A 112,262-nucleotide genomic window follows, 5' to 3' on the forward strand; every position below is an offset into this window, starting at 1 on the left:
GCTCGTCACGGGACCGAGCGGTCCGGTGGTGCGCTCGACCGACACGACGACGCCGTGCCCGGTCAGGTCGGCGTACTCGACCTGCTGGCCGGGCACGAACGGCTCGGCGAAGGTCCCCTCGACGGACCGCACGGTGCCCGTCCCGCGCTCGCGCACCGTGAGACGGTGCGGCCGGCCGTCGAGCCGCAGGTCGAGCTGCCTCCCGCGGTGCAGACCGGACAGGTCGACGACGGGCGGGACCGACTCCGTGGGCCGGTACAGCGTGAGCTCGCGCTCGTCGTGGTCGTACTCGAGCCACACGTCCGAGCCGTCGTGCCCGAGGAGCTGCCACTCCTCCCACGTGAACGTCGTGCCGGCCTCGCGCATCTCGAGCACCGCCGACGCGCGCACCGTCGTGCGCACGGCGTCCCGTCCCGTGCCGGTCGCCACGAGCTCCTCCCCGACCCGGAGCGCGAGGCGCCGCCCTCCGCTCACACGAGGCTCCGCACGGCGACGTCGCCCGCGGCGAACACGTCGCCGAGGAGGGCGCGCACGTCCTCGGCGAACGTCGGGGACGACGGCGCGCGGCACGTCGTCAGGGTCACGTACGCGGCGCCGTGCTCGGGCCACGTGTGCACGGCGAGGTGCGACTCCGCGAGGAGGATCGCGACGCTCGTGCCCTGCGGCTCGAACCGGTGCGCGACCTCGCCGAGGGGCGTCATGCCCGCGATCCGCACGACCGCGTCGAGCGACGCGCGCACCGTCGCCTCGTCGTCGAGCAGGCGCGGGTCGGCTCCCGTCACGTCGAAGACGTGGACGAGGTTGCGGTGCACGGCTCAGCTCCCGAGGACGGCGCGACCGACCCGGGACGAACCGCCCGGACCGGGCCCGCGGCGTCGGGCCGCGCACACCCTAGCGGACCGGCTCGCGGCGTCCGCAGTCCTGTCCACAGGACCGGCCGTGCCGCTCTGTCGCGGGATAGAACCGCAGGTCGCGAGGTAGAACTCCGCGGCTTCTCTCTCGCGACCGGCGGTTCTATCTCGCGGCGGCGGCCTCCAGGCCGCGCACGCCCGCGCGCTGCGGGACGGCACGGAGGTCGTTGGCGCTGCGCAGCACGGGGGCCGCGGTGAGCGCGGCCGGGTCCAGCTCGGCCGCGGTGGTCACCGTGATCGTCGCGGTGCTGCCCGCGGGCAGGCTCAGCAGGGCGTCGTCGGCGACCGCGTCGGGCGCGAGCCGGTCCGCGAGGACCGCGACGTCGCGCACGAGCGAGCGGGCCCGCACGTGCACGCGGTACCCGCCGGCGCACCGCTCGGCCCGGACCTCGGCGGCGTGCGGGTCGAGGCGCAGGTGCACGTCCTCGACGAACGTGTGCACGACCCGCTCCGGACCGAGGTCCACGACGAGCACCGCGTCCGTCGGGTCCGCGGGCCGCGCGAGCGTGGCGGGGACCGCGACGAGCAGCACCGAGCGCGGCGGCACCGACACCGCGACCGTCCCGCGCGCCGGGTCCATCCCGTCGAGCCGTTCGAGCCGCATCGACAGCGCGCCGCGCCACGGCTCGTCGTGGTCGTTGACGACGGCGACGTGCGGCGACCCGTCGCGCTCGACCACCGCGAGCGCCCGCGGCGCGAACGCCCGCCGCATCGCGTACCAGAGCGGCTTGGGCCGCTCCGCGGAGTCGACCGCGGACCAGCTCGTCACCGGCCAGCAGTCGTTGAGCTGCCAGACGATCGCGCCGGCCGTCCGCGGCCACCACGACCGGTAGTGGTCGAGCGCGTGCGCGACGGCGCGGGCCTGGTTGAGCTGCGCGGCCCAGTGCCAGTCCTCGAAGCGCGCAGGGACGCCGAGGTGCGGCGCCATGCCGCGGTCGAGCTTGCCGTTGCCGTCGTCGGCCTTCTGGTGCACGAGCCACACGGGGTCCGCGGTGGGGTCGGGCGCGTCGGCGAGCGGACCGCCGTCGACGGCGTGCACCGCGTCCGTGAGCGTGCGCCACGTCGGCGGGCCCTGGAACCCGAACTCGGAGCAGAAGCGCGGCACCTCGTCCCGGTACGCGCGGTAGTCGACGCGGTTCCACACCTCCCACTGGTGGTGCGTGCCGTGGTCGGGGTCGTTGGGGTGCAGGTCGGGCCGGCCGGGGCTGTACGGGCTGTTGTCCGTGTACGGGCGCGTCGGGTCGACCTCCGCGACGACGCGCGGCAGCAGGTCGCGCGCGTACCCCTCGCCCCAGGCCTGCCCGCCGAGGCGCTCCTTCCAGCCCCAGTCCTCGTGGCCCCACACGTTCTCGTTCCCGCCGTTCCAGACGACGAGCGACGGGTGCGGGACGAGCCGCGCGACGTTCTCGCGCGCCTCGGCCTCGATCTCCGCCCAGAGCTCGTCGTCCTCGCTGTAGGCCGCGCACGCGAGGAGGAAGTCCTGCCACACGAGGAGCCCGCGCTCGTCGGCGAGGTCGTAGAAGTCCTCCGACTCGTACATCCCGCCGCCCCACACGCGCAGCAGGTTGAGGTTGCCGTCGACGGCCTGGTCGAGCCGCCGGGCCAGCCGGTCGCGCGTGAGGCGCGTGACGAGGTGGTCGTCGGGGATCCAGTTCGCGCCGCGCACGAAGACCGGGCGCTCGTTGACGTGCAGCACGAAGGGCGTGCCGTGCTCGTCCGGCGTCGTGTCGAGCCGCACCGTGCGGAACCCGACGCGCCGCTCCCACCTGTCGAGCACGGCGCCGTCGAGCGCGGCCCCGTCGGGCGTCGAGAGCGTGACCTCGACCCCGACGAGCGGCTGCGCGCCGTACCCCACGGGCCACCACACGGGTACGTCCGGGACGTCGAGCGTCACGACGGCCGACGTCGCGCCGGCCGGCACCTCGACGCGCGCCCGCGGCGCCCGCCCCCCGCCCGGGACCGCGGTCGCGGACCCGGACCCTGCCGACCCGGACCCGGCCGGACCCGACCCGGGAACGTCCAGCGCGACGTCGAGCACGAGCGGTCCGGCGTCGGTCAGCGCCGAGCGCTGCACGTCCACGTGGACCTCGATCCGGCCCGCGCCGGTCGCGCCGTCGGGAGCGAGGTCGGCGACGTGCACGAACGGTCGCACGCGTTCCAGGCGCGCGACACGCCAGCGCTCGACGCGCACGGGCCTCCAGATGCCCGCGGTCCGCAGGTCGGGACCCCAGTCCCACCCGTACGAGCACGCCATCTTCCGGATCGCGTTGAACGTGTTCGGGTACGCCGACGGCCGCGCGCCGAGACGCTCGCTCGCCGCGTCCGACCACGCCGTCGCCGACCCGAGCCCGACGACGAGGTCACGCTCCGCGCCGTCGGCGAACCGGCGGACGTCCACCCGGTGGGAGCGGTGCATGTTCCGGCTCGTCAGGATCGTCTCGTCGCCCAGCCGCACGTCGGCGACGGTGTCGAGGCCGTCGAGCACGAGGTCGACGTGCTCGTCCTCGCCCGCGGGATCGAGGCGCAGCGCGCGGCGGTACTCCCAGACCGCCCCGTGCGCCCACGCGAGCTCCGTCTCGTTCGCGTCGACGTACGGGTCGGGGATCAGCCCCGCCGCGAGCAGCGCGGTGTGCGCGTCGCCGGGCACCGTCGCGGGCACGACGGCGGCGCGTACCGGGGCGGGCAGGTCGCCGGCCGTGGCGCGCAGGGTCCAGCCGGCGGTCAGGTCGACGGTCGTCATGCGGGATCTCCTTCGGAGCGGTGGGTGAACGCATCCCACCACGCGTCTGCTATCGCCGTGTGACCGGCGTGTGTCGGATGGACGCCGTCCGCGGCGACGGCGCGCGGGCCGATCTCGTCGGCGAGGTCGGCCATGACGGTGGCGAGCGGGACGAACGTCGCCCCCACGTCGCGTGCGACGCGTGCCACGGCATCCTGCTTCGGACCGAGGTCGTCGGCCCACGCCTGCGCGTCGGTGAGCGGCAGCGCGAACGGCTCGACGAGCACGAGGCGGGTACCGCGCGCGTGCCACGGCGCGACGAGCGCTCGCAGGGTCGTCTCGAACGAGGCGACCAGCGTGCGCTCGCCCGCGTCGAGCGCACGCCAGGTGTCGTTGACCCCGACGTACAGCGACAGCACGTCGGCGTCGAACGGCAGGACGTCACGCTCCCAGCGCGCGAGCAGGTCGCTCGCCCGGTCACCGCCGACCCCGGTGTTGTGGACGGTCGACCCGGCGAGCGGGCCGCGCGCGAGCAGGCCCACGTAGCCGGTGCCGACGTCGTCGGGGTCGGAGCGGTCGCGCCCCCACTCCGTGATCGAGTCGCCCGCGAAGACGACGTGCCGGGGTGCGCCGGTGCCGCGCGTCACGACCGCAGCTCCGCGATCCGGCGCTCGGGGTCCGGGGCGGCCGCCGCGAGCGTGCGCGTGTACTCGTGCTGCGGCCGCAGGATGACGTCGTCGGCAGGGCCTGCCTCGACCACCACGCCGCGGTGCAGCACCATGACCTCGTCCGAGAAGTGCCGCGCGGTCGCGAGGTCGTGCGTGATGTACAGGACACCCAGGTTCTCCTCGCGCTGCAGGCGCGCGAGCAGGTTGAGCACCCCGAGCCGGATCGACACGTCGAGCATCGACACGGGCTCGTCCGCGACGAGGATGCCGGGCTCGGGCGCGAGCGCCCGCGCGATCGCGATGCGCTGACGCTGGCCGCCGGAGAGCTCGTGCGGCTTGCGTTCCGCGTACTCCTCGGCCGGGTCGAGCCGCACGCGGCGCAGGAGCTGCAGCACGCGCTCGTGCACCTGCCGCCGGTCGAGGTCCGGGTGGTGCAGCGCGACGGCGCGCGCGAGGTGGTGGCCCGCCGAGTGGTACGGGTTGAGCGACGCGAACGGGTCCTGGAACACCATCTGCACGGCCTTGCGGTACGCGGACCGCGCGCGCCGGCCCCGGCCCACGGGGGCGCCGTCGACCAGGATCTCGCCCGACGACGGACGTTCGAGCTGCATGAGCAGCTTGGCGATCGTGGACTTGCCCGACCCGGACTGCCCGACGAGCGCGACCGTGCTGCCGGGCTGCAGCGTGAAGCTCACGTGGTCCACGGCACGCAGCCGGGTCGAGCGCAGGCCGCTGCGCAGGCGGTAGTCCTTGACCAAGTCACGGGCCTCGAGCGTGGTCACGCGGTCTCCTCCTGGTCCAGGTCGTCGCCGGTCGTGCCGACGCCGGTCGTGCCGACGTCCTGCGGCGTCTCGTCCAGCTGCTCCTCGCCCAGGTCGGCGTCGCCCGCCCGGACGAAGTCGCCGCGCTCGCCCGTCAGCGACGGGAAGGACGCGAGCAGCCGCCGCGTGTACGGGTGCTGCGGGTCGGTGTACAGCGTCACGGCGTCCGCCTGCTCGACGATCCGGCCGGCGCGCATGACGGCAATCCGGTCGCTGATCTCCAGCAGGAGCGGCAGGTCGTGCGTGATGAACACGACGGCGAACCCCAGCTCCGCCCGCAGGCGCGTGATCTCGCGCAGGATCTCGCGCTGCACGACGACGTCGAGCGCCGTCGTCGGCTCGTCCATGACGAGCACCTGCGGCTCGAGGGCGAGCGCCATGGCGATCATGACGCGCTGGCGCATGCCGCCCGAGAGCTCGTGCGGGTAGGCGCCGAGCCGGCTCGCGTCGACCCCGACGCGCTCGAGGAGCTCGCCGCACCGCGCGCGCCGCTCGCGGCGCGAGAGCTGCGGCCGGTGCGTCGTGAAGACGTCCTCGAGCTGCGACCGGATCGTCAGGACCGGGTTGAGCGAGTTCATCGCGCCCTGGAACACCATGGCGACCTTGTCCCAGCGGAACGCCCGCAGGTCCTCGCCGTGCAGCGACGACAGGTCGACGGTGTACCCCTCGCGCGAGTGGAACACCGCCCGGCCCGACGTGATCGCGGCCGGCGGCTTGAGCAGGCGCGTCACGCCGTACGCGAGCGTGGACTTGCCGCACCCGCTCTCGCCCGCGAGCCCGAGGATCTCGCCGCGGCGCAGCACGAGGTCCACGTGCTGCACCGCCGGGACGGGCGGGTCGACCAGGTAGGTGACGGAGAAGTCCTCGATCTCGAGGACCGGGTGGGAGCCGACGACGGCCGCCGGCTGCTCCTGGAGGGTGCCCTCGGTCATGCCGTCACCTCGTCGGCCTCGCGGAGCTGCTCGCGCGACATGCGCCACCGCTTGCGCTGGGAGCGGGTCTGGGCGCGCAGCTTCGGGTTGATGATCTCGTCGATGGAGAAGTTGATGAGCGACAGCGCCGCGCCGAACAGCGCGAGCATGAGGCCCGGCGGCACGAACCACCACCACGCCCCGAGGCGCAGCGCGAGGCCGTTCTGCGCGTAGTAGAGCATCGTGCCCCACGTGAAGGAGTTGGAGGCACCGAGCCCCAGGAACGACAGGCCGGCCTCCCCGAGGATCGCGAAGATCACCGCGAACACGACCTGCGACGCGATGATCGGCACCAGGTTCGGCAGGATCTCGACGGCGAGGATCCGCCAGCTCCGCTCGTCGGCCACGCGCGACGCGAGCACGTAGTCGCGCTCGCGCAGCGACAGCGTGTAGCCGCGCAGCACGCGCGCCGACCCGGCCCAGCTCGTGATCGCGAGGACCAGCGCGACGAGCCACACCGACTTCTGCGGCACGTAGCTCGAGATGACGATGACCAGCGGGAGGCCGGGGAGCACGAGCATGACGTTCGAGAACAGGGAGAACGCCTCGTCGACCCAGCCGCCGACGAACGTGCCGACGACGCCGAAGAACGCCGACAGCACGAGCGTGAGGACACCGACGACGAGACCGATCGTCAGCGACCCCCGCGTCGCGTACGCGAGCTGGGCGAGGACGTCCTGACCGGTCTGCGTCGTGCCGAGCGGGTGCCCGGGACCGGGCGGGGACAGCCCGATGTCGGAGACCGTCGACGGGTTCCCGACGAACAGCGGCCCGAGGAGGCCGAACAGGACGATCGCCCCGGCGACGGTCAGCCCGACGCCGAGCTTGAGCGTCATCGGCGGCAGGACGCGGCGCCGGCGGCGACCGCTGGAGGCCTCGACGGCCTCCTCGGCGGCGAGCGCCGGGTCTTGGGTGGTGATGGCCATGCGGACCTCCTAGGACCGGGCCCGCGTGCGCGGGTCGATCACGCCGTACAGGAGGTCGACCAGGAGGTTCGCCCCGAGCACGGACAGGGTGATGACGAGGAACACGCCCTGCATGAGCGCGTAGTCGTTGCTGTTGACCGCCTGGAGCAGCGCGGACCCGATGCCGGGGTACGAGAACACCGCCTCGGTGACGATCGACCCGGCGACGACGAAGCCGAGCGAGATGGCGAAGCCGGACAGCGACGGCAGGACCGCGTTGCGCGCGGCGTAGGCGAACCGGATGCGGCGCGGCCGCAGGCCCTTGGCCTCGGCCGTGACGAGGTAGTCCTCGGCGAGGGTCGAGACCATCATGTTGCGCATCCCGAGCATCCAGCCGCCGACCGACGAGATGACGATCGTCAGCGCGGGCAGCGTGCCGTGGTAGATCACGGACGACACGAACGCCCACGTGGGCTCCGGGCCGGCGAACGTGTAGACGTCGTAGCCGTGGCTCAGCGGGAAGACGGGCCAGACGCTGCCGAGCAGGAACAGCAGGAGCAGCGCGAGCCAGAAGTAGGGGACGGACTGCAGCATCGTCGCGGCCGGCACGAGGTTGTCGACGAACGACCCGCGCCGCCACCCGGCGACCATGCCGAGCCCGACGCCGATCGCGAACGACACGACGGTCGACAGGCCGATGAGACCGATGGTCCACGGCAGCGTCTGGCCGATGACCTGGCCCACGCCCGCCGGGAAGAACGCGACCGAGGTCCCGAGGTCCCCGTGCGCGAGCGCCTGGAGGTACGTGACGTACTGGCTCCACAGCGACGCGTCGGTGTCGGTGCCGAGCATCGCCTCGATCGCGTCGCGCGTGGCCGGGGTGACCGGGCCCTTCGTCGCGAGCTTCGAGAGCATGATGTCGACGGGGTTGCCCGGCATGAGCCGGGGGATGAGGAAGTTGAGCGTCAGCGCGGCCCACAGGGCCACGACGTAGAAGCCCGCCTTCCGGAGTACGAAGCGCACCGGTCGAACCTCCCTGTTCGTCCTGCTGCCCGGCTGGGTGGTCCCGGCGCCACCGCGGTCGGCGGGGGCGCGCCGCGCGGCGACGCCGGGACCTGTCCAGGGACGGGTCAGTTCTCCACAGGGGTGATGGACTTGAGGACGATCCCGTTGTCCCAGGCCTTCCAGGACGCGGGCATCGCGTACTTGTCGTCGTCGGTCGGCCATCCGGTCGCCCGCGACGTGTTGAACTCCGTGAGCATCGAGTTCACGTAGATCGGGATGTACGGCAGCTCGTCGGCGATGATCTCCTGGACCTTCGCGTACTCCTGGGTCTGCACGGCCTCGTCGTCGGTCGCACGGGCCGTCGCGAGCGCCGCGTCCACGTCGGGGTTCGAGAACCGCGCGAAGTTGCCGGCCGACGCCGTCTCGCCCACCTTCACCGTGTTCGCCGAGTCGTACTTCCCGAAGTAGGTGAAGTACGGGTTCGACGACGCCCCGAGTCCGATCGAGTCGAGGCTCAGCTGGAACGTGCCCGCGGTCTGGGCCTGGTTCCACTCGTTCCACGCCACCTGGCTCGGCACGAGCTCGATCCCGACCTCCGCGGCCTGCTGCTTCATCGCGTCGTTGAGCGAGATGAAGTCGCTCCACCCGGTGACGGTCTGGATGGTCATGGACAGGCGCTGACCGTCCTTGGTGCGGACGCCGTCGTCGCCCGTCGTCCAGCCGGCGTCGTCGAGGATCTGGTTCGCCGTGTCGACGTCGGCCGTCTCGGGCGCCGTGAGCAGGTCCTTGTCGGTGATCCACCGGTCGTCGCGCTCGGGCAGGAGCAGCGTCGGCGACGCGGTCTCGGCGAACCCGCCGCCCGCGAGGTTGTTGAGCTGCGTCCGGTCGATCGCGTGGTAGAGCGCCTGGCGCACCGCCTTGTCGGTCTGCGGCCCCTCGCACCCGAGCTCGGCGTTGGAGCACGTGAAGATCGACGCCGTGAGCGCCGGGGTGTTCACGTACGACAGGTCGGGGTTCGTCTCGATGAGGTCCTCGAGCCCGGGCAGGAACGACGACATCCAGTCGACGTCGCCCGCGGTGAGGGCGGCGCTCGCGGCGTCCGCGGTGTCGAGGGCGATGTAGCGCACCTCGTCGACCTTGGGCAGGCCCTCCTCCCAGTACTCGGGGTTCTTCTCGAGCACGTAGGACTGCGCGGAGAACGACTTCACCGTGAAGGGCCCCGTGCCGACGGGGTCGCTGTTGATCTCCGTCACCGGGTCGGCGACGTCCGTCCACACGTGCTCCGGGACGATCGCCTGGTTCCCCAGGACCGCGGGCTCCTGCATGAACGACGTCTCGGGGAACGTGAGCGTCACCGTGGTGTCGTCGGTCGCCTCGGCCGTCGCGGCGAGGCCGCTCGTGTTGAGGGCGGGCGTGTCCTTGATGAGGTTGAACGTGAAGGCGACGTCGGCGGCGGTGAACGGCTGCCCGTCGCTCCACGACACGCCCTCCCGGGTCGTGATCGTGAGGACGGTGCCGTCCTCGTTCCACTCGTGGCCGGTGGCGAGGAGCGGCGTGGGCTCGGCGTCGCTCGCGAGGTTGTACCAGTAGAGCGGCTGGAAGATCACGCCGAGCGTCGGCTGGAGCGCCGTCGTGCTCAGCGGGTTGAAGTTCTCGGTGATCGTGCCGGTCGAGCCGTTGAACACGGTGATCGACGTGCCGTCGCCGGTGGTCGTGGTGCCGTCTCCGGCACCGCCGCTGCAGCCGGCGAGCAGGGCGACCGACGCGACGGCGGCGGCCGCGACGGTGAGCGTTCGGGTGCGGTGCAGGAACATCAGTGGTCCTCCTCGGGTGGCGACCGGCCGACGGTGGCCGGTTCTGGGCGATGACCGCAGGAGGATTCTTGCCCCACTAAATTTACCGTGTCAAGATATCGCCGCGGCTCGGCACCGGCGTCGGGCACCTCGAACCAGCCAGGAGGTCGACGACGATGTCCCGCAGCGCACCCGGCCGGAGCGCGACCCGCGCGGCCGTGCTCGACCTCGTGCGCTCGACCGGCACCCTCAGCCGCGTCGAGATCGCCGAGCGCACCGGCCTGACCCCCGCGACCATCACCCACGTCGTGCGCGAGCTCGTGACCGACGGCCTCGTCCGGGAGGTGGGCCGGCAGAAGTCCGGCGGCACCCCGCGCCGGCTGCTCGCCGTCGACCCCGAGGCCTGGTACGCCGTCGGGGTCCAGCTCGACCGCTGCTCGGCGAGCGTCGTCCTGCTCGACTTCGCCGGGCGCACGGTCACCCGGTCCGCGCTGCGCGGCACCGGGCGCGAGGCGCCCGGGGACTATCTCGGCATCGTCGCGGCCCAGGTCCGGGCCGTGCTCGACGACGCGCGCGTCGCCGCCGAGCGCGTGCTCGGCGTGGGCCTCGCGACGCACGGTCCCCAGGACGAGGAACGGGGCGTGCTCCTCACCCCGCAGCCCACCCCGGCGTGGCGCGGGTACCCCCTCGTCACCGACCTCGCCGCGCGCCTCGGTCTGCCCGTCCGGCTCGAGAACGACGCGACCGCTGCCGCGGTGGGTGAGCAGTGGGCGGGCGAGCAGGTCACGGGAAGCTCCCCCGCGACGTTCGGGCTCGTCTACTGCAGCAGCGGCCTGGGCGGGGGCGTCGTCGTCGACGGCCTGGCCTACCGCGGGCTGTCGGGCAACGCCGTCGAGCTCGGCCACATCAGCCTCGACCGCGTCGGCCCGCGCTGCCGCTGCGGGAACCGCGGGTGCGTCGAGGTGCTCGCCGGACCCGAGGCCGTCGTCGCGCGCGCCCTCGCCGAGCCGGGTCTCGACCACCTGGGGCTCACCGGCCGGCCCGACGAGACGCTCGTCGAGCTCGAGCGCGTCGCGCGCGCAGCACGCGACGGGAGCGTCGCGGCCGCGCGCCTGCTCGGCGACGCGGGGGACGCCCTCGGGCTCGCGGCGGTCACGCTCGCGAACCTCTTCGACCTCGACGTCGTGGTCTTCGCCGGGCCCGCCCTGGGCACGGTGGGCGACGTCGTCGTGCCCCGCGTCCAGCGGTCGCTCGACCGAGCCGCGTACAACCGGGACCTGCGGCCCGTCCGTGCGACGCTGTCCACGCACGGGACGACGGCGGCCGCCGTCGGCGTCGCGGTCTCGGTGCTCCGCGGGCCGCCCGAGCCACGGCCCGCGTCCGACGCCGCGGGCCCCGGCCCGCGCGCGGCCTGACAGCGCCGACGACCTGCCGACCCCCTGCCAATGACCTGCCGACGAACCGGTGCCACGACACGACGAGCCCACCGAGAGGACGAGGATGGACCTCGACCGCACGATCCTGCGCCGTGACGGCGTCGCCCTGGTCGTCGAGACCCCGGCCACAGGGCTGCCCGCGGTGCTGCACTGGGGCGCCGACCTGGGCGAGCTCGACGACGACCTCCTCGACGGGCTCGCCCTGGCCACGACGCGCCAGACGCCGCCCGGGACGCTCGACGCCGCGTGGCGCCTGAGCCTGCTCCCGCAGGACTCCGAGGGCTGGGCCGGGCGGCCCGGGATCCTCCTGGAGCGCGCCGGGCGTCCGGTGTTCCCGCGGTGGACGACGCACGTCCGGCACGAGCGCGAGGCCGAGAGCGACGCAGCCCGGGCCGGGCTCGTCGTCGAAGCGGACGACGCGGCCGCCGGGCTGCGCCTGACGACGCGCCTCGCGATCGGCGCGGGCGGCATCGTCACGGTGGACCACGCCCTGACGAACGCCGGCGACGAGCCGCTCACCGTGCACCAGCTCGAGGCGACGCTCCCCGTGCCGACGCGCGCCGACCACCTGACGTCGTTCACCGGGCGGTGGACGCGCGAGAAGTCGCCGCGCACGACCGAGATGCCGCGCGGCTCGACGACGCGCCAGACGCGGCGCGGACGCGTCGGGCACGACTCGCCGCACGTCGTGCTGGCCTCGGCGGGCGCGCCGCGCGACCGGCGGGGCGACGTCTGGGCGGTACACCTGGGCTGGAGCGCCGACGTCACCTACCGCGTCGACCGCACGCCCGAGCACCCGACGCTCCTGGGCGCGGGCGAGCTGCTGCGTCCGGGCGAGGTCGTCCTCGCCCCCGGCGAGGAGCACACGGCCCCCACGGCGTACTTCGCGTGGTCGGGCGACGGGCTCGACGGCGTCGCGGCCCGCTTCCACACCTACCTGCGGGCGCGCCCGCAGCACCCCCGGTCGCCGCGCCCGCTCGTGCTCAACACGTGGGAGGCCGTCTACTTCGACCACGACCCGGCCCGCGTGGACGCGCTCGCGCGGCGCGCGGCCGAGGTCGGCGTGGAGCGGTTCGTGCTCGACGACGGGTGGTTCCACGACCGCCGCGACGACACCCGCGGCCTCGGCGACTGGTGGGTCGACCGGACGGTGTGGCCCGACGGTCTCGGGCCGCTCTCCGACCTCGTGCACGGGCTCGGGATGGAGCTCGGGCTGTGGTTCGAGCCGGAGATGGTCAACCTCGACTCCGACCTGGCTCGAGCCCATCCCGACTGGCTCCTGCACAGCCCCACCCACCTCGACGCGCCCGCCGGCCTGTCGTGGCGCGGCCAGCACGTCCTCGACCTCGCGAACCCGGACGCGTACGCCCACGTGCGCGACGCGATGAGCGCCGTGATCGGCGAGCTGGGCGTGGACTTCGTCAAGTGGGACCACAACCGCGACCTCGTCGAGACGGTCCACGACGGCCGTCCCGGCACGCACGCCCAGACCCGTGCGGCGTACGCGCTCATGGCCGAGCTCAAGGAACGGCATCCCGGCCTCGAGATCGAGTCCTGCTCGTCGGGCGGCGCGCGCACGGACCTCGGCGTCATGGCGGTGGCCGACCGCGTCTGGGCGTCGGACTCCAACGACCCGGTCGAGCGCCAGGACATCCAGCGCTGGACACAGCTCCTCCTGCCGCCCGAGCTCGTCGGCGGGCACGTCGGTCCCGGGGAGGCGCACTCGTCCGGTCGCACGACCGACCTCTCCTACCGCCTCGCGACGAGCCTCATGGGATCGGCGGGCTTCGAGTGGGACATCCTCGGGTGCGGTCCCGACGAGGTCGCGACGATCACGGCCTTCGCAGCGCTGTACAAGGAGCTGCGGCACGTGCTCCACACCGGGACCGCGGTGCACGCCGACGTCGTCGACCCGGCGCTGCGCGTCGTCGGGGCAGTCCTCCCGGACCGCTCGGAGGGCGTCTGGACGGTCGCCACCGTGGCGACGCTCGAGGACGCGCTGCCGGAGCGCGTCCACCTGCACGGGCTCGACCCCGACCGCCGCTACACGGTCCGGGTGCGCGACGAGACCGGGCTCGCGCGCCACGGCTGGGTCACGCCGCCGTGGCTGACGACGCCCGTCACGGTCTGCGGGCGCGTGCTCGCCGAGGTCGGTCTCCAGGTCCCCGCGCTGTGGCCCGCACAGGCGCTCGTCGTGCACGTCACCACGGCGGCCTGACGCTCGGCCTCACGCGCGACCTCCCGGTCGGCGTGCCGACCGTCGCGCGCTCTGGGAGCATCGCGCCATGAGCGGGGACATCGTCTGGGAAGAGCGCGAGGTCGACGTCGGAGGCCGTCCCGTGTTCGTCCGTGTCGGCCCCGAGGTGCCCGGGAGCGTACCGATCGTGCACGTGCACGGGTTCGCCGTCTCCGGCACCTACCTGCTCCCGACGGCGTCGCTCCTCGCCCACCGCGCGACGACGTTCGTCCCCGACCTGCCGGGCTACGGGCGCACGCCGGACTGGGGGTCGGCGCTCGGCATCCCCGCCCTCGCGCTGGCGCTCCTCGAGCTGCTCGACGCCCTGGAGCTCGACCGCGTCGTGCTGATCGGGAACTCGATGGGCGGGCCCGTCAGCCTGGAGGTCGCCCACCAGGCGCCGGACCGCGTGGCCGGCGTCGTGCTCGTCTCCCCCGCGGGCGGCGTCCACAACCAGCCCTTCGCGCGCGCCCTCGTCCAGCTCGCCCGCGACGCGACGCGCGAGAACCCGGCGATGGCGCGGATCGCCGTTCCCGACTACGTGCGGTTCGGCCCTGTCTCGACCTTGCACCTCTTCAGCGAGCTGGCACGCTTCCCGTCCCTCGAGCGGATCCTGCGCACCCCGGTCCCGACGCTCGCCGTGCTCGGCTCGCGCGACCCGCTGATGCCGCCCCCACGGCGCGTGCGCGAGGTGGGACGACTCGCCCCGGCGCACCTCACGGTCGTCCTCATCGAGGGCGCCGCGCACGCGATGAACTTCAGCCACCCCGGCGAGCTCGCGCACGTCGTGTCGTGCTGGCTCGACGGCCGGGAGATCACCGACGACCCGGACTCCCCCGGGATCGCGCGCGTGCTGCAGATCCGTCGTGACCCCACGATCACCCCTGACGGGTGAGGTCCGGTCGTCGCCGTCACGCCACGGTAGAGGCGGTCACGGGACCCCGTGACCCCGAGACGAGGGGTGCACCGTGGACGACTTCTGGAGCTGGTTCTGGCTCATGGTGTGGTGGTTCTTCTTCATCGCGTACCTGATCGTGCTCTTCCAGATCCTGGGCGACCTCTTCCGGGACAAGCACCTCAGCGGCTGGTGGAAGGCGATCTGGGTCGTGGCGCTCATCCTCGTGCCGTACCTCAGCGCGCTGGTCTACCTGATCGCGCGCGGACGCGGCATGGCAGAGCGCCACGTCGAGGAGGACCGTGCGCGCAGGCAGATCATGGACGACTACGTCCGGGCCACGGCCGGGAGCGGGAAGTCGGCAGCCAGCGAGATCGCGGACGCCAAGGCGCTCTACGACGCGGGCGCGATCGACGCGAACGAGTTCACCGCGCTCAAGGCCAAGGCCCTCGCATAGCGCACGTCGGTGCCCGCGTAGCCCCGGCGACCGGTGGCTACGCGGGCTCCTGCGTCTCCGCGTACCGCTGGAGGAACCGCACCTGGGCCACGACCATGCGCTCGATCTCCCGAGGGTCCACGCTCTCGTCGGACGCATGGATGCGCGCCCCTGCGACGTCCTCGGGTCCCCAGAGGACGAACTCGGCGCCGGGCGCCACGCCCGCGAGAGTTCTCAGGAGCGGGATGGACCCGCCGCTCCCGACGACCCCGGGCTCGACACCGTAGGCGTCCGCGAGCGCCGCCCGCGCCGCGGCGTACGCGGGCCCGTCCGTGCGGCAGTCGAACGGCGGGGCGGCCTTGGTGCGCTGGACCTCGACGCGGGCGCCCCAGGGGGCGTGGGACTCGAGGTGGGCGACGAGCGCGTCGAGCTCGTGGTCGGGGTCGGCACCCGGGACGATGCGCATCGAGATCTTGGCGGACGCGCGCGGGATGAGCACGTTCGACGACCCGGCGATGCCGGTGGTGTCGATACCGATCGCGTTGATCGACGGCTTCGTCCAGAGCCTGTCTCCGACAGGACCGGTCCCCACGAGCCCGACGCCGTCGAGCAGGTCGGCGCTCGCGAGGAACTCCTCGGCGGTGATGCCCTCCCCGTCCCACGCCCCCGAGGTCACCCCGCCGACGGCGACGTCACCGTCGTCGTCCTGGAGCGTCGCGAGGAGCCGGGCCAGGGCCATCATGGCGTCGGGAGCGGGCCCGCCGAAGATCCCGGAGTGCAGCGGGTGCTGCAGCGTGCTCACGGTCACGACGCACGCGACGTCGCCGCGCAGCGCCGTCGTGAGGACGGGTTCCCCGACCCGGAGGTTGCCCATGTCGCACACGACGAACGCGTCGCACTCGAACAGGTCGGGGTGGGCCAGGACGAAGGCCTCGAGGTTGCTCTCCGTCTCCTCCATCCCCTCCAGGACGATCCGGAGCGTGCACGGGGGTCTGTCGGCCAGGAGTCGCAGGGTGCCGAGATGACAGACGATGCCGCCCTTGTCGTCGGCGGAGCCGCGTCCGCTCACGCGGCCGTCGGGTCGCGTCGTGGGACGCCACGGGTCCGTCGTCCAGCCCTGCGCGGGGGGCGCGGGCTGGACGTCGTAGTGGGCGTACAGGACGACGACCGGTGAGCCCGGCGGTCCCGGGATCTCGCCGTAGATCGGCGGATAGCCGGACGGCACGTCCATCAGCCGGGCGTCGGTCGCCCCGGCCTCGTGCAGCATCCGGAGCGTGGTCCGCGCCATCTCCTCGACCGGTTCCGCCGGGTAGCCCGGGAACGCGACCGACGGGATCGCGACGAGCTCCGTGAGGGACTCCAGCAAGGACGGCATGAGCGCGCCGGCGCGCGCCGCGACGTCGTCGGTCTCCATGGGGTGCTCCCCTCACCGGGGTCGGCCGTCGTCCGGCCGGCCGTCAGAAGAAGATCGCTCCGATGAGCGCGCCCACGACGATCGTCGTGACCGACAGGACGAGCATCGGGACGAAGAAGCTGTGGTCGAGCAGCTTGGTGCCGAGCTTCGTGGTCCCCGAGAGGTCGAAGTTGGCGGCGGCGATCTGGGTTCCGTTGGCCGGGAGCGTGTACACGCCGCCGAGCGCACCGGCCCACATGCCGGTCACCAGCCCCGGCGACAGCCCGGCGGCGAGCCCGATGGGGACGATCGTGCGGGTCGCCGTCGACTGGCTCGTGGTGAGGGCTGCGACGAGGAAGACGGCCAGCGCGAAGATGAACCGCCAGTCGGTCACCCAGGCTCCGATGGTGCTGACGATCAGCTCCTCGTGCGCGGTGATGAACGTCGCCGTGAGCCAGGCGATCCCGAACAGCGCGATCGCGGAGATCATCCCCGCCTTGAAGACCGACTGGTCCGGCACCTCGTCGACCTTCGGCCTGCCGAGGAAGAGGATCGCGACGCCGACGACGAACATCACCAGGACGATGGTGGTCGTCATGTCGATGGGGACCATCCCCTCCTCGGGCACCTCGAACGCGGGGCGCAGCCCGGGGAAGAGGCCGAGGAGGACGATGGCGAGCACGCCGGCGAGGAAGGCGAGCGCCGAGTTCCGCCCGCGGCTCGTGTACGTCAGGGTCGAGGCGATCGACACGGGGGCGGCCGGCCCGTCGACGGCGTCCGCCGTCGCGCCGGTCGGACCCGCCACGGCCGGCGCGGCCGGTGCGTCGCCGCCCGCTCCCACGGCGGCGCGCGCGGGGGGCGTCGCCGGTACCCCGACCGCGGAGGGTGCCTCCAGCTCACCGGCGGCGATCTTCGCGAGCACCTCGGGGTCCTCGTCGAGCTCCTTGCCGGTCCGGTTCACGACGAGCGCCGTCACGACGATGCCGACGACGCACGCGGGCACGGTGATGGCGAGGATCTGCGTGAGCCCGAGGTCGTACGGCGCGACGTCCGTGAGCGTGAGCATCGCCGCCATCGCGGCCGAGACCGGCGACGCGGCGAGCGCGATGCCCGACTGGACGACCGTGACGGTCAGGGGACGCGACGGGCGGATGTTGTTCCGGTAGGACACGTCGTAGATGACGGGCAGCAGGGGGTAGATGATGTTGCCGGTGCCGGCCCCGACGCAGAACGCGAAGGCCGTGAGCGGTGCGATGACGGTGATCTGGCGGGGGTGGCGCTCGATGATCCGCGCGGCCATGGCGACCATCCAGTCGATGCCGCCTGCGGCCTGCATGAGGGCGGCCGCCGTCACCACCGCGAGGATGATCGCCAGGGCGGCGGCCGGCGGCTCACCGGGCGCCTCCCCGAAGACGAAGACGAGGACGGCGGTACCCAGACCGCCCCACAGCCCGACCCCGACGCCACCCGACCGGGTGCCCATCACGATCGCCCCGAGCACCACCAGGGCCTCGAGCACGAAGAGAACGTCCACGACCCGACCTCCTTGTCGGCCACGCCTGGGTGTCCGGGACGGACGTCAGGAGCTGAGGATGCGTGCCTTCTGGGCGTCGAACTCCGCCGGGGTGAGGACACCCTGGTCGCGCAGCCCGGCGAGCTCGCGCAGCTGCGCCAGCTTCGCGTCCATGTCGTCGCCGGCCGGGGCCGCGGGCGGGGGCGCCGCGTACTGCGGCGGTGGCGGTGCGTACTGCGGCTCGGCGTACGCCGGCTGCGCGTTCTGGGCGTCCTGCGCGGCCCAGCGACCCTGCTGACGGCGCTGCACGCGCCCGGAGACGGCGCTCGCCGTCCCCGCGACGACGGCGGTCCGGGCGACACCTCGGATCAGTCCCACGGCGTGCTCCTCTCTCGACTCTCTCGGTGCGGGCAGGGCCCGCGGTGGTCAGCGGCTCTCGACGGCGTCGAGCGCCGCGACGATCGACTGCACGGGGATCCTCCCGCCGGCGACGACCGACCCTCCTCCGCGGCGCAGAGCCGAGGCGAAGGGTGCCGCCCACAGGTTCTCGTACACGAGCACGCCCGCGGCGCTGCCCGGCTCGAGGGCGGCCCCGGCCTGCTCGAGGTCGTCGTCGCCCAGCAGGCCCGACGACGCGCCCTCGAAGACGGAGACGTCGAAGTCGCCGGTCGCGTCGAGGTCGTGCAGCTCGATGCCAGACACCTCGCCGGCGGTGTTCTTCTCGACGAACGCCAGGTCGAGGACGCGGATGATCCCGCGGTCCACGAGCTCGACGAGGAGCGGCAGCGCCTCGCCGTCGAGCCGGTTCTCGGGGAACTCCACGACGAGGAAGTCGATCGGACCCATCTCGTCCACGTCTCGCTCCATCGGTTCCACTCCCGTCGTCATGACGCTCTGCGGACCCGGACGGGCCCTCCTGGCACCACGGTCGACGCTGCGGCCCGACCCGTCCTCACCCTCCGGGGGTGAGGGGACGCCGTCGACCACGGCGAGCAGCCCGGCGAGGTCCGTGTCCCGCACGCGGTAGGACGTGACCGTGGCGGGCACGGACCGGCTGACGCCGTGCAGCATCTCCTGCACCAGCGCGCCCACCGGTCCGCGCACGACGACCTCGACGTCGGCACGCTCGCCCGCCGCCGAGGTGCGCAGCTCCAGCAGGTCGAGACCGAGTGACGCGAGCCGCTGGAGCAGCCCGTACAGCGCCGCCTGGTCGCGCACCGTCGCCTCGAGCAGCGTGCAGGCCGTCGCCCGGCGGACGCCGAGCTCGGCGAGGTCCGCGTCGGGCACGTCGACAGACCCCACCACCGTCAGCTCGACCAGGGTCGTCCCTGTCACGTCGCCCTCCAGACTCTCCGCGTCACGCCAGGATCCGCGCGCCACGTGTCGGGCGGATCACCCTGTACGGGTGCCTCGCCCGACTACCCCGGACGGGTGAGGAGCGAGCGCTCCTCCTGGCGCAGAGTGGACGGGCGGCCGCCGAGCGCCGCCACCTGGGAGGAGCGCGCATGGACGGCTCGCACGACGGCGGTTCCGTCGAGGAGCGGCTCGCCGCGCTCGAACGCGAGAACGCCGCGCTGCGGCGCCGCCTCGCCACCGCGGAGGTCGTCGCCTCGGCAGGACCGGCGCCGGTCCGCACGGAAGGCCCGCGGCCGCACCGCCTGCGGGCCGTGGCGTGCGTCGTCCTCATCACGCTCGGTGCCCTCCTCGCCCCAGCCGGCGCCGTCGCGGCGTGGGCCCAGCGCGAGCTCACCGACACCGAGCGGTACGTGGAGACGGTCGGTCCGCTGGCGAGCGACCCCGTCGTGCAGTCGGCGGTCGCCGGCCGGCTCACCGAGGCGGTCATGTCCCGGATCGACGTGAGCGCGCTGCTCGACGACGTCGTCGGCGGGCTCGAGGAGAACGACATCGCGCCCCGCGCGACGCGCGCTCTCAGCGCGCTCGAGGCGCCTCTGACGGGCGGCGTCGAGTCGTTCGTGCGCAGCGCCGCCGACCGGGTCGTGCAGAGCGACGCGTTCGAGGAGGCCTGGGTGCAGGCGAACCGGGTCGCGCACCAGCAGCTCGTCGCCGTCATGCGGGGCGAGGACGGCGAGGTGCTGCAGGTGGGGGCGGACGGGCAGCTGACGATCCAGCTCTCGGGGATGATCGAGATCCTCAAGCAGCGGCTCGTCGACCGCGGGCTCGACGTCGCGGCCAACATCCCCGAGATCGACGCGAGCTTCACGATCGTCCAGACGTCCCAGCTCGTGCAGGTCCAGAACCGCTACGCCCAGCTCGTGGTGCTCACGACCTGGCTCCCGTGGGTCGCCCTGGGCCTGCTCGCAGCGGGGGTCCTCGTGGCGACCCACCGCCTGCGGGCGCTCGTCGTCGCGGGTCTCGCCCTCGCCGCGGCGATGGTCCTGCTCGGCATCGCGCTCGCCGTCGCCCGCGGCGTCTACCTGAACGCGCTGAGCGGGCAGGTGGCGCGCCTGGACGCCGCCGAGATCGTCTTCGACCAGGTGGTCTCGTTCCTCCGCCTGACGCTGCGCACGGTCGGCGTGCTGGGCCTCGTGGTCGCGCTCGCCGCCTACCTGGGCGGGTCGAGCGCCTCCGCGCGCAGCCTGCGCGCGGGACTCGCCCGCATCGGGGACTCGGGCCGGGAATGGGCGGCGAACCGCGGCGTCACGTCGGGGCCGGTGGGCGACTGGCTCGCCCAGCACAAGACCTTCGTCCGTGTCGTCGTCGTCGCGCTCGGCGCGCTGGTCCTCCTGCTCGCCGGCCAGCCGACGCCCGCCCTCGTCGTGGGGACGGCCGTGGTCGCCGGCGTGGCGCTCCTCGTCGTCGAGCTCCTCGCCCGACCTGCCCCCGCGCAGCCGGCGCAGCCCGTGCAGCCCGTGCAGCCCGCCTGACCGGCGATGACGTCGCGCGCGGATCCCACCACGCGCGTAGCCTGCTGACATGGCCTCGGTCGAGCCACGTGCCGAGCCGGAGGTAGCGCCACGCGTCCCGGTCGCCTCCGGTACGTTGCGCGCGCGCACGACGGTCCCCGTCCTGCCACCCTCCACGGTTCGTCGGCCAGGCCTCGAGGCCCGGCTGGAGGAGGCGGCCTCCCGGCGCCTCACGCTCGTCTCGGCCGGTCCCGGCTGGGGGAAGACGACGACGGTCGCCGCCTGGGCTCGGACCCGGCCGGGTCCGCGCGTCGCCTGGCTGACGCTGGAGCCGTTCGACGACACGCCGACCGCGTTCTGGTCCGATGTGCTCGCGGCGCTCCGCGACGCAGGTGCCGTCCCGCCGGACCACCCGCTCGCGGCGATCACCGTGCCCTCCCGGATGTCGGCCGGACTCCTCCGCCGCATCCTGCGCGGCATCGAGGAGCTGCCCGCTCCCGTCGTCCTCGTCCTGGACGACGTCCACCACCTCGCCACCGCGGACGTGTCCGGCACGGTCGACGACCTGCTGCGCTACCCGCTGCCGCTGCACGTCGTCGTGCTCACCCGCATCGACCCCCTGCTCCACCTGGAGCGGCTCCGCGGACAGGGCGAGGTCGTCGAGCTCGGCGCGTCGGACCTCGCCTTCGACGCGCCGACGGTCGCCGCGCTCGGTGCCCTGCACGGCCGCACGCTCGCACCGCGCGAGGTCGAGCGCCTCCTCACGGAGACGGGCGGGTGGGCCGTCGGCGTCCGGCTCCAGGTCGAGGCCGCCCCCGACGCGGCGGGCCGGGCCCGCGCGGAACGCTCGGCGGCGGAGTTCCTGCTGTCCGAGGTGCTCGGGCGGCGGGACCCGGTGGTGCGGCAGTTCCTGCTGCGCACGAGCCTCGCCACGACGCTGTGCGCCGAGCTCGCGGAGGTCCTGGACCCCGGGGCGCCGGCCGGCCGCCTGCTGCCCGAGCTGGCCGCCTCCGACGGCTTCGTCACCGCGTTCGGCGACCAGCGCCGGTGGTATCGCTACCATCCCCTCTTGCGCGAGATGCTGCAGAGCGAGCTCCGTCTCGAGGACCCCGACGCGCTACCCGTCGCCCACCGCGCCGCAGCCCGTTGGCTCGTCCGCCACGGCGACCCGCTGCGCGCGCTCGAGCATGCCGTCGCGGCCGAGGACTGGGGGCTCGCGGGCACGGTCTTCGTGGAGGGTGCCGCGGTCCACCTCGTCGGACCGCACCGCCAGGCAGTGGCCGACGTGCTGGGTCGCGTACCGTTCGCGGACCTGGAGCCGGACGTCGCGCTGCACCTGTGCGCGGGCTCGCTCGCGCTCGTCGACGACCGGTTCGAGGCGGCGAACCACCATGTCGAACGAGCGCGCCGGCTGGTCGGCGACGCGACCGGCGCGTCCGTCGCTCCTGCCGTGGTCCTGCTCGGCCTCCTCGAATCGTCCGTCGCCCGCTCCCTGGGGGACGTCCGGCGCCAGGCGAGCAGCGCGGGAGCGGCACTGGCCGCCGCCGCCGCCGTCCCCTTCCCCTTCCCCGCGCTCGAGACCTACCGTCGTCTGGCTCTCGCGCAGCGTCGGGCCGCCCTCGCGTGGTGCGCCGTCCCGTCCGGCCGTGCCGTCGACCTCGTCCCGGCACCCGCGGCGAGCTCCGCGGACGCTGCGGGGGTCGTCGACGGCGCGCGACGGCTCGTCGACCTGGAGGCGCAGGGAGCCGTCGCCCTGCTCGAGGTCGCCCACGGCCGGCTGGCGAACGGTGAGACGCTCGCCCGCGCGGCGGTGGACACGGCCAGGACGAGCGGATGGGAGACGCACGTCCAGGCCCGGGCCGCGCACGTGGCACTGGTCTGGGCGCACTACCTGCGCGCTCACGACGACGGGCTCGACAGCGCGCTCGCGCACGCCCTCTCCATCGACGGCGGTGGACGCGAACCGGCGTCGGAGGCGGCCGCGCAGCTGGTCCAGTCGCTGGTCGCCGCGGCCCGCGGGCACGGCCGTTCGGCCCGGCAGGCGCTCGCGGCCGCAGATCGTGCGCTCGGCACCGCGCCCGTCCCCCCCGTGCTCGCGGACCTCTGGGTCCGCGCCACGACGGAGATACGGCTGCTCGAGACGCCGTCCGTCGTCGGACCGACCGGACCGCTCCCGCGGTCATGCCCCGACCTCGGTGGCCTCGGGTCGGCCGCGCTCACGGCGGTCTGCCGCGCGCGCCTGCACCTCGCCGCCGGCAGGACCGGTGCGGCCCTCCAGGAGCTCGAGACCGTGAGGGACGCGCAGGGCGCCCTGGACGACCTCGTGCGCGTCGAGGCCGCGCTCGTCGAGGCCTCCGCCCTCGCGCACGCAGGCACCCGCAGAGCGGACGACGCACTGGCCCGCGCGCTCGGCATCGCCGTTGGCGAGGGGCTCGCCCGACCGTTCCTCACGGTCGGGTCACCGGAGCTGCTCCCCGCGCTGACCCGCGCGGTCGCCCATCGGGACGACGCGCTGTCCGCGCGCCTGCGCGCACGCCTGCCGCACGACGACCGTCCCGAGCCGGCGCCCCTGGCCGAGCCGCTCACCGAGCGCGAGCTCTCGATCCTCGCGGTCCTGCCGACGATGGAGAGCAACGTCGAGATCGCCGAGGACTTCTTCGTCTCCGTCAACACGGTCAAGGCGCACCTCAAGGCCCTCTACCGCAAGCTCGGCGTCGGGTCCCGCCGCGAGGCGGTCCGCCGCGGCCGCGAGCTGGGCATCCTGCCCTGACCGGGTTCACGGCTCGTCGGCGACCCGGGTCGTGGTGGAGGCGGCCGAGCGGACGACCCGGTGGTACGTGCTCCGGATGGGTGGCAGGAGCTGGAACAGGCTCAGCGCAGCGAAGACGAGCGTGTTGATGCCGACGAACAGGCTCAGCGCGGCGAACCACGTCGACTGGAGGACCGTGGAGGGGAGAGGGCTCCACGTCGGCAGGACGGCGGCCGCGGCGAGCACGACCGGGACGACCAGGGCGGACGTCACGGGCCGGGGCACGTAGTTCCAGCCTGCCCGCTCCCGCGTGGCGATCTGCACGAGCGACGTGAGGAACGTCCACTGGAGGGCGACCGCGTAGGTCAGCTCGAGCACCAGCGGCGCGGCGACCGCCCTGCCCCGCCAGCCCGCCGCCCACGCCGTCACGACACGCTCGACGAGGAAGACCGAACCGACCGTCAACCAGAACGGCGACCACCGGACCTCGTCCGACGCCAGGAGGGCGACAGCCGTCAGCACCAGGTAGGCGTGCAGCGCGAGGACCCCGTAGCCCAGCGCGACCTGCTGACCCCAGTAGCGCGCCGTGGTCCGGGTGAAACCATAGGCACCGACGTTCTCGATCGCCCCACGCTGCCAGCGCAGACGCTGACGCCACAAGGCGCGCCAGGTCGGCATGACCTCCGTGGTCACCCGGCACCGTCCCGGCGAGGTCAACGCGGCGCCGAGGGACTTCAGCGCCAGCGTGAGCTCGTTGTCCTCGGTCATCGCCCGGGTGTCGTAGACGTCTCCCGTGACGCCGGGGATCAGCGTGCCCCTCGACTGCGCCACGGCACACAGCGCGAACGCGCGGAACACGGACGCGGTGCCGGTCAGCACGAACACCTGCCCCTCGCGCCGGGAGATGACGCGCTGGTAGCGCACGAACTCGTTGCGCTGCATCTGCCCGAGGAGGCCTTCGCCGTCCTCGCCGGAGAACAGGCCGCCGACCGCCATCAGGTCGGGATCGTGCTCGAGCCGCCCGATGGCGACCTCCAGGAAGTCGGCGGTGACGCTGGAGTCGGCATCCATCACGAGCACGACGTCGTCCACGTCGGTGTCGGGGAGCAGCCCGGCCAGCACCTGGTTGAGGGCACCGGCCTTGTGCTCGTCGTTGGCGACGGTCTCCACGACCTCGGCGCCCCGCTCACGAGCGATCCGGACCGTCGCGTCGGTGCAGTTGTCAGCCACGACGACCACCCGGTCCGGCCCGCGGGTCTGACGACCGAGCGATGCCAGCGTCCGGCCGAGGACCGCCTCTTCGTCATGCGCGGGGATGAGCACCGTGCAGCGGATCCGGCGGACGTCGTCGGCTCCGACCGGGATCGCGGACGCCGGCCAGGCAGGTGGCTCCTCCAGCTGCAGCGTGCGGGTGGCGACGGCCCCCAGCGTCCGCCGCCCGGCCGTGGCGACCTGTGCTGGTGGAGGAGCAGAGAGCCCCCGACCGCGGGCCAGGACGCGCATGGCCGTGGCGGCCTGCAACGCCGCCATACCGACGAAGAAGGCCGCCAGTCCCAAGCCCAGGACGAGCACGGCCCCCGGGTCGGGCGCGGTGAGGCTGACGTCGACCGGGAGCACCGCCTCGCTCGCGCGGCGCGGAGATGTCGGGACGATGCGTGCCTGGCCCCGCACCACCACCCAGGCGCCGACCCCGAGCAGGACGACCGTCAGCGCGCTCAGGGCCAGGGCGACCCATCCGAGCCTCGCGGCCCGACGGTCCCAGGTGGTGCCTGCAGCTCCCGGAGCGGCCTCCCCGGCCGGCCCGGTCGCGACGCTCCTGCGGCGGAGACCGACGGCCGTGGCGACGACGATGCTGAGGAGGAGGACGGCAGCGACCCAGAGCAGGAGGTCGCCGAGCCCGGCGAATCCGAGAAGTGCAAGGACGACCGCGAAGAGCGTCAGGACGAGCCACAACGGCGCCGCGCGCCGCCCGTCCCGGACTTTGTGAGCTCGTCGTGGCGTCTCCACGCGTCAGCCCAGCGCGGGGGGTGCCGCGCCCGGCACCGGGTCGGGCAGCCGCCGCATCCGGAACGACTGCGCCACGCCGAGGAGGCCGGCGCCGAGCGGCACGAGGAGGGCCACCTGCAGCGCCCGGGCCCGCACGTCGTCGTTGATCCGCAGGATCTCGTCGCGCACGGCCGCCGGCTCGTCGGCCAGCAGCTCGACGAGCTGGGCGTCGCTCATCACCTCGGCGTCCTCCTCGAGGACCTGGCTCACCTGCGCCTTGTCCTCGGGCGGCAGCACGAGGCTGTCCTGCGCCTGCGCGGTGAACCCGCGCGCGAGCGACGCGAGCATGACGGCGCCCGCGAGCGCCAGCCCGAGCGACAGCCCGAACGACCCCGCGGCCGAGTTCACGCCCGCCGCCTCCCCCACGCGCTCCTCGGGGATCGGCGAGAGCGTGAAGGCGTTGAGCTGGGAGACGAGGAGCCCGAGACCGCAGCCCGCGACGACGAGCGGGACCGCGAGGTACCACCCGGAGGTTGCGCGCGGGACCACCGGCAGGAGCGCGGCGACCCCGACCACGAGGAGCGAGAAGCCCGCCAGGACGATCGTGGCCGGGCGCCGTCGTCCGGCCCGCCGTCCCGCCAGGATCGCCGCGCCGAACATGCTGAGCGAGAGCGGCGCGAGCGACAGGCCGGCGAGCATCGCGTCGTACCCCAGCGCCATCTGGAGGAACACGGGCAGCGCGATCATCGCGCCGCCGAGCGCGACCTGCTGCAGCGTCTGCTGCGACACACCGAGGCGGAACGGGGGCGAGCGGAACAGCGCCGGGTCGACGAGCGGGGCCGCGCCCCGGCGCTCGCGGCGCAGCACCCAGCGGGCGAGGCCGATCAGCCCCAGGACGCCGACCGCGACGAGGATCCCCACCGCCTCGCCGCCCTCCTGCCACACGAGGACGCCGAGCACGACGCCACCCATGCCCAGCACGGAGAGCACGGCCCCGACGACGTCGACCGAGCGGTCGCCCGTGAACGGGACGTCGTGCACGAGCCGGATGCCGGCGAGCACGACGACGATCACCACGGCCTCGAGCCCGAACGCGACCCGCCACGACAGGTAGGTGGTGATGAACCCCCCGAGGAGCGGTCCGACCGCCGCCGCCACCGACGCGGACGCCCCGACGAGCGCGTAGACCTTGGTCCGCGCGGTGCCCTCGAAGCTTCCGTGCACGAGAGCCTGCATGGACGGAAGGAGCAGGGCGGCACCGAGTCCGCCGACCACGGACCAGAAGATGACGACCACGACCAGGCTCTGCGCGAGCATCATCGCCACCGCACCGATGCCGTACCCGAGGAGGCCGATCACGTACGCGCGCCGCCGGCCCACGAGGTCACCGACCTTGCTCCCGAGGAGGATGAACGCCGCGGAGACGAGCGCCTCGAGCGCGATGGCCGTCTGGACGCCGCTCACCGTCGTCCCCAGGTCGCGGACCACGGCCGAGATCGACACGTTCATGAAGGACGTGTCGACGACGAGGACGAACATCGCCATCGCGAGCAGCACCGCGAGCCGCCGGTCGACCCCCTGCGGCGCCTCCGGTCCGCTCGGGGCGCCGCCCCCCGCCCCCTGGTCCGTCACGGTCAGGCCCCCGGCAGCGCGTGGGCCGCGACGTGCGGGTCTGCCGTGCGCCGCGGCGAGACGTGCCGCAGCACGAGCTTGCCCAGCTCGACGAGCACGAGGAACGCGAGCGCGACGAGCGCGCACACCCCCCACTGCTCGCCGTCGAGGCTCACCGTGCCGAAGATCCGCTCCAGCCCGTCGAGCGTCGTCACGAGGAACGTCAGGCCGAGGGACGAGAGCAGGAGCACGACGAACCGGCCGTTGGCGAGCGTGTCGAACGACAGGATGCTCGCGCGCGGGTCGCGCCACTCGAGCGCCGCGACGACGTGCAGGAGCGACATGGCCGTGAGGCCCATCGTCGTCGCGACCGCCAGGTCGTACCGGGCCTCGCCCCACGCCACGGCGACGAGAGTCCCGACGGCGATGAGCACGCCGCCCACCGCGAGACGGACGCCGAGCGCACGGCCGATGACCGGCTCGGAGGGCGGGCGCGGTCGGCGCCGCATGAGGCCCGGGGACGCCGCGTCGAAGCCGAGACCGATCGCGAGCAGCACGTCGATCGCGAAGTTGATCCAGAGGATCTGCAGCGGCGTCAGCGGCGTACCGCTCGCGATGGTGAAGATGCCGGCGCCCACGAACGTGAGGATGAAGCCGATGAGCACGACCATCTGGAAACGGATGTACTTCATGAGGTTGTCGTAGAGCCCGCGGCCCCCCTCGACGGCCTTGACGATCGTCGCGAAGTTGTCGTCGGTGAGGATCATCTCCGCGGCGTCCTTGGTGACCTCGGTGCCCGTGATCCCCATCGCGACACCGATGTCGGCGCGGGCGAGCGCCGGCGCGTCGTTCACGCCGTCGCCCGTCATCGCGACCACGTCGCCCTTCCGCTTGAGGACGTCGACGAGCCGCACCTTGTCCTCCGGCGCCACGCGTGCCACGACGCCGATGCTCGCGACCTCTGCCTCGAGCTGCGCGTCGCTCATCGCGGCGAACTCGGCCCCGGTGAGCGCGCGGCCCTCGATGCCGAGCTGGCCGGCGATCGCGGACGCCGTCGTCACGTGGTCGCCAGTGATCATCCGGACGCGGATCCCCGCGTCCTTGCACTCGGCGATCGCGTCGCGCGCCTCGCGCCGCGGCGGGTCGACGATGCCGACGAGCGCGAGCAGCTCCAGGTCCTGGGCGAGCCCGAGCAGGTCGCCCTGGAGATCGGCTCGAGAGACGTCGCGCCGCGCGACGGCGAGGACGCGCATCCCCTCGCCCGCGAGCGCGTCGTTCTCGCGCACGACGAGCGCCCGGGCGTCGTCGTCGAGCGGCGCCGTGCCGCCGTCCGCGGTGAGATACCGCGTCGAGCGTGCCAGGAGGACGTCCGGCGCTCCCTTGACGAAGCTGCGCACCACGCCGTCGATCTCGTGGAACGTCGCCATGAGCTTGTACTCGGTGTCGAACGGCACCTCGGCGACGCGCGGGTGCTCGCGGCGCGTCTCCTCGACATCGAGCCCCGCCTTGGCGGCGAGCACGACGAGGGCGCCCTCGGTCGGGTCGCCCAGGCACTCGCCGTCGCGCACGACCGCGTCGCTCGCGAGCGCCATGGGCAGCGCCACGGGCTCGAGGTCGACGTCCGTCGAGCCGGCCGCCGCGAGGATGCGGCCCGTCGTCGAGTAGCCCTCGCCGTCGACGGAGAACCGCCGGCCCGCGAGCACGAGCCGGCGCGCGGTCATCTGGTTGAGCGTGAGCGTCCCGGTCTTGTCCGAGCAGATCGCGGACGTCGAGCCCAGGGTCTCCACGGACTTGAGCCGCTTGACGATCGCACCCTCGTCGGCGAGCTGCCGCGTGCCGAGCGACAGGAGCATCGTCACGACGGCCGGCAGGCCCGTCGGGATCGCGGCGATCGCCAGGCTGATCCCGACGACGAACAGGCTGTCGAAGTCCTCGCCGCGCGCGAGGCCGAGCACGACGACCACCACGAGGGCGATCGCGGCCATCACCGTGATGATGACCGTGATGCGGTCGAGCTGGCGCGTGAGCGGCGACTTGTCCTGCTCGACGCCGCTGAGCATCCCGGAGATGCGCCCGACCTCGGTCGTCATGCCCGTGGCCGTCACGACCATCTCGCCGCGCCCGCGCGTCACCTGCGAGTTCATGTACGCCATGTCGACGCGGTCGCCGAGCGGGGCCTCGGCCGCCTCCACGACGTCGACGCCCTTCGCGACGGGCGTGCTCTCGCCCGTGAGCCCGGCCTCCTCGATCTCCAGGGACGCCGCGACGAGCAGGCGGCCGTCGGCGGGGATCTTGCTGCCCGCCTCGAACCCGACCACGTCGCCCGGCACGAGCTCCTCGGCGGGCACCTGCTCCTGCCGGCCGTCGCGACGCACCGTGGCCGTCATGACGAGCATCTCGCGCAGCGCGGCCACGCTCTGCGCCGCCTTGCCCTCCTGGTGCAGCCCCATGAGCGCGTTGAGCACGGTCAGGGCCAGGACGACGACGCCTGTCGTCACGTCGCCGAGCGCGATGATGCTCACGACCGCGGCGCCGACGAGGACGAGCTGCATGAGGTCGCGGTACTGGCGCAGGAACGCCTGCCACGGTCGTTCCGTGCGCTCCTCGGCCAGGGCGTTCGGCCCGTACCGGGCACGCCGCTCCGCGACCTGGGCCGACGTCAGCCCGACGGCCGGGTCGACGCCCAGCTCGGCGCACACCGCGTCGGCGGGCACGGTGTGCCACGAGCGGGCCTCGGTCGGGGCCTGCTGTCCGGGGACCTGCTGTCGGGGGACCTGCTGTCGGGGGATCTGCGCAGCCGTCATCGCGGGCTCCTCTCAGGGCGCTCGGCTCCACGGTCACAGGAGCCGGTCGCCCGAGCCTCACCCGCCGCGGGTGACCGTGGCCCGGGTCAGCCGGCGGCGACGGCCGGGGCGTCGACCGCGTGCTCCGCGGCCCGGCTGACCGCCTCCCACGCCGCCCAGGTGTCCAGGCGTCGGCGCGAGACGTCGAGCGCCAGGTCGTAGACCATGCTGCCGAGCAGGAGCCGCAGCGGCGGGTCGTCGCTGTCGACGACGGTGAGCATCGCCTCGGCGGCCAGGCGCGGGTCGCTGTCCGCCGAGCCCTCCGCCCACTGGCGCTCCAGCTCGGCGCGCAGCGGCGCATAGGCCTCGAGCGGCGTCGTCGACGCCATGCTCGAGTACAGGTCGGTCCAGTAGCCGCCGGGCTGGACGATCGTGACCTTGGCCCCGAACGACGCCGCCTCCGAGGCCACCGCCTCGCTCAGGCCCTCGAGCGCGAACTTGCTCGCGCTGTACAGGCCCGTGCTCGCGAAGCCGCCGAGGGCGGCGATGCTCGACACCTGCAGGAGGTGGCCCGACCCCTGACGACGCAGGTGCGGGAGCACGGCCTGGGTGACCCAGAGCGCTCCGAAGAGGTTGACCTCGAGCTGGGCCCTCGCCTCGCCCTCGGTGAACTCCTCGACCATGCCCATGGACAGGGTGCCGGCGTTGTTGACCACGACGTCGAGCCGTCCGAAGTGCTCGACGGCGGCCGCCACGGCCGTGACGACCGCGTCCCGGTCGGTCACGTCGAGCGGCAGCGCCAGGACGCGCTCGCGGTGGGCCGGGTCGAAGGCGTCGGCGGTGGCGGTCCGTGAGGCGGCCACGACGCGGTCGCCGCGCTCGAGCGCGGCGACGGCGAGCGCACGGCCCAGGCCGCGGCTCGCGCCGGTGATGAACCAGGTACGGGGTGTGAGGGGAGACGGTCGCACGGTAGCTCCTCGGTCGATGAGACGAGACGGTCCGTCTCGTTAGTGCGAGACGCTACCCCCGGCCAACCCAGAGGTCAAGACGAGACGTTCCGTCTCGTTCACGTAGAGTAGTTCCATGTCGAAGCCAGACCCCGCCCGCCGGAGCGAGACGTCGCGTCGCGCGGTGCTCACCGCCGCGTTCGACCTCCTCCAGGAGATGCCCTACCCCCAGCTCAGCATCGAGCGCATCGCCGCACGGGCCGGCGTCGGCAAGCAGACCATCTACCGGTGGTGGCCCTCCAAGGCCGCGGTGCTCCTCGACGCGTTCCTGCTGCTCAGCGAGAGCGGCGACGGCGAGCCGCCCACCCTCCCGGACACCGGCGACCTCGACGCCGACCTGCGGCTCGTCCTGCGCGCCACGGTCGCGGAGCTGAACGATCCGCGCCTCGACCGGCCGATGCGGGCCCTGGCGACCGAGGTCGCGCACGACGGCGCGCTGGCCGACGCCTACCACGAGCGGCTCGACGGGCCGCTGAAGGAGGCGAAGCGGCAACGCCTGCGCAGCGCCCAGGAAGCAGGCCAGCTCGCGGACGACCTCGACCTCGACCTCGCCGTCGACCTGATCTGGGGCCCGGTGCTCAACCGGTGGCTCCAGCGCAGCGGACCCCTGACGGACGAGTACGTCGACCGGCTCGTCACGACCGCGCTCGGCGGCATGCGCCCCTGACCACTGCGTCAGGCGAGACGCCGCGCTCGGGACCGGGCCGCGTCTTCGGGGGAACGACCGCACCGCACGACGCCGTGGGCGTGTGCGGTGGGGGTGGTCGGTGCAGGTGCGCGGGGTCAGCTGACCTTGCGGCGGTAGATGACCACGGCACCGGCGTAGGCGGCGACGAGGATCCCCACCAGCCAGGCGAGGGCGATCCAGATGTCGGTACCGACCGGCTCCTGGCCGAACAGGGCGCGCAGGGTGTCGACGATGGCGGTGACGGGCTGGTTCTCGGCGAACCAGGCGACGGGGGCGGGCATGGTGTCGGTGGGGACGAACGCCGAGCTGATGAACGGCAGGAAGATCAGGGGGTAGCTGAACGCGCTCGCCCCGTCGACCGTCTTCGCCGAGAGTCCGGCGATCACGGCGAGCCACGTCAGGGCGAGGGTGAACAGGACGAGGATGGCGACGACGGCGAGCCAGGCGCCGACGGACGCGCCGGTGCGGAAGCCCATGAGGAACGCGACGGCGACGACGATCGCGATCGACGCGAGGTTCGCGACCAGGGACGTGAGCACGTGCGCCCACAGGACGGACGAGCGGGTGATGGGCATCGACTGGAACCGTTCGAAGATGCCGCCCTGCATGTCGAGGAACAGCCGGTAGGCGGTGTACGCGACGCCGGAGGCGATGGTGATGAGCAGGATGCCGGGGAGCATGTAGTCGATGTAGGACCCGTCGGAACCGGTGTCGATCGCGCCGCCGAGCACGTAGACGAACAGCAGCATGAGCGCGGTCGGGGTGACGGCGGTGGTGATGATCGTGTCGGGGCTGCGCGAGATGTGGCGCAGTGAGCGGCCGGTCAGGACGCCGGTGTCGGTGAGGACGTGGGTGGTCATCGTGCTTCCTTGTCTGTGCCGGCCGTGGTGGCGGAGGTGGGCTGGGCGGTGCCGGTCGCGCCGACGAGGGAGAGGAACACGTCCTCGAGGGAGGGCTGCTTGGCGACGTACTCGACCTCGGCCGCGGGCAGGAGCGCCTTGAGCTCGGCGAGCGTGCCGTTCTGGATGATCGTGCCCTGGTGCAGGATCGCGATCCGGTCGGCGAGCTGCTCGGCCTCGTCGAGGTACTGGGTGGTCAGCAGCACGGTCGTGCCGCCCTGAGCGAGCTGCTTGACGGTGTCCCAGACCTCGATCCGGGCCTGCGGGTCGAGGCCGGTGGTGGGCTCGTCGAGGAAGATCACCGGCGGGTCGCCGATCAGGCTCATCGCGATGTCCAACCGGCGGCGCATGCCCCCCGAGTAGGTGCCGGCCCGACGGCTTCCCGCGTCGGTGAGCGAGAACCGCGCGAGCAGGTCGTCCGCGATCGCGCCGGGGTCGGGCAGGTGGCGCAGCCGGGCTACCAGCACGAGGTTCTCCCGGCCGGTGAGGATCTCGTCGACCGCGGCGAACTGCCCCGTGAGGCTGATCGCCTCCCGTACGTCGCCGGGCTGCGTGGCGACGTCGAACCCGTGGACCGTCGCGGTGCCCGCGTCGGCCTTGAGCAGGGTCGACAGGATCCGCACGAGCGTGGTCTTCCCGGCGCCGTTCGAGCCCAGCAGCGCGAAGATGCTTCCCGCCTGGACGTCCAGGTCGACGCCGCGCAGCACGTGCAGGTCCTGGAAGGACTTCTGGATGCCCTGCACCCTGATCGCGGGTGCAGAGGACTGAGGGGTGGTCATGTCCGGTCTCCGTTTCGTGGGGTCGTGTCAGGGCCGGCGGACGACGACGTCGCCGTAGCCGGTGCTCGCGTGGATCTCTGCGGTGGCCTCGTCGTCGACCGGCCCCTCGGTGGGGGTCAGCAGGTTGCGGACGGTGCCGTTCTCCGACGAGACGTCGAGGTACGCCGCGGTGCCCTCGGGCACGCCCACCTCGATCGAGCCGTAGGAGGAGGAGAGCGTCACGGCGCCGGACTCGAGGCTGGTGACCCGGATGCCGGCGTGGGCGGACTTGGCGGTCACGGTGCCGCGCACGCGGCTCACGGCGATGTCGGCGTGGGCGCCCTGCACCTCCAGGGAACCGGTGACGACTCCCACCGTGGTGGTCCCGTTGCTCGCGCGGATCGTGCCGCTGCCGGCGATCTCGTCGACGACGACCGATCCGGCGCTCACCTTGACGTCCAGCGTCTCGGTGATGCGGCCCGCGGCGACCGAGCCGGCGGCGACCTTGAGGTCGAGCCGGTCGACGTCGCCCACCCGGACGTTGCCCGCGGAGAGCGTCATGTCGACGGCGTCGAGCGGGCCCTCGGCGTAGAGCGAGCCGGTCTTGCCGCGCAGCCGCGAGCCGGCGGGCACCTCGACGGTGATGTTCGCGGTGCCGGACGCGAACGGCAGCACGAACTGCTTCCAGGACCCGGGGTACGTGATCGTCACGGCGTCCCCGTCGCGGTCGACGCGCACCTCCTCGGCGGCACGCACGCTGCCGGGCTTGGAGGTGGTCGGCAGCACGGTGACGACGACGTCGTCGCGCTCCCCTGCGACGACGTGCAGGTTGGCGAAGGGCACGTCCACGACGACCGGGACGGGGTGGGGGGCGGGGAAAGTGGGCATGGCGAAGCTCCATCGGTGGTGTCGGGGTGGTGTCAGGTGTGGTGGTTCAGAACGTCGGCGGACTGCCGACGTAGGTGTCAGCGCCGATGTCAGCGCAGGTGTCAGCGCACCCAGCCGGTGACGCGGCCGGTGCCGCGCTGCAGGGAGCTGCTTGCGGTCGCGGGCCGACCCGAGGTCTGCTCGAGGGCGGCTGCGACCGCACGGACGAGCCAGGTGTTGACCGAGACGCCGTCACGCGCGGCGGCGGTCTCGGCCTGCGTCTTGAGGTGGTCGGGGAGGCGGAGGGTGGTGCGGGTGGTCGCGGCGCCCTCGGTGTCGACGGTCGGGGGCGCGGGTGTCGCGGCCGCGTCGGCGACCGGGGCGAAGGTGGCGGTCGGTACAGCCGGGGCGGCGGGAGCGCTGACGACGAACTCGGGGGCACCGCCGCGGAGGCGGACGTCCACGGAGCCGGGCGCCAGCTCCGCGGAGATCTCCCCCGCGGCGTCGGAGAGGGCTTCGAGGAGCACGAGACGGGCAGCCGCGTCGAGCGGGGCGGTCAGCCGGGCGGCGAGCTCACGCGCCTCGTCTCCCCCGGCCGCAGCGGCGGTGGAGAGCTGGTGCTGCAGCTCGTCGACATATCGGGTCAGGTCCATGACTCCACTATGACACCACTGCGACACCAGCGCAAGGGTTTCTGACATCAGATGCGTCCATCATGGTGTCGGAGGTGACGCCACCTCGTGGCGCCCCGGGACGTCCGCCGAGGCAGGGTGCCGGCCCGAGGCCGACCTCCGACCATGCCGCACGCGCCGGGTGGCCTGATCAGGCCGTCGGGACCGGCCCCGTGCTCCCCCGTTCGACGACGCGCGCAGCAGGAGCGCGGAGCACGTCCGCGACGTCGCCCGTGGTCGTCCGCAGCAGCAGCGCGCCGAGCTCCGCGCCCAGGCCGCGCACGTCGCGGCTCACCGCGGAGAGCGGCGGGTCGGCGAGGCGGCAGTGCGCCGAGTCGTCCCACGCGAGCAGCGACACGTCGCCGGGCACCGACCGACCCAGCGCACGAGCGACCCGGAGCCCGCCCACCGCCATGAGGTCGTCGTCGTAGACGATCGCGGTCGGCGGGTCGTCCGCGTCCAGGAGCGTCCGGGTCGCATCAGCGCCGGACGCCGTCCCGTAGCTCCCCACGACGGTCGTGCCGCGCAGACCCCGTGCCGTGACGACCTCGTCGAACGCCACGGTCCGCGCCCGCGTGTGCAGGAGGTGCGAGGGTCCGCTGACCCGGGCCACGTGCCGGTGACCGAGGCCGGCGAGATAGTCGATCGCCCGGCGCATCGCGTCGGCGTCGTCCACCACGACGGCGGGCACGTCGGCCGGCGGGGCCGGGCACAGGGCGTACGCGGGCAGCCCCGCACGCCGGCACGCCGCGACCCGCTCGTCGCCGTCGACGAGGTCGGTGAGCACGACCGCGTCGACGAGCGCCTGGTCCGCCCACCGCCGGTACACCTCGAGCTCCGCGTCGGCCGACTCCTCGAACAGCACGAACACGCTCGCGCCGTGCGCGTCGAGCGTCTCCTCCAGCCCTGCGAGCACGTGGTCGTAGAACGGGTCGAGGTCGTGCGAGTCGGAGGACCGGTGCTGGACGATCCCGGCGCGCAACGTCGAGCGACCGGGAGCTGCAGGCTGCTCCATGGCGCAAGTATGCCGCCCGACAGCCTGCCGGGTACCGTCGTCCCGTGGAGGTCCCTGGGCGTGCGCCCCGAACGGGTGCGCGGACGAGCCGTTCCACGGTGCTCGACACGATCCGGCGCCTCGGCCCCATCAGCCGCGTCGAGGTCGCCGAGACCACGGGTTTCACGCAGGCGACGGTGACTCACGCGGTGCGCGCACTCCTCGACGAAGGCCTCGTCGTCGAGACGGGCGAGCGGGCGTGGACCGGCGGCAAGCCGCGCGTCATGCTGGCCGTTGCCCCGCGGTCGCGCTGCGCCGTGGGGGTCCAGGTCGGCGCCGACTGGGCGGTGGCCGTCGTGGTCGACGCCGCGGGCGCGCTCGTCGCACGCCAACGGGTGCGCGGGGCGCGCGCGGACGACCCGGACGCCGTCGTCGAGCGGCTGTCCGCGCAGGTCCTCGCGCTGCTGCGCGCGGGCGAGGTGGCGCCGTCGTCGGTCGTGGGCGTGGGGCTCGTGCTGCCCGGCACGCTCGACCTCGAGCAGGGGTCGCTGCTGCACTCGCGCAGCCTGCCCGGCTGGGTCGGTCACGGCGTGCGCGCCGCGTTCGAGCGGGCGACGGGACTGGACGTCGTCCTCGGCAACGATGCGACCGCGGCCGCCGTGGGCGAGCTCTGGCGCGGGACGGTGGGCGACGCGCGCGCACACTGCACGGTCTACATGGGCGCGTCGATCGGCGCCGGGCTCGTGCTCGACGGCCAGGTCTACCGCGGCGCGAGCGGCAACGTCGGGCCGCTCGGGCGCCTGCACGTGCACCGCGCCGACGGGAAGGCCGGGCCGACGGTCGAGGAGCTCGCCGCCCCCGCAGCCGTCGCCGCCGCCGCGCGCGCCGCCGTCGAGGCCGGGCGCGAGACCGTCGTCGAGCTGAGCGACGACGGCGACCCGTTCACCGACTTCGCCGCCGTCGCGTCCGCGGCCGTCCGCGGCGACGCGCTCGCGACAGCGCTCGTCGAGGAGTCGGCGCACCACCTCGCGGACGCCGTGCTCACGCTCGTGGACCTGCTCGACCTCGACTCGATCGTGCTAGCCGGGCCGTCGTTCACGGTCGCGGGCAGCATCTACCTGTCGGTCCTGCGCGAGCGGCTGGACGCCGAGGCGCTGCCCCGTGCCCGCCACGAGGTCCGCGTCGCGCTCTCGATGCGCGTCGCCGACGCCGCGGCCGTGGGCGCCGCCTCGATGGTGCTGCGCGCGGAGCTGCCGGTCGTCGCGGACGACGCGTCGCGCCGTCGGACCTGACGCACACCCGACGGAACCCGAGAGAGCCCGCCGCTGCCTGGGGACGACACCGCGAGGTAGAGCTCGCGGTCGCGAGGTAGAGCTCCTCGAGCTCTACCTCGCGACCTGCGGTTCTACCTCGCGGGTGCGGTCAGCCGGGTGCGGTCAGCCGCAGGACGACGCCGCGTACCCGGCCTCGAGCTCGGTCGTCACCTCCTCGCCGTCGACCTCGCCGCTCGCGGTGACGGTCGCCGTCCCGGCCTCGACCGACGTGGACCGGACGGCGAACGACTGGTACGCGTTCTTCCCCGGCTGGACGTCGGAGACGGTCTTCGAGCCGAACGGCGTGTCGAGCGTGACGTCCACCGGGACGTCCCCGCCGTTCGTCGCCCGTACCGCGACGTACGCGGTGCCCGCGAGGCAGCGCGGCTCCGCGGTCACGGTGACGTCGAGCGCCGGCTCCTCGTCGTCGCCGGCGTACACGGACGCGACCTCGTCGTCGGACAGCGCGCGGTCGAAGACGCGGACGTCGTCGATCGTGCCCGGCCAGAAGTCGACCGGGTTGCCGCCCCACTGGCCGCGGCCGATGGTCAGCGGGCCGGACGGCGTCGTGCCGCCGCAGACGTCGGACTGCCCGACGAGCTCCCCGTTGACGTACAGCTTCAGCGTCTGGTTGGCCGCGTCGCGGACGCCCACGAGGTGGTACCAGTCGCCGAGCACCGGCTGGACGACGTACTCGGCCCGCGGCTCGCCGTCGTAGGAGAAGGCGAACCGGCCGCCGCCGCCGTACTGGAGGTAGAACGCGCTGGAGCCGGTCGACGAGTCCTGCCCGACGACCGTCGCCCACGCGCTGCCCGGCAGGCGGTCGAGCTGCGCCCACGCGGACACGGTGTACGAGCCGGTGGTGTCAAGCACGGGGCCCTCCGTCGCGAACGACTGGTTCGTGCCGTTCAGCTTCACGGCGGAACCCGTGCCGCCCTGCCCGGGCACCCAGGTGCCCGTGCCCGACGCCGGGTGGTCGCCCACGGAGTCGGCCGCGGTCGTGCCGGTGCCCTCGTCGAACGACCAGCGTCCCGTGCCGGCGAGGCCCGGGGTGCCGGGGTCGACCGGCGCGGAGCCCTGCTTCGCCGCCGCGACGACGCGCTCGTTGACGTCCTTGACGCGCGCCGCGTCCATCTTGAGGACCCGGCGGTCGTAGGTGTAGAAGCCGTTGAGCTCGTTCTCCACGTCGGAGATCTCCGTGTACACCGAGCCCGAGAGGTAGCACTGCGCGGGTCGCACGAGCTTCTCGGTGTTCGCCACGTACGCGTCCGTCAGCGCCTCGCTGTTCGCGACGCCGCCGTACGGGTTGGCGGAGACGCCCGGCCACATGTGACCCGGGGCGCTCATCGAGAAGCCGCCGTGCTCGCCGTCGATCGACGCGCGCGTCGCGTCCGGCTTGGGCGTGGCCGGACCGGTGTACAGGTGGTGGTCGATGATGTCGCCCGTCTTCGAGTCGCCCTTCGACGCGCAGCAGTTGTAGCCGGAGTGCGTGTTGAGGATGCGGCTCGGGTCGTAGGCGTCGATCTCGTTCCCGATGCGGGCCGTCTGGGCGAGGTCCCACTCGCCCCAGCCCTCGTTGAAGGTCACCCAGCCGACGATGGACGGCACCGACCGCAGCTGGTCGATGATCTCCTTCATCTCGGACTCCCAGAACGTGCGTGACGCCGGGTCGGTGTCGCCGTTGTTGAACCAGCCGCTCGGGATGTCCTGCCAGACCATGAGGCCGAGGGTGTCGGCGTGGTGGTAGAACCGCGCGGGCTCGACCTTGATGTGCTTGCGCAGCGTGTTGAACCCGAGGTCCTTGTGCGCCTGGATGTCGAACACGTACGCCTCGTCGGAGGCCGGCGTGTAGATGCCGTCCGGCCAGTAGCCCTGGTCGAGCGTCGACAGGAGGAAGGTGTTCTCGCCGTTGAGGAGGATGCGGTTGACGCCGTCCACCTCGGCGACCTCGATCGAGCGCATGCCCGCGTAGGACTCGACGGTGTCCGTCGTCGCGCCGTCACCGGTGCCGTCCGTCAGGGTGACGTCGACGTCGTACAGGTACGGGTCGTCCGGCGTCCACAGGTGGGCGTCGGGGATCTCGACGGCGAGCTGCTCGTTCGCCGCGCCCGTCGCGGTGCCGACCTCGGCGCCGTCGGCGTCGCGGACGACCGCGGTGACGGTCGCGCCGTCGGACGCGGACGCCGAGTGCGCCGTGACGGCGAGGACGCCGGCCTCGATGTCGGGCGTCGTGACGACGTCGTCGATCGCGGCGACGGGAACGGGCTCCATCCACACCGTCTGCCAGATGCCCGACGTCGGGGTGTAGAAGATGCCGCCCGGGTTGAGCGTCTGCTTGCCGACGGCCTGGTTGCTGCCGTCCGTCGTGTCGACGGCGCGGACCACGACCTCCTGCTCGGTGCCCTCGACGAGCGCGTCGGTGACGTCGAACGAGAACGCGTCGTAGCCGCCACGGTGCGTGCCGACCTCGGTGCCGTTGACCCACACGGTCGCGGTGTAGTCGACCGCGCCGAAGTTCAGGCGCAGGCGGTTGCCCGTCCCGACGCCCCAGTCCTCGGGGACCGTGACGGTGCGGCGGTAGAACATGTCGTTCTCGCGCCGCTCGATGCCCGACAGCGCGGACTCGACGGCGTAGGGGACCACGATCTCCTCGTCGAGGTCGCGGCCGGTCGGGACGTCGGTGGCGCCACCAGGCGACTCGGCCGCTGCCGCCTCGAACTGCCAGATCCCGTTGAGGTTCTGCCAGTCGTCGCGCGTCAGCTGCGGGCGCGGGTACTCGGGCAGCGGGTTCTCGGGGTCGAAGTCGTCGGCCCACGGCGTTTGGATGCGGAACGTGGAGGAGTTCTCCACGGGAAGGTTGAGCGACCCGACGGCCTCGCCGCCCACGGTGAGGTCGCCCTCGCCGTCGTACACGAGGCGGACGGCGGACGCGCGGTCCACCTGCGCCCCCAGGTCGATGCCGAGCACGTCGCCCTGCGCCTCCACGCCGGCGACCGGCCACGGGAGCTGGTCCACTTGGACCCTGAGGTGGTCGACGAGGCTCTCGTCGACGCCGCCCGCAGCACCCTCGAACGTCACGTTGAGGCTCGTGCCGTCGGCCTCGAGCGCGGCCGCCGCCGGGAAGACGACGAAGTCGTCGGGGTAGGCGAAGGCGTCGGTCGGGACGATCTCGCGCTCCTGCGACGGGCTCTGCCACCGCAGCCGCAGGTGCGACCCGCCGGTGTTCTGGAACATCTCCATGCGGAACTCGTACGCCTGACCGGCCTCGAGCTCGATCGGCGCGCCCGTCTGCTCGACGTCCCAGTCGTCGACCCAGTGGTCGATGACGAGCTCGTCGTCGATCCAGAGCCGGAACCCGTTGTCGCCGATCGCGGAGAACGTGTACGCCTCGCTGAACTCGGGCGTGATGGTGCCGGTCCAGCGCGCGGACGTGCGCTCGCCGCGGCCCGTGAGCTCGGCGAACGTCGGCACGAGGTTCTGGAACTCGATGCGCGGGTCCGGGATGGTGGCCTTGAGGTCGGTCAGCGGCCAGGCCGGGCCGCCGGAGAGGAAGTACTCGCCCTTGAGCCCGTTGCGCAGCGCCTCCGCCTGCGCGGCGGGCTCGTCCCCCGTGGTCTCGGCAGGCAGGGCGCCCGCCGACACCGAGACGGCGGCGAGCGGGATGGTCAGGGCGGCGGCGAGCGCAGCGGCGAGCAGTCTCGACCGTCTTCTCCCCCTGGGCGGTGATACCGCTGTCAGACGATGCATCCGTGGTCCTCCTCATCGAGAAATCACTGTGGTGCGCGGTGCCGGTACGGACAGCCGTCGTCCGAGGCGTGCGACCGTCGTCGGCCGCGATGCGAACACCGCTCCTCAGAATCAAACAGCTTCCACCACGGAAAGACAACAGGTACGCGCGAGGTCGGACTGTCGAACCGGAGCCGGGCAGCGCCGAACCCGGGTTCGCCGAGAACCATGGCGTGCTACCCGGCTCGGTCGCAGGATGTCGCAGTCGCGTCAGCGGTGGATCAGCTCGCGCCAGTTCGGCGGGACACGGTCGGCGGGACCGGGCACCGTCTGCTCAGGCGGGCGCGACAACGGTGCCGCGAGGTGCGGGCCCTCGAGGACCTGCTCGGTGCCGTAGTCCCAGTACCAGTCCTCGCCCGGCTCGAACGAGCGCATCAGGCGGTGCCCGCTCTCCTGGTAATGAGCCGTCGCGTGCTGGGCGGGGGACGTGTCGCAGCACCCGACGTGGCCGCACGTCGCGCAGCGGCGCAGGTGCACCCACCACCCACCGGCGGGGTCGCACTCGGCGCACCCGTCGCCGCTCGGCGGGGCGTCCGGCTTCACGGCAGCCCGCAGGGCGGCGACGAGCGCCGCGTCGTCGAGACCGTCCCCGTTGACGCTCGGGGCGCGGTCGGTGGTCATCGCGCCCCGGCGCCGGCCGCCCGGACGACGGGAGCCCACGACTCGGGGTCGAGCGCGGCGGCGGGCTCGGCTGCGGCCCACGCCCGGCAGTCGTCGATCGTCGCGGAGAGCAGGTCGCGCAGACGCTCGTCGGGGTTCGGGATGCACGCCTCGGCGACACCCTGGACCGCCGCGGAGATGATGCTCGGCGCGGCGTCGCGCACGAAGCGGCTCGGCCGCAGCCGTGCGCCCTCGCAGAACTTCTGCGCCCACCGCGCGGTGCGCGGGCACGTCGCGAGCGCGTCGGCGGACTCGGCGCTCATCGTCCCTGCGGGGCGGTGGTCGAGCACGTCGAGCATCTTCTCGGCGCCGATGATCGCGACGGCGAGCGTCTGCTGGCGCTCGGCGGGTGCGATCGGGAGCGCCGTCACCGCGGCACGCAGCGCGATGCGCACGTCCCAGTGCGGGTCGTCGCTCGTCAGCCCGATGACGGACGGGATGAGCGGTGCCAGCCTCGGCCGCTCGGGATCAACCGTGAGGTCGTTCACCGCGCGGGCCAGCATCGCGAGGAGCGGGTGCGTGCACCGTGGATGGTCGCTCCACCGCTCGCCCGCGAGGTAGGACGCGAGCTCCATGAAGCACGCCCCCTTCTTCGGGTTGCGGTGCTTGCCACGGCCCAGCATCGGCAGCATGTCGTAGGTGTCGGTCACGAGGTCACCCCCACACGGTGGGTCCGGTCACCGTCCAGTCTGCGACGAGGCCGGGTCGTTGGCAACGGGAAGCGTGACCGGCGCCACAGCAGCCGCGCTTCTGAGGTACCTCAGACGCCTCAGCCGGCCGAGGTCCGCGCGTCTGAGGCCCTGCGCGACGCGATCCTGCCCGGACGACCGATCCCGGCCCGGGGTGCTCAGGACGAGTGTTGTCGTCAGGCAGGCAGGGCGCCTGCGGGAACGGGGACGATCATGAGCGGCATGCAGTTCGGCCCGGCCTTCGAGGCCGAGCTCACGTACCACCAGCAGAAGCTCCGCGAGGACTACCAGCGGGGCGAGCCCGTGCTGCTGCACTGGCTCCGGGAGCGCCGGCACCGGCACACCCGGTGAGCGCCGCGACCGGCGAGCGCCGGCAGCACGACGACCCCGACGCCGTCGGTGGTGGGACCCCCGGTGGGACACCCGCTGCCGGCGGCGTCGTCGTGCCCGACGGCGCCTCGTCCCCGGTCGCTCACGACGTGCCCCATTCCCCTGGCCCCTCGTGGGTGCCCGCTGGGAGGATGGTCTCCGTGCCCCGCCCCTCCACCCGCGCGCCCTTCGTGGCCCGCGCCGACGAGCTCGAACGCCTCGCCGCCGCGGTCGACAGGGCGCGCCGCGGCGAGCCCGGGGTCGTGCTCGTCGGCGCGGACGCCGGCGTCGGCAAGACGCGCCTCCTGACCCGCGCGACGGAGCTCGCCGCCGAGCAGGGCGCGACGGTCGTGTGGAGCCACTGCGTCGACCTCGGCGAGGTCGGTCTCCCCTATCTCCCCTTCACCGAGGCGCTGACCACGCTGCGGTCGGTGCACGACGCCGTCGACGAGACCGTCGCGCAGCGTCCCGCGCTCGCGCGCCTGCTCGACGCCGCGCTCCCCGCCGACGACGAGCAGAGCCAGGGCGAGCGCCTGCAGCTCTTCGAGAGCATCGCCGCGGCGCTCGCCGCCTCCGGCACCCCCGACGCGCCGCTCGTCCTCGTCGTCGAGGACCTGCACTGGGCCGACCCGTCGAGCCGCGACGTCCTGCGCTTCGTCGTCGCACGCCTGCGGTCGGAGCACGTCGTGGTCGTCGCGAGCTACCGCAGCGACGACCTGCACCGGCGGCACCCGCTGCGCCCGGTGCTCGCCGAGCTGCGCCGCCACCCGCGCGTCGAGCACGTGGACCTGCGGCCGTTCACGGCCGGGGAGCTGCGCGACTTCACGACGGCGGTCGCGGGCGACCCGTTGCGCGAGGACGCGTTCGAGTCGGTCCGCACCCGCTCGGAGGGCAACGCCTACTTCGCCGAGGAGCTCGTCGAGGCGGGGCCCGGAGAGGAGCTGCCGTGGTCGCTCGCCGACGTCCTGCGCGCCCGGCTCGAGACCCTCGACCCGCCGGTCCAGCTCCTCGTGCGCACCGCGTCGGTCTCGGGGCGCCAGGTGTCCGAGCGCCTCCTGCGCGCCGTCCTGGACCAGGACGGCGCGTTCGCGGCGGACCCCGGCGCGTTCGACCGTTCGCTCCGCGAAGCGATCGCGCACCACGTCCTGGGGATCGAGGCCGACCCCAGCGGCGACGGCCGCGACACGGTCGTGTTCCGCCACGCCCTCCTCGCCGAGGCCGTCGCCACCGACCTGCTGCCCGGCGAGCGCGTCACCGTGCACCGCACGTACCTCCGCGCCCTCAGCGAGGACCCGACGCTCGGGTCGCCCGCGCTGCGCGCCCACCACGCGCTCGCCGCGCACGACCTCCCGGCGGCGCTCACCGCCTCGCGCGGTGCGGCCCGCAAGGCGGCGCGCGTCCTCGCGCCCGCCGAGGAGCTGCGCCACCTCGAGCAGGTCCTGTCCCTGTGGGCGGCCGTGCCGGACGCCGCGGAGCGCCTCGGGGAGGACCGGGTCGCCGTGGCCCTCGCGGCCGCGGGCGCCGCGAGCCGTGCCGGGAGCCCCGAGCGCGCGGTCGCGCTCGCGCGCAAGGTCGTCGAGGCGACCGCCGACGATCCCCTGCGCCAGGCCGCGCTGCGCCACGTGCTCTCCCGCTACCTCCTCGGGACCGAGCAGGTGGAGGAGGTCCTCACGCACACCGCGGCGGCGCTCGCGGTGCTGCCGACGGAGCCGCCGTCGCTCGACCGCGCGTGGACGCTCGCGATGCGGGCCCGCGCGGCGATGAACGCGGACCAGGACGAGCTCGCCGCAGAGGTCGCCGCCGAGGCCCTCGCGGAGGCGCACCGCGTCGACGCGCCCGACGTCGAGGCCGACGTCCTCACGACGATGGCGGTCCTCGAGGTCGAGGACGAGGACCGCGCGGCGGTGCTCCTCGAGCAGGCGCGCGAGCGCGCCGTCGAGGCCGGCGACATCCTCACCGAGCTGCGCTGCTGGTACAACATCGCCGCGAACCGCTACTACGCGGGCCACCTCGCCGAGGCGCTCGACGTCGTGCGCGACGGGGTGGACCGCGCACTGGCGACGGGTCTGGGCTGGAGCGTGTACGGCGTCGAGCTGCGCCTGTTCGACGACCTCGTCCGGTACGCCATCGGTGACCTCACGCCCACGGACACGCTGGGCGAGACGGTTCCGGAGAGCTGGGTCCCGACCCTCGCCGCCGTGCAGCTCTACGCCGCCGTCGCGCGGGGCGACGCGGACGCCGTCGCGCGGGGCACGGCCCTGCGCCGCGACTGGTACCGCGACGGCATGATCGCGCTGATCTCCGGCGGCTGCTCGATCGACGCGCTCACGTGGGCGGGCCGGTACGAGGAGGCGGTCGAGCTCGCCGTCGAGCTCGTGGAGCACCTCGGCCGCACGTGGAGCGACTACTTCCTCGGGCGGATCTGGCTCTCGGCGCTCGCCCTCGCGGCGCTCGCCGACGCCGCCGACGCCGCCCGCGTGACGGGGGACACCTCCGCCGCCGTCGCGGGCCTCGTCGCTCGCGGTCGGCCCCTGCTCGACGCGGCCGTCACGACGGCGGAGCGCGGCCGCCCTCGCGGCGGGACGCTCGGCCCCGAGGGGCGGGCCTGGCTCGCGCGCGCCGCCGCCGAGCACGCTCGGCTCACCGGCGAGACCGACGCCGCGCTGTGGGAGGAGACGACGCGCGCGTTCGACTACGGCTACCGCTACGAGGCGGCGCGCTCGCGGTTCCGCTGGGCGGAGGCGCTGTGCGCCACCGGCGACCGCAACGCCGCGGAGATCGAGGCGGCGCAGGCGCTCGAGGAGGCGGAGGCGATGGGGGCCGCTCCGCTCGCCGAGGCCGTCCGCTCGCTCGCCCGCCGCGCCCGCCTGGACCTGCCGGGACTGCGACGCTCGACCGCGACCGTCCTCACGGACCGCGAGGAGGAGGTGCTGATCCTCGTCGCCCAGGGACTGACGAACCGGCAGATCGGCGAACGCCTCTACATCTCCGCCAAGACCGTGAGCGTGCACATCTCCAACGTCCTCGCGAAGCTCGGCGCGTCGGGACGTGCGGAGGCGGTGTCCCTCGCGCACCAGCGGGGACTGCTCGAGGTCTGACCAGGCCGACCGGCCCGGCTCACGCGCGGTGCCCGCCGTCGTTACGCTGACCGCGTGCCTCCAGCGCCTGCCGGTCCCGCGTCGTCGGTCAGCCCTCGTCCCACCTACGGCACCCGGCCTCGCCCGTCGCCCGGCGTGCTGGTCCTGCTCCGGCACGGTCAGAGCACCTACAACGCGGACGACCGGTTCACCGGTCTGCTCGACGTCCCGCTCTCGGACCGGGGCGTCGCGGAGGCGCGGCACGCCGCCGCCCTGCTCGCGCGCGCCGCGAAGCAGCACCCGGAGCTCGCGCCCCGGCGGGTCGTGACGTCGCCGCTCGTGCGCGCGTCCGGGACTGCCGCGATCGTCGCCGCGGCGCTGCCCGGCCCACCGCCGCTCGACGTCGAGTGGCGGCTCGTCGAGCGGCACTACGGCGCGTTCACGGACACCCCGCGCGAGGTCGTCCGGCGGGACCACGGCGAGGAGGCCTACTGGCGCTACCGCCGCTCGTTCGCGCACCGACCGCCCGCGCTGGCGCCCGACCACCCGGCCCGCGCCGCCGTCGACGACGTCCTGCTCCGCCTGCCCGACGCCGCGCGCGCCGGCCTGCGCGCGGACACCGAGTCGCTCGCCGACGTGGTGGAGCGGCTGCGGCCCTTCTGGGCCGCGACCGAGGCCGCGCTGGCGCTCGGCCACTCGCTCCTCGTCGTCGGGCACGGGAACTCGCTGCGCGCGCTCTCGGTGCTCGTGGACGATCTCGCGCCCGAGGAGGTCGTGGACCTGAACGTCCCGACCGGGCAGCCGCTCGTGCGCCGGTTCGTGGTGGACCCCGGCTCCCGGCTCGTGCCCCTCGTGCGGGGCGGGACCTACCTCGACGCCGACGGCGCCGAGCACGCGCTCGCCGACCTCCAGGCCCGCGGCGGGACCTGAGTCAGCACCGGAGCCGACGCCACGTGCGAGCTCAGTCCCAGCCGCTCGTCAGCATCTCGCCCTCGATCTCGTCGGCGTGCGCCACGTACCACTCTCCGACGACGGCCGTCACGTCGAGGTGGCACTGTCGCCACGCGTCGCCTTCGGCCCCGTCGGGCATGGTCCCGAAGACGGCGTCGTCTCCCGCCGGCTCGTCGAACCCTCGCGCGGCGAGGCATGCGACGAGGAGCGCCGGATCGTGCGGCGCGCGGTCGGGGGTTCGGGGGAGAAGGCCACGGAGGCCGTCCATCACCGGGTTGTCCAGCACACCCGACGGCGCAGCGACCTCGGTCACGGTGCGGTGCTCGGCGTCGTAGACCGCGCGGCATCCCCGGGTCCTCTCCTCCCCCTCGGGCACCGCCTCGACGCCGTCAGCACAGTCCGCGAAGGATTGTCCGCCCGGACCGACGGAGACGTGACCGCGGAGCTCTGGGAGGTCGACGCCGTCCGCACCAAGTCGGGCGGCGACCATCACCAGGTCGCCAAGACGAGTCGTGGGTACCTCGACCGACGTGACCCGTTCCCCCGTCGCGTCCGTCGCCTGGCCCGCGAGGACCAGCCACGTCGACCGCCCGTCGGACCCGGGCCTCTCGGACGACATCCCGTCCAGGCCGAAATAGACGCTCTCGCCGGTCCCGGCGTCCAGGATGAGCGAACCGTTGGTGAAGCCGTCGAGCACGACGGTCCCCGCGTCATCGTCGCCCTGCCGGAGCGCCGCGAGGTCGGCGTCATCGCCTGCGACGACGCGCAGAGTCGACAGGGACCGCCCGACGGGCCCTCCCACCTCCACCTCCGCGAGGAACCGCTCGCCGTCGTTCCACGCGCCGAGACCGAGATCGAGGACGTACGTGCCGTCGTCGCGCAGGTAGGCGGCCGGCTCGCTCACCGCGACGACGCCCGGCGCGACATCGACCGTCGTCGCCTCGGGCACGACGACCTCGTACGGCGCGTCCGCGACGAGCAGGTACTCGGCCAGCCCGGACAGCGCCGGGGCGCCCACAGCCGCGGCGGTTCCCACGCCTGCAACGGCGAAGGCCGACGCCGTCACGGTGAGCGCGCGCCGCGCGCGGGCCTTGCGGCGGCTCGTGCGAAAGGAGACGTCGAGGTCGAGACGCGACTCGGGGACGGCCGCGTCGGCGGAGCGTCGCAGGCGAACGAGGAACTCGTCCAAGGGCTCGTGCGGCACCGGACCTGGACGTTCGGGCTTCATGGCGTAGCACCTCCGGTGGGGTCGGCGGACAGCTCGACGCGCAGCCGGGCTAGCGCGCGCGACGCGGTGGACTTCACGGTGCCGACGGGCATGCCCAGCTCCTCGGCGACCTCGCGCTCGGACAGGTCGAGCAGGTGGCGCAGGACCACGACGCGGCGCTGGCGCAGGGGCAGGACGAGCAGCGCCCGGACGACGGCGTCGCGATCGTCAACGGTCTCCGTCCCGTCCGCCACACGATTCCTGCGGGCCGTCTCGTCGTGGACGAGCTCGTCGGGGCCGGACAGCACCTCGCGCCGCGTGCGTCGCCACGAGTCGACGCGCAGGTTCGCGAGCACCCGCCTGGCGTATGCGATCGGCTCCCCGGTACGAGCCCGTGGCCAGGCCCGGTAGGTCCTCTCGAACGCCTGCTGCGTGAGCTCCTCGGCGCGGTGCCGGTCGCCGCAGAGCAGGTAGGCCATGCGGTGCAGAGGTTCACGGGCCTCGCGCATGAACGCCGCGAACTCCTCGTCACGCGTGCGCCGGGTGTGCAGGACGACGTCGACCTCGTCGTCCCCGGGCGTGGCCGCCGCTCCCTCGCCGAGGTCGAGCAGGATCTCCACGCGCTCGGCGCTCATCGGCAGGTCCCGGATCGTCGTCTCACGAGGAGAACACGCAGCGAAGCCCCCGAGGGTTCCGTCCGGCGCGGCGGTTCGCTGCTCTTGCCCGAATTCACCCACCCGTCCCCGTCCGGTTCGCGCCGTTCGCCCTGCCGCAGGGCCCGGGTCCTGGCCATACTGAGTCATGACCGAGGCGCAGGCGATCCGCGAGCTCGTCGAGGCGGGGCTCGCCGGACCGACGGCGGACGAGTCGTTCGACCGGTTCGCGCGCCTGGTGCAGCGCCAGCTCGGAGTGCCCACGGCGCTCGTGTCCCTGGTCCTCGAGGACGAGCAGGTCTTCCCCGGCGCCCTCGGTCTCCCGGAGCCGTACCAGAGCCGCCGGCGCACCCCGCTGACCCACTCGTTCTGCCAGTACGTCGTGGACGACACGCAGCCGCTCGTCGTCGCGGACGCGCGGGTCGTGCCCCACCTCGCCGACAACGGCGCGATCCACGACCTGGGCGTCGTCGCCTACGCGGGGTTCCCCATCTTCGACCCGCGGGGACGCGCCGTGGGCTCGCTCTGCGCGATCGACGGACGGCCACGGCCCTGGACCGACGCCGACCTCGCGACGCTCGCAGACCTGGCGGCCGCGTGCACGTCGGAGCTGCGGCTGCGGGTGGCACGCGAGCGCGCACGCCGGATGCAGCGGGTCGCCCTCACGGCGAACCGGCGGTCGCGGCTCCTGCTCGACCTGTCGGAGACGTTCGCCTCCGCGCAGTCCGTGGGCGACGTCGCGGAACGGCTCGCGGCGGTCGGCGCCGGGATCGGGGCGCGGTACGCGGGCCTCGCGACGCTCGACCCGGCCGGCGTCCGGCTCACCTACACGACGCTCGACCACCTGGAGCCCGGCGTGCCGCGCACCTTCCGGCGGATGCGCCTCGACGAGGCGCGCGGTGCGAGCGTCGCCGCCCGCACGCGCGAGCCCCTCTTCTTCCGGGACCACGCCACGTACTCCGCGACGTTCCCGGAGGCTGCGGCGATGATCGCGGCCGACGGCGTCGAGGCGCGCTGCTTCCTCCCGGTCTTCTCCGCCACGACGCTGCTCGGCGTGGTGGCCCTCGCCTGGGACTCGGCGCAGGAGTTCGACGACGACGCGGTGAAGACCCAGACCACCGTCGCCACGTACGTGGGCCACGCGCTCGACCGGGTCCGCCTGCTCGAGGAGCGCCACCGCGTCGCGACGACGCTGCAGGCCGCGATGCTCACGGCGCTGCCCGAGATGCGGAGCGTCGAGCTCGCCGCGACGTACGCGTCCGCGACGCGCACGGACCAGGTCGGCGGGGACTGGTACGACACGGTGGTCATCGACGACGACGCGTGCGTCCTGATGATCGGCGACGTCACGGGCCACGACATGCGCGCCGCGGCCCAGATGGGGCAGCTCCGGTCGATGCTGCGCACCTTCGCCTGGTGCCAGGACGAGCCGCCTGCCACCCTGCTCCGCCTGCTCGACCGGGCGAACCGCGGCCTGTCGTTGCACGCGAGCGGCACCGCCGTCGTCGCGCGGCTGGACCGCACCCCTCGCGGGTTCGACGTCGTGTGGTCCAACGCGGGCCACCCCGCTCCTCTCGTCCTGCGCGCCGACGGGGAGGTCGAGACGCTCGACGCCGCACCCGACCTGATGCTCGGCGTCCTGCCGGGCGCAGCCCGCCACGACCACCGCACGCGCCTGCTGCCCGGCGACACGCTCCTGCTGTACACCGACGGTCTCGTCGAGCGGCGCGGCACGTCGTACGGGGACCGGCTCGCGAGCCTGCGCGAGGCCCTGGCCGACCAGGCCGGCGTCTCGACGTCGGCGCTCCCGGACGCGCTCGTGCGCCGGCTCGTCGCCGGCTCCCAGCGGGACGACGTCGCGGTGCTGGCCCTGCGCGTCCGGCACACGATGCCGCACCTGCCGCGCCCGGGCCGACCGGCGACGGTGCGTCGCGACGTCCCGCACACGTCGACCGCGATCGGCCGGTCCCGGCGCTGGGTCGACGACGTGCTGGAGAGCTGCGACGTCGCGCCGTCGGTCCGTCGTGTCGCGATGCTCCTGACGAGCGAGCTCCTCACGAACGCCGTCCAGCATGCACGGGCTCCGGTCGCGGCGACCGTCGAGGTGGGGCACCGGGTCGTGCGGATCGGCGTGCGGGACGGGTCGACCGAGCGGCCCCGTCTGAGGTCGCCCGAGCCGCACGAGACGGGTGGTCGCGGTGTGCAGTTCCTCGAGCGGTGCGCGCTGCGCTGGGGGGTCGACGCCGACGCCGAGGGCAAGACCGTCTGGTTCGAGCTCGCGACGACCGACTGACCCACCCTGTGCTGTGTCAGGAGCGCCGGGTAGCGTGTGGCGTGGACCACATCCGGCCCGGACGCCCCCACCCGCACTCGGAGAGGCAGCTCGCCATGACCGACCTCGTCACCCCCGTCGACACGGTGGAGGGATCCCTCGCGCCACGTCCCGCGAACCCGCTGCCCGCCCACGAGGAGCTGGACGTCGTCCTCGACGGCTACCGCCGCGAGCTCACGGGCTACTGCTACCGGATGCTCGGCTCGGCCTTCGAGGCCGACGACGCGGTGCAGGAGACGCTGCTGCGCGCCTGGCGCTCCTACGACCGCTTCGAGGGCCGCTCGAGCCTGCGCTCGTGGCTCTACCGGATCGCGACGAACGTCTGCTTCGACGCCCTCGGTGCCCGCAAGCGCCGCGAGCGCCCGATGGGCCTCGGCGGTCCGCAGCCGGCCGAGGTCGAGAACCTGGGCCAGGTCCTGCCCGAGGAGACGTGGGTCGAGCCCGTGCCCGACGACCGCGTGCTCCCGCACGACGGCGACCCTGCCCAGGTGGCCGTAGGCCGCGAGAGCATCCGCCTCGCGTTCGTCGCCGCGCTGCAGTACCTGCCCCCGAAGCAGCGCGCCGTGCTGCTCCTGCGCGAGGTCCTGCGCTGGCAGGCCAGCGAGGTGGCCGAGCTGCTCGACACGTCGGTCGCGTCGGTCAACAGCGCGCTGCAGCGGGCCCGTGCCACGATGGCGGCCCGGGCGCACTGGAGCAGCGCGGGGGTCGACGACGACTCCGACCGGACGGGCGGCGACGGGCCGGCCGGGCCGGCCGACGTCGCCGGGAACGTCCCCGGGGACGAGCAGGCCCTCGGGGACGAGGAGAAGCTGCTGCTCGAGCGCTACCTCGACGCGTTCGAGCGGTACGACATGGACGCGCTCGTCGCGATCCTGCACGCCGACGCCACGCTCTCCATGCCGCCGTACCCGCTGTGGATGCGCGGCACGGACGACATCGTCCGCTGGATGGTGGGCCCGGGGTGGGAGTGCGAGGGCTCGCGCCTGATCCCGGTCGCGGTGAACGGCACGTTCGGCTTCGGCCAGTACCGCCGCGCCGAGGGTGGTGGGTACGAGCCGTGGGCGCTGCAGGTGATCGAGACCCGGGGCGGCCGCGTCGTGGAGATCAACGCGTTCCTCGACACGGCCGCGTGGTTCCCGCTCTTCGGTCTGCCTCCGCGCCTCGACTCGTGACCGGCGCGGGGGCCGTCAGTCGAACGTCTCGAGGAGCGTCTGACGCTCTCCCTCGGTGAGGTTCGTGGCGATGAGCTTCCCGTGCACCCCGTGGAACCGCTCGCCGACGGCGTCGAGGTCCCCGTCCTCCGTGACGACGAACAGCGCGGAGGTTCCCGGGGTCACACCCTCGCGGATCCGCTCCATCTGGTCCTTGTCGATCCCGACGGCGGCCATGGCCTTCGACGCGGCCCCGATCGCCGCGCCGGCGGCAGCGCCGATCAGCGGGATGAAGAAGATCGTCCCGAGGAGCAGCCCCCAGAACGCGCCCCAGCCGGAGCCGCGCCACGTGTCCTGGTGGCCGTGGCGTGTCGTCGGCTTGTCCGCGCCCTCGGGCCACGTCACGACGGCGGAGTCGACGAGGCGGATGTGCCCCTCCGACGCGGCGGAGTGCAGGATGCCCGACGCCGTGTCGGCCCCCGCAGGTGTGTCGAAGCTCCAGACGGTGAAGGTCGCCATGGTGTCCTCCGGTCCTCTCGTGCTCGGTACGGCCTTGGGCGTGCGGGTCTCAGGTGCGAGTCTCGGGTGCGGGTCTCAACCGAGGAGCTTGGCCTTGGCGGCGGCGAACTCGGCGTCGCTGAGCACGCCGGACGCGTGCAGCTGGCCGAGCCGCTCGATCTGCGCCAGGAGGTCGTCCCCGCCGGACACCGGGGCGGCAGGTGCGGCCGGGGCCGCGGCCGGCTGCGCGTACTGGGCGGCGGCCTGCTGAGCGGCCGCCTCGATCCGGGCCTGCTCCTGCTGCGCCGCGGCCTGCTGCGCCTCCCAGGACTGCTGCTGGCGGTTCGCCTGACGGCGCGAGACGGCGCCCGCGGTGGCCTGGGCGGTGCCGGCGATGACGGCGGTGCGGGCGGCGGTCCCGATGAGGCCGGGACGACCCATACGACGGATGGGCATGGTGGTTCTCCTCCGGGTGTGACGTGCGGGCTGGTGGTGGGTCAGGTCGTCCGTCCGGGCGACGCGTCAGTCCTCGGCGAGCGCGAGGTCCGCGACCTCGTTGACGACCTCCGCGGGGATCCGCTCGCTGAACAGGACGACACCGCCGGCGTCGGCGGCCGCGCCGACGACCCCCCGGGCCCACGTGTGCTCCACGACGAGGACGAGCGCCGAGGTGCCGGGAGCGAGCCCGGCCGCCACCTCGTCGAGGTCCTCCTCGCCGGCGAGCCCGGCGCTCGAGAGCTGGACGTCGGTGATCTCGATCTCGTCGCCGAGGTCCGTGAGCTCGAGGAACTCGACGTCGCCGTTCTCGGACCGACGCACGACGGCGAGGTCGAGCAGCGTGACGGTGCCTTCCGCGAGGACCTCGGCGACGGCGGTCTGGACGCCGGACGGGATGCGGTCGGACGGGAAGGCGATCGCGACGATCTCGACGGGACCGAAGCTGGAGCTGGCCATGAGGGGTTCTCCCGGTGTCTGAGGTGTGCGGGGCTCGGGTGCGGGGTTCGGGCGGGTCGCGGGGTCCGGGACGCCGAGGGGGCGGTGGCGCCCCGGTCAGCGAGCGGCGCGCTCGGCCTCGTCGCCGTGGACGACGAGGGCCCACAGCACGAACACGTCGAGCAGGATCGTCACGATCGACCACCAGGGCGTGACCTGGAGGGTCGTGAACTGCGCGACGGCGTTGAGGACGACGAGGACGATCGCCACGAACCTCGCCCAGCCCTTGCCCGCGAGGAGCGCGAAGCCCGTGAGGACGAGGAGCAGCCCGATCACGAGATGGATCCATCCCCACGTGGAGACGTCCAGCACGACGACGCCCTGGTCGGTGACCCCCACGAGACTGTTCGGGGAGAACACCGCGACGAGGCCGCTGATGGCGTTGAACAGACCCAGCGTGACGAGCACGATGCCCGCGAACCAGATCCAGCCGACCCATGCGGACACCTGCGACGACCGTGCCATTCCGTCACCTCTCGAGGGTTCTCGGACCTCTCGGCGACCCTGACCTGCGGCCGCCGACGTGCGCGGGACGATCGTGGCACCGATGGGGCGGTTCGGCATCCGGTGCGTCCTGCATGCTCGTCCGCGGGCCCGGCACTACGTTCGTGGCATGACGATCCCCGCATCGCCGTCGGCGAGCCCGTCACCGGACGACACCTGGTCGGAGCCGACCGACGACGGCACCCGGCCCGTCCAGCACGACTCCCGCAGGCCACCGCGCTGGATCCCTCGCGCACTGGTCATGGGCGTGGTCGCGGTCTTCGTGGCGGTCTTCGCCTGGTACGCGCTGGGGCAGCTCCAGGGCCTCGGGGTGAACATCCTCATCGCGTTCTTCATCGCCCTCGCGCTCGAGCCCATCGTCGTGTGGCTCGTCCGGCACGGGTGGCGCCGCGGTGTCGCCGCGGGCGTGTCGCTCATCGGCTCGATCGTCGTCGTGCTCGTCGTGCTCGCGCTGTTCGGGAACCTGTTCGTCCAGCAGCTCGTGCAGCTCGTGCAGACCATCCCGGCCCTCTACGAGGACGCCCGGACGTTCCTCGAGGAGCGGTTCGACGTCATCGTCCCCGAGTCGGACGAGCTGTTGCGCGAGGCCTTCGACCAGTTCGGGCAGGACGTCGCCTCCGGGGCGCTGCTCGTGGGGACGACGATCATCGGCGGCATCTTCGCGTCGCTGACGATCCTCCTCGTCACCTACTACCTGCTGGCCGCCGGGCCGCGGTTCCGGGCCGGCGTCTGCCGGTGGCTCACCCCGAACCGTCAGGAGGAGGTGCTGCGGCTGTGGGAGATCACGCAGGTCAAGGTCTCCGACTTCATCAACTCGCGCATCGTGCTCGCCGCGCTGTCGAGCGTGTTCACCCTCGTGTTCCTGCTGATCGTGGGCACGCCGTACGCGCTCCCCCTCGCGGTGTTCACGGGCGTCGTGTCGCAGTTCGTCCCGACGATCGGCACCTACATCGGCGGCGCCCTCCCCGTCGCCGTCGCGCTCACGTCCCAGGGGATGCCGCAGGCCCTCGCCGTGCTGGCGTTCATCATCGGCTACCAGCAGCTCGAGAACCTGTACTTCTCGCCCAAGGTGTCCGCGCGCGCGCTCGAGATGAACCCCGCGGTGAGCTTCGTCGTCGTGCTCGCGTTCGGCGCCGTGTTCGGGGCGCTCGGCGCGTTCCTGGCGCTCCCCATCGCCGCCACGATCCAGGCGGTCGCGAACACGTACCTCCAGCGGCACGAGCTCATCGACTCGCACCTCCTGCACGACCCCGGCGAGGAGGGCGGCGACGACGCGGCACCGCGCAGGCGGCACCGCGACGGCGACGGCGGGGTCGCCCAACGTCGCCGCGCGAACCGCCGCGCGGCCGAGGAGGCCGCACGGACGATCGACGAGCGCCGGGCGGACGGCATCGAGTAGCCGACTGCCGTCCGCCGGCGGCCCGTCAGAGAGCGGTGATGCCGTCGCCGATCATCTTCGCGCCGATGACGAGCAGCAGGACGGCCATGACCACGGCGTTGTTGTGGATCAGCCACGACTTGAGCCCGTCGAGGAGCGCCGCCGCCCGCGTGCCCATCGACACGTAGATGACCACGGGTGTGGCGACGCCGAGGCTCGCCACGAGCGCGAACACGACCGCCGCGGTGATGCTCACCGCGACGTCGCCGCCCGCGGCGGACCCGATCGCCGCGCCGCCCGACACCGCGAGCAGCAGGTTCTTGGGGTTGACCGCACCGAGCAGCACGGCGAGCCCGAGCGCCTTGACGGGCGTGAACGAGTCGATCGCGGCCATCCACCTCGGGGCGGGCGGCTCGACGTCGCCGCGCGGACGCCCCCGCCACTGTCGCACCGCGACGAACAGGAGCAGCAGGCCGAGCACGATCTTGACCCACGCGACCCATCCGGCGGGACCGCCGGAGTCCGGCGCGGCCGACCCCGCCAGGAGCGCGACGACGAGCGCCACGCCCCCGACGGCGACGAACCAGCCCAGGAGGAACGCGACGGCGTTCGCCCTCGCCTTCCCGCTGGTGAGCATGAGCACCACGGCCACGATCGGCAGCGGGCTGATCATCACGCCGACGGCCACCGGCAACGACTGGCCGATCGCGGCTCCCACGGCGAGCTCCCCGGTCCCGGCCGGCTCAGGCGTTCTCGTCGAAGGCGGCCCGGAGCTTCGCCTCTTCGTCGGCGGACAGGTTGGTCTGGATCAGCTCGCCGTGGATGCCCTGCGCCTGCAGCGCGTCGTGGACACGGTCCAGCACCGCGCCGGACGTGAGGACGAACAGGGCCGAGGTCCCGGGCGTCACGTTGCTGCGGACCGAGTCGATGAAGTCGTCGTCGATCCCGACGTCGGTCAGCGCCCCGGCGATCGCGCCGGACGCGGCACCGATCGCCGCTCCGATCAGGGGGATGAAGAAGATCAGCCCGAAGAGCATCCCCCAGAACGTGCCGCCCAGCGCACCGGCCGCCGTCGTGCTGTTGCCCTGCCGCGTCTTCGGCTTCTTCTTCCCCTCCTCCCAGGAGACGGTCGCCGCGTCCTGCACCTGGATGAGCTCCTGCTTCTGCAGCGCGAGGAGAGCCTCCTCCAGCCGCTCCGCACCGTCGGGGGTGTCGAACTTCCACACGGTCAGGGTTGCCACGTCGTGCCTTCTTCCGTCGATGTCGTCCGGCTGTCGTCGTGCGTCCGCCGCGGGGCCCGGACGTGCCGGTGCGCGGCGAGTCGACGCTATGGCGGGGGTCGGGGCACCGCCACCGGAGCGACGCCGCTGCGCGCGGTTCCGGATGCACCTCGTCCGGGCCCGTGGTTCCCTTCCCGTGTGCCGACGGACGCGCCGACGGGTGGACCGACCGACAGGTCGGAGGACGTGCCGGCGGATCCGCCGGGCGGACCGCCCGCGCGCCCGCTGTCCACGCGGCACCTCCTGTCGCTCGTCCTCCCGTCCCTCGTCGTCGGCGCCCTGAGCGCGGTCACCCTCGTCGCGCTGTCCTCGCTCGCGACATGGATCCAGCACCTCGTGTGGGACCGGCTGCCCGACGCCTGGGGCGTCACGACGACGGAGACGTGGTGGACGGTCCTGGTCCTCACGGTCACGGGGCTGCTCGTGGGGGCGACCGTCCGGTGGGCGCCCGGCCACGCGGGGGTGGACCCGGCCACGGCGGACCTCGTCGCCGCCCCCCTGCCGATGCGGACCCTGCCGGGCCTCGCCGTCGCGCTCGTCCTCGGCCTCGCCGGCGGCGTGAGCCTCGGGCCGGAGAACCCGATCATCGCGATCAACGTCGCGATCGCCGTCTGGTTGCTGTGCCGGCCCCGGCTCGGGGTCCCGGTGAACGGCGCCGTCGGGCTCGCCATGGCGGGCACCATCGGGGCGATGTTCGCGACGCCGCTCGCCGCCGCGCTGGTGCTCACCGAGACGTTCGCCGAGCGCGGGGACCGGTCCGGGCCGCTGTTCGACCGGCTGTTCGCCCCGATCGTCGCCGCGGGCGCGGGCGCCATGACCATGGTCGTCTTCGAGACCCCGACCTTCGAGATCGACCTCCCCGCGTATCCCGGGGTCCAGCCGGGGGACCTGGTCGGGGCGATCGTGGTCGGGATCGTCGCCGCCGGGCTCACGCTGCTCGCCGTGCTCGCCTTCCCCGTGGTCCACCGCACGTTCCACCGGCTGCGGAGCCCGGTGCTGGCCCTCGGTGCCGGCGGCCTCGTCCTCGGGCTGCTCGGGGTCGTCGGCGGACCGCTCACGCTGTTCAAGGGCCTGGAGGAGATGAAGGAGCTCTCGGCGGAGGCGGACGACCTCGCCTGGACCGCCATCCTGCTCATGGCGCTCGTCAAGCTCGCCGCGCTCGTCGTCGCCGCCGGGGCGGGGTTCCGCGGCGGGCGCATCTTCCCCACAGTCTTCATCGGGGTAGCGATCGGCCTCGCCGCGACGTCCTTGGTCCCGGCCGTGCCGGCCGCCGTCGCCGTCTCGTCCGCGGTCCTCGGCTCGGTCATCGTCGTGAGCCGCGACGGCTGGCTCGCCCTCTTCATGGCCGCCGTCGTCGTCGGGGACGCCCGCCTCCTCCCGGTCCTGTGCCTCGCGATCGTGCCGCTCTGGCTCGCCGCGCGCTCGATGCCCCCGCTCCGCGTCGACCCGCCCGCCGAGGGAGCCGGCGAGTTCCCCGCGCTCGCGCCCCGCCCGTAGCACCGCCCGTCGACGGAGGACCGCGTGACCGACCCCGCTCCCATGCCCGCCGGCGAGCCCACGCCCGCGTCCGAGCCCGACGGCACTCCGCTGCGCCGGCTGGGACGCCACGTCGGGCGCCCGAAGCGCTCGGACGTCGTGTCCGGCATGGTCACCGGCCTCTTCTCGATCCCCGAGGGGATGGCGTACGCCTCGATCGCGGGCTTCAACCCGGTCGCCGGGCTCTACGCGGGCGTGGTGCCCGCGATCGTCGGCTCGCTCACCGCACGCACGGTGCTCATGATCACGACGCTCACGAGCGCGATCGCCCTCACGTCGCAGAGCGTGCTCGCCGGCGTCGGGCTCGACCCGACCGACCCGGCGAACGTCGCGACGCTGACGATCATGGTCGGGCTCGCGATGCTGCTCCTCGGCGTCCTGCGTCTCGGCGCCGTCATGAGCTTCGTCTCGAACGCGGTGATGGTCGGCTTCTCCACGGGGATCGCCCTGCAGATCATCACCGGCGTGCTCGAGGACGCGACGGGCTACGACCCGCAAGGTCACAACCGCCTCGTCCAGCTCGGCGACTGGGTCGTGCACGTCGGCGCCTGGGACGTCCCCTCGACGCTCGTCGCCGTGGCGACGGTCGTCGTCTGGGCGCTCGCACGATCCGTGCGCCGGCTCGTGCCGGTGGCGCTGCTGGTGGCGATGGTCGTCGTGAGCGTCGTCGTCGTGGTCGCCGGGGTCGAGGTCGAGCAGGTGGCGGACATCGCGGCGATCCCCGCGGCCCTGCCCGGTCTCTCGCTGCCGGACCTGTCCGTGGCCCCGTCGCTCGTGGGCGGTGCGTTCGCCGTCGCGCTCGTCGGCCTCGCCCAGGCGGCGAGCATCGCGCCGTCGATGCCGAACCCCGACGGCTCGCGCTCCGACGCGAACGCCGACTTCCGCTCCCAGGGCTGGGCCAACGTCGCGGGCGGGCTCTTCCAGGCCCTGCCCAGCGGTGGGTCCATGTCGCGCACGGGCGTCGCGGCGGAGGCGGGCGCGCAGACACGGTGGGCGGGCGTCGTCAGCGGCGTGTTCCTCGCCCTCGTCGTGGTGCTCCTCGGAGGTGTCGCCGAGCTCATCCCCATGCCGGTGATCGGTGGGCTGATCCTCGTGGTCGGCGGCGAGCTCGTCTGGGGGAAGCGCCGCGAGATCGTCCTCGTGCTCCGCACGTCACCGCTCTCCTCCGCCGCGATGATCCTCACGTTCCTCGCGACCACGCAGCTCCCGTTGCAGCAGGCCATCGTGCTGGGAGCGGTGCTGTCCTTGCTCCTGTACTGCGTGCAGGCGGCACGCCAGTCGCGCCTCCTCCTCCTGCGGCGCGGCGCCGACGGCCGCTGGTCGACGTCGACCGAGATCCCCACGACCCTGCGGTCCGGCGAGGTCACCGTGCTGGACTTCGCCGGGACGTCGTTCTTCGCGGCGCTGCCGCGGATCGAGAGCACCCTGCCGCGGGGCGACGACGCGCGCGGTGCCGTGCTCCTCCTCGTCGTCCGGACCCTGCCCGACATCCCGTCGTCGGCCGTGATGGACCTGCTGCACCGCACGGCTTCCCGGCTGCGCGAGCAGGGCAACCGGCTCGTCCTCGTGGGCGTCTCCCCCGCGATGCGCGCCCTGCTCGAGCGGACGGGGACGGTTGCAGCGCTCGGCGAGGACGCGGTCGTCGACGCGAGCCCGGAGGTCCTCGGGGGCCTCGAGAGGGCCGTCACCGACGCCGAGCGCTGGGCCGCCGCGCACTCCTGACGCCCGTCCCGGTCGGATCGCCCGGCCAGGTCGTCCGACCGGATCGCCCGGAAGGTCGGGACGCCGGTCCCTGGGACCCGGGACGCTCCCCGCACGAGTCTTCCCCGGTCAGCACCGTGGCGCGACGAGGGTCGCGCCGGACCAGGGAGGAACTTCCATGCAGGACGGATCGCTCACCGCACCGTCGCCCCTCGGGGCGACCACGACACGCCGACCGCGCACGACGCCCCGCGCGTGGGCGTGGACCGGGCTGGCCGCCGGGATCCTCGGCCTCGTGTCGATGGAGTCGTCCATGCGGCTCGGCCAGAACTGGGAGGAGACCGCCGGGGACGCCGACGCGATCGTCGCGGACCTCGCCGGCCGCACGGGGACGATGCTCGTCTTCCACACCGCGACGATCGTGTGCGCGCTGCTCGTGCTGGTGTTCGCCGCAGGCCTGCGCCGGCGCCTCGACGCCCAGGCCCCTGCGGGCTCGCTCCTGCCGACGGTCGCCGGGTGGGGGCTCGTGCTCGTGTCCGTCGCGGGGCTGCTCGGCTCCGGCCTGGACACGCAGTTCATGTTCGGGTTCGCCGAGCCCGACCTCATCGTCCCGGAGTCCGGCGCGTTCTACAGCGACTGGGTCGCCACCATCCCGTGGCTGTGGGTCGGCGCGGGCGTGACCGGCGTCGCGCTCGGCGTCGCGGCGCTGCGGCACGGCGCGGCCCCGCGGTGGATCGGCGTGGTCGGTGTCGTGCTCGGTGGGCTCACGCTCCTCACGGGCATCTCGCCGCTGCAGTACATGGCCGGCTTCGTCGGGCCGGTGTGGCTCGTCGTCACCGCGCTCGGCTTCGCGCTCGGGGACCGGCGCTGAGCACCCCGAGCGAGATCGGCAGGACGCGTCGAGTGCGGCAGCTCGGCCCGAGATCGGCGGCTCCTCGTGCCGATCTCGGGCCGGAGGGCCGATCTCGGCGACGCCCGACGCCGGGTGATCTCCCCGCCGAGGTCTGGTCGCCGCGCATGCCGCAGCCCTACCGTGGGCTCGTGGCCGGTCCTGGGCCCGGCCGCGCCGGGATGCCCCGCACGCGCTGGTTCCTCGGCGGAGCCGTGGGAGCTCTCGCCTGGCTCCTCGGCACGTCCGCGCTCCTGCTGCAGCTCACGTCGGGAGTCCCGCTGTTCCTCGGCGACCTGCTGTTCGTCGTCGTCGACGCGACGGTCGCGATCGTCTACGGCACGGTCGCCGCGGTGATCCTCGCGCGCCGGCCGCACGTCGTCGGGTGGCTCACCGCCGTCGCCGCCGTCGGCGGGGGCGTCGCCGCGCTGGGCGGCGGCTGGCGCAGCTACGCGTCGACCCATCCGGCGCTCCCCCCGCTCACCCCGCTCGCCGACGCCTACGGCTGGGCCTGGGTCCCGGGGACGATCGGCCTGTTCGTCCTCGTGCCGTGGTTCGTGCGCTCGGGGCGCCTCGGGATCGGCAGCTGGTGCGGCGTGGCCGCCGGCGCCGCGTCGATCGGGTACTTCCTCCTCGCCCCCACCGACGACCCGCGACCCGCGATCGCCGCCGTCGTGGTCGTCGGGCTCGTCACCGCGGGCGCGACGGCGTGGCGGTGGCGCCGCGGACCGGTGGAGGACCGGCGCGGGCTCGGGCTCCTCGCGCTCGGGACGGCCCTCATGGCGCTCTCGTTCCTCCCGTTGCTGGGCACGTGGGCGAACCCGGACGTGATCCTCGCGCTGCCCCTCACGCACCTCGCGTGCCAGGCGATGTTCCCGGCCGCGATCCTCGTGTGCGTGCTGCGGAACCGGCTCTGGGGCATCGACCTCGTGCTGTCGCGCGCGACGGTCGCCGCGATGCTCGCCGTCGGGCTCGCGGTCGTCTACGGCGCGGTGGTCATCGTGGCCGCGACCGTGGTCGACGGCCCGGCGGCGCAGGTCGTCGCCGCGGTGGGCGTCGCCCTCGTGGTCCAGCCCCTGCACGCGTGGCTGCGACGTCGGGTGCGCGTGCTCGTGTACGGCGACGGCCGCGACCCGGGCCGCGCGGCGCTGAGCGTGGGACGCCGCCTGACGGCAGCGTCGACCGCCGACGAGCTGGTCGCGGGCCTCGCGAGCGGCGTGCGCGAGGCGCTGCGGCTCGAGTCGGTGACGATCGAGTGGCCCGTCACGCCCGTCGCCCGCTCCGGCTCCGGTTCCGGCGACCCTGCCGACGCCGGCCGGCGCGCTGCCGTCCGGTCGATCGAGCACGGTGGCCGGGCGATCGGCCGGGTGCACGTCGTGCCCCGCGCCGGCGAGCGGCTCGACGCGCGGACGGACGACGCGCTCGACCAGCTCCTGCCCGTTCTCGGTGCCGGGCTCGCGCTCGCGCAGGGTGCGCGCGAGCTCGAGGCCGCGCGCGACGCGACGACGCGCGCCCGGCTCGCCGAGCGGCGCGTCATCCGGCGCGAGCTGCACGACGGCGTCGGGCCCTGGCTCACCGGGCTGCGCCTCGGCCTGCAGGGCGCGCGCAACGTGCTGGAGACCGACCCGGCGGCCGCGGCAGCGATCCTCGACGCGCTCGGTGCCGAGGCCGAGCAGCGCGTCGAGGACGTGCGCGCCCTCTCGCGCAGCCTCCTGCCGCCGTCGCTCGACGACCTCGGGCTCGAGGCCGCGCTCGGCGAGCTCGCCGGACGCCAGGCCGTGGCCGGGTTCGTCGTCGACGTGCGGTGCGACCCGTGCGCCGGTCTCGACTCCCGCGTCGCGGCCGCCGCATACGCGATCGCGAGCGAGTCCGTCGTCAACGCGGCGCGGTACGCGGGCGTCGACGAGTGCCGCCTCGAGGTCGTGGTGCGCGACGACGACCTCGTCGTCACGGTCGAGGACCAGGGCGTCGGGATCACGCCGGGCGCCCGGCCCGGCGTGGGTTCACGGTCCGTGCGGGAGCGTGCGGAGGAGCTCGGCGGGAGGGTGGCCGTGACCACCGCGACGCCCGACGGCGCCCGGCCGGGGACGCGTGTCCGCGCCGTCCTGCCGCTGGTGCCGGGCCGCGCCGTCGTGGGCCACGCCCCCGCCGGTCGCACCGTCGCCGGCAGCACCGCCGCCGGCAGTACCGCCGCTGCGGGGATCGTCGCCGGGGAGGTCGTGCCGTGAGCATCGACGTCGTCGTGGTCGACGACCACCCCGTGTTCCGGCTCGGGCTCGTCGCGCTGCTCGACTCGCTCGACGGCGTGCGTGTGGTCGGGCACGCGGCCGGCGCCGCCGAGGCGCGCACCGTGCTGGGGCTCGCCGCGCCGCCCCACGACGCGCGGTACGACGGGCAGGCGGCAGGTGTGCGCGGCACATCCGGTGGGCCTGAGGTGACGGCCGACGTCGTGCTCATGGACGTCGACCTCGGCGACGGGTCCGGCGTCGAGGTGACGCGCGAGCTCGTGCGCGCCCGCCCGGAGGTCCGGGTGCTCGTCGTGACGATGCACGAGGACGCGGACGTCGTCGTCGCGGCCGTCCGCGCGGGCGCACGCGGGTACCTCGTGAAGTCCGCGAGCCCTGGTGAGATCGAGCGCGCGGTCCGTGCCGTCGCCGACGGCGCGATGATCCTCGGCCCGGCGGTCGCCGACCGCGCGATGGCGTACGTCGTCGGCGGACGGTCGGCCGTGCGCGTGCCGTTCCCGCAGCTCACCGACCGCGAGCGCGAGGTGCTCGACCTCGTCGCGGCCGGGCTCGACAACACCGCGATCTCACGCCGGCTCGTGCTGAGCCCCAAGACCGTCCGCAACCATGTGACCAACGTGCTCACCAAGCTCGGGGCGCGCGACCGTGCCGCGGCGATCGTCGCCGCGCGCGAGGAAGGGCTCGGTCGGACCTGACCGCCGGCCGGGCGCGGAGGGTCACGGGTGCGCCACCGTCGCGCGCGTCAGGACCACCGCGCCGTGCAGCGACTGGGCCCTGCCCGTGAGGGCCGCGTCGCGTCCGAGCGATATGTCGCCGTCGGCGAGGAACGTGCCGCGAGCGGTCGCGGTGTCGGAGATGGTGATGCCCGAGGTGCCGCGGAAGAAGACGCGATCCGCGGACGCGCCGTTCCGCAGGACGACGCGTGCGCTGGCGGCGAGCGTGATCGCCGTCGCGGAGAGGACGAAGACGGCGCTCGTGTCGCCTCGCGCGTCGAGCGTGAGCGTCTGCGTGATCTGGACGGCACCGGAGCGTCGCCCGACGCCGGGGTAGAACGTCCCGGTCACGGTCGCCGGCAGGTTGACCGTCGTGGCGCGGGCGTCGATCGCGGCGGCGAGGGCGAGCGCGTCGTCGCGCGCGTTGCGGGCTGCCACCGTGTTCCGCTCGATGGTTCCGGAGACGTCCCAGGGCCAGAAGCCCGAGACCGTGGAGCCGGGCGAGACCGCCACGTCGCCGGTGATGGAGCTGCCGATGCCGAGGAACGCCAGGTTCGCGACGCGCGTGGCGGCGAGGACGGTGTAGGTGGCGGCGCGCCCGAGCCGGAGCGGAGCGGCGGTCGCCACGCGGAACATGTTGCCCGTGCTGACGGTGCGCGCCGTGAACGCGGCCGTCACCGGCTCCCCCCGTGCGGTCACCACGGCACCGAGCCCCAGCACCACGAGCGCGGCCAACGCCGAGCGGCGGCTGGGCCCACCCGGCGTCGACGGGGACGACGTCGTGTTCGGGCGGGCGCCGGGTCGTGGGACGCGCTCGGGCCACCACCAGGCGACGACGAGGAACGCCGCGAGCGTCACGATGCCCCACAGCGCCACGAGCCCGAGCCTGCCGTGCGCGATCCACAGGCTGGGCAGGCCGACCCAGGGCACGAGCAGTCGCGCCTGCCCGGTGATCTGGTTCCGCGTGATCTGGTTGCTGTCGACCGTCGGGTTCGCGTCACCCGCGGTGACCCACCGGCCCTCCTCCTCCCCGGACGCGACGATGCGGTGGAGCCGGGACCCGCTCTCCCCGCTCGGCTCGGCGGCTGCGGGCGTGCGGAACTGCACCACGCCACCCACCGGGACGGGCGAGTCGGTCGGGAGATCGGTCAGGAGGACGAGATCTCCCGGGTCGATGTGCGGTCGCATCGACCCGGTCTGGACGACGGACCCGTGCCAGCCGAAGGCGAGAGGCACGAGTGAGACCGTCGTGAGCGCGAGCGTCAGGACGAGGAACACCTCGGCCAGGACGCCCAGGCACAGCGCCGCCCAGCCGTCCCGGGAGAAGGCCGCCGGGACGGCGGAGCGGAGACTGCGGTGCACCGGTCCGGACGCGGGTCAGGCTCAGGTCGTGGGCGCCTCGTCGCTCTGCAGCTCCCACACGAGGTCGACCGAGACCTGCGCGCCCTGCAGCGCGTCGACCTGCTGCTGGGTCAGTCCCGTGGTGTCGAAGGTCCACGTGCCGCGGTAGGTCATCGACTCGCCGGGTGTCCCCGTCGTCTCCCAGGCGGCCCCGCCGGTCGCGTAGTCGTAGTTGTTCGCCACCAGGTCGACGAGCGAGGCGGGCGGCAGCGCGCCGGGGACCGGCTCGAATCCGTCGCAGCTCTCGAACGACCCGCCGGTGCCCCGCTCGACCTGGAACTCGATGTAGTTCTCCAGGCCCTGCGCCGACGTCGACAGGTTCTCCATGTAGGCGCGGACCTCGCCGGCCACGTTCGACCCGGACGTCACCACGATGCACCGCTGCCCGGTCTCGCCCGGGACGAGGTTCGCTTCGGTGAAACCCGCGCGACCGGCGTCGTCGTCGGTCAGCACCACCTGTCCGGTGCTCCACGAGTTGCCCGCGTTGCGTGTGGTCGCGGTGAACGCTGCGGTCGAGCTCTGCCACACCAGTGCACCGGCCGCGAGGACGGCGACCGGGACGACCGCGAGTGCTGATGCGCGCCGAAGGCGCGACGAAGGAACTGACATGAGAGGCCCCCCTGCTCGAGGTCACCGCCCCCTGCGGCGACCTGTCGGGCCCCAGGCTACGTGTCTCTCGACCGGTCCTGCATCCCTGCAGGTGACCCGCGCCTACGCGTCGTCGTCCTGGATCACCGACAGCACGTTGCCCGCCGGGTCGCGGAACCACGCGATGAGCGGGCCGCCGCCGCGGAACACGAAGTCGTCGTCCGTCTCGACGGGCGTGCCCTCGTACCGCTCGAACGCGACACCGCGCTCGCGCAGCGCCGCGACCGTGGCGGGCACGTCGCGCACGGGGAAGTTGAGGACCGTGTACGACGCCGGCTCGTGCGCCTCGCCCTTCGGGTACACGAGGACCCCCGTCGTGCCGGGCACGTCGAGCCAGAGCATGTCGTCGCCCCGGACGGGCAGCCCGAGCACGTCGCCGTAGAAGCCCCGGGCCGCGCCGACGTCGTCGACCGAGAACCCGCTGAACGCCTTGTCGAGCATGGTGCCTCCTGGTGCACGGGCCGGCTCGGGTGCCGGCTCTCCCAGGGTCGACCGCCGGGACGCCGCTCGCTCATCGGCGCAGCGTCGGTGGGGTGCGGCAGGATGGCCGCATGACCGAGAGCACGGAGAACACCGCGGAGCCGACACCGCCAGGCACGGACCTCCTCCTGCTGGACACCGCGAGCCTGTACTTCCGGGCGTTCTTCGGCGTGCCCGACTCGATCAAGGCGCCCGACGGCACGCCCGTCAACGCGGTCCGGGGCCTGCTCGACATGATCGCGACGCTCGTCGCCGACCGGCGCCCCTCGCGCCTCGTCGCGTGCTGGGACGACGACTGGCGTCCGGCGTTCCGCGTCGAGGCGATCCCGTCGTACAAGGCGCACCGGGTCGCGCGCGAGGAGCCGGGCACGACGGGCGTCGAGGAGGTCCCCGAGAAGCTGCTCGCCCAGGTCCCCGTGATCGTCGAGGTGCTCGCCGCGCTGGGGATCGCGCGCGTCGGCTCCCCCGGCTACGAGGCGGACGACGTCATCGGCACGCTCACCGCACGCGAGGTCGCGCGCGCCGCCGCGTCGGGCGGGACCCCGACGACGCCCGTCGGCCGCACCGACCGCGCCCGCGTCGAGGTGGTCACGGGCGACCGGGACCTGTTCCAGCTCGTCGACGACGCCGCGGGCGTGCGCATCCTCTACCCGACGAAGGGCGTGCGGAACCTCGACGTCGTCGACCAGGCGCGGCTCGCCGAGCGCTACGGGCTGCCGTCGGGGGCGGCGTACGCGGACATGGCCGTGCTGCGCGGCGACCCGAGCGACGGGCTCCCGGGCGTCCCGGGCATCGGCGAGAAGACCGCCGTCGCCCTGCTCGACCGGTTCGGCGACCTCGCCGGGGTGCTCGCCGCGCGCGACGCGGGCGACGGCGGGCTCACCGCGACCCAGCGCCGTCGGCTCACCGAGGCGGCCGACTACCTCGCCGTCGCCCCCCTGGTGGTCCAGGTCGCGCGCGACGCCCCCGTGGGCGACGTCGACGACGCGATCCCCGCCACGCCGGCCGACCCCGGGGCGCTCGAAACCCTCACCGAGCGCTGGGGCCTGGGGTCGTCCGTGCAGCGCGTGCTCGACGCCCTGGGGAACCAGGCCGGCCCGCGACCGACGTACGCGACGTGAGGACGACCCGATGGCCCACCGTGAGAATGACCGTCCCGTCACGAGCGCACTCGGTCTTCGGGACCGTTCGGCAGCGGGTCTGCTCGGCCTGCTGCTGCTGGCCGACCTGACGCTCATCGCGCTCCATGTCTCCCTCAAGACGGTGGGAGAGCCGTCCGGGTACACGTTCGACCTCGGCATCGACCGCGGCTACGGCGAGTTCTTCCAGTACGTGCACACCCTGTGGGCGGGCGCCCTCGCGCTGCTGCTGGCCGTGCGAGCCCGCACGGCGGTGCTCGGCGCGTGGGCCCTCGTGTGCGGGTACTTCCTCGCCGACGACTGGCTCCAGCTGCACGAGCACTACGGCGTGGTCATCGGGAGCAGGTTGCCGGAGCTCGGAGCGATGAGCACCCATGTCGGCGAGATGGTGTGGATGGCCGCGGTCGGCGTCGTCGCCGTCGTCGTCGTGGGCGTGGCGCACGCCCGGGCGTCGTCGGAGTGGCGCGCGGTCTCGGCGATGCTCATGGTGCTCTTCGGTGTGCTCGTCCTGTTCGGCGTCGTGATCGACGCCGTGCACAGCGCGCTCCTGGGCATCGTGACGCTCGACCTCGTGCTCACGACGATCGAGGACGGGGGCGAGCTCGTCGTCATGAGCCTGGTCGTGACCTTCCTCTTCGCCGTGGCGGTCACAGGTCACCGCCCGCAGCTCGGGCGGCGTCTCGCCCGCCTCGCCGGGGTCCGGCAGGACGTACCGAGCCGGGACACCACGCACCCGGTCGCCGCACGCTGACCTCGGGACACTTCATCCCTCGGACGTGGCACGAACGCCCTCGTCCCCCCTCCCTCTACCTCGTGCGGCCGCGTGTCACATCCTGCGCCTCCCGCACGTCAGAGGGGGGTGACGCCGACCCGGCGCCACGAGATCCGCCAGGAGCCGAGGGGAACACCATGCCCGAGAGCACGCCCACCGAGACCGCCACCACGACCACCCCGTCGCCCGACGCCGTCGCGGACCTCCGCACGCGCGTCACCGGCGTGGTCCTCGTCCGGGGCGAGGCGCCCGACGGCGGCCCGTCCGCGGCGGAGGCCGTCGCCGCGCACAGCACGCTCGTCGTGCACGACCCGGCCGTCGTGGTCGTCGCGGACACGGAGGCCGACGTCGTCGAGGCGGTCCGGTTCGCGTCCGCCCACGACCTGCCGGTCCGACTGCACGCGACCGGGCACGGTGCCGCGTGGCCCGTGACCGACGGCGTCGTCGTCGCGACCGAGGGCCTGGCCGGCGTCGAGGTGGACCCGGCGACCCGCGTCGCCCGGATCGGCGCCGGCACGCGCTGGCAGGCGGTGGTCGACGCGGCGGGCGAGCACGGCCTCGCGCCGGTCACCGGCTCGTCGACGCACGTGGGCGTCGTCGGCTACACGCTCGGCGGTGGGTTCGGGCCGCTCGTGCGCAGCCACGGCCTCACGACGGACTGGGTGCGCGGTTTCCGGGTCGTCCTCGCCGACGGGTCGGTCGTCGACACGGGCGCCGACTCCGAGCCCGATCTCTTCTGGGCGCTGCGGGGAGGCAAGGGCGGTCTCGGGGTCGTCACCCGGCTCGACCTCGAGCTCGCGCCGCTCGCGTCCCTCTACGCGGGCTCCCTGACGTTCGACGCCGAGCACGTCGAGGACGTGTTCCGCGGCTGGGCGGCCTGGACGGCGACGGCCCCCGACGACGTCTCGACGTCCGTGGTCCTGCTCGCCCTGCCGGACCTGCCGTTCATCCCGGAGCCGCTGCGCGGGAAGAACGTCCTCACGCTCCGCTTCGCCTTCCCGGGCGACGCCGTAGAGGGCGAGCGGATCGCCGCGCCGTTGCGCGCGCTCGCACCCGCGCTGGCCGACACGATCACGACGATCCCGACGACCGCCGTCGCGTCGATCCATGCCGACCCGGAGGACGCCGGGCCGTCGTGGGTCTCCGGCACGGCGCTGCGGACGCTCGACGACGCGTTCGTGGCGCGCTTCCTCGCCGAGTACGGGCCGTCGAGCTCGTCGCCGTTCCTCGCCGCGGAGGTGCGCCATCTCGGCGGCGCGGCGACGCGCGACGTCGAGGGCGGGTCGGCCGCCGGCGGCCGGACCGCGGGGTACCTGCTGGGCCTCGTCGGCGTGAACCCCCCGCGCGTCCCGGACATGGTGGCGAGCGCCGCCGCGCTCGCGCAGTGGTCGGCGCCGTGGGCGGCGAGCGAGACGAACGTCAACTTCCTCCCCGCGCCGTGGACCGACGAGACCCTGTCCCGCGCGTGGTCACCCGAGACGGCCGCGCGCCTGCGGTCGGTGCGCGCGGCGTACGACCCGGCGGGGAGGTTCCCGTTCGGCTCGTGACGCTCGACGCTCAGGCGTGGAAGAGCGCGGTGAGCCGGGGCAACCGACGGGCGTTCTCGCCGTCGTCGTCGAAGTCCCAGCTCTCGCCCCACGGTTCCGAGCTGGAGCCCTCGTGCGACGAGGCGTCGCGCGCGGCGTAGTACGCCTCGTCGTCCTCCCCCGACGCCCGGGACCACGCGTCGCCGACCAGCCCGTCGAGCGACTCGAACCCGAACCATGCCGGCCCGCCGCCCGCCATCGCGGCGACCGTCGGGTGGTCGGCGAGGGAGTCCGGGTCGGCGACCACCCGCTCGAACGTCCCGCGCCCTGCGAGGATCAGCCCGTCTCGGAAGTCCATGAAGCCGTCGTCGCTGCACCCGCCCTCGACGACGTACGCGGCGCCCCACACCGTCCACCCGTAGGCGGCGTCCGTCACGTCGTCGGCGGCGGCGGCGAACGTGAGGATCTCGTCCGCGCCGAGCCTCTCGACGAGAAGGCCGGTCAGGGCGTCGGGGAGCGGGTCGTCGTCGGCGCCGCGGTCGTCCGCGCCTGCGCCGGCACGGCTGCGGGCCTCGTCGACGAGCGCCCAGAACGTGTCGTGGTCCATGGCGGGGAAGGTAGTGCGGGGCACCCACACCTCGCGACGCCGCTCAGGGACGGGCGTGCTCGAAGATCACCGTCGTGCTCGTGCCGGCGACCTCGGGCCGGACGCTCAGCGTCCTCGACACGAGGTCCCGCAGGGCGTCGGAGTCGGCGACCGCGACGTGCAGGAGGAAGTCGCGGTCGCCCGTGACGAAGAAGACGCCCTCGACGTCCGGCAGCGTGAGCAGGTAGTCCCGGAACGCCTCGAGACCCTTGCGCGCACCGGCCTGGAGGCGGATCGCGATGAGGGCCTGGAGCCCGCGCCCGAGCGCTGCCGGGTCGACGTCGGCGCGGAACCCGCGGACGACGCCGCGCTCCACGAGCGAGCGCACGCGCGCGTGGCACGTCGACGGCGCGATGCCGACCTGCGCGGCGATCGCGGCGTTCGTCGCGCGAGCGTCCGTCGTGAGGACGTCGAGGATGCGGAGGTCGGTCTCGTCCAGCTCGGCCGGTCCTCGGGCGGGTCGAAGATCCTTCGGTCCTACCGTGCCCCTCATCGCACCCTCCAGAACGTCGGCGCCTCGCAGGCCGACCTTACCGAACACCCTTCGGCAGATCTTGTCCGGCACCGAACGATCGACCACGCTGAGTCCGTGCGACACCACCCCGTCGCGCACCAGCCACACGCCCGCCTCGCGACCCGCGAGGCGGGCGTCGGTCGAAGGAGCCCGACGTGAGCGTGTCGTCCCACCCCACCCGTCCCGCACCTCGGCCGGCCTTCCGACCCGCCCCGCGGACCGCCGTCGTCGTCGGCGCCGGGATGGTCGGCCTCGCAACGGCCTGGCACCTCCAGGAGCGGGGCGTCGAGGTGACCGTCCTCGACCGCGAGGGCGTCGCCGCGGGGTCGTCGTGGGGCAACGCGGGCTGGCTCACGCCCGGCATGGCGATGCCGCTCGCCGACCCGTCGCTGTGGACGTACGGTCCGCGCGTACTCCTCGACCCCGCCGCCCCGCTGCACGTGCCGCTGCGGTTCGACCCGCGCCTGTGGGCCTTCCTCGCCCGCTTCATGTCCCACGCGACGCAGCGTCGCTGGAACCGGGCAATGGCGGCGCTCACGCCGATCGACCGCGTCGCGCTCGACGCGTTCGACGAGCTCGCCGCAGGCGGTGCGGCCGGCCGCGCCGACCACTCCGTCGGCGCCCGCACGACGCCGGGACCGTTCACCATCGCGTTCGAGCACGAGCGGGAGGCGCGCCCGTTCCTGCGCGAGCTCGAGCACGTCGCCGCCGCAGGACAGCACGTCCCGGTCCGGCGTGTCGAGGCGGGCGAGCGAGCGCCGCAGCTCACCGACCGCGTGACGACCGTGCTCGCCCTGGAGGGCCAGCGCTTCCTCGAGCCGGGACCGTTCGTCCACGCGCTCGCCGACTCCGTCCGGGCGCGCGGCGGTCGCGTCGTCACGGGCGCCGACGTGCGCGCCGTCCGCCCGCGCCGGGCCACCGGCGGCGGCGACCGGTCCGGGGTGTCGCTGCGCGTCGTCGGGCCCGACGGCGAGTCCGTGGTCGACGCGGACGCCGTCGTCCTCGCGACGGGAGCGTGGCTGCCCCGGCTCGCGGCCCCGCTCGGCGTGCGCACGCGCGTGCAGGCGGGGCGTGGGTACTCGTTCACCGTGAAGACCGACGAGGCCGTGGAGCAGCCGCTCTACCTGCCCGCGCGTCGCGTCGCGTGCACGCCGTACCAGGGGCGGCTCCGCGTCGCCGGGACCATGGAGTTCCGCGGACCCGACGAGCCGTTCCAGCCACGGCGCGTCGAGGCGATCCTCGCGTCCGTCCGGCACCTGTTCCAGGGCGTCGACCTCGACGAGCGCCACGACGAGTGGGTGGGGTCGCGACCCGTGACGCCCGACGGCCTGCCGCTCGTGGGGGCGACGCGAGCACCCGGCGTCTTCGTCGCGGGCGGGCACGGCATGTGGGGGATCGTGCTCGGTCCGGCGACGGGCAGGGCGCTCGCCGAGCAGGTCGTCACCGGCCGTGTGCCCGACGAGATCCGCCCGTTCGACCCGCTGCGCTGACCCCCGCGCCGGTCCCTACGCTGACCCCCATGGACCTCGCGCGCTCGATCCCGCTGTTCGTCCTCGCCGCGCTGCTCGAGATCGGTGGCGCATGGCTCGTGTGGCAGGGCGTGCGGGAGCACCGGGGCTGGCTGTGGATCGGGGCCGGCGTCGTGGCGCTGGGACTCTACGGCGTCGTCGCGACGCTCCAGCCGGACGCGAGCTTCGGCCGGATCCTCGCGGCGTACGGCGGCGTGTTCGTCGCCGGGTCGCTCGTCTGGGGCATGGTCGTCGACGGGTTCCGCCCCGACCGCTGGGACGTCGCGGGCGCGCTCGTGTGCCTGGTGGGGGTCGGGATGATCATGTACGCACCCCGGCCTGCGTGACCGTCGCCGGCGCGCGGTCCTGCGGTCGCAGCGCCCCGCTCACCGTCCCAGGACGGGTGACGCGCGCCTGCCCGTCTGCCAGGATCGGCGCGTGACCATCGACGTTCCCACCGGCAGGGGGCCGGCGCACGACGCCGGGACCGGGCAGATCGAGACGACGCTGCCGGACCTCGGGCCGGACCCCGCGCAGCCGCCGTACGCGAGCTGGGGGCGACGGGTCTTCGCCTACCTGCTGGACGCGACGGTCGTGTCCGCGGTGACGTTCCTGGCGGTCGGTCCGGTGGGGGTCCCGTCGATACTGCCGGGGATCAGCGTCCCGTCGAGCGACGACCCGGGTGTCACTGTCACCGACAGCGGTTGGCTCGTCGCCACGGCCATCGCGTTCGCCCTTCTCCAGGCGTACGCCGGATGGACACCGGGCAAGCGCACGGTCGGGATCGTCGTGGTCCGCGACGAGACCGGCCGCCCGGCGGGGCTGCTCGCCACGGTGCTGCGCTGGGTCGCGCACGTCCTCGACGCCATCCTGCTCATCGGCTTCCTCCGGCCGCTGTGGAACGCGCAGCGCAAGACGTTCGCCGACTCGCTGCTGCACACGGTCGTGGTGCTGTCGGCCGACGCGCCGTCGCCCCATCCCTGGGTCGCGGCGCTCCGGGCGCGCTGGGGAACTCCCGGGCCCGACGGCGCACCCGGCCGGCGCGGTCGGCGCGCCTCGACCGTCGTCACGGCGAGCGCGACGCTCGTGTGCGTCACGGCGTCGGCGTTCGCGCTCACCCCGGCGACCATCGTGGGAGGTGACGTCTGGCAGTCCGAGTGCACGCCCCTGGTGGAACCGGGTGCCTCGACGGCGCCCCTCCGGTTCGAGCACGTCGGGATCGTGTCGTGGACCGTCCCCGTGACCGAGACCCGCTGGGGCGTGACGCGGACGGCAGCGCCGACCGGCACTCCGGCCTTCGCACCGGCCGACGCCGACGGGCTGGAGGCGACGTACGTCGTCACCCCGGCGCCCGGCGCGCCCACGGGCGTCCCCGTCGACGCCGAGCTCGTGCTCACGCTGTCGACCTGGGACGGCGACCTGGTCCTCGAACGGTCGTCGGGCGTGCGGGTGACGCCGGAGCCCGACGGCTCCGTCACGTACGACCTGCTGTCGGGCTCGCCCGACGGTGGCGACCTCGAGACCGTGCGCGTGGCGGCGTCGACCGTCGCCGCGCTCGAGCCCGCGTGGCGCTGGGACGCGTCGCTCCGGATCGACGGCGCGACCATCGCGTCGTGCGGCGGACGCGGGCCGTCCTGACCGTCTCTCGTCGCGGACGATGCATCGCAACACGCACGAAACGCGGCGGACGACCGGGGGAAATGTCGCGGTCGCACGATGGAGGTGCGCCGGACCTCGAGTCCGGCGCACCAGCCACGGCCGGGCGGCGCACCAGCGCCGCCCGGTGGCGGCTTCCCCGTCCCGACGGCCCCGGGAGGCCTCGTGCCCGACCACAGCCCGCTCTTCTCCTCGCCCGGCGCCACCGACGCCCCCGTGACGACCCGCACCGTGCACCGCACCCGCGCGTCGGGCACGGTGCTCCCCGACCTCGGCCTCAACGTCCAGGGAGAGCCGCGCCGGCAGGCGAATCCCGGCGACGAGCTGACCGTCGACCCGGCCGACCGCCGTCGCCGGGCCCGCGCAGCGCTGCTCGACCTCCGTCGTGACATGATCCGCCGCGGGGCGCGCGGCTGAGCACTGCCCACGTGGGCGCCGCCGCGTAGGTTGTCCCCATGCGGATCGGAGCCCACCTCGACCAGTCGGACGTCATCGCGCAGGCCGCCGGGATCGGCGCGGACGTCGCGCAGATCTTCCTCGGCGACCCCCAGTCGTGGAAGGGACCGGAGTTCACGTATCCCGGTGGTGCGGAGGCCCTCAAGGCCGACGCCGCGGCCGCCGACCTCGAGCTCGTGGTGCACGCGCCGTACGTCATCAACGTCGCGAGCCCCAACAACCGGATCCGCATCCCGAGCCGCAAGCTGCTGCAGCAGATCGTCACGGGCGCGGCGGCGGTCGGTGCGACGGGCGTCGTGGTGCACGGCGGCCACGTCACCGCGGCGGAGGACCCCGCGAAGGGGTTCGACAACTGGCGCAAGGCGATCGACGCGCTGCAGACCGACGTCACCGTGTACATCGAGAACACCGCCGGGGGCGACCACTCGATGGCGCGCCGGCTCGAGCGCATCGAGGGCCTGTGGGCCGCGGTCCAGCAGGCCGACGGCGCGGAGAAGGTCGGTTTCTGCCTCGACACGTGCCACGCGTGGGCCGGCGGGATCGACCTCGCGTCCGCGGTCGACGACGTCCGCGCGATCACGGGTCGCGTCGATCTCGTGCACCTCAACAACAGCCGCGACACGGCGGGATCGGGCGCCGACCGCCACGCGAGCCTCACGACCGGGACGATCGACCCCGAGCTCCTGCTCGGCGTCGTACGGGCGGCGGGCACGTCCGTCGTGTGCGAGACGCACGCCGACGTCCCCGCCGACGTCGCGTGGCTGCGCGAGCAGCTAGGCTGACCACGATGAGCGTCCACCGCACGCCCGACGCCCCGCCTGCGCCCATGGGGCTGCGCAACACGACCGTCGACGCCCGCGACCCGCGCGCGCTCGCCGACTTCTACCGCCGGCTCACGGGCTGGCAGTACGCGCCCGGTCAGGAGACGCCGAACCCCGACGGCGAGGACTGGCTGACCCTCCATGTGCCCGGGACGGACGGGACGCGGCTCGCGTTCCAGCGCTCCGACGCCGAGGTCCGGCCGTGGCCGGGCGGCGCACGCGTCCACGTCGACCTCGACGTCCCGGACCTGGACGCCGCGCACGAGCACGCCCTCGCGTGCGGCGCCACGCCCCTCACGGGGACGCCTGCCGAGGAGGGCCACCCGGACGACCCGTTCCGGGTCTACGCCGACCCGGAGGGCCACCCGTTCTGCCTGTGCGGTCCCCTCGGCTGAGGATCTCCTCGCGCCCGGATCGAACCGGACGGCCCCCCGTTCCGTCTACCGGGTGACAGGACGTCGCGCTCCGCCGCGACGCGCCACGACGGAGGGGAGATTCACGTGCGCACGAGGACGACGGTCCTGCTGGGGGTCGGCGCGGCGGTGGTCGTGCTGGGAGGAGCCGCGGTCGCGTTCGGTCCGGGCCTGTACGCCGACTGGTCGGAGGACCGCGCCGCGGACGCTCCCACGCTCGATGCCGGCACGGGGTCCACGCTCGACGCCGCCGGGCTGGACGGGACGTGGGACGTGGGCACCGGGTCGTTCGCCGGGTACCGGCTCGACGAGATCCTGCGCGGCGAGGACGTGACGGTCACGGGCCGCACGGAGGACGTCACGGGCTCCGTCGTGCTCGAGGACGGGTCGCTCACGGCGGCGGACGTCACGGTCGATATGACCACGGTCGCGACGGACGTCCCCAACCGCGACGCGTACTTCCGCGACACGGCGATCCAGGTCGCGGAGCACCCGACCGCGAGCTTCGTCCTCACGGAGCCCGTCAAGGTGCCCGACGCGGCCGGCGCGGTCGAGCTCGCGGGGGATCTCACGGTCCGGGGCGTCACGCGGCCCGTCACAGTCGACGCGCAGATCGGCGCGGAGGGCGACGACGTCCAGGTCGTCGGCGAGGTGCCGATCACGTTCGCGGACTTCGGGGTCGAGGCGCCGAGCCTCGGGTTCGTCGAGGTCGAGGAGACCGGGAGCATCGAGTTTAGCCTGGCCCTGACCCAGGCGTCCTGAGCCGCGGTGGTCACCGAAGACGCGACCGGCACCGCGACCGGGCCCACGGGTCCGGTCGCGGACGAGCTGCTGCGCGCCGTGCACGACACCCACGGCACCGCGCTCCACCGGTACGTCGCACGCATGACCGACGACGACGCCCGTGCCCAGGACGTCGTGCAGGAGACGCTCCTGCGCGCGTGGAGCCACCCGGAGGTGCTCGAACGGCCGGAGGGCTCGCTCCGGGCGTGGCTGTTCACGGTCGCCCGCAACCTCGTCGTCGACGACCTGCGGCGGGCGCACCACCGCCGCGAGCTGGCGAGCGCGCACCTGCCCGACCACGGCGAGGCGGACGCGACCCAGGCCGTGCTCGACGCGTGGCTCGTCGCCGACGCGCTCGTGGCGCTCTCGCCGGAGCACCGGGCCGTCGTCGTGGGGGCGTACTACCGCGGTCGGTCGGTCGCCGAGATGGCGGACGAGCAGGGGGTGCCACCCGGGACGGTGAAGTCCCGCATGCACTACGCGCTGCGCGCGCTGCGGCTGACGCTGCAGGAGAAGGGAGTCACGCCATGACCGGCACACCCGGCACCTCCGGGACGTTCGGCACGGACCCGTTCCGCGAATGGGACGCCGCCTACGTGCTCGGCGCTCTCGGCCCGCGCGACCGCCGCGCGTTCGAGGCGCACCTCGCGACGTGCGAGGCGTGCCGCGGGTCCGTCACCGAGCTCGCCGGGATGCCCGGGCTCCTCGGGATGCTCACGCCCGAGCACGCCGCGGCGCTCGTCGACGGCTCGGTCGACGGCTCGGTCGAGGGTCCGGTCGACGACGCCGTCGCGACGCCGGGGGCGCGTCATGCGCCGCAGGGTCGCACCGAGCGGAACCACGGGGGTGCTGTGCCGATCACGGAGCTCGCCTCGGGGGCGCGTCACCGCCGTGCCCGACGCCGCGGGCTGCTCGTCGCGGCAGGCGTCGCCCTGGTCGTCGCGGGCGGGGCAGCGGGCGTCGCGCTGACCGGCCCGGCGCGCGAGGCATCGTCCGTCGCCGCACCGACGACGACACAGCCGTCGAGCGCGCCATCGAGCCCGCCGCAGACGACCACGACGGTCGAGCTGCTCCCCGTCGACGGCACGGACGTGCGTGCGGAGCTCGTGCTGACGCCGGCGGCGTGGGGCACGCGGCTCGACTGGTCGTGCTCCTACCCGACGGGCGCGGCCGAGAGCGGCGCGACGTACGAGCTCGTCCTCGTCGACGACGCCGGGGGGCGCGAGGTCGTGGCGACGTGGTCGGCGACCGACGCGGGCCGCTCGGACGGGCTGGGCGCGTCGTCGGCCGTCCCGGTCGAGGGCATCTCGAGGCTCGAGCTCGGCGTCACGGGCCTCGACCGGCCGCTGGCGGCGGCGGACGTCACCCCTGTCACGTGACCTTGCGCCGTCCCGCGACGTCGTACCCCTGTCACGTGACCTCGCGAGCGGCAGGCGGTCAGGTCAGTCGTCGTCGTCGTCGACGACCGGGCCACGACGCAGCTCGAGGTCGATCTGCTCGGCGTCGAGCAGGTCGAGCGCGTGCCGCAGAGCCTGCGAGCTGTAGACGCCCGACGACCGGGCGGCGAGCAGCGCGGTGCGCTGCGCGGCGATCGCCCGGAGCCGCAGCTCCTTGTACTGCGTGAACACGTCGGCGGAGGTAGCGGCGTCCACGTCCCGCGTCTCGAGCTCGCGGACGACGTCGCGGCGCACGCGGGCCACGACCCCCGGGTCGTACGAGCGGCCGTCGGGACGCCGGAGGTCGGGGGCGTCGACGACCCGCGCCGCGGCGACGTCGAGCTCGGCCCGGACGGCCCCGCGGTCGTTGTCCGCGGGCGAGACGCCCCCGGTGAGACCGAGCCTCTTCACGACCCACGGGAGCGTGCTGCCCTGGAGCAGGAGGCTCCCGACGGCGACCCCGAACGCGACGAGGACGAGGAACGACCGGTGCGGTGTGTCGAGCGGGAGCGTCTGCGCCGCCGCCACGGTCACGACGCCGCGCATCCCCGCCCAGACGAGGAGCACGCCCTCGCGCGGGCCGAGCGGCTGCGCGCGCAGGTAGTCGATGTCCGCGACGCGGCGTCGCAGCGTGTCGCGGACCCGGCCGACGCGCTCCGGTGTCCCGGCGGCCGGACCGCCCGAGCGGCCCCGCCGGGCGGGGGCCCGCGACCCGTGCGCGGCGTCCGACCTGCCCGCGGCGTCCGGCCCGTCCGACCCCTCCGCGGCGTCCGACCCGCGCGACCCGTGCGGGACGTGCGGGACGTGCGGGACGTGCGGGGGGTTCAGGTGCGGGCCCCGGATCGCCTCGAGCTGCGCGGTCACGCCGGTCGCCGACTCGGTGGCGCCCGGCGCGCCGGGGTGGAGCGGCGTCCCGTCCGGGGCGAACTTCGCGTCGAGCGTCTCCTGCATCCCCGCGATGACGCCGCGCACCTTCTCCCCGCGTCTCGCCCGGCGCCCGGCGCCGTGCACGAGCGGCAGCACGTACACGGCGCGCACGAGGAGGACCGCGACGATCGTCAGCGCGGCGATCCCGACGGCCTGCCAGAGGTTGCCGTGCGTGTCGACGACGTCCTCGACGAGCGCGAACAGCTCGAGCCCCATGAGCAGGAAGACGCCGCCCTCGAGCAGCAGCTCGATGGTGCGCCAGTTCGACTCCTCGGAGATCCGGTCCTGGGGCCGCAGGTACTTCGCCGCGCCGTTGCCCGTGACGAGGCCGGCCGTCACGACGGCGACGAGCCCCGACGCTCCCAGGAGCTCCGACGGCAGGTACGCGACGAACGGGACGACGAAGGACACCGCGACGCTCAGCGACGGGCGGCCGAGCCGCGCCCGGACGAACAGCCCGACGAGCCCGACGACGAAGCCCACCGCGACGGCGACCACCACCGCGAGCACGAAGTCCCCCGCGACGGACCACAGCGACACGCTCGCGGCCGTCGCGGCGATCGCCGAGCGCAGCAGCACGAGGGCGGACGCGTCGTTGAGCAGGCTCTCGCCCTCGAGGACGGTCACGACGCGCGGTGACGCGCCGAGGCGCTTGACGATCGACGTCGCGACGGCGTCGGTCGGGCTGACGATCGCGCCGAGCGCGATCCCGACGGACAGCGGGATGCCCGGGACCAGCGCGGTGAAGAGGAAGCCGAGCGCGACCGAGCTCACGACGACGAGAGCGACCGAGAGCCCGCCGATGGCGGTGAAGTCGCGACGGAAGTCCATCGTCGGCAGGCTCACCGCCGACGAGTAGAGCAACGGCGGGAGCACGCCCGCGAGGATCCACTCCGGCTCGACCTCGATCGCGGGGACCACGGGGACGAAGCTGATGCCGATCCCGACGAGCACCAGGACGAGCGGCGCAGCGACCCCGGCCTTCGGCGCGAGCACGTTCACCGCGACGATCGCGACGACGACGGACGCCCCGAGCGCGATGAGCCCGAGGATCTGGTCCTCGGTGAGCTGGAAGGGAAAGTCCATCCGTACCTCCGGGCAGGGTGTGCGGCGGTCGGGTCCGCCGGACACGCCGCGTCCAACCTACCGAGCCGCCTGCCCGACGGCGCCCGGACGGCCCGGGAGCCCGGCTCCCCCGCAGGGTGGTGGTCCGGGGTGCGGAGCGCACGGGAGGATCGGCCGCATGGACACGACACACCGCCGCGACCTGCCAAACCCCGGGTTGTTCCCCGATCGAGCGCCTGATGGAGCGACAACCCGGGGTTCGGCAGGTCATGCGGTGCGCGGCGGCGCCGCCCGCCCCGACGTGTGGACCCGCCTCCAGCCGTGGGCGCTGCCGGGGTTCCTCGCCGTCGTCGTCGGGCTCTTCCTCCTCACGACCCCCGACGGCGCCGTGATCAGCGCTGAGGCCGACGGCAGCCACGGCATGTGGACCGGTACGGTCGGCCTCTGGAACGGTGAGTCGACGGCGCTGCCCATGGCCGTCGCGTGGGCTCTCGACGCGCTCGTCGTCGTCGGGGTGTACCTCTCGCGCCGGTCGCCGCTGTGGGGGCTCGCGCTCACCGTGCTGCCCTTCGCCACCGCTGCCGCGACCGGCGCCCTGGTGTGGGGATGGTGGCTCGGTGTCCTCGCGGTCGCCGTCGTCGGGGCGTTCGACGGGTGGCGCCGAGCAGTCCTGCCGACGCTGACCGCGATCGGGCTGGCCGCCGTCTACGTCTGGACCGGGATACCCGCGATGCTGCCGACCGGTCCGGTGTGGGCGGTGTCGTCGGACATCCCGCGCTACGCCGACTTCGAGGTCCCGATCGACCCGGCGACCGGCGACCACGTGCTCGTCACGGCGCTCTACGCCTTCTGGACCGTCGCCACCGTCACGGTCGCAGCCGCCCTCGGAGCAGTCGGGCGATCCCGCGACGCGTCCCGCGAGGCCGCCGCGGCGAGCCGACGTGCCGCCGACGCCCAGTCCGTCACGGCCGAGAGGGCGCGGGTCGCGCACGACCTGCACGACGTCGTCGCGCACCACGTGTCGCTCGTGGCTGTGCGCGCGGAGTCCGCGCCGTACGTGCACCCGGGCCTCGACGACACGGCCCGTGGCGTGCTCGCCGACATCGCGGCCGACTCGCGCGCCGCGCTCGGTGAGCTGCGGCAGGTGCTGGCGGTGCTGCAGCGCAGCGAGGACGCCGCGCCCGACCTGGCGCCGCAGCCGGCGGCGAGCGACGTCGTCGGGCTCGTGGACGCGGCGCGTGCGGCGGGGCAGGACGTCACGTTCGTCGGCGCACCGGACCTGTTGGCGCGCGTGCCCGCCACGGTCGGCTACGCGGTGTACCGCGCGGCGCAGGAGGCGCTGACGAACGCCCGGCGGCACGCACCGGCGTCGCCTACCCGCGTCGATCTCGACGTCGTCGGAACGGGGGCCGACGAGACGGGGACGGACGGGTCGGTCGTGCTGCGCGTCGCGAACCCGCTCGCGAACGGTACGGGACCCGGCGAGCCGGGCCGCGGCCTCACCGGGATGCGCGAACGCGTCGAGGCGCTCGGCGGCACCCTGTGCTCGGGGACCGCGGGCGACGGCGTCACGTTCGTCGTCGAGGCCCGGCTCCCCTTCTCCGTACTGCGCGGAGGAGCGGGGTCGGGGAGGGCCGGGAGAGTCACCGGGCGCGCCGTCCCTGTCCACGCCGCCACCCACCACGTCGCGGACGGCGACGCGTGAGCCCGGTGACACGCCTGGTCGTCGCGGACGACCAGCCGGTGGTGCGGCACGGGTTCGCCGCGATCCTCGATGCCGCGGACGGGCTCGAGGTCGTGGGGTCCGCGGGTGACGGGCGGGAGCTGCTCGACGTCGTGGCCGAGCGGTCCCCCGACGTCGCTGTCGTCGACGTACGCATGCCGGTGCTCGACGGCATCGCGGCGACGCGGCGGATCGTCGCGGACCACCCCGGCACGCGCGTGCTCGTGCTCACGACGTTCGACCTCGACGAGTACGTCTACGACGCCCTGCGGGCCGGCGCGAGCGGGTTCCTGCTCAAGGACGTCCCGGCGCCGCGGCTCGTGGAAGGCGTGCGCCTGGTCGCGGACGGCTCGATGCTGCTCGGCCCGAACGTCACGCGACGCCTCGTCGGAGACTTCGCGGCTCGCGTCGTGGAGCCACGCCCGCGCCCCGGCCTCGACGACCTCACGCCCCGCGAGCACGAGGTGCTGCTGTGCGTCGCACGCGGGCTCTCGAACGCCGAGATCGGTGCCGAGCTGTTCATCACCGAGCAGACCGTGAAGTCGCACGTGTCCGAGGCGCTGCGCAAGACAGGGTGCCGGGACCGCGTGCAGCTCGTCGTCGCCGCCTATGAATCAGGTCTCGTGCGCTGACCGACCCCCGGCCGCAGCGATCCGCCGGGCGATCTCATGTCAAAGACTCTTGACATGATGTCTGCATCGTTTTACGTTTGTCATGTCAGGAATCTTTGACATCCCCGATGGAGGGAGCGCGAGATGTCGTACGAGGAGAAGGGCACGTGGGTCTACCTCGTCGTGAGCGTCGTGGTCTACGCGGCGTACGTCGGCGTGATCCTGTCCCGGGCCGACGGCGGCCCGCTCGCCGACGTCGCGTACGTCGCCCCGCTGCTGTGGACGATCGCCGCGTCGATCGTCGCGGGCATCGTCGTGCGCATCGCGGTCGAGATCGTGCGCCCGAGCGAGAGCTACCGCAGCGACGAGCGCGACCGCGAGCTCGCGCGACAGGGCGTCGTGGTGGGGTGGTGGGGCGTGGTCGGCGGGTCGCTCGCGGCCCTCGCCCTGGCGCTCGTCGAGGCCGACTACTTCTGGATCGCGAACGCCGTCTACCTCGGCTTCGTGCTCTCGGCGGTCCTGTCGTCCGTGACGACGATCGTCGCCTACCGCCGGGGAGCCTGACGTGGGGGGCAGGCCGACGCGGGTCACGAACAGCATCCGGGCGCTGCGGTTCGCGCGCGGCGAGATGACGCAGGCCGAGCTGGCGGAACGCGTCGGCGTCACGCGTCAGACCGTCATCGCGATCGAGCAGGGCCGCTACTCGCCGTCGCTCGAGACGGCGTTCCTCATCGCCCGCGCGCTGCGGGCACCGCTGGACGAGGTCTTCGGGTTCCCCGAGGACACCCTGGACGACGACGCCTGACGCCGTCGTCCTCACGAGAGGACAGCACGATGCGCGCAGCAGTCTCAGCCACCTACGGAGCGCCCGACGTCCTGCACGTCGAGCAGCTCCCCGCTCCGGCGCCCGGACCGCGCGAGATCCTGGTGCGGAACCGTGCGAGCACGGTCGCGGCGGCGCTCGTCGCCGCACGCTCGGGCACGCCGTGGTTCGCCCGGCTCGCGTTCGGCCTGCGCCGTCCGCGCTACCCGGTGCTCGGCGGCGAGGTCGCCGGGGACGTCGTGGCGGTCGGGTCCGCGGTGAGCCGGTTCGCGGTCGGGGACCGCGTCGTCGGCCTCACGACGATGGGCGCGGGGGCGCACGCCGAGCTGGTCCTCCTGCGCGAGGACGGCGTGGTGGAGCCGCTCCCCGACGGCCTGACCGAGGTCGACGCCGCCGTCCTGGCCGCCGGGCCGCTGACCGCCCTGCCCTTCCTCACGGTGCACGCGCGGGTCCGCGCCGGGCAGGCGGTGCTCGTGATCGGGGCCTCGGGGTGCGTCGGGACGGCCGCGGTCCAGATCGCGGTGCACGCCGGGGCCCGCGTCACGGCCGTGTGCGGACCACGGGGCCTCGACCTGGCTCGCGAGCTCGGCGCGGAGAAGGTGGTGGACCGGACGACCCAGGACGTCACGGCCGCGGGCGATCGGTACGACGTGGTCTTCGACGCCGCCGGCGCGAGCTCCTACCGCCGCTGCCGCCCTCTGCTGACCGACGACGGCGCGTACCTGTCGACAGTCCCCTCGGTGCCGATCCTGTGGAGAAACCTGTGGACAGGGCGGCGGACGCGCGGGCGCCGAGGCGTCGTCGCGTTCACCGGCCTGCGGTCCGTCGAGCAGCAGCTCGACACGCTGCGCACCGCGCTCGAGCTCGGCAGGACCGGGGCGCTGCGGCCCGTCGTCGACGCGGCCTACCCGCTCGACAAGATCGCCGACGCGCACCGGCACGTCGAGCACGACCACAAGGCGGGGACCGTCGTCGTCCTGATCGACTGACCGCAGGTGAACCCTCGCCGCGCCGCACCCTGTCGCCTCGAACCCCGGGCTGAGCGTCACGGCATCGTGCCGAACCCGGGGTTGTGCGTCGATCGGAGCGTTCTGTGCCGCGCAACCCGGGGTTCGGCAGGCCGATGGACTCGCGGGCGCGGTCGACCGGGCGGCAGGGCGACCAGAGGGAGCGGAGCGCGCTCGGGTCGCGAGGGCGCGCCGCGCCGGGGAGGCTTCGAGGACACCCGTACCCACCGAGAGAGGCGGACCCTGTGCACGCACGCGCACTCCTGGAAGACCTGTACGGACGCATCGGACCGACGGCGACCCGCGTCGTGGACGGGCTCGACGACGACGCGCTCACGGCGCGCGTCGACCCCGAGGCCAACACGATCGCGTGGCTCGCGTGGCACCTCGCTCGCGGGCAGGACGCCCAGGTGGCGGCCGCCGTCGGGCGCGACGAGGTGTGGACGCGCGACGGCTGGGCCCGGCGGTTCGACCTCCCGTTCGGCGACGACGCGTCGGGGTACGGACAGTCGCCCGAGGAGGTGGGGCAGGTCCGCGCCTCCGGCGACCTGCTGCTCGGGTACGTGCACGCCGTCCAGGTCGAGTCGCACGACGTGCTCGCGTCCCTCGCGGACGACGACCTCGACCGCGTCGTCGACGAGTCGTGGGACCCGCCGGTGACGCTCGGCGCTCGGCTCGTGAGCGTCGCCGTCGACGCGCTGGAGCACGCCGGGCAGGCCGCGTACGTCCGGGGTGTCCTGGAGCGCACCGGCCGTGCCTGACGCCGACGCACCTCCTGCCGGGTGACGCACTCCCGGCCGAGAGATGCACGCAGGAGTGCGTCACTCGGTCGGACGTGCATCCCTCGGCGGCGGCGCACCCACCGACCGGCGCGACAGCAGCGCCGCGACGAGAAAGCAGACCGCGCCGACGAGCGTGCCGGCGTCGTCCCACCACGAGCTGACGTACTCCCCGGTCGTGGGCGAGACGTATGCCCCGACGGCCGACGCACCGAACGCGACGGACCCGACCAGGTTGAGCCACGTGCCGTGCCAGGTCCGGGCGTCGCGATCCCACAGGTGACCGCGGTCGCGCGTCGCGACGACGGCGAACGAGGACGAGACGAGGAACGCCACCGAGCCGTACGCGTCGGGCTTCCACCCGGCACCCAGCAGGGCCGGGTCGGCGACGGCGGCGGCGAGCGCGACCGCTGTGCTCACGTTGAAGCACAGCGTGCCGACGAGCTGGACCGCCGCCGCCCACCAGTCCCACCGGTCGGCGGGGTGGGTGCCGCCGCGCGGCGGCCGGCGGCCACTGAGGCTGAGCTGGACGAACGCGGCCGCGGTGAAGCACACCGAGCCGACGAAGAACGTCACCCCGACGGCCACCGCGCCGACGGCGTCGGCGTAGGGGGGCAGGGCGCCGAGGAGGAAGCACAGCGACCCGACGGCGAACCCCCACGCCTCGCGACGCAGGCGCCGGCTCACCCCGGGCCCGGCCGGTGTCACGCCCGCCGTCCCTCCGGTGTCCGTCCCTGTGCCCGCTCCCGCGTTCGCCACGGCGTCCGCACCTGCCTCCGTGCTCGTGCCCAGGAACCGCCCGTCAGTGGTGGAACCCGGAGCGCTGCCCCTCCGCGGGCATCGGCGACGTCAGGCCGTCGAGCCAGGCGGTCTCGGTCCGGATGTCGGCGAGGAGGTCGTCGGCGAGGTCGCGGCTCACGCCGTTGCGCACGACGATCCGCTGCACGGTGACGTCCGCGAGGTCGTCGGGCATCGGGTACGCGGGGACGAGCCATCCCTTCATCCGCAGCCGGTCGGAGAGATGGTAGAGGTTCCAGTTCTCCGTGTGGCCGGCCTTGAGCTGCCAGGCGAACACGGGGATGTCCGACCCGTCGTTCCACAGGTCGAAGGCCCCGACGTCCGCGATGCCCTGCGCGAGGTACTTCGCGACGTCCTGGCACTCCTGCTGGATCGCCGTGTACCCCTCCCGGCCCAGCCGCAGGAACTGGTAGTACTGCAGCAGCACCTGCGCGCCGGGGCGCGAGAAGTTCAGGGCGAGGGTCGGCATGTTCCCGCCGAGGTAGCTCACGCGAAAGATCAGCTCCTCGGGCAGCGCGTCGAGCGTGCGCCACACGACCCACCCGACGCCGGGGTAGACGAGGCCGTACTTGTGCCCCGACGTGCTGATCGAGTGCACGCGCTCGAGCCGGAAGTCCCACTCGATCTCCGCCTGGAGGAACGGCGCGATCATCGCGCCCGACGCGCCGTCCACGTGGATCGGCACGTCGTGGCCCGTGCGCGCCTGGAGCGCGTCGAGCGTCGCGGCGATCTCCTTCACGGGCTCGTACATGCCCGTGTACGTCACGCCCATGATCGCGACCACGCCGATCGTGTTCTCGTCGACGTACTGCTCGACGTTGCTCCCGTCGAGACACGGGTGCTCCGCGGTGATCGGAACGCACCGCGCCTCGACCTCGAAGTAGTTGCAGAACTTCTCCCAGCACACCTGCACGGCCGAGCTCATCACGAGGTTCGGCCGCTCGGTGGACTTCCCCGCCGCGCGGCGCGCGAGCTGCCACCGGCGCTTGAGGGCGAGGCCGCCCAGCATGCACGCCTCCGAGGACCCGACCGTCGACGTGCCGATGCAGTCGGCGACGTCGGGCACGTTCCACAGCGACCCGAGGATGCGCCAGCAGTTCTCCTCGATCGCTGCCGTGCGCGGGTACTCGTCCTTGTCGACCATGTTCTTGTCGTAGACCTCGGCGTAGAGGCGGTCCGCCTCGTCGCCCATCCACGTCGCGACGAACGTCGCGAGGTTGAGCCGCGAGTTGCCGTCGAGCATCACCTCGTCGTGCACGAGCTGGTAGGCGGACGTGGGCTCCATCTCGGCGTCGGGCATCGTGAGGCGTGGGGCGACGTGGCGCACGCCGTCGCGGGTGTACGTCGGTCGCAGGACGTGCTGCTGATCGGTCAAGGCTCCGGTCCTTCCGTGGCGGGCCGACGCCGGCCCGTGCGCGAGGCGGTCGGCGCACACCGCGTGGCGTGCGTCGAGTGACGACCCGACGACGGCGTCGGGCCGCGGTGGCGCGCGTGGGTCGGCGCGGGCGGAAGGTGCGAGTCCGACGATAGTGCGGCACCCCGCGCACCGCCACGGATCTGCGGGACCTCACCCGGCACGGGGGGCTATCCTCGGCGCACCGATGACCGCGTGCGCTGCCCGAGAGGTCGTCGCCTCGTCGGCCCTAACCCCGGAGACACCGTGCCTCGCCTGCGTCACGCCGCCCTCGTCGGACCGCTCGTCCTCGTCTGGACCCTCGCCGCCTGCTCGACGTCCGAAACCCCTGCGACGACGCCGTCGGCCTCGTCCGCGGCGGTCGACGACACCGCATCGGGCGACAGCGCCGACGCCGCCGACCTCACCCCGGAGGACTTCGCGCCCCGCCTGGTGGCGGCCTACCAGGAGGCGGGGTCCGTCCACCTCACGATGTCGATCGACGCCGGCGGCCAGTCGATGCGAGCGGAGGGCTCGATGGTCCTCGGCGAGGAGTCGAGCGACCTGGTGATGGTCACCGAGATCCCCGGGCAGGGGAGCGTCGAGATGCGGTACGTCGACGGGGTCGCCTACATGAACCTCGGCGAGACGACGGGTGGCGGCTTCCTCCGCATCGACCCGTCCGACGCGTCGGACCCGATGGCACCGATGGTCGAAGAGCTCGAGGCGCAGGCCGACCCCACGCAGAGCGTGCGGGACCTCGACGGCGCGATCGTCAGCATCGCCAGCACGGGGAGCGAGGAGGTGGACGGCGTCCCGACGACCGTCTACGACGTCGTCGTCGACACCACGAAGGTGACCGGGGCGATGGCCGACCAGGTCGCGCAGGCCCGCGACATGATCCCGGAGCAGGTCACCTACCACTACTGGGTCGACGCGGACGACCGCATGCGCAAGGTGTCGTTCGACATGGCCGGGGGCAGCACCACGCTGCAGATGACCGGCTGGGGCGAGGTCGGCACGATCGAGCCCCCGGCGGAGTCCGAGCTCGTCGACCCGGCCACGCTCGGAGGCTGACCGCGTCCTGGCGACGGGTGCCGCGCCGCAGCCGTGCTCGGCCGCGGCGCGCACCCGGTCCCCCGTTGCCGGACGGCGGTCCTGGGCGTAGCGTTCGGTAAGTGCTGACTTACCGAACGTTGGACGCCCTCGGCGACGCGCGCCGCCGGGCGATCCTCGAGCACCTGCGTTCCGGGCCCGCGTCCGTGGGCCAGATCGCGGACCGCCTCCCCGTGAGCCGCCCTGCCGTCTCGCAGCACCTGCGCGTGCTCGAGGACGCGCGGCTCGTCCGCCACGACGCCGTGGGCACGCGCCGCGTCTACCGCCTCGACCCGACCGGGGCCGACGACGTGCGGCGTTGGCTCGACGACCTGTGGACGACGGCGCTCGGCGCGTACGCGCGCCACGTCGCCGCGACCGAACCGACCGTCCCGACGGAGAACCCCGCCACGGAGTCTGCCGCGCAGGGTCCCGAACCCGCTACCGACGCCCCGAGGAGGACGCCATGAGCACCGCACCGCTCCCCGACCTCGTCACGACCGTCAGTGTCCCGGCCCGCCCCGACCGCGCGTTCGCGGTCTTCGTCGACGAGGTCGGCGCGTGGTGGCCGCTCGCCGGGTTCTCGGTCGGCGGCGCGTCGTCGTCGGTCGCGTTCGAGCGCGACCCCGACGGTCGCGCGACCCGTCTGGTCGAGACCCTCGCCGACGACGGGAGCGCCGACTGGGGCACCGTGACGCGATGGGACCCGCCTCACTCGCTCGCGTTCACGTGGCACCCGGGCGAGCAGGCCGACGCCGCGACGCGCGTCGAGGTGACGTTCACGCCCGACGGTGACGCGACCGTCGTCACCCTCACGCACTCCGGCTGGGAGGCGCGGGCCGACGGCGGGGCCGCCCGGACACGCTACGGCACGGGCTGGAAGCTGGTCCTCCAGCCCTTCGCGGAGCACGCCGCCACCACGGCGTAGCGACGCTCCGCAAGGATCAGCCGCGTCGCGACACCGACAGGCATGACCTCCGAGGAGCACCGCGGCACGACGCGAGGGACCGGCGCCCGGCGGGACGCCCGCGAGGAGCACGGTCACCGGTCGGCGCCGGGCCGCCGCGTGGCACGCGCACTCGCCGTCTTCGCGCTCGCTCCGGCGCTCGCCGCGTGCCAGCCGGCGGCCGGGGAGACGTGCGTGTCCTGGGCGGACCTGCCCGACGACGCGGCCCGCGCCGACGCTGCGCGCCTCGTCGTCGACGTGGACGTCCTGGGACGCGACGGGACGCGGGGGATGCTCGGCACGGACGCGCACGTGTGGGAGGTGGAGGTCACCGACGTCGTGCAGGCCGGCGCGGCGACGGTGCGCACGGGCGACCGGCTGGCGGTGGCGTCCACGCCGCAGACGTGCACCGGCGACGACGCCTCTCCCGACGGCGACCCGCTCGACGTCGACGTGCCGGTCCGCCTCTACCTCACGGACGACCACCAGCTCCCGCACGAGGGCGAGGGCTGGTCGCTGATCACCCCGTTCGACGGCGTCGCGCCCGCGCCGTGACGGGCGGCCGGCACCGCCCGACCTACGCGGTCGCGCGCACGACGACGACGGACGGGAACGTCCGTCCGTCGCCCCGCCGTCGGCCGAGGAGGTCGGCGGTCGCCGCCGCGGCGATCTGCTCGACGGGGTGCGTCGCGGTCGTGAGCGCCACGCCGAGCTCGCGTGCGAGCGGGTGGTCGTCGAACCCGGTGACGGCGACGTCGTCGGGCACGCGGACGCCGTCCTCCGCGAGCGCCCGCACCGCGCCGAAGGCGAGCAGGTCGCTCATGGCGACCACCGCGTCCGTCGCGGGCCAGCGCAGCCGCGCCCGGCGCACGGCTCCCGCGCCGGCGGACGCCGTGAGGTCGGCCGCGACGACCCGACGGGGCAGACCTGCGTCGCCCATCGTGGCCGCGTACGCGGCGACCGCGCGGCGGGTGCCGGGGAGCCAGCGCGGGCCGGAGAGCATGAGGACGTCGCGACGGCCGCTCGTGACGACGTGCTCGACGAGCGCGGCGATGCCGGCGGCCGCGTCGACGTCGTAGGACGGCACGCGGCCGTCCGCCGGTCCGATCGCCGCGACGCGCGGCACGAGCGACGACGGGACGAGCGCGAGGACGTCGGCGGAGTAGTCGACGAGCAGGACGCCGCCGACCCCCGGGTCGCGGGCGAGTCGTTCGAGCTCGGCCCGGGGGTCGCGGCCCAGCCAGCGCAGCGCGACGCCGACGCCCTCGGTGTCCGCGGTGCGGCTCGCGGCCGCGACGACGCGCGCCACGTACGGGTCGGCCAGGAGCTCCGACGACGGCGACCCGACCGCCACGACGACGCGCTCGCCCTGCCCGCTGGCGAGCGAGCGCGCGCCCGGGTGCGGGACGTACCCGAGCCGCTCGACGGCGTCGAGCACGGCCTGGCGGGCCCGGCCGGAGACGGGGCCGTTCCCGCGCAGGACGCGGGACGCCGTCGAGCGGGACACGCGCGCGGCGGCGGCGACGTCCTCGAGGGTCGTCGGCGACGGCAACATGGGGACTCCTCGGCCCGGTCGGCGGTGACGGGCGGTACCCGCAGGACCCACGCTAACGCCTACCGCCCGGTCGTGGAAGCGTTCCCACGCCGAACGCGGCTGACCCGTGGACGACCCCGTGCCGACCCGGCCCAGGTCAGCCCACGACGACGTCGGCCGGGCCGTGGAGCTCGGTCCACCGCTCCCGGTCGAGAGCCGAGGGCTCGGTCGGCGCGGGTCCTGCCGCGACCAGCACGTCGGCGGCGGCCAGCGGGCCGAGGTCGAGGCCGGTGAGCACCTCGACGTCGGACACCGGCACCTGGAACGTCCGGAACGGGCCGAGGGGCGGGACGTCACCGGCCGCGAGCGCCCTCGCGTCCGCGGTGCGCAGGTCGATCTCGCCGAGCTGCGGCGTCTGGTCGAGCACGAACGCGGCCGCCGCCAGCGCCGGCGCGTCCGCCGGACCGCTCGCCCACGCCGCGACCTTCCAGAACAGCCGCGGGATGCCGACGCCGCGGTACACCGGGTCCTCCGGGGCGAGGACGGGCCCGGTGAGGACGACGAGCCGCTGCCGCAGGGCCTCCGCGTGGTCGAGCACGTGGTCCTCGAGCCCGTTCCACAGCTCCTTGGACTGGTTGAACTGCGCGGCCTGCGGCGCCGCGTTGGGGTAGGCGAACGTCTCGGCGTTCGCGCGCCGCGCCACGTCCTCGTCGCCCCACACGGGGTCGCGGCGCCGGACGAGGTGGCCGCGGTCGAGGTCGTTGTCCGCGTAGAGCTCCGGACCGGCCTGCTCCGACGCGGGCACGCGCGGGTCGAGGTGCCAGTCGTCGTCGCGCGGGAGGTCGAGCAGCCGCGCGCCGTCGACGTCGACCACCGTGGCGGCCGCGAGGCGTCGCGCGGGGTCGAGCTGCACGGTGAAGTGCGTGGAGGGCAGCTCGCGCAGCGGGCGCGCGGCCCGGGGCAGGGGCACGGGGACGACGAGGAAGTTCGGGTCGTGGCCGAGAGTCACGCGCCGAGCCAACCACACGGGCGTCCGGGCAGCAGCCTGTGGGTGGGCGGGGGTAGGAACGACCCATGCCGACGACGCCTGACCAGAGCAAGACCGCTCGCACGTCCGACGAGACCGCCGGGGCCGGCTGGTGGATCTGCCGCACGTGCGCGGTCGAGCACGCCGACCGTCCTGACGTCTGCGCGATCTGCGCGGACGAGCGCCAGTGGGTGCCCGCGACCGGGCAGGCGTGGACCACGCTCGCGGAGCTCGCGGCGGCGGGCGAGGAGGTCACCGTGACCGAGCTGGAGCCCGGCCTCCTGGGCCTGTCGAACACGCCGAGGGTCGGGATCGGCCAGCAGTCCAAGCTCGTCCAGACCTCCGCGGGCAATCTCCTGTGGGACCCGGTGGGCTTCGTGGACGACGCCGCGGCGGCCGCGGTCCTCGCGCTCGGGCCGGTCGTCGCGATCGCCGCGAGCCACCCGCACATGTTCGGCGTCCAGGTCGAGTGGAGCCGGCGGCTCGGGGGCGTGCCGGTGCTCGTCGCGGAGGCCGACGCCGGGTGGGTCGCGCGCCCGGACCCCGTGATCGAGACGTGGTCCGGCGAGCGCGAGGTGCTGCCTGGCGTCGTGCTGTCGCAGCCGGGCGGCCACTTCCCCGGGAGCGCCGTCGTGCACTGGGCCGACGGCGCCGACGGGCGCGGCGTCCTCCTGAGCGGCGACACGATCATGGCGAACCCCGACCGCGTGTCGGTGAGCTTCATGCGCTCCTACCCCAACCGCATCCCGCTGTCCGGCGCGGTCGCGCAGCGGGTCGCCGAGCGCGTCGCCCGACGGCCCTTCGAGCGGCTCTACAACAACTTCGAGGAGGTCGTCCCGGCGGACGCGCGCGAGGTCGTGCTGCGCTCGGCCGAGCGCCACGCCGCGTGGGTGCGCGGCGACTTCGACCACCTGACCTGAGGGTCCTGCCGGCGGCCGGACGACACGGGCAGCCGGACGACGCCTCGCGGGCCGTCAGGCGCCCACGAGGAGCGTGAGGCCGATGGTCGCCATGACGACGGCGATGCCGCCGTCGAGCACCCGCCACGCCACAGGCCGGGCGAAGACCGGGGCGAGCAGCCGCGCCCCGAACCCGAGCGCCGTGAACCAGACGAGGCTCGCAACGGCGGCGCCCGCGCCGAACAGCCAGCGGACGGCGTCGGGCCCCGCAGCCTCCGCACCGCCGGCGTGCGCCGCGGCGTAGCCCGCCGCGAGCGTGCCGAGCAGGAGCACGGTGTCGAGGTAGACGTGCGGGTTGAGCCACGTGAGGGCGAGGGACGTGCCGACCGCGGACCGCGCCGTCGTCGCTCCGCCCTCCGCCGCGGGGTCGAGCCCACCCGGCCGCAGAGCACGCCGAGCGGCGAGCGCCGCGAGCACCAGGAGGAAGAGGCCGCCCGCCCAGCGCACGCCCGTGAGCAGCGCGGGCGCGCCGGTGACGAGCGCGCCGAGGCCGGCGGTGCCGGCGGCGATGAGGACGACGTCGGAGACCGCGCACACCACCACGACCGGCAGGACGTGCTCGCGACGCAGCCCCTGCCGCAGCACGAACGCGTTCTGCGCACCGATCGCGACGATGAGCGAGAGCCCGGCACCGAGTCCGGCGGCGAGGGGCGGGGCGAGAGAGAGGACGGTCACGGTCCGACGCTAGGCCGCTGCCGGGTCTTCAGTACAGCGAAAGATTCTGCAGGATCATAAGATGTGCTCATGGTGGACCTTCAGCCGGACCAGCTCCGCGCGCTCGAGGCCATCGCCGCGACGGGCACGTTCGACGCCGCCGCGCGCGAGCTCGGCGTCACGCCCTCCGCGGTGAGCCAGCGCATGCGGGCGCTGGAGTCCGCCGTCGGGCAGGTGCTCGTGCGCCGCGGCCGACCGGCGGAGCTCACGCCGCCTGGTCAGGTGCTCGTGCGGCACGCCCGGCACCTCGCGCTCCAGCAGGCGGACGTCCTCGCAGAGCTGGGGATCGCCGGGCCTGCGGTCGACCGGGCCGCCGGACCGGACGCCCTGGCCCTCCCCGAGATCACGCTCGTCGTCTCGGGCGACGCGCTGACGACGTGGGCCCTCCCGGCGCTCGTCGAGGCGTCCGCCTGGGCACGGCTCCAGGTGCTGCGCGAGGACGAGGAGCACTCGATCGGTCTCCTGCGCGACGGGACGGCCGTCGCCGCGGTGTCGTCCGTCGCCGAGGCGGTCCCGGGGTGCCGCTCGACGCTGCTCGGCAGCATGCGGTACCGCCCGACGGCGAGCCCCGCCTTCGTCGAGCGCTGGTTCCCGGACGGCCCCACGCGCGCCGCGCTCGGCGGCGCGCCCGTGCTCGCGTTCGACCGCAAGGACGACCTGCAGGAGCGGTACCTGCGCTCGCGGCTCGGCGACGGCGAGCCCGGGCCGCCGCGCCACTACGTCCCCGCGTCGCACGAGTTCCTCCGCGCGATCGAGCACGGCATGGGCTGGGGCATGCTCCCGGACCTGCAGAGCGCGCCGGGCGAGCTCGCCGGGAGGCTCGTCGGGTTCGACGACGCGAGCGCCGTCGACGTGCCGCAGCACTGGCAGCAGTGGCGCCTGCACTCGTCCTCGCTCGACCGTCTCGCCGCAGCGATCGCCCGGGCCGCGCGCGCCGCCCTCGTCTGACACCGGCGACACCGGCTCGGCGCCGAGCACGACCTGACGGTCGTCTACCGCCGCATTCCGGCCGCGATGTCCTGCTCGACCGCGAGCCACGTCGTGCTCGCGACGACGGCCTCCACGGCAGAGACTGGCAGCGGCACGGACGACGAACGGGGAGGGCCTGATGACGACCACCACGCGGCACGTCGCCTGGACCGGCAGGGACGACGACCCGGAGCGGCTCGAGGCGGCGACCGTCAGGCTGCACGAGAACCGCCTGGACGCGCTCGGCACGTCGCGCGCCACGGGCCACGTGACGGCATGGGCGCTGACGACCGGTCCCGGCTGGGTCACGGAGCGCCTCGAGATCTCATCGCGCGGCGTCGGGTGGTCGCGCCACCTGGCGCTGAGCCGGTCGCCCGACGGCGGGTGGCAGGCCGACGTGCAGGCGTCCGGCCGGGCGCCCGCCGACCTCGCCCCGCCGGGGATCGCCGACCCGGGCGAGCTGGACGGCGCGGTCGACTGCGACATCGCGCTGTGCCCGGTGACGAACACGATGCCGATCCTGCGGCTCGGTCTCCTCGGGGACGACGCACCGCCACGCGAGACGCCCTTCGTCATGGCGTGGGTCGACGTCCCGTCGCTCCAGGTGCTGCGCAGCGGCCAGCTCTACGCGGCACGCTCCCCGCTCGACCCCGCGAGCGGTCGCGCGGCCGTGACCTACACGAGCGCGACGCGGGACTTCACGGCCGACCTCACCGTCGACGCCGACGGGATCGTCGTCGACTACCCGCAGCTCGCGCGGAGGATCTGAGCCGCGGCTCAGTCGGCGGGCGGTCGCCGCATCCGCTTGACCCCCGCACGGCGCTTCTTCGCGTCGATGCGCCGCTCGACCGAGCCGCGGGTCGGTCGCGTCGCGCGCCGGCGCGGTCCGGGCGGCGCGAGCGCGTCGGCGACGAGCGCTGCCAGCCGGACGCGCGCGGCGTCCCGGTTCCGCAGCTGCGCGCGGTGCTCCGACGCCGCGACGGTCAGCACTCCCCCGGCCATCCGGCGGCCGAGGCGCTCCTCGATCCGCGCGCGCTGCGCAGCGGACAGCACAGCCGAGCCCGCGACGTCCCACGACAGCTCGACGCGCGAGTCTGCGGTGTTGACCCCCTGACCGCCCGGGCCGGACGAGCGCGAGAAGCGCCAGGACAGCTCTGCGTCCGGGACGACCAGGGCGGGCGTCACGCGCAGACCGGGGCGGGCGTCGTCGGGCACGCGACCATCATGCCCGTGCACCCCCGCCCGCGTGGTCGTGCACCGCGGCATGATCGTCCGGCGCCGGGCCGCCCGACGAGGATCAGCCCGACGGCGGACCGATCGCCTCGTCGATCTCGGCGGCGCGCGCTGCGACGAGGTCGCGGACGACGTCGTCGGGGAGGGGATGGTCCGCGGTGAACCGGATCGTCCCCTTGGCGCGGGACCAGCCCTCGAGGCGCGGGGCGACGGCGGTGACGGCGCCCGGGCTGAACGGGTACACGGCGAGGTGCTTCGCCGCGCGCACGGCGCTGAGCAGCGGCCTGCCGCGGTAGGTCAGCGCGGGCATGCCGTACCCCGTCCCCTCCTGGGCGTCGGGCGCGACCTCGCGGGCGACGGCGACGACGTGCGCGAGGGCGCCGCGCTCCGGTTCGGCGAGGTCGGCCAGGTAGTCGGTGACGGTCCCCATACCGCCATGCTCGCGCGACGTCTCCCGGTCCGCGCGTCGAGCGCGCAAGGCTCGCACGGCGCCCGACCTGCGAGATCACACCGTGTCCCGCTTGACCTCAACCGTGGTCGAGGTCCTAGCGTGGCAGGACACCGACGGAAGGAACCTGAGGAACCATGCCTGTCTACACGCTGCCCGAGCTGTCCTACGACTACGGTGCGCTGGAGCCGCACATCTCCGGGCGGATCATGGAGCTGCACCACTCCAAGCACCACCAGGCCTACGTCACCGGCGCCAACACCGCCCTCGAGAAGCTCGCCGACGCCCGCGAGTCCGGCGACTTCGCCGCGATCAACCTCCACGAGAAGAACCTCGCGTTCAACCTCGGCGGCCACGTCAACCACTCCGCCTTCTGGACCAACCTCTCCCCTGAGGGCGGCGGCGAGCCCACCGGCGAGATCGGCGCCGCGATCGACGAGAACTTCGGCTCCTTCGACGCCTTCACGAAGCAGTTCGCCGCCGTCGCCGCGGGCGTCCAGGGCTCCGGCTGGGCCATCCTCGCCTGGGACTCCATCGGCCAGAAGCTCATCACCGTCCAGCTCTACGACCAGCAGGGCAACATCGCCCTCGGCCTGACCCCCATCGTCCTGCTCGACGTCTGGGAGCACGCCTACTACCTCGACTACCAGAACGTGCGCGCCGACTACGTCACCGCCTGGTGGAACCTCGTCAACTGGTCCGACGCCGAAGCCCGCCTCCAGCGCGCCAAGACCCAGACCGCCGGACTCATCGTCCCCGCCTGACGACACCGCCAGGCGACACCGCCTGACGTCGAGGACGTCCTGGGGGCCGTCATCCATCGGATAACGGCCCCCAGGACATTCTCGGCACCCTGGTCACCCCGACCCGGGCGCAGGGCCAGTCCGGGCGGGGTCAGTCCGGGCAGTCCATGTCGGACGATCCCGCGACCGTTCCGCGTCACGTGTCCGGGTGCTCGAGCCACTCCGTGAACGTCTGCCTTCCGAGCCTCGCGCCGCGGCCGGGGAGCAGCTCGCCGCGCGCCATCGCCCGGCCGAAGCGACCGGGGAACGGGACCTCCAGCACGCGGCCACCGCGTCGCGTCGCGCCGACGTACGCCCGCACCATGTCGGCGAGCCGCTCCTCGCGCGGGCCGGCGAGCTCGCCGTCGTCGCCCACGGGATCCCCGAGCGCGAGGTCGACGAGCGCCACGGCGAGCTCGCGCGTCGAGACCGGCTGCGTGCGCATCCGCGGCACGGGCACGACCGGCCCGATCGCCGTCTGCCGGACGGTCTGCGCGGCGAACTCGTGGAACTGCGTCGCCCGCAGGATGCTCCACGGCACCGAGCCCGCGCGCACCGCGCGCTCCTGCGCGCGCTTGCCCGCGTAGTACCCGCCGGGCGCCGCCTCGATGCCGACGATCGAGAGCGCGACGTGGTGCCGCACCCCGTCGCGCAGCCCCCCGGCGAGCAGCGTCCGGGTGGCGGCCTCGAAGAACGCCGTGGAGCGGCGCGCGGAGAGCGTCGCGACATTGCTGACGTCGATCACGGCGTCGACGCCGCGCAGGTCCAGGGCCGTGCCGCTCACCAGGTCGACGCCGTCCGCGCGGCTGAGCACCCGCGCGTCGTGCCCGAGCTCCTGCAGCCGGGCCACGACGGGTCGCCCGACCGTGCCGGTCCCGCCGGCGACCGCGACCGTGGTCATGCCGCCACCTCCCGCGTGCGGGCCGGGCGCCCGGGCAGCATGAGCAGCACGCCCAGCAGGAGGCTCCCGCCGAGCGTCACCACGTTGCCGATCGCGTCGACGGGCCCGAACGAGCCCAGCTCCCCCAGGTGGTAGACGAGGTGCGGGAGCCCGAACACGGCCCACGCAACGCCGACGACGCGCCCCGCATCGTGCGTGCGGGAGAACGTCGCGGCCACGCTCGCCGCGGCCAGGCCGAGGTAGATGGCGCCGACGTCGCGGACGAGGTGCTCGTTGAAGGGGCCGTCGACCGAGATCCAGATGCGACCGAGTCCTGGGAACAAGTCGTAGAAGGAGACGGGCAGGAAGGCCGCCCACGCTCCGACGACGGCACCGATGAGCGCGGTCGCCAGCAGCAGGACGCGGCGGGTGGTGAGAGTCATGCACGTCTGACGAGACAGCGCCCGCGAACGTGAGGTCGGCACGGCAGGAGAGGATGTCGGGGTGGACCCCTCCGAGCGCCGGCACCTCTTCGGCTTGGCGTACCGCATGCTCGGCACGGCCGCCGACGCCGAGGACGCCGTCCAGGAGACCTATCTCCGCTACTACCGGCTGAGCGACGACGAGCGCGCCGCGATCCGCGAACCGCGGGCGTGGCTCACGCGCGTCGCCGGCCGGGTCTGCCTCGACGCGCTCGGCTCCGCGCGCCGGCGTCGCGAGCGCTACGTGGGCGAGTGGCTGCCCGAGCCGCTCCCCGCCCACGAGCTCGGCTCCCCCGACCCGCTCGAGCGGGTGAGCCTCGACGAGTCCGTGAGCACCGCGCTGCTGGTCGTGCTCGACACGCTGACACCCGCGGAGCGCGTCGCCTACGTCCTGCACGAGGTCTTCGCGGTGCCTTACGCGGAGATCGCCGAGGTCGTGGGCCGCTCGCCGGACGCGTGCCGGCAGCTCGCCGCGTCGGCGCGTCGGCGCATCCGCGAGGAGGGGCGGGCCGTATCCACGCCGCGGGACCGGCACGACGAGGTCGTGCGCGCCTTCGTCGACGCGTGCCGCGGGGGCGACCTGGCGGCCCTGCTCACGGTGCTCGACCCCGCGGTGGCGCTGCGGTCCGACGGCGGCGGCCTGGTCAGCGCCGCGCGTCGCCCGGTGCTCGGCGCCGACCCGGTCGCGCGCTTCCTGCTCGGCGCGATCGCGAAGAGCCACGGGACGACCGTCACGGAGCGCGCGACCGGCGACGGGACCGGGCTCGCGCTGGAGCGGGACGGCGTCGTCGTCGGGGTGGCGAACCTCGGCGTCGCCGACGGTGTCGTCTCGGACGTCTGGCTGGTGCTGAACCCGGAGAAGCTCGGCGCCTGGGTCCGCTGACGCGCGGCCGGCGGCGGTCGGTCGGCCCGCCGGGCGCGGCGGTCAGTCCGCCGTGACGAAGAGGTGGCGTGCGACGTCGTCGGGCAGGTCGAGCACGACGTCCGCGCCGTCACCCGACACGGTCACGCCACCGGCCGCGGGCTCGACGACGAGCGTCCGCCGCGGGAAGACCCCGGCCTCGGCGAACCGCGCGAGCAGCTCGACGTCGACCTGGATCGGCTCGGCGATGCGCTGCAGGACGACGCGCGCCTGCTGGCCCGGCCGCACGCCGTGCGCGGAGAGGTGCGCGGGCAGCGACGAGACGCCGTCGAGGTACTCGACCTCCGGCAGGTCCTCGCCCAGCTCGCGCAGACCCGGGATGGGGTTGCCGTAGGGGTCGTGCGCGGGGTGGTCGAGCAACCCGATGAGACGCTTCTCGACGAGGTCGCTCATGACGTGCTCCCAGCGGCAGGCCTCGGTGTGCACCTGCTCCCAGTCGAGCTTGATGACGTCGGTGAGCAGCCGCTCGGCGAGCCGGTGCTTGCGCATGACCCGCACGGCGGTCTGGTGACCGAGCGTCGTGAGCTCGAGCTGGCGGTCGCCGCCCACGACGACGAGGCCGTCGCGCTCCATGCGGGCGACCGTCTGCGACACCGTGGGGCCCGAGTGACCGAGCCGCTCGGCGATCCGGGCGCGCAGCGGCGGGATCCCCTCTTCCTGCAGCTCGTAGATCGACTTCAGGTACATCTCGGTGGTGTCGATCAGGTCGGTCACGAGGCCTCCCGGGCGGCGCGCAGGGTTCGAAGAAAACTCTTCTCTGGAACCGTTCCAGTCTAGCGGTCCGGTGCAAACACGATGTTGTGTCTATTGCGCATACTGTGTGTCACACACTATGGTGTGACACATGATCGATCCCGAGATCTCCGCAGGACACAGCCAGGAGGTGCGGCGCGGCTCCGTCGTCGTCGCGAGCCTGCTGATGCTGCGCACACCGGGCTACGGGTACGGGCTGCTCGAGTCGCTCGCCGCGGCCGACCTGCCCGTCGACGCCAACACGCTGTACCCCCTCCTGCGCCGCCTCGAGAAGCAGGGCCTGCTCGTCAGCGAGTGGAACACCGACGAGGCCCGGCCGCGCAAGTTCTACCGGACCTCCCCCGACGGCGAGCGGCTCGCGCTCACGCTGCTCGACGAGTGGACGACCGTCGCCCGCAACCTCCAGACCATCGACACCCGGAAAGGCCGGTCATGACGCTCACCGACCGCTACGTCGCGGCGACCCTGCGCCGCATCCCCGCCGAGCAGCACGGCGACATCGAGGACGAGCTGCGCGCGTCCATCGCGGACGCCGTCGACGCACAGGTCGAGTCGGGATCCGACCCGGAGTCCGCCGAGACCGCGGTACTCACCGACCTCGGCGACCCCGACCGGCTCGCGGCCGGCCTCGCGGGCCGCCCCCTCCAGCTCATCGGGCCGGGTCTCTACCTCACCTGGTGGCGCCTGCTCACGACGCTCCTGTGGGTCGCGCCGATCCCTGGCGCGATCGTCCTCACGGTCGGGCTGCTCGACGGCGACCCCGTCGGGACCGCGATCTGGTCGGGGATCTGGACGGCCGCGTCCGTCGCGCTGCAGATCGCGTTCTGGACGACCCTCGTCTTCGCGATCCTCGAGCGCACCGGCCACGGCCGCACCGACGACTTCACCGGTCCGTGGACGGTCGACCGCCTGCCCGACGTGCGCGAGCGTCGCGACGTGAGCCTCGCCGACACGGTCGCCTCCGTCGGCCTCCTCGCCCTCGTCGTCGCCGCGCTGTTCCTCCAGCGGTCGGTCTCGTGGTTCCACACCGCCGACGGCGCCGCGATCCCGGTGCTCGACCCGGGCCTGTGGCCGGGATGGGTGGCCCTGTTCCTCGGCGTCGTCGCGGTCGACGCGGTCATCGCGATCGTCACGTACGCACGTGGCCGGTGGACCGTGGGGCTCGCGACGCTCAACACCGTCTCCGCCGTCGTGTTCGCCGTCCCGACGGTCTGGCTCGCGACGAACGACCGGCTCGTCAACCCGGCGTTCCTCGAGGCGTCGGGCGGCGACTCGCTCACCTGGCTCACGCCCGTGATCGTCGCGAGCGTTGTGGTGATCTGCGGGTGGGACGTCGTGGACGGCTGGGTGAAGGCCCTCCGCGCGCGCCGCGCCTAGTCCGTCCGACGGCCCCCGGGGCGTGGTTCACGGAGCGGGGCGCAGCTGCCAGCCTGCCTGCGAGGGCAGGCCTGGCAGCTCCAGGCGGTCCGTCGCCCACCGGAGCCCGTCCCAGGGGTCGACGCCCGTGACGAGGTCCGCCACGTGGGGGAAGAGCCGCGAGAGGACCCGCTCGCACACGTCACGCGGCGGGTCGACCGCCGCGCCCAGCCCTCGCGCGACGTCCTCGCCGTGCACGAGCACCTCGAGGCAGCCCATCGCCGCGAAGCCCTCCGGGTCCGCGACGCCGGCCGGGTGGAACGCGCGCACGTCGGGTCCCGTGGTCCGCAGCGCGGCGCCGAGGAGACCGGAGCCCGTGAGGGCCATCTCGAGGACGTCGTCCGCGCTCGCCCCCTGGTCGGCCACCGCCACGAAGCGCACGAAGCGCGAGACCGAGCGAGCGACGAGCTGCGCGGCGAAGGAGACGAGGGTGTCGCCGAGGTGCTCGGCCGTGTGCCAGGCGTCCCACGTCCCGGTGCCCGCCGCTGCGGTCCAGGCCAGGGCGGTGGCCGGCCGCAGCGCGTGAGCGACGCTCTCCGTCGCGGCGTCGAGGTCGTCCGCGGTCACGGTCATCGGGCATCTCCGTCCGGTCGTCGAGCGAGCCCCTGGGAAAGCGGCTGGGGGCGACCGTAGGGCCACGCACCCACACGGCGACGCCCGCCTCGCGTGCGCACCTAGGCTGTCCCGGTGAGCTCACGCCGCCTCGACCGCGTCCGCGACGGGATCGAGGCGGCGTCCGCGCACGACGGCTTCGCGCTCGACCCCGGCCAGCGCGACGTCCTGGCGCGGCTCCTCCAGGTCGCCGCCGGGCTCCTCGGCCCCGGTTCCCGACACCGCACCGCACCTCGCCCCGACCGGCGCGGCCTGTACGTGTGGGGACCACCGGGACGGGGCAAGTCGTGGCTCGCCGGGTCGTTCTTCACGGCGCTCTCCGCCGAGCTCGCCGACGGCGCGACCCAGCGCGTCCACGTGTACGACCTCTTCCGCGAGCTGCACGCCGCGATCCACGCGCGCCGGGCGGCGGCCGCCACGGGGCCGCGCACCGCCGTCGGGCACGACGGCCCGACCCGCGGGTGGCGCACCCGCCCGGCGAGCCAGGCGTGGCACGCCCCCGAACCCGACCAGAGCCCCGACCCGCCGCCGAGCGCGGTCGACGCCGCGATCGACGACCTCCTGCGCGGCACGACGCTGCTCTACCTCGACGAGCTGCACCTGCACGACCCCGGCGACGCGACGCTCCTCACGCGGCTCCTGCGCCGGACGTTCGAGTCGGGCGTCGTCGTCCTCGCCACCTCGAACGACGAGCCGGGCACGCTCCTGCCGGACCCGCTGTGGCACCACCTCGCCGAACCCGGCATCGCGCTCCTGCGCGCCCACCTCGACGTCGTGGAGCTCGCCGGCCCGACCGACTACCGGTCCCTCGGCGGACGCGGGCGCCCGGGATTCGCCGCGGGCGCGTGGCTCGCCCCGGGGACGACGGCGCAGCTCGCCTCACGGGGGCTCCGTGCGCCGGGTCCCGGCGAGGCGACGCGCCTGCGCTCCGGGTCGCGCACCTTCGCGGTGTCCGCCGTGCGCGCGGCCCGCGGCACGGAGCCGGCCGAGCTCTGGGTGACCTTCGAGGACCTGGCGGCCCGGTCGACGTCGACCCTCGAGTACCTCGACTGGGCCGCCCGGTTCCCCCGGTGGGTGGTCACCGACGTCCCGCTCCTCACGGCGGTCGACCGGGAGGCGCAGCAGCGGTTCGTCGCGGTCGTCGACGTGCTGTGCGACGCGGACGTCGAGCTCGTGGTCACCTCGCCCCACGACCGCGCGACGTTCCTCGCGGCACGGACCGACCGCCCCGACGCGTTCCGCACCGCGAGCCGCCTCCACCTCCTCGACGCGTGCACCGACATGAGGGCGGCGAGGGCTACGATCGGCCCCGACGCGGCACCCACCCCGACCGGAGGTTCTCGTGGCACCCACTGACGGCAACGGCACGGGCGACGACCGCTCGCGCCGTCCCCGCTCGGCCGACACCCTGACCTGCTCGTTCTGCGGGAAGTCGCAGAAGCAGGTCAAGCGCCTGATCGCCGGGCCCGCAGGGGTCTTCATCTGCGACGAGTGCGTCGCGCTGTGCCTCGAGATGGTCGACGAGGACCGCGAGCCCGAGAGCACCGACGTCGCCACGGGCGACGGGCGCCTGCCGACGCCGCACGAGATCTTCGCGCACCTGAGCACGTACGTCGTCGGGCAGGACGGCGCCAAGCGCGCGCTCGCCGTCGCCGTCCACAACCACTACAAGCGCGTCCGCGCGGCCGCGGCCGCCGCCGAGGCGGCGGAGGCCGCCGAGGCCTCTGGTGACGCAGCGCCCGGGCCGGGCGACGGCCTCGACGACGTGGAGCTGGCGAAGTCGAACATCTTGCTGATCGGTCCGACGGGGACGGGTAAGACGTATCTGGCGCAGACGTTGGCGCGGATGTTGAACGTGCCGTTCGCGATCGCGGACGCGACGGCGTTGACGGAGGCGGGGTATGTGGGTGAGGACGTGGAGAACATCCTGCTGAAGCTGGTGCAGGCGGCGGACTTCGACGTGAAGAAGGCTGAGCAGGGGATCATCTACATCGACGAGATCGACAAGGTGGCCCGCAAGGCGGAGAACCCGTCGATCACGCGTGATGTGTCGGGTGAGGGTGTGCAGCAGGCGTTGTTGAAGATCATCGAGGGCACGAGCGCGTCGGTGCCGCCGCAGGGTGGTCGTAAGCATCCGCACCAGGAGTTCATCCAGGTGGACACGTCGAACGTGCTGTTCATCGTGGCGGGGGCGTTCGCGGGGTTGGACGACATCGTGGCGGCGCGGGCGCGCAAGCGGGGGGTGGGGTTCGGTGCGCCGATCGACACGGGGGCGGGGGAGGACCTGTTCGCGCAGGTGCGTCCGGAGGATCTGCACCGGTACGGGTTGATCCCGGAGTTCATCGGGCGGTTGCCGGTGATCGCGTCGGTGGGGGCGTTGGACGCGGAGGCGTTGGTGCGGATCCTGACGCAGCCGCGCAATGCGCTGGTCAAGCAGTATCAGCGGATGTTCGCGATCGACGGGGTGGAGCTGGAGTTCACGGACACCGCGGTGGAGGCGGTCGCGGAGCAGGCGTTGCTGCGCGGGACGGGGGCGCGGGGGCTGCGCGCGATCATGGAGGAGGTGCTGCAGCAGGTGATGTTCGACGTGCCCTCGCGTGATGACGTGGAGCGGGTCGTGATCACCCGCGAGGTCGTGCTGGACAACGTCAACCCGACCATCGTGCCGCGCGCCACCACCCGCACCCGCACCCCCCGCGAGAAGTCCGCGTAGCCCGTCCCCGACCGGACGGCGCCGGAGCGTTCAGCCGACGAACAGGCAGAACGGATGACCTGCGAGGTCCGCGTAGACACGCAGCGGCTCGTCGGGGTCGTGCGAGCGGTCGCGCAGGAGCCGCGCGCCGAGCGCGAGGGCGCGCTCGTGCTGGCGGTCGAGCTCGGCGACGTCGGGCACCGTGCAGTCGAGGTGGAGCTGCTGCGGTACGTCCGCGTCGGGCCACGTCGACGGGGCGAGCGTCTCGACCTGCTGGAAAGCGAGCTGGACGCCGCCCGGCGCCGCCCGCAGCACGAGCCAGTCGGCGCCCGCCGGGTCGGGCTCGCCGGGCGGTGGCGGGTCGTCGCCCGTCCGGTACTCGAGCCCGAACAGCTCGCGGTAGAACTCCGCGAGCGCCCGTGCGTCCGTCGTGTCGAGCACGACCTGGGCGATCCGGGGACGTCCCTCGGCCACGGTGACCACCTCCGACCTCACGGTCCGACGCCGGTCGCGCGCTCGCAAGCACGTCGGCACCCCACGGGTGAGGATGGGACCCGGGACCGACCCGGGCCGGAGCAGGAGGTACGGACGTGACGGACGTGGGGGCGCGGCTCGCGCAGCACGTCGCCGAGGCGGCGGACGCGTGGTTGCGCGACCCGCTCGACGTGGGTGTCTACCGGCGGCTCGTCGCGGCCACGCTGGCGTGGCGCTCCCGCGCCGTGCCCGACGGCGGTCCGGTCGCCCGCGCGGTCGACGAACCGCCGCAGGGGGTCGGTGACGAGGACCGCGAGGTCCGCGCCGTGCCCGACGACGAGAGGTACTTCCGTCCTGACCGCGCGCCGCGTCCGGTCGGCAGCGCGCTCGCGGACGTGGCGAGCCTGCTCCGCGCCCGGTCGGACGCGGCCAGGTCCGGCGGGGGCGCGTCCGACGCAGCCCGGCCGGACGCCGAGTCGTCCGAGGACTGACCGAGCGCAGGAAGGAACGTTCATCCCATGCCGCACGTCGGCGTCGGCGCGGTACCTGCGAGGCGGTCCTCCGTCCAGCGCAGCAGGTCCGGGACGAGCGGCGAACCCGCCTCGACCAGACCCACGTGGTCGGCGCCGTCGTACCGCCGGTAGTCCACGGGCTGGCCCTGAGCGCACCGCGTGCCGACGTACGCGTCCTGCATCCCCGGCACGACGAGCGTGTCGTCCGCTCCCTGGGCGACGAGCACCGGCTCCGCGACGGGTCCGGTCGGGACGTTCTCCGCGAGACGCTCCCCGAACGCGCCGGTCGTGGGGTCGCCCGTCCACAAGGGCTGGTCCATGGCGAGCGTCTCCGCCAGGGAGACGAGCGCGCCCGGCTCCGCGAGGCATCGCGTCGCCATCTCGTGCACCACGATCCGCGCGCCGGGCCGGACGACGTCGTACGGGTCCGCCTCCGGGTAGGCGGCGGCGTACGCCTCCACCACGTACGAGGCGAAGATGCTGCCGCCCGGCACTGCCTCGAGGTGCTCGACGAGCGCGGGCAGGTCGCTCGCGGGGGCGAGCGCGGCGACACCTGCCAGGGGCACGTCGGCGGCGTACTCCGGCGCGACCTGTCCCGTCCACAGGGCGGCGTGCCCGCCCTGCGAGTGCCCCCAGACCACTGTCTGCTCGCCGAGCGCCACGCCGTCGAGGCCGCGCGCCGCGCGGACGGCGTCCAGGACCGACCGCCCTTCCCCCTCACCGATCAGGTACGGGTGGGGGGAGTCCGTCCCGAGCCCCGTGTAGTCGGGCGCGACGAGCGCCCAGCCGCGCGCGAGCACGTCGTCGAGCAGGTAGAACGCCCCGGACTCGAACGGCTCGTCGAGGACCGACGGCGCGCAGCCGCGCGCGAAGCCGGTCGTCCCGTGCGCCCAGGCGACGACGGGGGGCGGGGCTGCGTCGTCGGGCAGGTCGGGGAGCACGACGATCGCGCTCGAGAGCGCGGGCTCGTCCTCGTCGCGCGTGGTCGTGTAGAGCACGCGCCACGCGGTGGAGCCGTCGGGGACGGCGCGCGAGAACGGCTCGGCGCGCAGGAGCCGGCCGGGCTCGGACGGGACGTCGGCCGGGGGGTCGTAGAACGCGTCCGGACGCGGTGCGCCGCTCTGGACCGCGACGCTCACGCCGGCGAGGCCTGTCGCGAGCACGACCGCCACGATCGCCCCGGCGAGACCGGCACGGTGCGACCCGCCAGGCACCGCGACGACGTCGCCCTCGCGCTCGGCGCCGCCCTCCCGCGAGCGCCGGACACCGCTGACGGCGAGGCGTACCCCGAGGAGGACGAGGCGGACGCCCAGGCCGACCGCGACGACGAGCACGGTCACGTCCGGCCAGGCGAGCGCGAGCAGGCCGAGGACGGCGCTCGCGACACCCAGCAGGACGAGCGTCCACCGCTCGGTGCCCCGCGCGAGCATCCCCTCGAGGACGTCGAGCGCGCCCGAGACGACGAGCCCGATCCCGACCAGGATCGTGACGACGAGCAGGGACGGACCCGGCCACAGGGCGACGGCGGCGGCGAGAGCCAGGAACGTGAGCGCACGCGCGACGCGCAGCACGGGCGACCACCTCGAGGCCGAGGCCGCGACCTCGCCCGTCGTGGGTCGGTCGCCGACGAGCTCCGCGACGCCGAGCACGACGGACCCCACCACGACCGCGACGACGAGCAGGGCGAGCGATGCGAACGGCCGCAGCACCACGACCGCACCGACGATCACGCACACGGTCCCGAGGAGGGCGGACACCCACGGGGGCACCCGGTCCCCCGCGTCGCGCAGTCGTGCGCGCAGGATCGCACCGAAGCGGGTCACGCGGTGAACGTACTGTCCAGGACGTGGGCCCGCGCGGGGAACGGTCCGGTCAGCAGTCCGTCCCCCGAGGCACGGTCGTCACCGGCGAAGGTCGGGACCGGCGACGGACGACGAGTGGTGCCCCTGCCGCCATCGCGGCGACGAAAGTGCAAGAAGTCGACACCATGATGAAAACTCGTCGCAACTCCTCTTGTGTCGACTGCCGGACCGGCCTAGGGTCTGCTCGACGACGGTGCGCGGTGGTGCGACCACGCGCCGACCGGCGGGCCAGCACGCCCGCCGGGCCGCACGGAGGCCGCGCCTCCCGACAGAGACGGATCGACGATGATTCGCAGCATCTTCCACCCCGGCAACGCACCCTCTCGCCGCGCAGGACCCGCACCTCGCTCGGCGCACGCGGCTCGCGCACGGCGCGGCCACGTCGCGACGACGGCTGCCGCAGCGGCCGTCGCGCTCACGCTCGTTGCCGGCACCGCGCCGGCGGCGCTCGCCCAGGCGCGGCCCACCCCGCCTGCCCCGACCCCGGTGACGCGCGCCGCCCTCGACCCCGCCCTCGTCGAGGGACGCGGCGCGGACGTGCCGTTCGTCGAGCAGGAGGCCGAGAACGCCGTGACGACGGGCACCGTGATCGGCCCGGGGCGCGACGCCTACACGATCGAGGCCGAGGCGTCCGGGCGGTCGGCGGTCCGGCTCACCGCGGGCCAGCACGTCGAGTTCACGCTGCCCGCCGCCGCGAACGGGATCACCGTGCGCTACGCGCTCCCGGACGCGCCCGAGGGCGGGGGGATCCGCGCACCGCTCGACGTCTCGGTGCTGCGCCAGGGGAAGAAGGTCGGCGTCGACCGCCGCATGACGCTCACGTCCGAGTACTCCTACCTGTACAACCAGTACCCGTTCACGAACGACCCGACCGCCGGCCTCCTGCAGCCCGACTGGTGGGTCACGGAGTGCGCGTGCGTCCCGTCGCAGACGACGCCCGTCCCGACGTTCGACACCCCGTTCCGGCCCATGAAGTTCTACGACGAGCAGCGCCTGCTGCTCGGTCGGACGGTGAAGGCCGGCGAGACGATCCGGCTCACGATGCCCGCCGGCAGCAACGCTGCCTGGACGGTGATCGACCTGCTCGACTCGGAGAAGGTCGCTCCCCCGACGATCCGTCTCCGCGCGGCCAACGCGCTGCTCTTCGGCGCCGACCCCACGGGCCGCCGCGACTCCGCCGACGCGCTCGACCGGACGATCGCGTGGGCGAAGAAGCGCGACCTCGAGGTCTACGTCCCGCCGGGCGTCTACCGGGTGAACCGGCACGTGGTGGTCGACGACGTGACGATCCAGGGCGCCGGGAGCTGGTACACCGTCTTCCGCGGCAGCGAGGTCGCGCTGGACGAGCCGGCCGAGGACGGGTCCGTGCACACGGGCGTCGGGTTCTACGGGCGGTACGCGGACGAGGGGGGCAGCCGCGACGTGCACCTGCGCGACTTCGCGATCGTCGGTGACGTGCGCGAACGGATCGACACCGACCAGGTCAACGGGGTCGGCGGCGCGCTGAGCGACTCGTCGGTCTCCGGGCTGTACATCCAGCACACCAAGGTCGGGCTGTGGTTCGACGGGCCGATGGAGAACCTCGTCGTCGAGAAGAACGTGGTCGTGGACCAGATCGCCGACGCGCTCAACTTCCACGGCGGCGTGACCGACTCCGTCGTCCGGGGCAACTTCATCCGGAACACCGGGGACGACGGCCTCGCCATGTGGTCCGAGAAGCTCTCGAACACGGGCAACGTGCTCGAGCGCAACACGGTCCAGTCGAACACCCTCGCGAACGGCATCGCGGTCTACGGGGGCACGGACAACACCGTGCGGGCCAACCTCGTCGCCGACCCGGTGCGCGAGGGCAGCGGGCTCCACGTCGGGTCACGCTTCGGCGCGGAACCGTTCACGGGCACGCTCGACTTCACCGACAACACCGCGGTGCGCGCCGGGACGTACGAGCTCAACTGGAACGTGGGGCTCGGCGCGATCTGGTTCTACGCGCTCGACCGCGACATCGACGCGGACGTCCGCGTGACCGGCGACCACTACCTCGACAGCACCTACAACGCGATCATGCTCGTGTCCGACTGGGGCGTGAAGGACCAGGTCGCGATCGAGGGCGTGGCCTTCGAGGACGTGCGGGTGGACGGGACGGGGACGTCCGTGGTCAGCGCCCGCGTCCGGGGCGGCGCGTCGTTCGAGAACGTCGACGCGCGCAACGTCGGCTGGGCGGGCGTGAACAACTGCGGGTCGTTCAACTTCCCGGCGGGCGGCACCGAGTTCACCCTGACCGACCTCGGCGGGAACGACGGCACGTCGCTCAGCCCGTGGGAGCCCGGGTCGGTGAACTGGCTCGGCCGGTTCGTGCCGAGCGCACCGAGCTGCACCGACCGCCCGCCGGTCGTCGCTCCCCCGGCGCCGTCGCCCTGGGTCCAGCCGGTCGGCTGACCCACCTGCTGCTGAGTGCTGGGTATCTGTCGTCGAGAGCCCACGGTGACGACACATACCCAGCACTCGGCGGGTGGGGTAGTTTCCGCGGGTGCCTCTTCTCGGACCGGACGACGACGTCGTCGCGCACCTCGGCCACGCACCGCGCCGGATCACCGTGGCCGGGGTGTCCGGGTCGGGCAAGACGACGCTCGCGGGCCGGCTCTCGCAGCGGCTCGGCGTGCCGCACACCGACATCGACGGGCTCTACCACGGGCCCGGCTGGGTCCCGCGACCCGAGTTTCTCGACGACGTCCGCGCACTCCTCGCTCAGGACACGTTCGTCACCGAGTGGCAGTACTCCACGGCGCGACCGCTGATCCTCGCCCGGGTCGAGCTCCTCGTCTGGCTGGACCTGCCGACGAGCGCGACCATGCGTCAGGTGCTCGGCCGGACGGTACGACGCTCGGTCCGACGCGAGGTGCTGTGGAACGGCAACGTGGAGCCGCCCCTCTGGCGCTCCGTCCTCCAGCCGCCCGAGGAGAACATCGTCCGCTGGGCGTGGGTCACGCGGCACAAGTACCGCGACCTTCCCGAGCGCGTGGCCCGGGACGCCCCGCACGTCGCGCTCGTCCGGCTGCGCTCGAGGCGGGAGGTCGATCGCTGGGTCAGACGGCTTCCGACGCGACCTGTCGCGTGAGCTCCTCGACGATGGGCACGTCGCCGTCGAGCCACTCCACGGCGTGCCACTCCCCCGGCTCGAGCCAGGCGAGGTCGTCGTGCTCGACGAGCGGCTCCGGTTCGCCGTCGACGACGCGCGCGAACCACAGCCGCATGACGTGGCGGTCCGTGATGACCCAGGTCCCGTGCTCCGGCCCGACGACCTCGTCACCGAGCTCCACACGCACGCCGAGCTCCTCGCGGAGCTCACGGTGCAGCGCCTCCTCGGGCGTCTCCCCCGGGTCGACCTTGCCGCCGGGGAACTCCCACCGTCCCGCGAGATGCGCCGGGCGTGACCGGCGCGCAGCCAGGAGCAGGCGCGGCGCGGCGAGGTCGTCGACGATCGCCGCCGCCACGACGAGTCTGCGCAGTGTCATAGGCGGAGTGTCGCACGTCGGCGTGTCGTGCCGGTGGCACGCACGTGACGCACGACCTCGCCTCAGCGCAGGCCGGCGGCGCGGGCCCAGGCCACGGCCTCCGCACGCGTCGAGACGCCGAGCTTGCGGTAGAGGCTGCGCACCTGCGACTTGACGGTGTTGCGGGTGACGAAGAGCTTGGTGGCGATCTGCTCGAGGGTCACGTCCTCGGACAGGTTCGACAGGACGACGCGCTCGCGGCGGGTCAGCGGTGCGATGGGCTGCGGCGAGGCAGCCAGCGGGAACGCCGACGGGCGGACCAGCTCGATGGTGCTCATGTTCTCCTCCAGATTATTTCCGGTCACGCCAACACCCCTGACGGATCCGGTGTGGTGCTACTGGAAGAGACGGGCGAAGGTCATGTTCATGACGCGTGTTTTCACCCTTCGTTCAGGACGTTCGTCCTGAGGTCTCTCCCAGGGCGGCCGCGCAGGGCCGCCGACATGCGTCGTCGCAGGTCAGGCCGCGCGGCGGAAGGACAGAAGGACGAGAGCGACGGCGACGTGGGAGCCCCCGACGTGCCGGTCCTCGGTCACGACGTCGACCGCAAGGTGCTCGACGGTCGGGACCATCCCCTGTGCGAGGTCCTCCTGGAGCGTCCGCTCGAGCACGTCGCTGAGCGCCGCCATCGCGGCGTCGACCGTCGGGCGCGGGCCCGACGACAGGTAGGTCGGCGTCGGGACCTGCGGCCGGACGGCGCCGGTCTCGTCGCCGGGGCGCCCGTCGAGCGCTGGGACCGGGTGCGTGCTGGTGTGGAACATGAGTCTCCCCCTCGTGGACCGTGGGGGCGGTCCCCCGAGGCAGGACCCACGCTCCCCGAGCTACCTCAAGGACCTGCGCCCCGAAGCCCAACGGATGCTCAGGATTGGCTCAGTTTCCCGCGCCACCGGGCCGGGCGGCCCTGCGCAGGCGGTCCAGGGCGTCGGGTGTCCGGGAGTCGTCCTCCGCGCGGAGAACGTCCTCCAGGTGCCGGGCGGCGTCCGTGAGCGCCTCGTCGCCGAACGTCCCGGCCGAGCCTGCGAGCGCGTGGCAGAGCTGCACGGCCTCGGCGCGGGCGCCGGGTTCCGGGGCCCCTCCCGCGTCGAGCAGCTCGAGCAGCCGGGCCGTGCGCGCGGCGTTGCGCTGCCGGGCGCGGTCGGAGAGCAGGGCGAGCGCGTCGTCGAACCCCGGGGCGGGGTCGGGCCGGTCGCCAGGCGTCAACGCGCCCACCCGAGGACCTCGGCGAGCCGGTCGGGAAGGGTCAGGGGATCGAACGGCTTCGTCAGGACGGCCGCTGCGCCGAGCCCGTCGAGCCGGGAGATGTCCTGCGTGCCGACCTTCGCCGTGAGGAACACGACCGGCACGTCGCGCAGCCGGTCGTCCGCCCGGATCCGGGCGAGCACCGCCGGGCCGTCGACCGTCGGCATCATCACGTCGAGGAGGATCACGTCCGGGCGGACCTCGCGCGCGACCGCCATCCCCTCCGCACCGTCGCCGGCGGTGTGCACCTCGTGCCCGCCGACCGCGGTGAGCGCGAGCGCCGCGACCTCGCGGATGGACGCGTCGTCGTCGATGACCACCACGCGTCGG

110 protein-coding genes (1 of these 110 cut by a window edge) are annotated in these 112,262 nt (G+C 74.1%); 53 read left to right on the plus strand and 57 right to left on the minus strand.

The window, feature by feature from the left end; genetic code table 11:
* The 9 genes from ACZCLJ_RS12340 to ACZCLJ_RS12380 all read right to left on the minus strand — a co-directional run.
* Positions 1-474 carry the 5' portion of a DUF4178 domain-containing protein gene (locus ACZCLJ_RS12340; protein ID WP_463103903.1) on the minus strand. It extends 288 nt beyond the left edge of the window, so 474 of the gene's 762 nt are visible here — the first part of the coding sequence; the start codon lies at positions 472-474; the stop codon falls past the left edge of the window.
* Positions 471-812 carry an S-adenosylmethionine decarboxylase family protein gene (locus ACZCLJ_RS12345; protein ID WP_463103904.1) on the minus strand — a complete coding sequence of 114 codons (342 nt, stop codon included), beginning with the start codon at positions 810-812 and terminating at the stop codon, positions 471-473. Before ACZCLJ_RS12345 ends, ACZCLJ_RS12340 begins: the two co-directional genes overlap by 4 nt.
* 202 nt (positions 813-1,014) lie before the next feature.
* A complete protein-coding gene (locus ACZCLJ_RS12350) occupies positions 1,015-3,651 on the minus strand; it encodes a glycoside hydrolase family 2 protein (RefSeq protein ID WP_463103905.1) in 2,637 nt (878 codons plus the stop codon).
* On the minus strand, positions 3,648-4,277 hold the full coding sequence (locus tag ACZCLJ_RS12355; protein WP_463103906.1) for an SGNH/GDSL hydrolase family protein: 630 nt from the start codon (positions 4,275-4,277) through the stop codon (positions 3,648-3,650). The genes ACZCLJ_RS12350 and ACZCLJ_RS12355 overlap by 4 nt, the downstream gene beginning before the upstream one ends.
* Entirely contained in the window at positions 4,274-5,080 is an 807-nt protein-coding gene (locus ACZCLJ_RS12360) for an ABC transporter ATP-binding protein (protein WP_251151980.1), read from the minus strand. Before ACZCLJ_RS12360 ends, ACZCLJ_RS12355 begins: the two co-directional genes overlap by 4 nt.
* A complete protein-coding gene (locus ACZCLJ_RS12365; RefSeq protein ID WP_463103907.1) occupies positions 5,077-6,051 on the minus strand; it encodes an ABC transporter ATP-binding protein in 975 nt (324 codons plus the stop codon). The genes ACZCLJ_RS12360 and ACZCLJ_RS12365 overlap by 4 nt, the downstream gene beginning before the upstream one ends.
* A complete protein-coding gene (locus ACZCLJ_RS12370) occupies positions 6,048-7,016 on the minus strand; it encodes an ABC transporter permease (protein ID WP_251151978.1) in 969 nt (322 codons plus the stop codon). Before ACZCLJ_RS12370 ends, ACZCLJ_RS12365 begins: the two co-directional genes overlap by 4 nt.
* Positions 7,017-7,025: 9 nt before the next feature.
* Entirely contained in the window at positions 7,026-8,018 is a 993-nt protein-coding gene (locus ACZCLJ_RS12375) for an ABC transporter permease (protein WP_251151977.1), read from the minus strand.
* Positions 8,019-8,125: 107 nt separating this feature from the next.
* Positions 8,126-9,814 carry an ABC transporter substrate-binding protein gene (locus ACZCLJ_RS12380; protein WP_463103908.1) on the minus strand — a complete coding sequence of 563 codons (1,689 nt, stop codon included), beginning with the start codon at positions 9,812-9,814 and terminating at the stop codon, positions 8,126-8,128.
* Positions 9,815-9,969: 155 nt separating this feature from the next.
* Here ACZCLJ_RS12380 and ACZCLJ_RS12385 point away from each other — a divergent pair, with 155 nt between their 5' ends.
* The 4 genes from ACZCLJ_RS12385 (at position 9,970) to ACZCLJ_RS12400 (ending at position 14,817) form a co-directional block, all read left to right on the plus strand.
* The gene (locus ACZCLJ_RS12385) at positions 9,970-11,208 is read left to right on the plus strand and encodes an ROK family transcriptional regulator (protein ID WP_463103909.1); all 1,239 of its coding nucleotides are present in this window, start codon (positions 9,970-9,972) and stop codon (positions 11,206-11,208) included.
* Positions 11,209-11,293: 85 nt separating this feature from the next.
* Positions 11,294-13,447, plus strand: coding sequence for an alpha-galactosidase (locus ACZCLJ_RS12390; RefSeq protein ID WP_463103910.1), 2,154 nt, complete (start codon positions 11,294-11,296; stop codon positions 13,445-13,447).
* A 67-nt stretch (positions 13,448-13,514) separates the two neighbouring features.
* A complete protein-coding gene (locus tag ACZCLJ_RS12395) occupies positions 13,515-14,360 on the plus strand; it encodes an alpha/beta fold hydrolase (RefSeq protein WP_463103911.1) in 846 nt (281 codons plus the stop codon).
* Between the two features lie 73 nt (positions 14,361-14,433).
* Positions 14,434-14,817, plus strand: a complete 384-nt coding sequence (locus tag ACZCLJ_RS12400) for an SHOCT domain-containing protein (protein ID WP_463103912.1) — start codon at positions 14,434-14,436, stop codon at positions 14,815-14,817.
* Positions 14,818-14,854: 37 nt separating this feature from the next.
* Here the strand turns inward: ACZCLJ_RS12400 and ACZCLJ_RS12405 are convergent, their stop codons facing one another.
* The 4 genes from ACZCLJ_RS12405 to ACZCLJ_RS12420 are packed head-to-tail and all read right to left on the minus strand — an operon-like array spanning position 14,855 to position 19,037.
* The gene (locus ACZCLJ_RS12405; protein WP_463103913.1) at positions 14,855-16,210 is read right to left on the minus strand and encodes a M20/M25/M40 family metallo-hydrolase; all 1,356 of its coding nucleotides are present in this window, start codon (positions 16,208-16,210) and stop codon (positions 14,855-14,857) included.
* A gap of 43 nt (positions 16,211-16,253) precedes the next feature.
* Positions 16,254-17,723 carry an anaerobic C4-dicarboxylate transporter family protein gene (locus ACZCLJ_RS12410; protein WP_463103914.1) on the minus strand — a complete coding sequence of 490 codons (1,470 nt, stop codon included), beginning with the start codon at positions 17,721-17,723 and terminating at the stop codon, positions 16,254-16,256.
* Between the two features lie 45 nt (positions 17,724-17,768).
* Positions 17,769-18,080: an SHOCT domain-containing protein gene (locus ACZCLJ_RS12415; RefSeq protein ID WP_463103915.1), complete on the minus strand. Its 312-nt coding sequence runs from the start codon at positions 18,078-18,080 to the stop codon at positions 17,769-17,771.
* Positions 18,081-18,128: 48 nt separating this feature from the next.
* Positions 18,129-19,037 (minus strand): DUF6325 family protein, encoded by a 909-nt coding sequence (locus ACZCLJ_RS12420; protein WP_463103916.1) that lies wholly within the window; start codon positions 19,035-19,037, stop codon positions 18,129-18,131.
* A 170-nt stretch (positions 19,038-19,207) separates the two neighbouring features.
* On the opposite strand from ACZCLJ_RS12420, the gene ACZCLJ_RS12425 reads away from it, so the two are divergent.
* Positions 19,208-20,587 (plus strand): hypothetical protein, encoded by a 1,380-nt coding sequence (locus ACZCLJ_RS12425; protein WP_463103917.1) that lies wholly within the window; start codon positions 19,208-19,210, stop codon positions 20,585-20,587.
* 49 nt (positions 20,588-20,636) lie between these two features.
* A complete protein-coding gene (locus ACZCLJ_RS12430; RefSeq protein ID WP_463103918.1) occupies positions 20,637-23,336 on the plus strand; it encodes a LuxR C-terminal-related transcriptional regulator in 2,700 nt (899 codons plus the stop codon).
* 6 nt (positions 23,337-23,342) lie between these two features.
* Here ACZCLJ_RS12430 and ACZCLJ_RS12435 read toward each other — a convergent pair whose 3' ends face one another.
* From ACZCLJ_RS12435 to ACZCLJ_RS12450, 4 genes are all read right to left on the minus strand, one after another.
* The gene (locus ACZCLJ_RS12435) at positions 23,343-25,322 is read right to left on the minus strand and encodes a glycosyltransferase family 2 protein (RefSeq protein WP_463103919.1); all 1,980 of its coding nucleotides are present in this window, start codon (positions 25,320-25,322) and stop codon (positions 23,343-23,345) included.
* Between the two features lie 3 nt (positions 25,323-25,325).
* Positions 25,326-26,846 (minus strand): MFS transporter, encoded by a 1,521-nt coding sequence (locus ACZCLJ_RS12440; RefSeq protein ID WP_463106403.1) that lies wholly within the window; start codon positions 26,844-26,846, stop codon positions 25,326-25,328.
* A gap of 89 nt (positions 26,847-26,935) precedes the next feature.
* Complete coding sequence (locus tag ACZCLJ_RS12445; RefSeq protein ID WP_463103920.1) at positions 26,936-29,716, minus strand: cation-translocating P-type ATPase; 2,781 nt, start codon at positions 29,714-29,716, stop codon at positions 26,936-26,938.
* A gap of 86 nt (positions 29,717-29,802) precedes the next feature.
* Entirely contained in the window at positions 29,803-30,663 is an 861-nt protein-coding gene (locus ACZCLJ_RS12450) for an SDR family NAD(P)-dependent oxidoreductase (RefSeq protein ID WP_251151966.1), read from the minus strand.
* 115 nt (positions 30,664-30,778) lie between these two features.
* Here ACZCLJ_RS12450 and ACZCLJ_RS12455 point away from each other — a divergent pair, with 115 nt between their 5' ends.
* Entirely contained in the window at positions 30,779-31,369 is a 591-nt protein-coding gene (locus tag ACZCLJ_RS12455; RefSeq protein WP_251151965.1) for a TetR/AcrR family transcriptional regulator, read from the plus strand.
* A gap of 116 nt (positions 31,370-31,485) precedes the next feature.
* Here the strand turns inward: ACZCLJ_RS12455 and ACZCLJ_RS12460 are convergent, their stop codons facing one another.
* The 5 genes from ACZCLJ_RS12460 to ACZCLJ_RS12480 all read right to left on the minus strand — a co-directional run bounded on the left by ACZCLJ_RS12460 (position 31,486) and on the right by ACZCLJ_RS12480 (position 35,600).
* Positions 31,486-32,250 carry an ABC transporter permease gene (locus tag ACZCLJ_RS12460; RefSeq protein WP_463103921.1) on the minus strand — a complete coding sequence of 255 codons (765 nt, stop codon included), beginning with the start codon at positions 32,248-32,250 and terminating at the stop codon, positions 31,486-31,488.
* Entirely contained in the window at positions 32,247-33,068 is an 822-nt protein-coding gene (locus ACZCLJ_RS12465) for an ABC transporter ATP-binding protein (RefSeq protein ID WP_463103922.1), read from the minus strand. The genes ACZCLJ_RS12460 and ACZCLJ_RS12465 overlap by 4 nt, the downstream gene beginning before the upstream one ends.
* A gap of 27 nt (positions 33,069-33,095) precedes the next feature.
* A complete protein-coding gene (locus tag ACZCLJ_RS12470) occupies positions 33,096-33,935 on the minus strand; it encodes a DUF4097 family beta strand repeat-containing protein (RefSeq protein ID WP_463103923.1) in 840 nt (279 codons plus the stop codon).
* A gap of 101 nt (positions 33,936-34,036) precedes the next feature.
* Complete coding sequence (locus ACZCLJ_RS12475; RefSeq protein ID WP_463103924.1) at positions 34,037-34,567, minus strand: histidine kinase; 531 nt, start codon at positions 34,565-34,567, stop codon at positions 34,037-34,039.
* A 169-nt stretch (positions 34,568-34,736) separates the two neighbouring features.
* On the minus strand, positions 34,737-35,600 hold the full coding sequence (locus ACZCLJ_RS12480) for a LacI family DNA-binding transcriptional regulator (protein WP_463103925.1): 864 nt from the start codon (positions 35,598-35,600) through the stop codon (positions 34,737-34,739).
* Between the two features lie 44 nt (positions 35,601-35,644).
* On the opposite strand from ACZCLJ_RS12480, the gene ACZCLJ_RS12485 reads away from it, so the two are divergent.
* Positions 35,645-36,871 (plus strand): ROK family transcriptional regulator, encoded by a 1,227-nt coding sequence (locus tag ACZCLJ_RS12485; RefSeq protein WP_463103926.1) that lies wholly within the window; start codon positions 35,645-35,647, stop codon positions 36,869-36,871.
* Between the two features lie 144 nt (positions 36,872-37,015).
* On the opposite strand, the gene ACZCLJ_RS12490 is transcribed toward ACZCLJ_RS12485, so the two are convergent.
* From ACZCLJ_RS12490 to ACZCLJ_RS12500, 3 genes are all read right to left on the minus strand, one after another.
* The gene (locus tag ACZCLJ_RS12490; protein ID WP_463103927.1) at positions 37,016-40,639 is read right to left on the minus strand and encodes a LamG-like jellyroll fold domain-containing protein; all 3,624 of its coding nucleotides are present in this window, start codon (positions 40,637-40,639) and stop codon (positions 37,016-37,018) included.
* 249 nt (positions 40,640-40,888) lie between these two features.
* Positions 40,889-41,299, minus strand: a complete 411-nt coding sequence (locus tag ACZCLJ_RS12495) for a UBP-type zinc finger domain-containing protein (protein WP_463103928.1) — start codon at positions 41,297-41,299, stop codon at positions 40,889-40,891.
* Entirely contained in the window at positions 41,296-41,988 is a 693-nt protein-coding gene (locus ACZCLJ_RS12500) for a hypothetical protein (RefSeq protein ID WP_463103929.1), read from the minus strand. Before ACZCLJ_RS12500 ends, ACZCLJ_RS12495 begins: the two co-directional genes overlap by 4 nt.
* A gap of 252 nt (positions 41,989-42,240) precedes the next feature.
* On the opposite strand from ACZCLJ_RS12500, the gene ACZCLJ_RS12505 reads away from it, so the two are divergent.
* The 3 genes from ACZCLJ_RS12505 to ACZCLJ_RS12515 all read left to right on the plus strand — a co-directional run bounded on the left by ACZCLJ_RS12505 (position 42,241) and on the right by ACZCLJ_RS12515 (position 46,403).
* The gene (locus ACZCLJ_RS12505) at positions 42,241-42,378 is read left to right on the plus strand and encodes a hypothetical protein (RefSeq protein ID WP_251151953.1); all 138 of its coding nucleotides are present in this window, start codon (positions 42,241-42,243) and stop codon (positions 42,376-42,378) included.
* A 179-nt stretch (positions 42,379-42,557) separates the two neighbouring features.
* A complete protein-coding gene (locus ACZCLJ_RS12510; RefSeq protein WP_463103930.1) occupies positions 42,558-45,494 on the plus strand; it encodes a helix-turn-helix transcriptional regulator in 2,937 nt (978 codons plus the stop codon).
* 54 nt (positions 45,495-45,548) lie between these two features.
* Positions 45,549-46,403 (plus strand): 2,3-bisphosphoglycerate-dependent phosphoglycerate mutase, encoded by an 855-nt coding sequence (locus ACZCLJ_RS12515; protein WP_463103931.1) that lies wholly within the window; start codon positions 45,549-45,551, stop codon positions 46,401-46,403.
* Between the two features lie 31 nt (positions 46,404-46,434).
* On the opposite strand, the gene ACZCLJ_RS12520 is transcribed toward ACZCLJ_RS12515, so the two are convergent.
* Positions 46,435-47,652, minus strand: a complete 1,218-nt coding sequence (locus ACZCLJ_RS12520) for a hypothetical protein (RefSeq protein WP_463103932.1) — start codon at positions 47,650-47,652, stop codon at positions 46,435-46,437.
* Positions 47,649-48,266, minus strand: a complete 618-nt coding sequence (locus ACZCLJ_RS12525) for a SigE family RNA polymerase sigma factor (RefSeq protein WP_463103933.1) — start codon at positions 48,264-48,266, stop codon at positions 47,649-47,651. The genes ACZCLJ_RS12520 and ACZCLJ_RS12525 overlap by 4 nt, the downstream gene beginning before the upstream one ends.
* A gap of 166 nt (positions 48,267-48,432) precedes the next feature.
* Here ACZCLJ_RS12525 and ACZCLJ_RS12530 point away from each other — a divergent pair, with 166 nt between their 5' ends.
* On the plus strand, positions 48,433-50,577 hold the full coding sequence (locus ACZCLJ_RS12530; protein WP_463103934.1) for a SpoIIE family protein phosphatase: 2,145 nt from the start codon (positions 48,433-48,435) through the stop codon (positions 50,575-50,577).
* A gap of 95 nt (positions 50,578-50,672) precedes the next feature.
* Positions 50,673-51,788, plus strand: a complete 1,116-nt coding sequence (locus ACZCLJ_RS12535) for a sigma-70 family RNA polymerase sigma factor (RefSeq protein ID WP_463103935.1) — start codon at positions 50,673-50,675, stop codon at positions 51,786-51,788.
* A 15-nt stretch (positions 51,789-51,803) separates the two neighbouring features.
* On the opposite strand, the gene ACZCLJ_RS12540 is transcribed toward ACZCLJ_RS12535, so the two are convergent.
* From ACZCLJ_RS12540 to ACZCLJ_RS12555, 4 genes are all read right to left on the minus strand, one after another.
* Positions 51,804-52,286 carry a DUF1269 domain-containing protein gene (locus tag ACZCLJ_RS12540; protein ID WP_251151949.1) on the minus strand — a complete coding sequence of 161 codons (483 nt, stop codon included), beginning with the start codon at positions 52,284-52,286 and terminating at the stop codon, positions 51,804-51,806.
* A 75-nt stretch (positions 52,287-52,361) separates the two neighbouring features.
* Entirely contained in the window at positions 52,362-52,721 is a 360-nt protein-coding gene (locus tag ACZCLJ_RS12545; RefSeq protein WP_251151948.1) for an SHOCT domain-containing protein, read from the minus strand.
* A 66-nt stretch (positions 52,722-52,787) separates the two neighbouring features.
* On the minus strand, positions 52,788-53,219 hold the full coding sequence (locus ACZCLJ_RS12550) for a DUF6325 family protein (protein ID WP_251151947.1): 432 nt from the start codon (positions 53,217-53,219) through the stop codon (positions 52,788-52,790).
* A 96-nt stretch (positions 53,220-53,315) separates the two neighbouring features.
* On the minus strand, positions 53,316-53,723 hold the full coding sequence (locus ACZCLJ_RS12555) for a DUF7144 family membrane protein (RefSeq protein ID WP_251151946.1): 408 nt from the start codon (positions 53,721-53,723) through the stop codon (positions 53,316-53,318).
* A 148-nt stretch (positions 53,724-53,871) separates the two neighbouring features.
* Here ACZCLJ_RS12555 and ACZCLJ_RS12560 point away from each other — a divergent pair, with 148 nt between their 5' ends.
* Positions 53,872-55,161: an AI-2E family transporter gene (locus ACZCLJ_RS12560; protein WP_463103936.1), complete on the plus strand. Its 1,290-nt coding sequence runs from the start codon at positions 53,872-53,874 to the stop codon at positions 55,159-55,161.
* 25 nt (positions 55,162-55,186) lie between these two features.
* Here the strand turns inward: ACZCLJ_RS12560 and ACZCLJ_RS12565 are convergent, their stop codons facing one another.
* Both ACZCLJ_RS12565 and ACZCLJ_RS12570 read right to left on the minus strand, forming a co-directional pair.
* A complete protein-coding gene (locus ACZCLJ_RS12565; RefSeq protein ID WP_463103937.1) occupies positions 55,187-55,858 on the minus strand; it encodes a GAP family protein in 672 nt (223 codons plus the stop codon).
* Positions 55,859-55,883: 25 nt separating this feature from the next.
* A complete protein-coding gene (locus ACZCLJ_RS12570; RefSeq protein ID WP_251151943.1) occupies positions 55,884-56,381 on the minus strand; it encodes a DUF1269 domain-containing protein in 498 nt (165 codons plus the stop codon).
* 225 nt (positions 56,382-56,606) lie between these two features.
* Here ACZCLJ_RS12570 and ACZCLJ_RS12575 point away from each other — a divergent pair, with 225 nt between their 5' ends.
* From ACZCLJ_RS12575 to ACZCLJ_RS12595, 5 genes are all read left to right on the plus strand, one after another.
* Positions 56,607-57,917 carry an ion channel protein gene (locus ACZCLJ_RS12575; protein WP_463103938.1) on the plus strand — a complete coding sequence of 437 codons (1,311 nt, stop codon included), beginning with the start codon at positions 56,607-56,609 and terminating at the stop codon, positions 57,915-57,917.
* A gap of 24 nt (positions 57,918-57,941) precedes the next feature.
* Complete coding sequence (locus tag ACZCLJ_RS12580) at positions 57,942-59,678, plus strand: SulP family inorganic anion transporter (RefSeq protein ID WP_463103939.1); 1,737 nt, start codon at positions 57,942-57,944, stop codon at positions 59,676-59,678.
* A gap of 157 nt (positions 59,679-59,835) precedes the next feature.
* Positions 59,836-60,528: a hypothetical protein gene (locus tag ACZCLJ_RS12585; RefSeq protein ID WP_463103940.1), complete on the plus strand. Its 693-nt coding sequence runs from the start codon at positions 59,836-59,838 to the stop codon at positions 60,526-60,528.
* 170 nt (positions 60,529-60,698) lie between these two features.
* Positions 60,699-62,774, plus strand: a complete 2,076-nt coding sequence (locus tag ACZCLJ_RS12590) for a sensor histidine kinase (protein WP_463103941.1) — start codon at positions 60,699-60,701, stop codon at positions 62,772-62,774.
* Positions 62,771-63,487: a response regulator gene (locus ACZCLJ_RS12595; RefSeq protein ID WP_463103942.1), complete on the plus strand. Its 717-nt coding sequence runs from the start codon at positions 62,771-62,773 to the stop codon at positions 63,485-63,487. Before ACZCLJ_RS12590 ends, ACZCLJ_RS12595 begins: the two co-directional genes overlap by 4 nt.
* Positions 63,488-63,508: 21 nt before the next feature.
* On the opposite strand, the gene ACZCLJ_RS12600 is transcribed toward ACZCLJ_RS12595, so the two are convergent.
* From ACZCLJ_RS12600 to ACZCLJ_RS12610, 3 genes are all read right to left on the minus strand, one after another.
* On the minus strand, positions 63,509-64,867 hold the full coding sequence (locus tag ACZCLJ_RS12600) for an ice-binding family protein (protein WP_463103943.1): 1,359 nt from the start codon (positions 64,865-64,867) through the stop codon (positions 63,509-63,511).
* A 21-nt stretch (positions 64,868-64,888) separates the two neighbouring features.
* Positions 64,889-65,515 (minus strand): hypothetical protein, encoded by a 627-nt coding sequence (locus ACZCLJ_RS12605; protein WP_251151936.1) that lies wholly within the window; start codon positions 65,513-65,515, stop codon positions 64,889-64,891.
* Between the two features lie 102 nt (positions 65,516-65,617).
* Complete coding sequence (locus tag ACZCLJ_RS12610; RefSeq protein ID WP_463103944.1) at positions 65,618-65,995, minus strand: VOC family protein; 378 nt, start codon at positions 65,993-65,995, stop codon at positions 65,618-65,620.
* A 110-nt stretch (positions 65,996-66,105) separates the two neighbouring features.
* Between ACZCLJ_RS12610 and ACZCLJ_RS12615 the strand changes: the two genes are divergently transcribed.
* The 3 genes from ACZCLJ_RS12615 to ACZCLJ_RS12625 all read left to right on the plus strand — a co-directional run bounded on the left by ACZCLJ_RS12615 (position 66,106) and on the right by ACZCLJ_RS12625 (position 69,492).
* Positions 66,106-67,155, plus strand: coding sequence for a 5'-3' exonuclease (locus tag ACZCLJ_RS12615; protein WP_463103945.1), 1,050 nt, complete (start codon positions 66,106-66,108; stop codon positions 67,153-67,155).
* 10 nt (positions 67,156-67,165) lie between these two features.
* A complete protein-coding gene (locus tag ACZCLJ_RS12620; protein ID WP_463103946.1) occupies positions 67,166-67,924 on the plus strand; it encodes a hypothetical protein in 759 nt (252 codons plus the stop codon).
* A gap of 158 nt (positions 67,925-68,082) precedes the next feature.
* Positions 68,083-69,492: an FAD-binding oxidoreductase gene (locus ACZCLJ_RS12625; RefSeq protein ID WP_463103947.1), complete on the plus strand. Its 1,410-nt coding sequence runs from the start codon at positions 68,083-68,085 to the stop codon at positions 69,490-69,492.
* Between the two features lie 10 nt (positions 69,493-69,502).
* Here ACZCLJ_RS12625 and ACZCLJ_RS12630 read toward each other — a convergent pair whose 3' ends face one another.
* Both ACZCLJ_RS12630 and ACZCLJ_RS12635 read right to left on the minus strand, forming a co-directional pair.
* Positions 69,503-70,078, minus strand: a complete 576-nt coding sequence (locus ACZCLJ_RS12630) for a DUF4240 domain-containing protein (RefSeq protein WP_463103948.1) — start codon at positions 70,076-70,078, stop codon at positions 69,503-69,505.
* Between the two features lie 43 nt (positions 70,079-70,121).
* Positions 70,122-70,610: an Lrp/AsnC family transcriptional regulator gene (locus tag ACZCLJ_RS12635; protein WP_463103949.1), complete on the minus strand. Its 489-nt coding sequence runs from the start codon at positions 70,608-70,610 to the stop codon at positions 70,122-70,124.
* Between the two features lie 182 nt (positions 70,611-70,792).
* Here ACZCLJ_RS12635 and ACZCLJ_RS12640 point away from each other — a divergent pair, with 182 nt between their 5' ends.
* From ACZCLJ_RS12640 to ACZCLJ_RS12680, 9 genes are all read left to right on the plus strand, one after another.
* Entirely contained in the window at positions 70,793-72,121 is a 1,329-nt protein-coding gene (locus ACZCLJ_RS12640; RefSeq protein WP_463106404.1) for an NAD(P)/FAD-dependent oxidoreductase, read from the plus strand.
* Positions 72,122-72,150: 29 nt separating this feature from the next.
* The gene (locus ACZCLJ_RS12645) at positions 72,151-72,486 is read left to right on the plus strand and encodes a YnfA family protein (protein WP_251151929.1); all 336 of its coding nucleotides are present in this window, start codon (positions 72,151-72,153) and stop codon (positions 72,484-72,486) included.
* A 91-nt stretch (positions 72,487-72,577) separates the two neighbouring features.
* Entirely contained in the window at positions 72,578-73,777 is a 1,200-nt protein-coding gene (locus ACZCLJ_RS12650) for an RDD family protein (protein WP_463103950.1), read from the plus strand.
* A gap of 183 nt (positions 73,778-73,960) precedes the next feature.
* Positions 73,961-74,212 carry a hypothetical protein gene (locus ACZCLJ_RS12655; RefSeq protein ID WP_251151927.1) on the plus strand — a complete coding sequence of 84 codons (252 nt, stop codon included), beginning with the start codon at positions 73,961-73,963 and terminating at the stop codon, positions 74,210-74,212.
* A 38-nt stretch (positions 74,213-74,250) separates the two neighbouring features.
* Positions 74,251-75,033, plus strand: a complete 783-nt coding sequence (locus ACZCLJ_RS12660) for a deoxyribonuclease IV (protein WP_463103951.1) — start codon at positions 74,251-74,253, stop codon at positions 75,031-75,033.
* A 5-nt stretch (positions 75,034-75,038) separates the two neighbouring features.
* Complete coding sequence (locus tag ACZCLJ_RS12665) at positions 75,039-75,467, plus strand: VOC family protein (protein WP_463103952.1); 429 nt, start codon at positions 75,039-75,041, stop codon at positions 75,465-75,467.
* Between the two features lie 105 nt (positions 75,468-75,572).
* A complete protein-coding gene (locus tag ACZCLJ_RS12670; RefSeq protein WP_463103953.1) occupies positions 75,573-76,247 on the plus strand; it encodes a YceI family protein in 675 nt (224 codons plus the stop codon).
* Positions 76,248-76,253: 6 nt separating this feature from the next.
* The gene (locus ACZCLJ_RS12675; protein WP_463103954.1) at positions 76,254-76,799 is read left to right on the plus strand and encodes a sigma-70 family RNA polymerase sigma factor; all 546 of its coding nucleotides are present in this window, start codon (positions 76,254-76,256) and stop codon (positions 76,797-76,799) included.
* Positions 76,796-77,647: a zf-HC2 domain-containing protein gene (locus ACZCLJ_RS12680; RefSeq protein WP_463103955.1), complete on the plus strand. Its 852-nt coding sequence runs from the start codon at positions 76,796-76,798 to the stop codon at positions 77,645-77,647. The genes ACZCLJ_RS12675 and ACZCLJ_RS12680 overlap by 4 nt, the downstream gene beginning before the upstream one ends.
* Positions 77,648-77,710: 63 nt before the next feature.
* Here the strand turns inward: ACZCLJ_RS12680 and ACZCLJ_RS12685 are convergent, their stop codons facing one another.
* Positions 77,711-79,717, minus strand: coding sequence for a cation:proton antiporter (locus tag ACZCLJ_RS12685; protein ID WP_463103956.1), 2,007 nt, complete (start codon positions 79,715-79,717; stop codon positions 77,711-77,713).
* A 253-nt stretch (positions 79,718-79,970) separates the two neighbouring features.
* On the opposite strand from ACZCLJ_RS12685, the gene ACZCLJ_RS12690 reads away from it, so the two are divergent.
* The 6 genes from ACZCLJ_RS12690 to ACZCLJ_RS12715 all read left to right on the plus strand — a co-directional run bounded on the left by ACZCLJ_RS12690 (position 79,971) and on the right by ACZCLJ_RS12715 (position 84,621).
* On the plus strand, positions 79,971-81,401 hold the full coding sequence (locus tag ACZCLJ_RS12690) for a sensor histidine kinase (protein ID WP_463103957.1): 1,431 nt from the start codon (positions 79,971-79,973) through the stop codon (positions 81,399-81,401).
* Between the two features lie 5 nt (positions 81,402-81,406).
* Positions 81,407-82,051 carry a response regulator transcription factor gene (locus ACZCLJ_RS12695; RefSeq protein ID WP_463106405.1) on the plus strand — a complete coding sequence of 215 codons (645 nt, stop codon included), beginning with the start codon at positions 81,407-81,409 and terminating at the stop codon, positions 82,049-82,051.
* A 123-nt stretch (positions 82,052-82,174) separates the two neighbouring features.
* Positions 82,175-82,594 (plus strand): hypothetical protein, encoded by a 420-nt coding sequence (locus ACZCLJ_RS12700; protein ID WP_463103958.1) that lies wholly within the window; start codon positions 82,175-82,177, stop codon positions 82,592-82,594.
* A gap of 1 nt (position 82,595) precedes the next feature.
* On the plus strand, positions 82,596-82,835 hold the full coding sequence (locus ACZCLJ_RS12705; RefSeq protein ID WP_251151918.1) for a helix-turn-helix transcriptional regulator: 240 nt from the start codon (positions 82,596-82,598) through the stop codon (positions 82,833-82,835).
* 29 nt (positions 82,836-82,864) lie between these two features.
* Positions 82,865-83,842 (plus strand): NAD(P)-dependent alcohol dehydrogenase, encoded by a 978-nt coding sequence (locus tag ACZCLJ_RS12710; protein ID WP_463103959.1) that lies wholly within the window; start codon positions 82,865-82,867, stop codon positions 83,840-83,842.
* A 263-nt stretch (positions 83,843-84,105) separates the two neighbouring features.
* Positions 84,106-84,621 carry a mycothiol transferase gene (locus ACZCLJ_RS12715; protein ID WP_251151916.1) on the plus strand — a complete coding sequence of 172 codons (516 nt, stop codon included), beginning with the start codon at positions 84,106-84,108 and terminating at the stop codon, positions 84,619-84,621.
* Between the two features lie 60 nt (positions 84,622-84,681).
* Here ACZCLJ_RS12715 and ACZCLJ_RS12720 read toward each other — a convergent pair whose 3' ends face one another.
* Together ACZCLJ_RS12720 and ACZCLJ_RS12725 are read right to left on the minus strand one after the other, a co-directional pair.
* Positions 84,682-85,398: a hypothetical protein gene (locus ACZCLJ_RS12720; protein WP_463103960.1), complete on the minus strand. Its 717-nt coding sequence runs from the start codon at positions 85,396-85,398 to the stop codon at positions 84,682-84,684.
* A 43-nt stretch (positions 85,399-85,441) separates the two neighbouring features.
* On the minus strand, positions 85,442-86,812 hold the full coding sequence (locus ACZCLJ_RS12725; protein WP_463103961.1) for a glutamate decarboxylase: 1,371 nt from the start codon (positions 86,810-86,812) through the stop codon (positions 85,442-85,444).
* Positions 86,813-87,097: 285 nt separating this feature from the next.
* Here ACZCLJ_RS12725 and ACZCLJ_RS12730 point away from each other — a divergent pair, with 285 nt between their 5' ends.
* The 4 genes from ACZCLJ_RS12730 (at position 87,098) to ACZCLJ_RS12745 (ending at position 89,426) form a co-directional block, all read left to right on the plus strand.
* Positions 87,098-87,907: an SCO4651 family lipoprotein gene (locus tag ACZCLJ_RS12730; RefSeq protein WP_463103962.1), complete on the plus strand. Its 810-nt coding sequence runs from the start codon at positions 87,098-87,100 to the stop codon at positions 87,905-87,907.
* A gap of 101 nt (positions 87,908-88,008) precedes the next feature.
* A complete protein-coding gene (locus ACZCLJ_RS12735) occupies positions 88,009-88,395 on the plus strand; it encodes an ArsR/SmtB family transcription factor (RefSeq protein WP_463103963.1) in 387 nt (128 codons plus the stop codon).
* Complete coding sequence (locus ACZCLJ_RS12740; protein ID WP_463103964.1) at positions 88,392-88,853, plus strand: SRPBCC domain-containing protein; 462 nt, start codon at positions 88,392-88,394, stop codon at positions 88,851-88,853. The genes ACZCLJ_RS12735 and ACZCLJ_RS12740 overlap by 4 nt, the downstream gene beginning before the upstream one ends.
* A 42-nt stretch (positions 88,854-88,895) precedes the next feature.
* Positions 88,896-89,426, plus strand: coding sequence for a hypothetical protein (locus tag ACZCLJ_RS12745; RefSeq protein WP_463103965.1), 531 nt, complete (start codon positions 88,896-88,898; stop codon positions 89,424-89,426).
* 22 nt (positions 89,427-89,448) lie between these two features.
* On the opposite strand, the gene ACZCLJ_RS12750 is transcribed toward ACZCLJ_RS12745, so the two are convergent.
* On the minus strand, positions 89,449-90,426 hold the full coding sequence (locus tag ACZCLJ_RS12750) for a LacI family DNA-binding transcriptional regulator (RefSeq protein WP_463103966.1): 978 nt from the start codon (positions 90,424-90,426) through the stop codon (positions 89,449-89,451).
* A gap of 136 nt (positions 90,427-90,562) precedes the next feature.
* Entirely contained in the window at positions 90,563-91,414 is an 852-nt protein-coding gene (locus ACZCLJ_RS12755; RefSeq protein WP_463103967.1) for a DNA/RNA non-specific endonuclease, read from the minus strand.
* Between the two features lie 65 nt (positions 91,415-91,479).
* On the opposite strand from ACZCLJ_RS12755, the gene ACZCLJ_RS12760 reads away from it, so the two are divergent.
* Positions 91,480-92,352: an MBL fold metallo-hydrolase gene (locus ACZCLJ_RS12760; protein ID WP_463103968.1), complete on the plus strand. Its 873-nt coding sequence runs from the start codon at positions 91,480-91,482 to the stop codon at positions 92,350-92,352.
* 54 nt (positions 92,353-92,406) lie between these two features.
* Here the strand turns inward: ACZCLJ_RS12760 and ACZCLJ_RS12765 are convergent, their stop codons facing one another.
* A complete protein-coding gene (locus ACZCLJ_RS12765; RefSeq protein ID WP_463103969.1) occupies positions 92,407-93,066 on the minus strand; it encodes a LysE/ArgO family amino acid transporter in 660 nt (219 codons plus the stop codon).
* Between the two features lie 69 nt (positions 93,067-93,135).
* Between ACZCLJ_RS12765 and ACZCLJ_RS12770 the strand changes: the two genes are divergently transcribed.
* Together ACZCLJ_RS12770 and ACZCLJ_RS12775 are read left to right on the plus strand one after the other, a co-directional pair.
* The gene (locus ACZCLJ_RS12770) at positions 93,136-94,053 is read left to right on the plus strand and encodes a LysR family transcriptional regulator ArgP (protein ID WP_463103970.1); all 918 of its coding nucleotides are present in this window, start codon (positions 93,136-93,138) and stop codon (positions 94,051-94,053) included.
* A gap of 160 nt (positions 94,054-94,213) precedes the next feature.
* The gene (locus ACZCLJ_RS12775; protein WP_463103971.1) at positions 94,214-94,843 is read left to right on the plus strand and encodes a putative glycolipid-binding domain-containing protein; all 630 of its coding nucleotides are present in this window, start codon (positions 94,214-94,216) and stop codon (positions 94,841-94,843) included.
* Between the two features lie 8 nt (positions 94,844-94,851).
* On the opposite strand, the gene arfB is transcribed toward ACZCLJ_RS12775, so the two are convergent.
* A complete protein-coding gene (gene arfB / locus ACZCLJ_RS12780) occupies positions 94,852-95,289 on the minus strand; it encodes an alternative ribosome rescue aminoacyl-tRNA hydrolase ArfB (RefSeq protein WP_251151905.1) in 438 nt (145 codons plus the stop codon).
* A gap of 82 nt (positions 95,290-95,371) precedes the next feature.
* Positions 95,372-95,737 carry an iron chaperone gene (locus ACZCLJ_RS12785; protein WP_463103972.1) on the minus strand — a complete coding sequence of 122 codons (366 nt, stop codon included), beginning with the start codon at positions 95,735-95,737 and terminating at the stop codon, positions 95,372-95,374.
* Between the two features lie 155 nt (positions 95,738-95,892).
* Here ACZCLJ_RS12785 and ACZCLJ_RS12790 point away from each other — a divergent pair, with 155 nt between their 5' ends.
* Positions 95,893-96,519, plus strand: coding sequence for a superoxide dismutase (locus tag ACZCLJ_RS12790; RefSeq protein ID WP_463103973.1), 627 nt, complete (start codon positions 95,893-95,895; stop codon positions 96,517-96,519).
* Positions 96,520-96,694: 175 nt separating this feature from the next.
* Here ACZCLJ_RS12790 and ACZCLJ_RS12795 read toward each other — a convergent pair whose 3' ends face one another.
* Both ACZCLJ_RS12795 and ACZCLJ_RS12800 read right to left on the minus strand, forming a co-directional pair.
* Positions 96,695-97,438: an SDR family oxidoreductase gene (locus ACZCLJ_RS12795; RefSeq protein WP_463103974.1), complete on the minus strand. Its 744-nt coding sequence runs from the start codon at positions 97,436-97,438 to the stop codon at positions 96,695-96,697.
* Entirely contained in the window at positions 97,435-97,860 is a 426-nt protein-coding gene (locus tag ACZCLJ_RS12800) for a hypothetical protein (RefSeq protein ID WP_463103975.1), read from the minus strand. The genes ACZCLJ_RS12795 and ACZCLJ_RS12800 overlap by 4 nt, the downstream gene beginning before the upstream one ends.
* 61 nt (positions 97,861-97,921) lie before the next feature.
* Between ACZCLJ_RS12800 and sigJ the strand changes: the two genes are divergently transcribed.
* The gene (sigJ, locus tag ACZCLJ_RS12805) at positions 97,922-98,782 is read left to right on the plus strand and encodes an RNA polymerase sigma factor SigJ (RefSeq protein ID WP_463103976.1); all 861 of its coding nucleotides are present in this window, start codon (positions 97,922-97,924) and stop codon (positions 98,780-98,782) included.
* Positions 98,783-98,824: 42 nt separating this feature from the next.
* Here sigJ and ACZCLJ_RS12810 read toward each other — a convergent pair whose 3' ends face one another.
* Entirely contained in the window at positions 98,825-99,535 is a 711-nt protein-coding gene (locus ACZCLJ_RS12810; protein WP_251151901.1) for a metal-dependent transcriptional regulator, read from the minus strand.
* 130 nt (positions 99,536-99,665) lie between these two features.
* Here ACZCLJ_RS12810 and ACZCLJ_RS12815 point away from each other — a divergent pair, with 130 nt between their 5' ends.
* Positions 99,666-100,010, plus strand: coding sequence for a PadR family transcriptional regulator (locus ACZCLJ_RS12815; protein WP_251151900.1), 345 nt, complete (start codon positions 99,666-99,668; stop codon positions 100,008-100,010).
* The gene (locus ACZCLJ_RS12820) at positions 100,007-100,951 is read left to right on the plus strand and encodes a permease prefix domain 1-containing protein (RefSeq protein WP_463103977.1); all 945 of its coding nucleotides are present in this window, start codon (positions 100,007-100,009) and stop codon (positions 100,949-100,951) included. The genes ACZCLJ_RS12815 and ACZCLJ_RS12820 overlap by 4 nt, the downstream gene beginning before the upstream one ends.
* Before the next feature lie 27 nt (positions 100,952-100,978).
* On the opposite strand, the gene ACZCLJ_RS12825 is transcribed toward ACZCLJ_RS12820, so the two are convergent.
* Positions 100,979-101,563: a maleylpyruvate isomerase mycothiol-dependent enzyme family protein gene (locus ACZCLJ_RS12825; RefSeq protein ID WP_463103978.1), complete on the minus strand. Its 585-nt coding sequence runs from the start codon at positions 101,561-101,563 to the stop codon at positions 100,979-100,981.
* Positions 101,564-101,677: 114 nt separating this feature from the next.
* On the opposite strand from ACZCLJ_RS12825, the gene zapE reads away from it, so the two are divergent.
* Together zapE and clpX are read left to right on the plus strand one after the other, a co-directional pair.
* Positions 101,678-102,958, plus strand: a complete 1,281-nt coding sequence (gene zapE, locus ACZCLJ_RS12830; protein ID WP_463103979.1) for a cell division protein ZapE — start codon at positions 101,678-101,680, stop codon at positions 102,956-102,958.
* Complete coding sequence (gene clpX, locus ACZCLJ_RS12835; RefSeq protein WP_463103980.1) at positions 102,945-104,315, plus strand: ATP-dependent Clp protease ATP-binding subunit ClpX; 1,371 nt, start codon at positions 102,945-102,947, stop codon at positions 104,313-104,315. Before zapE ends, clpX begins: the two co-directional genes overlap by 14 nt.
* Positions 104,316-104,345: 30 nt before the next feature.
* Here the strand turns inward: clpX and ACZCLJ_RS12840 are convergent, their stop codons facing one another.
* Positions 104,346-104,768, minus strand: coding sequence for a VOC family protein (locus ACZCLJ_RS12840; protein WP_463103981.1), 423 nt, complete (start codon positions 104,766-104,768; stop codon positions 104,346-104,348).
* A 116-nt stretch (positions 104,769-104,884) separates the two neighbouring features.
* Here ACZCLJ_RS12840 and ACZCLJ_RS12845 point away from each other — a divergent pair, with 116 nt between their 5' ends.
* Positions 104,885-105,259 (plus strand): hypothetical protein, encoded by a 375-nt coding sequence (locus ACZCLJ_RS12845; protein WP_463103982.1) that lies wholly within the window; start codon positions 104,885-104,887, stop codon positions 105,257-105,259.
* Positions 105,260-105,279: 20 nt separating this feature from the next.
* Here ACZCLJ_RS12845 and ACZCLJ_RS12850 read toward each other — a convergent pair whose 3' ends face one another.
* Positions 105,280-107,103: a lipase family protein gene (locus ACZCLJ_RS12850; RefSeq protein WP_463103983.1), complete on the minus strand. Its 1,824-nt coding sequence runs from the start codon at positions 107,101-107,103 to the stop codon at positions 105,280-105,282.
* A 324-nt stretch (positions 107,104-107,427) separates the two neighbouring features.
* On the opposite strand from ACZCLJ_RS12850, the gene ACZCLJ_RS12855 reads away from it, so the two are divergent.
* On the plus strand, positions 107,428-109,578 hold the full coding sequence (locus ACZCLJ_RS12855) for a glycosyl hydrolase family 28-related protein (RefSeq protein ID WP_463103984.1): 2,151 nt from the start codon (positions 107,428-107,430) through the stop codon (positions 109,576-109,578).
* A gap of 91 nt (positions 109,579-109,669) precedes the next feature.
* Positions 109,670-110,257 carry a P-loop NTPase family protein gene (locus tag ACZCLJ_RS12860; RefSeq protein ID WP_251153025.1) on the plus strand — a complete coding sequence of 196 codons (588 nt, stop codon included), beginning with the start codon at positions 109,670-109,672 and terminating at the stop codon, positions 110,255-110,257.
* On the opposite strand, the gene ACZCLJ_RS12865 is transcribed toward ACZCLJ_RS12860, so the two are convergent.
* The 5 genes from ACZCLJ_RS12865 to ACZCLJ_RS12885 all read right to left on the minus strand — a co-directional run bounded on the left by ACZCLJ_RS12865 (position 110,226) and on the right by ACZCLJ_RS12885 (position 112,255).
* Entirely contained in the window at positions 110,226-110,654 is a 429-nt protein-coding gene (locus ACZCLJ_RS12865; protein WP_251153024.1) for a (deoxy)nucleoside triphosphate pyrophosphohydrolase, read from the minus strand. The genes ACZCLJ_RS12860 and ACZCLJ_RS12865 overlap by 32 nt on opposite strands.
* 62 nt (positions 110,655-110,716) lie before the next feature.
* A complete protein-coding gene (locus ACZCLJ_RS12870) occupies positions 110,717-110,971 on the minus strand; it encodes a helix-turn-helix domain-containing protein (protein WP_251153023.1) in 255 nt (84 codons plus the stop codon).
* A 180-nt stretch (positions 110,972-111,151) separates the two neighbouring features.
* A complete protein-coding gene (locus ACZCLJ_RS12875) occupies positions 111,152-111,454 on the minus strand; it encodes a hypothetical protein (RefSeq protein ID WP_463103985.1) in 303 nt (100 codons plus the stop codon).
* Positions 111,455-111,563: 109 nt separating this feature from the next.
* Entirely contained in the window at positions 111,564-111,902 is a 339-nt protein-coding gene (locus ACZCLJ_RS12880; protein ID WP_463103986.1) for an Hpt domain-containing protein, read from the minus strand.
* Entirely contained in the window at positions 111,890-112,255 is a 366-nt protein-coding gene (locus tag ACZCLJ_RS12885) for a response regulator (protein ID WP_251153020.1), read from the minus strand. Before ACZCLJ_RS12885 ends, ACZCLJ_RS12880 begins: the two co-directional genes overlap by 13 nt.
* Positions 112,256-112,262 lie beyond the last annotated feature (7 nt).

The sequence above is a fragment of the Cellulosimicrobium sp. So1_17 genome, from assembly GCF_055181235.1.

What these genes read in the sequence shown, in the direction of transcription:
- ACZCLJ_RS12350 (WP_463103905.1), bottom strand. Translation starts at nt 3,651, where the DNA reads ATGACGACCGTCGACCTGACCGCCGGCTGGACCCTGCGCGCCACGGCC.
- ACZCLJ_RS12365 (WP_463103907.1), bottom strand. Translation starts at nt 6,051, where the DNA reads ATGACCGAGGGCACCCTCCAGGAGCAGCCGGCGGCCGTCGTCGGCTCC.
- ACZCLJ_RS12370 (WP_251151978.1), bottom strand. Translation starts at nt 7,016, where the DNA reads ATGGCCATCACCACCCAAGACCCGGCGCTCGCCGCCGAGGAGGCCGTC.
- ACZCLJ_RS12380 (WP_463103908.1), bottom strand. Translation starts at nt 9,814, where the DNA reads ATGTTCCTGCACCGCACCCGAACGCTCACCGTCGCGGCCGCCGCCGTC.
- ACZCLJ_RS12385 (WP_463103909.1), top strand. Translation starts at nt 9,970, where the DNA reads ATGTCCCGCAGCGCACCCGGCCGGAGCGCGACCCGCGCGGCCGTGCTC.
- ACZCLJ_RS12390 (WP_463103910.1), top strand. Translation starts at nt 11,294, where the DNA reads ATGGACCTCGACCGCACGATCCTGCGCCGTGACGGCGTCGCCCTGGTC.
- ACZCLJ_RS12395 (WP_463103911.1), top strand. Translation starts at nt 13,515, where the DNA reads ATGAGCGGGGACATCGTCTGGGAAGAGCGCGAGGTCGACGTCGGAGGC.
- ACZCLJ_RS12405 (WP_463103913.1), bottom strand. Translation starts at nt 16,210, where the DNA reads ATGGAGACCGACGACGTCGCGGCGCGCGCCGGCGCGCTCATGCCGTCC.
- ACZCLJ_RS12425 (WP_463103917.1), top strand. Translation starts at nt 19,208, where the DNA reads ATGGACGGCTCGCACGACGGCGGTTCCGTCGAGGAGCGGCTCGCCGCG.
- ACZCLJ_RS12430 (WP_463103918.1), top strand. Translation starts at nt 20,637, where the DNA reads ATGGCCTCGGTCGAGCCACGTGCCGAGCCGGAGGTAGCGCCACGCGTC.
- ACZCLJ_RS12440 (WP_463106403.1), bottom strand. Translation starts at nt 26,846, where the DNA reads ATGGCGATGTTCGTCCTCGTCGTCGACACGTCCTTCATGAACGTGTCG.
- ACZCLJ_RS12445 (WP_463103920.1), bottom strand. Translation starts at nt 29,716, where the DNA reads ATGACGGCTGCGCAGATCCCCCGACAGCAGGTCCCCCGACAGCAGGTC.
- ACZCLJ_RS12455 (WP_251151965.1), top strand. Translation starts at nt 30,779, where the DNA reads ATGTCGAAGCCAGACCCCGCCCGCCGGAGCGAGACGTCGCGTCGCGCG.
- ACZCLJ_RS12460 (WP_463103921.1), bottom strand. Translation starts at nt 32,250, where the DNA reads ATGACCACCCACGTCCTCACCGACACCGGCGTCCTGACCGGCCGCTCA.
- ACZCLJ_RS12465 (WP_463103922.1), bottom strand. Translation starts at nt 33,068, where the DNA reads ATGACCACCCCTCAGTCCTCTGCACCCGCGATCAGGGTGCAGGGCATC.
- ACZCLJ_RS12470 (WP_463103923.1), bottom strand. Translation starts at nt 33,935, where the DNA reads ATGCCCACTTTCCCCGCCCCCCACCCCGTCCCGGTCGTCGTGGACGTG.
- ACZCLJ_RS12475 (WP_463103924.1), bottom strand. Translation starts at nt 34,567, where the DNA reads ATGGACCTGACCCGATATGTCGACGAGCTGCAGCACCAGCTCTCCACC.
- ACZCLJ_RS12480 (WP_463103925.1), bottom strand. Translation starts at nt 35,600, where the DNA reads ATGGAGCAGCCTGCAGCTCCCGGTCGCTCGACGTTGCGCGCCGGGATC.
- ACZCLJ_RS12490 (WP_463103927.1), bottom strand. Translation starts at nt 40,639, where the DNA reads ATGCATCGTCTGACAGCGGTATCACCGCCCAGGGGGAGAAGACGGTCG.
- ACZCLJ_RS12495 (WP_463103928.1), bottom strand. Translation starts at nt 41,299, where the DNA reads ATGACCACCGACCGCGCCCCGAGCGTCAACGGGGACGGTCTCGACGAC.
- ACZCLJ_RS12505 (WP_251151953.1), top strand. Translation starts at nt 42,241, where the DNA reads ATGAGCGGCATGCAGTTCGGCCCGGCCTTCGAGGCCGAGCTCACGTAC.
- ACZCLJ_RS12520 (WP_463103932.1), bottom strand. Translation starts at nt 47,652, where the DNA reads ATGAAGCCCGAACGTCCAGGTCCGGTGCCGCACGAGCCCTTGGACGAG.
- ACZCLJ_RS12525 (WP_463103933.1), bottom strand. Translation starts at nt 48,266, where the DNA reads ATGAGCGCCGAGCGCGTGGAGATCCTGCTCGACCTCGGCGAGGGAGCG.
- ACZCLJ_RS12530 (WP_463103934.1), top strand. Translation starts at nt 48,433, where the DNA reads ATGACCGAGGCGCAGGCGATCCGCGAGCTCGTCGAGGCGGGGCTCGCC.
- ACZCLJ_RS12535 (WP_463103935.1), top strand. Translation starts at nt 50,673, where the DNA reads ATGACCGACCTCGTCACCCCCGTCGACACGGTGGAGGGATCCCTCGCG.
- ACZCLJ_RS12540 (WP_251151949.1), bottom strand. Translation starts at nt 52,286, where the DNA reads ATGGCGACCTTCACCGTCTGGAGCTTCGACACACCTGCGGGGGCCGAC.
- ACZCLJ_RS12545 (WP_251151948.1), bottom strand. Translation starts at nt 52,721, where the DNA reads ATGCCCATCCGTCGTATGGGTCGTCCCGGCCTCATCGGGACCGCCGCC.
- ACZCLJ_RS12550 (WP_251151947.1), bottom strand. Translation starts at nt 53,219, where the DNA reads ATGGCCAGCTCCAGCTTCGGTCCCGTCGAGATCGTCGCGATCGCCTTC.
- ACZCLJ_RS12555 (WP_251151946.1), bottom strand. Translation starts at nt 53,723, where the DNA reads ATGGCACGGTCGTCGCAGGTGTCCGCATGGGTCGGCTGGATCTGGTTC.
- ACZCLJ_RS12560 (WP_463103936.1), top strand. Translation starts at nt 53,872, where the DNA reads ATGACGATCCCCGCATCGCCGTCGGCGAGCCCGTCACCGGACGACACC.
- ACZCLJ_RS12585 (WP_463103940.1), top strand. Translation starts at nt 59,836, where the DNA reads ATGCAGGACGGATCGCTCACCGCACCGTCGCCCCTCGGGGCGACCACG.
- ACZCLJ_RS12605 (WP_251151936.1), bottom strand. Translation starts at nt 65,515, where the DNA reads ATGTCAGTTCCTTCGTCGCGCCTTCGGCGCGCATCAGCACTCGCGGTC.
- ACZCLJ_RS12610 (WP_463103944.1), bottom strand. Translation starts at nt 65,995, where the DNA reads ATGCTCGACAAGGCGTTCAGCGGGTTCTCGGTCGACGACGTCGGCGCG.
- ACZCLJ_RS12615 (WP_463103945.1), top strand. Translation starts at nt 66,106, where the DNA reads ATGACCGAGAGCACGGAGAACACCGCGGAGCCGACACCGCCAGGCACG.
- ACZCLJ_RS12620 (WP_463103946.1), top strand. Translation starts at nt 67,166, where the DNA reads ATGGCCCACCGTGAGAATGACCGTCCCGTCACGAGCGCACTCGGTCTT.
- ACZCLJ_RS12625 (WP_463103947.1), top strand. Translation starts at nt 68,083, where the DNA reads ATGCCCGAGAGCACGCCCACCGAGACCGCCACCACGACCACCCCGTCG.
- ACZCLJ_RS12630 (WP_463103948.1), bottom strand. Translation starts at nt 70,078, where the DNA reads ATGGACCACGACACGTTCTGGGCGCTCGTCGACGAGGCCCGCAGCCGT.
- ACZCLJ_RS12635 (WP_463103949.1), bottom strand. Translation starts at nt 70,610, where the DNA reads ATGAGGGGCACGGTAGGACCGAAGGATCTTCGACCCGCCCGAGGACCG.
- ACZCLJ_RS12645 (WP_251151929.1), top strand. Translation starts at nt 72,151, where the DNA reads ATGGACCTCGCGCGCTCGATCCCGCTGTTCGTCCTCGCCGCGCTGCTC.
- ACZCLJ_RS12660 (WP_463103951.1), top strand. Translation starts at nt 74,251, where the DNA reads ATGCGGATCGGAGCCCACCTCGACCAGTCGGACGTCATCGCGCAGGCC.
- ACZCLJ_RS12665 (WP_463103952.1), top strand. Translation starts at nt 75,039, where the DNA reads ATGAGCGTCCACCGCACGCCCGACGCCCCGCCTGCGCCCATGGGGCTG.
- ACZCLJ_RS12680 (WP_463103955.1), top strand. Translation starts at nt 76,796, where the DNA reads ATGACCGGCACACCCGGCACCTCCGGGACGTTCGGCACGGACCCGTTC.
- ACZCLJ_RS12685 (WP_463103956.1), bottom strand. Translation starts at nt 79,717, where the DNA reads ATGGACTTTCCCTTCCAGCTCACCGAGGACCAGATCCTCGGGCTCATC.
- ACZCLJ_RS12700 (WP_463103958.1), top strand. Translation starts at nt 82,175, where the DNA reads ATGTCGTACGAGGAGAAGGGCACGTGGGTCTACCTCGTCGTGAGCGTC.
- ACZCLJ_RS12710 (WP_463103959.1), top strand. Translation starts at nt 82,865, where the DNA reads ATGCGCGCAGCAGTCTCAGCCACCTACGGAGCGCCCGACGTCCTGCAC.
- ACZCLJ_RS12740 (WP_463103964.1), top strand. Translation starts at nt 88,392, where the DNA reads ATGAGCACCGCACCGCTCCCCGACCTCGTCACGACCGTCAGTGTCCCG.
- ACZCLJ_RS12745 (WP_463103965.1), top strand. Translation starts at nt 88,896, where the DNA reads ATGACCTCCGAGGAGCACCGCGGCACGACGCGAGGGACCGGCGCCCGG.
- ACZCLJ_RS12750 (WP_463103966.1), bottom strand. Translation starts at nt 90,426, where the DNA reads ATGTTGCCGTCGCCGACGACCCTCGAGGACGTCGCCGCCGCCGCGCGC.
- ACZCLJ_RS12760 (WP_463103968.1), top strand. Translation starts at nt 91,480, where the DNA reads ATGCCGACGACGCCTGACCAGAGCAAGACCGCTCGCACGTCCGACGAG.
- ACZCLJ_RS12770 (WP_463103970.1), top strand. Translation starts at nt 93,136, where the DNA reads ATGGTGGACCTTCAGCCGGACCAGCTCCGCGCGCTCGAGGCCATCGCC.
- ACZCLJ_RS12775 (WP_463103971.1), top strand. Translation starts at nt 94,214, where the DNA reads ATGACGACCACCACGCGGCACGTCGCCTGGACCGGCAGGGACGACGAC.
- ACZCLJ_RS12785 (WP_463103972.1), bottom strand. Translation starts at nt 95,737, where the DNA reads ATGGGGACCGTCACCGACTACCTGGCCGACCTCGCCGAACCGGAGCGC.
- ACZCLJ_RS12790 (WP_463103973.1), top strand. Translation starts at nt 95,893, where the DNA reads ATGCCTGTCTACACGCTGCCCGAGCTGTCCTACGACTACGGTGCGCTG.
- ACZCLJ_RS12795 (WP_463103974.1), bottom strand. Translation starts at nt 97,438, where the DNA reads ATGACCACGGTCGCGGTCGCCGGCGGGACCGGCACGGTCGGGCGACCC.
- ACZCLJ_RS12800 (WP_463103975.1), bottom strand. Translation starts at nt 97,860, where the DNA reads ATGACTCTCACCACCCGCCGCGTCCTGCTGCTGGCGACCGCGCTCATC.
- ACZCLJ_RS12815 (WP_251151900.1), top strand. Translation starts at nt 99,666, where the DNA reads ATGATCGATCCCGAGATCTCCGCAGGACACAGCCAGGAGGTGCGGCGC.
- ACZCLJ_RS12820 (WP_463103977.1), top strand. Translation starts at nt 100,007, where the DNA reads ATGACGCTCACCGACCGCTACGTCGCGGCGACCCTGCGCCGCATCCCC.
- ACZCLJ_RS12825 (WP_463103978.1), bottom strand. Translation starts at nt 101,563, where the DNA reads ATGACCGTGACCGCGGACGACCTCGACGCCGCGACGGAGAGCGTCGCT.
- ACZCLJ_RS12855 (WP_463103984.1), top strand. Translation starts at nt 107,428, where the DNA reads ATGATTCGCAGCATCTTCCACCCCGGCAACGCACCCTCTCGCCGCGCA.
- ACZCLJ_RS12865 (WP_251153024.1), bottom strand. Translation starts at nt 110,654, where the DNA reads ATGACACTGCGCAGACTCGTCGTGGCGGCGGCGATCGTCGACGACCTC.
- ACZCLJ_RS12870 (WP_251153023.1), bottom strand. Translation starts at nt 110,971, where the DNA reads ATGAGCACCATCGAGCTGGTCCGCCCGTCGGCGTTCCCGCTGGCTGCC.
- ACZCLJ_RS12875 (WP_463103985.1), bottom strand. Translation starts at nt 111,454, where the DNA reads ATGTTCCACACCAGCACGCACCCGGTCCCAGCGCTCGACGGGCGCCCC.